General features: G+C 69.9%; 79 protein-coding genes, 3 rRNA genes and 1 other RNA gene (2 of these 83 only partly in view). 36 read left to right on the forward strand and 47 right to left on the reverse strand.

The features are described from left to right. Both yicI and ACN20J_RS19825 read left to right on the forward strand, forming a co-directional pair. Window positions 1-991, forward strand: the 3' end of a protein-coding gene (yicI, locus tag ACN20J_RS19820) for an alpha-xylosidase (protein ID WP_419666446.1). The gene continues 1,301 nt to the left of window position 1, outside the view; 991 of the gene's 2,292 nt are visible here — the last part of the coding sequence; the start codon falls outside the window, past its left edge; the stop codon is at window positions 989-991. A gap of 2 nt (window positions 992-993) precedes the next feature. Continuing rightward, a complete protein-coding gene (locus tag ACN20J_RS19825) occupies window positions 994-2,001 on the forward strand; it encodes a LacI family DNA-binding transcriptional regulator (protein ID WP_361999472.1) in 1,008 nt (335 codons plus the stop codon). Window positions 2,002-2,084: 83 nt separating this feature from the next. Here the strand turns inward: ACN20J_RS19825 and dacB are convergent, their stop codons facing one another. The 6 genes from dacB to ftsE form a co-directional block, all read right to left on the reverse strand. Then, complete coding sequence (gene dacB / locus ACN20J_RS19830) at window positions 2,085-3,644, reverse strand: D-alanyl-D-alanine carboxypeptidase/D-alanyl-D-alanine-endopeptidase (protein WP_419668914.1); 1,560 nt, start codon at window positions 3,642-3,644, stop codon at window positions 2,085-2,087. Window positions 3,645-3,852: 208 nt separating this feature from the next. After that, window positions 3,853-4,240, reverse strand: a transfer-messenger RNA (tmRNA) gene (gene ssrA, locus ACN20J_RS19835). Between the two features lie 137 nt (window positions 4,241-4,377). After that, window positions 4,378-4,911 (reverse strand): SsrA-binding protein SmpB, encoded by a 534-nt coding sequence (gene smpB, locus ACN20J_RS19840; RefSeq protein WP_361999529.1) that lies wholly within the window; start codon window positions 4,909-4,911, stop codon window positions 4,378-4,380. Between the two features lie 104 nt (window positions 4,912-5,015). Continuing rightward, complete coding sequence (locus ACN20J_RS19845; RefSeq protein ID WP_419666447.1) at window positions 5,016-6,182, reverse strand: S41 family peptidase; 1,167 nt, start codon at window positions 6,180-6,182, stop codon at window positions 5,016-5,018. A gap of 67 nt (window positions 6,183-6,249) precedes the next feature. Further along, complete coding sequence (gene ftsX, locus ACN20J_RS19850) at window positions 6,250-7,167, reverse strand: permease-like cell division protein FtsX (RefSeq protein ID WP_055615826.1); 918 nt, start codon at window positions 7,165-7,167, stop codon at window positions 6,250-6,252. A gap of 88 nt (window positions 7,168-7,255) precedes the next feature. Then, on the reverse strand, window positions 7,256-7,945 hold the full coding sequence (gene ftsE, locus ACN20J_RS19855; protein ID WP_055615825.1) for a cell division ATP-binding protein FtsE: 690 nt from the start codon (window positions 7,943-7,945) through the stop codon (window positions 7,256-7,258). 323 nt (window positions 7,946-8,268) lie between these two features. On the opposite strand from ftsE, the gene ACN20J_RS19860 reads away from it, so the two are divergent. Next, window positions 8,269-8,463 carry a hypothetical protein gene (locus ACN20J_RS19860; protein ID WP_055615824.1) on the forward strand — a complete coding sequence of 65 codons (195 nt, stop codon included), beginning with the start codon at window positions 8,269-8,271 and terminating at the stop codon, window positions 8,461-8,463. Window positions 8,464-8,625: 162 nt separating this feature from the next. Here the strand turns inward: ACN20J_RS19860 and ACN20J_RS19865 are convergent, their stop codons facing one another. The 4 genes from ACN20J_RS19865 to ACN20J_RS19880 all read right to left on the reverse strand — a co-directional run bounded on the left by ACN20J_RS19865 (window position 8,626) and on the right by ACN20J_RS19880 (window position 14,062). Continuing rightward, window positions 8,626-9,234 (reverse strand): LPXTG cell wall anchor domain-containing protein, encoded by a 609-nt coding sequence (locus ACN20J_RS19865; RefSeq protein WP_189843484.1) that lies wholly within the window; start codon window positions 9,232-9,234, stop codon window positions 8,626-8,628. A 304-nt stretch (window positions 9,235-9,538) separates the two neighbouring features. Beyond that, window positions 9,539-10,645 carry a peptide chain release factor 2 gene (gene prfB / locus ACN20J_RS19870; protein ID WP_189843485.1) on the reverse strand — a complete coding sequence of 369 codons (1,107 nt, stop codon included), beginning with the start codon at window positions 10,643-10,645 and terminating at the stop codon, window positions 9,539-9,541. Window positions 10,646-10,948: 303 nt separating this feature from the next. Then, window positions 10,949-12,193, reverse strand: a complete 1,245-nt coding sequence (locus tag ACN20J_RS19875) for a serine/threonine-protein kinase (protein WP_190227696.1) — start codon at window positions 12,191-12,193, stop codon at window positions 10,949-10,951. A gap of 198 nt (window positions 12,194-12,391) precedes the next feature. Next, window positions 12,392-14,062, reverse strand: a complete 1,671-nt coding sequence (locus ACN20J_RS19880; protein WP_189843487.1) for a serine/threonine-protein kinase — start codon at window positions 14,060-14,062, stop codon at window positions 12,392-12,394. A gap of 438 nt (window positions 14,063-14,500) precedes the next feature. Between ACN20J_RS19880 and ACN20J_RS19885 the strand changes: the two genes are divergently transcribed. The 8 genes from ACN20J_RS19885 to ACN20J_RS19920 all read left to right on the forward strand — a co-directional run bounded on the left by ACN20J_RS19885 (window position 14,501) and on the right by ACN20J_RS19920 (window position 30,708). Then, the gene (locus ACN20J_RS19885) at window positions 14,501-18,346 is read left to right on the forward strand and encodes an FHA domain-containing protein (RefSeq protein WP_190228226.1); all 3,846 of its coding nucleotides are present in this window, start codon (window positions 14,501-14,503) and stop codon (window positions 18,344-18,346) included. A 439-nt stretch (window positions 18,347-18,785) separates the two neighbouring features. Further along, window positions 18,786-20,141: an ABC transporter substrate-binding protein gene (locus ACN20J_RS19890; RefSeq protein ID WP_361920639.1), complete on the forward strand. Its 1,356-nt coding sequence runs from the start codon at window positions 18,786-18,788 to the stop codon at window positions 20,139-20,141. A gap of 9 nt (window positions 20,142-20,150) precedes the next feature. Continuing rightward, window positions 20,151-21,503, forward strand: a complete 1,353-nt coding sequence (locus tag ACN20J_RS19895) for a carbohydrate ABC transporter permease (protein WP_419666448.1) — start codon at window positions 20,151-20,153, stop codon at window positions 21,501-21,503. A 107-nt stretch (window positions 21,504-21,610) separates the two neighbouring features. Continuing rightward, complete coding sequence (locus tag ACN20J_RS19900; RefSeq protein ID WP_189843536.1) at window positions 21,611-22,414, forward strand: carbohydrate ABC transporter permease; 804 nt, start codon at window positions 21,611-21,613, stop codon at window positions 22,412-22,414. 171 nt (window positions 22,415-22,585) lie between these two features. Further along, a complete protein-coding gene (locus tag ACN20J_RS19905) occupies window positions 22,586-24,841 on the forward strand; it encodes a bifunctional glycosyltransferase/CDP-glycerol:glycerophosphate glycerophosphotransferase (RefSeq protein WP_419666449.1) in 2,256 nt (751 codons plus the stop codon). 112 nt (window positions 24,842-24,953) lie between these two features. Beyond that, the gene (locus tag ACN20J_RS19910; RefSeq protein ID WP_419666450.1) at window positions 24,954-27,107 is read left to right on the forward strand and encodes a CDP-glycerol glycerophosphotransferase family protein; all 2,154 of its coding nucleotides are present in this window, start codon (window positions 24,954-24,956) and stop codon (window positions 27,105-27,107) included. 53 nt (window positions 27,108-27,160) lie between these two features. Continuing rightward, the gene (locus tag ACN20J_RS19915; protein WP_419666451.1) at window positions 27,161-29,389 is read left to right on the forward strand and encodes a bifunctional glycosyltransferase/CDP-glycerol:glycerophosphate glycerophosphotransferase; all 2,229 of its coding nucleotides are present in this window, start codon (window positions 27,161-27,163) and stop codon (window positions 29,387-29,389) included. Further along, window positions 29,386-30,708 (forward strand): hypothetical protein, encoded by a 1,323-nt coding sequence (locus ACN20J_RS19920; protein WP_419666452.1) that lies wholly within the window; start codon window positions 29,386-29,388, stop codon window positions 30,706-30,708. Before ACN20J_RS19915 ends, ACN20J_RS19920 begins: the two co-directional genes overlap by 4 nt. Before the next feature lie 286 nt (window positions 30,709-30,994). Here the strand turns inward: ACN20J_RS19920 and ACN20J_RS19925 are convergent, their stop codons facing one another. After that, the gene (locus ACN20J_RS19925; protein ID WP_189843537.1) at window positions 30,995-31,408 is read right to left on the reverse strand and encodes an organic hydroperoxide resistance protein; all 414 of its coding nucleotides are present in this window, start codon (window positions 31,406-31,408) and stop codon (window positions 30,995-30,997) included. A gap of 127 nt (window positions 31,409-31,535) precedes the next feature. On the opposite strand from ACN20J_RS19925, the gene ACN20J_RS19930 reads away from it, so the two are divergent. Then, complete coding sequence (locus ACN20J_RS19930) at window positions 31,536-32,045, forward strand: MarR family winged helix-turn-helix transcriptional regulator (RefSeq protein ID WP_246574970.1); 510 nt, start codon at window positions 31,536-31,538, stop codon at window positions 32,043-32,045. A gap of 39 nt (window positions 32,046-32,084) precedes the next feature. Here the strand turns inward: ACN20J_RS19930 and ACN20J_RS19935 are convergent, their stop codons facing one another. Further along, window positions 32,085-33,830 carry a glycosyltransferase family 39 protein gene (locus tag ACN20J_RS19935; RefSeq protein WP_419666453.1) on the reverse strand — a complete coding sequence of 582 codons (1,746 nt, stop codon included), beginning with the start codon at window positions 33,828-33,830 and terminating at the stop codon, window positions 32,085-32,087. Window positions 33,831-33,932: 102 nt separating this feature from the next. Between ACN20J_RS19935 and ACN20J_RS19940 the strand changes: the two genes are divergently transcribed. Genes ACN20J_RS19940 through galE form a run of 3 tightly spaced genes read left to right on the forward strand, consistent with a single transcriptional unit; the run spans window position 33,933 to window position 37,932 of the window. After that, window positions 33,933-35,201 carry a glycosyltransferase 87 family protein gene (locus ACN20J_RS19940; RefSeq protein WP_361922382.1) on the forward strand — a complete coding sequence of 423 codons (1,269 nt, stop codon included), beginning with the start codon at window positions 33,933-33,935 and terminating at the stop codon, window positions 35,199-35,201. Between the two features lie 44 nt (window positions 35,202-35,245). Continuing rightward, window positions 35,246-36,892, forward strand: coding sequence for a glycosyltransferase family 2 protein (locus ACN20J_RS19945; protein ID WP_419666454.1), 1,647 nt, complete (start codon window positions 35,246-35,248; stop codon window positions 36,890-36,892). A gap of 59 nt (window positions 36,893-36,951) precedes the next feature. Then, window positions 36,952-37,932, forward strand: a complete 981-nt coding sequence (gene galE / locus ACN20J_RS19950; RefSeq protein WP_419666455.1) for a UDP-glucose 4-epimerase GalE — start codon at window positions 36,952-36,954, stop codon at window positions 37,930-37,932. 86 nt (window positions 37,933-38,018) lie between these two features. Here the strand turns inward: galE and ACN20J_RS19955 are convergent, their stop codons facing one another. Then, the gene (locus ACN20J_RS19955; RefSeq protein ID WP_055517933.1) at window positions 38,019-38,240 is read right to left on the reverse strand and encodes a hypothetical protein; all 222 of its coding nucleotides are present in this window, start codon (window positions 38,238-38,240) and stop codon (window positions 38,019-38,021) included. A 251-nt stretch (window positions 38,241-38,491) separates the two neighbouring features. Continuing rightward, a complete protein-coding gene (locus tag ACN20J_RS19960) occupies window positions 38,492-39,181 on the reverse strand; it encodes a TetR/AcrR family transcriptional regulator (protein ID WP_419666456.1) in 690 nt (229 codons plus the stop codon). Window positions 39,182-39,382: 201 nt separating this feature from the next. Between ACN20J_RS19960 and ACN20J_RS19965 the strand changes: the two genes are divergently transcribed. Continuing rightward, the gene (locus ACN20J_RS19965) at window positions 39,383-40,318 is read left to right on the forward strand and encodes an ABC transporter permease (RefSeq protein WP_190227686.1); all 936 of its coding nucleotides are present in this window, start codon (window positions 39,383-39,385) and stop codon (window positions 40,316-40,318) included. Next, entirely contained in the window at window positions 40,311-41,105 is a 795-nt protein-coding gene (locus ACN20J_RS19970) for an ABC transporter ATP-binding protein (protein WP_419666457.1), read from the forward strand. Before ACN20J_RS19965 ends, ACN20J_RS19970 begins: the two co-directional genes overlap by 8 nt. A gap of 33 nt (window positions 41,106-41,138) precedes the next feature. Here the strand turns inward: ACN20J_RS19970 and ACN20J_RS19975 are convergent, their stop codons facing one another. The 5 genes from ACN20J_RS19975 to ACN20J_RS19995 form a co-directional block, all read right to left on the reverse strand. Further along, complete coding sequence (locus ACN20J_RS19975) at window positions 41,139-42,248, reverse strand: glycosyltransferase (protein ID WP_419666458.1); 1,110 nt, start codon at window positions 42,246-42,248, stop codon at window positions 41,139-41,141. Further along, the gene (locus ACN20J_RS19980) at window positions 42,245-45,178 is read right to left on the reverse strand and encodes a CDP-glycerol glycerophosphotransferase family protein (RefSeq protein WP_419666459.1); all 2,934 of its coding nucleotides are present in this window, start codon (window positions 45,176-45,178) and stop codon (window positions 42,245-42,247) included. Before ACN20J_RS19980 ends, ACN20J_RS19975 begins: the two co-directional genes overlap by 4 nt. A 284-nt stretch (window positions 45,179-45,462) precedes the next feature. Beyond that, window positions 45,463-50,400, reverse strand: a complete 4,938-nt coding sequence (locus ACN20J_RS19985) for an NAD-glutamate dehydrogenase (RefSeq protein WP_419666460.1) — start codon at window positions 50,398-50,400, stop codon at window positions 45,463-45,465. A gap of 433 nt (window positions 50,401-50,833) precedes the next feature. After that, window positions 50,834-51,499 carry an HAD family hydrolase gene (locus ACN20J_RS19990; protein WP_189843503.1) on the reverse strand — a complete coding sequence of 222 codons (666 nt, stop codon included), beginning with the start codon at window positions 51,497-51,499 and terminating at the stop codon, window positions 50,834-50,836. An 88-nt stretch (window positions 51,500-51,587) separates the two neighbouring features. Next, the gene (locus tag ACN20J_RS19995) at window positions 51,588-52,103 is read right to left on the reverse strand and encodes a DUF6912 family protein (protein ID WP_189843504.1); all 516 of its coding nucleotides are present in this window, start codon (window positions 52,101-52,103) and stop codon (window positions 51,588-51,590) included. A 382-nt stretch (window positions 52,104-52,485) separates the two neighbouring features. Here ACN20J_RS19995 and ACN20J_RS20000 point away from each other — a divergent pair, with 382 nt between their 5' ends. Further along, window positions 52,486-53,121, forward strand: a complete 636-nt coding sequence (locus tag ACN20J_RS20000) for an Rv3235 family protein (protein ID WP_362001267.1) — start codon at window positions 52,486-52,488, stop codon at window positions 53,119-53,121. A 230-nt stretch (window positions 53,122-53,351) separates the two neighbouring features. On the opposite strand, the gene secA is transcribed toward ACN20J_RS20000, so the two are convergent. Continuing rightward, entirely contained in the window at window positions 53,352-56,192 is a 2,841-nt protein-coding gene (gene secA / locus ACN20J_RS20005) for a preprotein translocase subunit SecA (RefSeq protein ID WP_362001269.1), read from the reverse strand. A 245-nt stretch (window positions 56,193-56,437) separates the two neighbouring features. On the opposite strand from secA, the gene ACN20J_RS20010 reads away from it, so the two are divergent. Together ACN20J_RS20010 and ACN20J_RS20015 are read left to right on the forward strand one after the other, a co-directional pair. Beyond that, window positions 56,438-57,016, forward strand: coding sequence for a GNAT family N-acetyltransferase (locus tag ACN20J_RS20010; RefSeq protein ID WP_189843507.1), 579 nt, complete (start codon window positions 56,438-56,440; stop codon window positions 57,014-57,016). 103 nt (window positions 57,017-57,119) lie between these two features. Next, window positions 57,120-58,322, forward strand: coding sequence for a winged helix-turn-helix domain-containing protein (locus ACN20J_RS20015; RefSeq protein WP_190227681.1), 1,203 nt, complete (start codon window positions 57,120-57,122; stop codon window positions 58,320-58,322). Between the two features lie 42 nt (window positions 58,323-58,364). On the opposite strand, the gene ACN20J_RS20020 is transcribed toward ACN20J_RS20015, so the two are convergent. From ACN20J_RS20020 to mtnA, 7 genes are all read right to left on the reverse strand, one after another. Next, entirely contained in the window at window positions 58,365-59,111 is a 747-nt protein-coding gene (locus tag ACN20J_RS20020) for a response regulator (protein ID WP_055617175.1), read from the reverse strand. Between the two features lie 227 nt (window positions 59,112-59,338). Continuing rightward, window positions 59,339-60,031, reverse strand: coding sequence for a ribosome hibernation-promoting factor, HPF/YfiA family (hpf, locus tag ACN20J_RS20025; protein WP_372505611.1), 693 nt, complete (start codon window positions 60,029-60,031; stop codon window positions 59,339-59,341). A 314-nt stretch (window positions 60,032-60,345) separates the two neighbouring features. Beyond that, a complete protein-coding gene (locus tag ACN20J_RS20030) occupies window positions 60,346-61,245 on the reverse strand; it encodes a ComF family protein (protein WP_419666461.1) in 900 nt (299 codons plus the stop codon). 152 nt (window positions 61,246-61,397) lie between these two features. Continuing rightward, entirely contained in the window at window positions 61,398-63,245 is a 1,848-nt protein-coding gene (locus ACN20J_RS20035; RefSeq protein WP_189843511.1) for an LpqB family beta-propeller domain-containing protein, read from the reverse strand. Further along, window positions 63,235-65,289 carry an MtrAB system histidine kinase MtrB gene (gene mtrB, locus ACN20J_RS20040; RefSeq protein ID WP_362001273.1) on the reverse strand — a complete coding sequence of 685 codons (2,055 nt, stop codon included), beginning with the start codon at window positions 65,287-65,289 and terminating at the stop codon, window positions 63,235-63,237. The genes ACN20J_RS20035 and mtrB overlap by 11 nt, the downstream gene beginning before the upstream one ends. Window position 65,290: 1 nt before the next feature. Continuing rightward, window positions 65,291-65,980: a two-component system response regulator MtrA gene (gene mtrA / locus ACN20J_RS20045; RefSeq protein ID WP_188114266.1), complete on the reverse strand. Its 690-nt coding sequence runs from the start codon at window positions 65,978-65,980 to the stop codon at window positions 65,291-65,293. Window positions 65,981-65,988: 8 nt separating this feature from the next. Next, complete coding sequence (gene mtnA, locus ACN20J_RS20050) at window positions 65,989-67,134, reverse strand: S-methyl-5-thioribose-1-phosphate isomerase (RefSeq protein ID WP_055616054.1); 1,146 nt, start codon at window positions 67,132-67,134, stop codon at window positions 65,989-65,991. A gap of 140 nt (window positions 67,135-67,274) precedes the next feature. Here mtnA and ACN20J_RS20055 point away from each other — a divergent pair, with 140 nt between their 5' ends. From ACN20J_RS20055 to ACN20J_RS20075, 5 genes are read left to right on the forward strand one after another with little or no spacing between them, the layout of a single operon-like run. Then, window positions 67,275-68,699 (forward strand): glycerophosphoryl diester phosphodiesterase membrane domain-containing protein, encoded by a 1,425-nt coding sequence (locus ACN20J_RS20055; RefSeq protein WP_419666462.1) that lies wholly within the window; start codon window positions 67,275-67,277, stop codon window positions 68,697-68,699. A 4-nt stretch (window positions 68,700-68,703) separates the two neighbouring features. Then, window positions 68,704-69,453: a DUF4129 domain-containing protein gene (locus ACN20J_RS20060; RefSeq protein WP_419666463.1), complete on the forward strand. Its 750-nt coding sequence runs from the start codon at window positions 68,704-68,706 to the stop codon at window positions 69,451-69,453. Beyond that, complete coding sequence (locus ACN20J_RS20065; protein ID WP_419666464.1) at window positions 69,450-70,667, forward strand: DUF4350 domain-containing protein; 1,218 nt, start codon at window positions 69,450-69,452, stop codon at window positions 70,665-70,667. The genes ACN20J_RS20060 and ACN20J_RS20065 overlap by 4 nt, the downstream gene beginning before the upstream one ends. Next, window positions 70,664-71,656 (forward strand): AAA family ATPase, encoded by a 993-nt coding sequence (locus tag ACN20J_RS20070; RefSeq protein ID WP_372505610.1) that lies wholly within the window; start codon window positions 70,664-70,666, stop codon window positions 71,654-71,656. Before ACN20J_RS20065 ends, ACN20J_RS20070 begins: the two co-directional genes overlap by 4 nt. Further along, on the forward strand, window positions 71,656-72,966 hold the full coding sequence (locus ACN20J_RS20075) for a DUF58 domain-containing protein (RefSeq protein WP_190227673.1): 1,311 nt from the start codon (window positions 71,656-71,658) through the stop codon (window positions 72,964-72,966). Before ACN20J_RS20070 ends, ACN20J_RS20075 begins: the two co-directional genes overlap by 1 nt. 123 nt (window positions 72,967-73,089) lie before the next feature. On the opposite strand, the gene rrf is transcribed toward ACN20J_RS20075, so the two are convergent. The 4 genes from rrf to ACN20J_RS20095 all read right to left on the reverse strand — a co-directional run bounded on the left by rrf (window position 73,090) and on the right by ACN20J_RS20095 (window position 79,884). After that, a 5S ribosomal RNA gene (gene rrf / locus ACN20J_RS20080) occupies window positions 73,090-73,206 on the reverse strand. A 96-nt stretch (window positions 73,207-73,302) separates the two neighbouring features. Beyond that, a 23S ribosomal RNA gene (locus ACN20J_RS20085) occupies window positions 73,303-76,423 on the reverse strand. A 320-nt stretch (window positions 76,424-76,743) separates the two neighbouring features. Further along, window positions 76,744-78,271, reverse strand: a 16S ribosomal RNA gene (locus tag ACN20J_RS20090). The 16S, 23S and 5S rRNA genes sit together here, the layout of an rRNA operon. 605 nt (window positions 78,272-78,876) lie before the next feature. Continuing rightward, entirely contained in the window at window positions 78,877-79,884 is a 1,008-nt protein-coding gene (locus ACN20J_RS20095) for a stage II sporulation protein M (protein ID WP_055618238.1), read from the reverse strand. Window positions 79,885-80,001: 117 nt separating this feature from the next. On the opposite strand from ACN20J_RS20095, the gene ACN20J_RS20100 reads away from it, so the two are divergent. Next, on the forward strand, window positions 80,002-81,012 hold the full coding sequence (locus ACN20J_RS20100; RefSeq protein ID WP_419666465.1) for an RDD family protein: 1,011 nt from the start codon (window positions 80,002-80,004) through the stop codon (window positions 81,010-81,012). Window positions 81,013-81,037: 25 nt separating this feature from the next. Here ACN20J_RS20100 and ACN20J_RS20105 read toward each other — a convergent pair whose 3' ends face one another. Both ACN20J_RS20105 and ahcY read right to left on the reverse strand, forming a co-directional pair. Then, window positions 81,038-81,652 carry a hypothetical protein gene (locus ACN20J_RS20105; RefSeq protein WP_189845827.1) on the reverse strand — a complete coding sequence of 205 codons (615 nt, stop codon included), beginning with the start codon at window positions 81,650-81,652 and terminating at the stop codon, window positions 81,038-81,040. An 89-nt stretch (window positions 81,653-81,741) separates the two neighbouring features. Further along, entirely contained in the window at window positions 81,742-83,199 is a 1,458-nt protein-coding gene (gene ahcY, locus ACN20J_RS20110) for an adenosylhomocysteinase (protein ID WP_190231118.1), read from the reverse strand. A gap of 416 nt (window positions 83,200-83,615) precedes the next feature. Here ahcY and ACN20J_RS20115 point away from each other — a divergent pair, with 416 nt between their 5' ends. Next, window positions 83,616-85,814, forward strand: a complete 2,199-nt coding sequence (locus ACN20J_RS20115; protein ID WP_419666466.1) for a fructose-specific PTS transporter subunit EIIC — start codon at window positions 83,616-83,618, stop codon at window positions 85,812-85,814. A 155-nt stretch (window positions 85,815-85,969) separates the two neighbouring features. Here the strand turns inward: ACN20J_RS20115 and ACN20J_RS20120 are convergent, their stop codons facing one another. The 7 genes from ACN20J_RS20120 to ACN20J_RS20150 form a co-directional block, all read right to left on the reverse strand. Then, the gene (locus ACN20J_RS20120; protein WP_189845824.1) at window positions 85,970-86,947 is read right to left on the reverse strand and encodes a cation diffusion facilitator family transporter; all 978 of its coding nucleotides are present in this window, start codon (window positions 86,945-86,947) and stop codon (window positions 85,970-85,972) included. Window positions 86,948-87,156: 209 nt separating this feature from the next. Continuing rightward, window positions 87,157-88,308 (reverse strand): mannose-6-phosphate isomerase, class I, encoded by a 1,152-nt coding sequence (gene manA, locus ACN20J_RS20125; protein WP_419666467.1) that lies wholly within the window; start codon window positions 88,306-88,308, stop codon window positions 87,157-87,159. Between the two features lie 64 nt (window positions 88,309-88,372). Then, window positions 88,373-89,500, reverse strand: coding sequence for an SIS domain-containing protein (locus ACN20J_RS20130; protein ID WP_189845822.1), 1,128 nt, complete (start codon window positions 89,498-89,500; stop codon window positions 88,373-88,375). Window positions 89,501-89,595: 95 nt separating this feature from the next. Then, window positions 89,596-89,766, reverse strand: a complete 171-nt coding sequence (locus ACN20J_RS20135) for a Trm112 family protein (protein ID WP_079053628.1) — start codon at window positions 89,764-89,766, stop codon at window positions 89,596-89,598. Window positions 89,767-90,053: 287 nt separating this feature from the next. Next, on the reverse strand, window positions 90,054-91,418 hold the full coding sequence (locus ACN20J_RS20140) for a phosphomannomutase/phosphoglucomutase (protein ID WP_361993812.1): 1,365 nt from the start codon (window positions 91,416-91,418) through the stop codon (window positions 90,054-90,056). A 127-nt stretch (window positions 91,419-91,545) separates the two neighbouring features. Continuing rightward, window positions 91,546-93,162, reverse strand: coding sequence for an L-lactate permease (locus ACN20J_RS20145; RefSeq protein ID WP_189845016.1), 1,617 nt, complete (start codon window positions 93,160-93,162; stop codon window positions 91,546-91,548). 227 nt (window positions 93,163-93,389) lie between these two features. Further along, the gene (locus tag ACN20J_RS20150; protein ID WP_189845017.1) at window positions 93,390-93,812 is read right to left on the reverse strand and encodes a DUF3499 domain-containing protein; all 423 of its coding nucleotides are present in this window, start codon (window positions 93,810-93,812) and stop codon (window positions 93,390-93,392) included. A gap of 365 nt (window positions 93,813-94,177) precedes the next feature. Here ACN20J_RS20150 and ACN20J_RS20155 point away from each other — a divergent pair, with 365 nt between their 5' ends. After that, the gene (locus tag ACN20J_RS20155) at window positions 94,178-94,630 is read left to right on the forward strand and encodes a metallopeptidase family protein (RefSeq protein WP_079052828.1); all 453 of its coding nucleotides are present in this window, start codon (window positions 94,178-94,180) and stop codon (window positions 94,628-94,630) included. Between the two features lie 65 nt (window positions 94,631-94,695). Here ACN20J_RS20155 and ACN20J_RS20160 read toward each other — a convergent pair whose 3' ends face one another. From ACN20J_RS20160 to ACN20J_RS20170, 3 genes are all read right to left on the reverse strand, one after another. Next, entirely contained in the window at window positions 94,696-96,216 is a 1,521-nt protein-coding gene (locus ACN20J_RS20160) for a DUF5719 family protein (RefSeq protein ID WP_419666468.1), read from the reverse strand. After that, window positions 96,213-99,878 carry a glycosyltransferase family 2 protein gene (locus ACN20J_RS20165; protein ID WP_189845019.1) on the reverse strand — a complete coding sequence of 1,222 codons (3,666 nt, stop codon included), beginning with the start codon at window positions 99,876-99,878 and terminating at the stop codon, window positions 96,213-96,215. Before ACN20J_RS20165 ends, ACN20J_RS20160 begins: the two co-directional genes overlap by 4 nt. 226 nt (window positions 99,879-100,104) lie before the next feature. Then, window positions 100,105-100,368 carry a WhiB family transcriptional regulator gene (locus ACN20J_RS20170; RefSeq protein WP_053723761.1) on the reverse strand — a complete coding sequence of 88 codons (264 nt, stop codon included), beginning with the start codon at window positions 100,366-100,368 and terminating at the stop codon, window positions 100,105-100,107. Window positions 100,369-101,112: 744 nt separating this feature from the next. On the opposite strand from ACN20J_RS20170, the gene ACN20J_RS20175 reads away from it, so the two are divergent. The 4 genes from ACN20J_RS20175 (at window position 101,113) to ACN20J_RS20190 (ending at window position 105,156) form a co-directional block, all read left to right on the forward strand. Beyond that, window positions 101,113-101,616 (forward strand): cysteine dioxygenase, encoded by a 504-nt coding sequence (locus ACN20J_RS20175; RefSeq protein WP_189845020.1) that lies wholly within the window; start codon window positions 101,113-101,115, stop codon window positions 101,614-101,616. A 41-nt stretch (window positions 101,617-101,657) separates the two neighbouring features. Further along, on the forward strand, window positions 101,658-102,617 hold the full coding sequence (cofD, locus tag ACN20J_RS20180; RefSeq protein WP_419666469.1) for a 2-phospho-L-lactate transferase: 960 nt from the start codon (window positions 101,658-101,660) through the stop codon (window positions 102,615-102,617). Window positions 102,618-102,661: 44 nt separating this feature from the next. Then, window positions 102,662-104,026, forward strand: a complete 1,365-nt coding sequence (locus ACN20J_RS20185) for a coenzyme F420-0:L-glutamate ligase (protein ID WP_419668915.1) — start codon at window positions 102,662-102,664, stop codon at window positions 104,024-104,026. 113 nt (window positions 104,027-104,139) lie between these two features. Beyond that, entirely contained in the window at window positions 104,140-105,156 is a 1,017-nt protein-coding gene (locus ACN20J_RS20190) for a DNA-3-methyladenine glycosylase family protein (RefSeq protein WP_419666470.1), read from the forward strand. A gap of 222 nt (window positions 105,157-105,378) precedes the next feature. On the opposite strand, the gene ACN20J_RS20195 is transcribed toward ACN20J_RS20190, so the two are convergent. After that, the gene (locus ACN20J_RS20195; RefSeq protein ID WP_419666471.1) at window positions 105,379-106,461 is read right to left on the reverse strand and encodes a sugar phosphate nucleotidyltransferase; all 1,083 of its coding nucleotides are present in this window, start codon (window positions 106,459-106,461) and stop codon (window positions 105,379-105,381) included. 167 nt (window positions 106,462-106,628) lie between these two features. Continuing rightward, window positions 106,629-108,326, reverse strand: a complete 1,698-nt coding sequence (locus tag ACN20J_RS20200) for a peptidoglycan recognition protein (protein WP_419666472.1) — start codon at window positions 108,324-108,326, stop codon at window positions 106,629-106,631. A gap of 128 nt (window positions 108,327-108,454) precedes the next feature. Between ACN20J_RS20200 and ACN20J_RS20205 the strand changes: the two genes are divergently transcribed. The 4 genes from ACN20J_RS20205 (at window position 108,455) to ACN20J_RS20220 (ending at window position 114,735) form a co-directional block, all read left to right on the forward strand. Further along, the gene (locus ACN20J_RS20205; protein ID WP_419666473.1) at window positions 108,455-109,213 is read left to right on the forward strand and encodes a TIGR03089 family protein; all 759 of its coding nucleotides are present in this window, start codon (window positions 108,455-108,457) and stop codon (window positions 109,211-109,213) included. 390 nt (window positions 109,214-109,603) lie between these two features. Then, window positions 109,604-110,950, forward strand: coding sequence for an LCP family protein (locus ACN20J_RS20210; protein ID WP_419666474.1), 1,347 nt, complete (start codon window positions 109,604-109,606; stop codon window positions 110,948-110,950). Window positions 110,951-111,208: 258 nt separating this feature from the next. Further along, window positions 111,209-112,954, forward strand: a complete 1,746-nt coding sequence (locus ACN20J_RS20215) for an LCP family protein (RefSeq protein WP_361922471.1) — start codon at window positions 111,209-111,211, stop codon at window positions 112,952-112,954. A 137-nt stretch (window positions 112,955-113,091) separates the two neighbouring features. Next, window positions 113,092-114,735 (forward strand): LCP family protein, encoded by a 1,644-nt coding sequence (locus ACN20J_RS20220; protein WP_361922474.1) that lies wholly within the window; start codon window positions 113,092-113,094, stop codon window positions 114,733-114,735. 72 nt (window positions 114,736-114,807) lie between these two features. Here the strand turns inward: ACN20J_RS20220 and ACN20J_RS20225 are convergent, their stop codons facing one another. Both ACN20J_RS20225 and ACN20J_RS20230 read right to left on the reverse strand, forming a co-directional pair. Next, entirely contained in the window at window positions 114,808-115,239 is a 432-nt protein-coding gene (locus ACN20J_RS20225) for a hypothetical protein (protein WP_361922477.1), read from the reverse strand. A gap of 43 nt (window positions 115,240-115,282) precedes the next feature. Next, on the reverse strand, window positions 115,283-115,343 hold the 3' portion of the coding sequence (locus tag ACN20J_RS20230; RefSeq protein ID WP_361922480.1) for a hypothetical protein. The gene runs 356 nt beyond the window's last position; the window shows 61 of its 417 coding nt (coding positions 357-417); the start codon falls outside the window, past its right edge; its stop codon occupies window positions 115,283-115,285.

Genomic DNA, 115,343 nt, shown 5'->3' on the forward strand with positions numbered 1-115,343 from the left:
GATGCACAACTACTACACCTACCTCTACAACCGGACCGTCTTCGACGTGCTGCGCAAGCACCGCGGCGAGGCGGAGGCCGTCGTCTTCGCGCGCTCGGCGACCGCCGGCAGCCAGAAGTTCCCCGTGCACTGGGGCGGCGACTGCGAGGCGACCTACGAGTCGATGGCGGAGTCGCTGCGCGGCGGCCTGTCGCTCGGCCTCTCCGGGTTCGGCTACTGGAGCCACGACATCGGCGGCTTCGAGGGCACCCCGACACCGGCCCTCTTCAAACGGTGGCTCGCCTTCGGCATGCTCTCCTCGCACAGCCGCCTGCACGGCAGCTCCTCCTACCGGGTGCCCTGGCTCTTCGACGAGGAGGCCGTGGACGTCCTGCGCCTGTTCACCCGGCTGAAGCTGCGCCTCATGCCGTATCTGTACGAGGCCGCCCGCACCGCGCACACCGAGGGCGTGCCGATGATGCGCGCGATGCTCCTGGAGTTCCCGGACGACCCCGGCTGCGCGCACCTGGAACGGCAGTACATGCTCGGCCCGGACCTGCTGGTCGCGCCGGTGTTCTCCGACGACGGCGAGGTGTCGTATTACGTGCCCGAGGGCACCTGGACCCACTTCCTCACCGGCCGGCCGGTGACCGGTCCGCGCTGGGTGCGCGAGAAGCACGGCTTCTCCAGCGTGCCGCTCCTCGTCAGGCCGGGCGCGGTGATCCCGGTGGGAGCCGTCGACGACCGGCCCGACTATCCGCACGCCGACGGAGTGACCCTCCACGTGTACGGGCTCGACCGCGGCGCGCAGGTCACGGTGCCCGTGGACGGTGTGACCTTCACCGTCGTACGCGAAGGTGACACACTGCGGGCCTCGTCGAGCGATCCGTCGGCGTCCTGGGCGCTGGCGGCCGGGGAACGGGTGACGCGGGCGAAGGCCGGGACCGGGTTCCTCTCCCTTGAGCTGGGCCCCGAGTCCCCTCAGCCGACACCCGAGCAGGAGCGGGGCTGAGCATGGTGAAGATCACCGACGTGGCACGACACGCGGGGGTGTCCCCCAGCACCGTCTCGTACGCCCTGAGCGGCAAGCGTCCGATCTCCGAGGAGACCCGGCAGCGCATCGAGGACAGCATCCGCGAGCTGGGCTACCGACCGCACGCGGGCGCCCGGGCCCTCGCGAGCAGCCGGTCGAACGTGCTGGCGCTGGTGGTGCCGTTACGGACCGGCATCCACGTCCCCGTGGTGATGCAGTTCGCGGTGTCCGTGGTGACGGCCGCGCGCCGGCACGACCACGACGTGCTGCTGCTCACCCAGGAGGAGGGCGAGGACGGGCTCCGGCGGGTCGCGGACACCGCCCTCGTGGACGCGCTGATCGTGATGGACGTCCAACTCCACGACCGGCGCCTGCCGTTGCTGCGCGCCCTGGACCGCCCCTCGGTGCTCATCGGCTTCCCGGCCGAGCCCGCCGGGCTGACCTGCATCGACCTGGACTTCAAGGCGGCGGGCGAACTGTGCGTCGAGCATCTCGCGGGCCTCGGACACCGGGTGATCGGCCTGGTGGGCTCACCGCCCGAGGTGTACGTACGGGAGACCGGGTTCGCCCAGCGCGTGGTCCAGGGCTTCACGGCCGCGGCCGACCGCAACGGGCTGTCCTCCTCGGTGCACCCCTGCGAGGCGGCACCCGCGGCGGCCCGGCAGGTCGCCGAGCAACTCCTGCGGGAGCGCCCCGCGTTGACCGGTGTCGTGGTACACAACGAGCCGGTCCTGGAGCCGCTGATCGACGCGTTCGAGTCCCTCGGCCTACGGGTCCCGGGGGATCTGTCCGTCACGGCGATCTGCCCGGACGAGGTGGCCGAGCAGACCCGCGTCCCCGTCACCTCGATCGCCCTGCCGACCGCCGAGGTGGGCACGGGAGCGGTGGACCTGCTGATGAGGAAGCTCGGCGGCGCCACGACCGTACCGGAGGCCACACTGCTCTCGCCACGGCTGACGGTACGGGCGAGCACGATGCCGCGGCCCTGATCGTAGGCCGGGACCCTGGACCGTACAGAGCCCTGTGCGGTCCAGGGCGTCGGAGAGACGCCCTGGACCGCAACCTCACTCCCTCAGCACTCCCCCGGCTTGCGCCACGAGCACTCCAGGTCGCCGTTCCGTTCTGCCGCCCGCGCGGTGCCTCCCGGCTTCACGAGTACGGCCGCGTCCGCCGTGGATCGCGCAAGCGTCACCACGATCGCGTCCTCCAGCGGCTTCACGGAGGAGGCGAGGTAGTTGTTGAGCACGATGCTGTAGACGAGTTCGCGTCCGTCCGCGTCCGTCACGTACCCGGAGAGCGCGGACGCCCCGGTCAACGAGCCGGTCTTGCCACGGGCGTTGAGCGCGGCGGGCGTCCCGCACATCCTGGTGCGCAGGGTGCCGCCCACGAAGCGGTCGGGGCCGCAGGCGACCGGCAGGGACTTGTACCAGTCGGCGTACCAGGGCTCGGCCCGCACCGCGAGCAGCAGCTTGCTGAACTGGCCGGCGGTGAAGTTGTTCATCCGGGAGAGCCCCGACCCGTCGACCTGCCGCAGCTTGCCCGTGTCGACGCCGACGCCCTTCGCGTAACCGCTGATGGCGGCGAGCCCGGCGCTCCAGCTGCCCTCCCCCGACACCTTGCGGCCCATGGCCTTGGTGAGGATCTCGGCGTGCATGTTGTTCGACAGCTTCATGAAGGGGATCAGCAGTTCCTTCAGCGGCATCGAGGCGTGCGAGGCGAGCTGTCGTGCCCCCGCGGGCGTGGCGCGTCCGAGCCGGGTCGGCCCGGTCACCTTCACCCCGTGCGCGGCGAGCGCGTCCCGGAAGACGGCGGCGGCGTACCCGGTGGGCTCCCACACGCTCACCCACTCCGTGGCGCCGGAGCCGCCCACGGGCGTCGTACCGCTGACCACGATGGTGTTGGTGCCGTGCTCCCGCTCGACGGTGAGGTCGTTCGAGCCGCCCGCGGCGACGGTCGTGGCCCGGACGTCCAGGTCGACGTAGTCCGTCTTCGGCGTGACGGTGACGGTCGGCTCGTCCCCGCCCGCCGCGCCCGGCGCGACCTCCACGATCACGGTCCCGGTGTCGTAGTCGGTGTCGGGCGCGACGCTCAGCGCGCTGATCTGCGCCGAGTAGTACGCGGACTCGTCGTCGGCGGCCCAGGACCGGCCGAGCCGGGAGCTGTCGAAGCGGGTGTCGTCGGCGAGGAGGCGCCCGTCGACACGGGTGACGCCCGACGCGGCGAGGTCGGCGGCCAGTTTGTCGTAGTCCTTGGCGAGTGCGGTCGGGTCGCCGCTGCCGCGCAGATACAGATCGCCGCGCAGGACGGAGCCCTGCCGCCTGCCGTTCGTCAGGACGTCCGTCGTGAACGTGTAGTCGGGGCCGAGGATCTCCATCGCCGCGGCCGAGGTGGGCAGTTTGGTGTTGGAGGCGGGCATCAGCCGCTCGGTCGGCCGGTGTTGGTACAGCACATCGCCGCTCGCGGCATCGGCGACCACGACACTCGCCGCCCCGCCCTCCATCCGGCTGTCCCCGAGGATGGTGTCGATGGCCTCCGGCAGTCCGCTCCGGTCGGCGTCCGCCCCGGCCGGCGATCCCGAGCCGAGCGCGGCAGCCGCGAGCCCGATGACGACGGGCCAGATCCACCGTTTCATACGGGAGTTGACGCGCTCCCCAGAACTCTTCGCGGTTCCACTCACGGGTCTACTCATGCCACAGGAGCATCCCGGACGACGCGCCCCGTGGACAGTAGGCGTCCGGACGGGATCAGCCGAGCCCCACGGCGGAGCCGCACGTCATCTGTCCACGGCCACGACAAAGGCCCCGCTGCCTGGGCAGCGGGGCCTTTGTTTAACATGGGATGAGTGGAGATGGCGGGAATCGAACCCGCGTCCACCGGTGCAGAATCAGGGCTTCTCCGTGTGCAGTTCGCTTCGATTTTCTCGGCCCCGGTGATCACGCAAACAAGTCGCCGACGGGCCCAGTCACTGTTTGATTTCCCATCGAACCCCGTGACCGGGCTCGATGGTTTAGTTCCCTAGATTATGCCAGGGTCCGGGTCGGGAACACCCCCGGGCTGACACCCTTTTAGGGTCCTTCAGTCGCTGTTATTAGGCAGCGAGGGCGAAGGACTGGGAATCGCTCTTGGAATTGGCGATTATTGGTTGCGACATATGGTTAACGAGATCATTGCCGCTTCCTCGACACGCTTCCCCTGCTTCAACATCCGCTGTCGAAACCGATCATCCCCATGTTGATTTTTCAATCCCCTTCGGAACTTCTCCAAGCGAAGAGGTGTGCACCCGCTACGAGGCGCAGTGCCATCGTACGTGACCAACGCGCACCCATGCCACCGTATTCCCGGCGGCGGGGGGCCCACCGGCCCTCTTACTGGCCCCGCTGCTTCCGCTTGGCCGCAGCGATGGCCCGGTCCGACTCCCGCCGGTCCTGCTTCTCGCGGAGGGTCTGCCGCTTGTCGTACTCCTTCTTGCCCCGGGCGAGCGCGATCTCCGCCTTCGCGCGACCGTCCTTGAAGTAGAGGGCGAGGGGCACGATCGTGTGACCCGTCTCCTCGGACTTCGACGCCAGCTTGTCGATCTCCTCGCGGTGCAGGAGCAGCTTCCGCTTGCGGCGCACGGTGTGGTTGGTCCACGTGCCCTGGCTGTACTCCGGGATGTGGGCGTTGTGCAGCCACGCCTCGTTCCCGTCGATCTGGACGAAGCCGTCGGTCAGCGAGGCCCGGCCCTGACGCAGGGACTTCACCTCCGTGCCGGTGAGGACGAGCCCGGCCTCGTAGGTGTCGATGATGGCGTAGTCGTGCCGCGCCTTCTTGTTCTGCGCGACGATCTTGCGCTTGCCGTCCTTGACCTTGCCGGAGGTGCCCCCTCCCTGCTTCGGCTGGGATTCTTTCGGTACGTACATGCCCTTGCTCATAGTGCTGGCCATTTTCGCACTAGAGGGGCCCACGAGGGAAAGCCGATTACGGGAGATGCGGACCGTCGGCCCGGAAAGCCGTGTCCGGTCGGTTACGAGGGGTCGCCGAGCCCGCTCAGTACGGTCTCGGCCCGCTCCAGCGCGCCCGCCTCGGCCTCCAGGTCGGGGGTGATGCCGCGGCCGTCGACCCCGCGGCCGGAGGGGGTGCGGTAGTGCCCGACGGTCAGCTCGGCGACGGAGCCGTCGGGCAGCCGGCTCGGCATCTGGACCGAGCCCTTGCCGAAGGTCCTGGAGCCCACGACGACCGCACGACCGCGGTCCTGCAAGCCTCCCGTGAGGAGCTCGGCCGCGCTCATCGTGCCGCCGTCGACCAGCGCGACCACGGGCCTGGTGGTGTCACCGCCGGGATCGGCGTGCAGGGCACGCTGGTCGCCGTTCACGTCGTACGTGGCGACGAGGCCGCCGTCGAGGAAGGCGGAGGCGGCGGTGACGGCCTCGGTGACCAGGCCGCCGGAGTTGCCGCGCAGATCGAGGACGACCCCGGTGCCCGTGGGAGCGTCGGCCACGGCGGTCCGTACGAGGTCTCCGGAGCCCTTGGTGAAGGCGGCGACCTTGATCACGGTGACGCCGCCGGGCAGTTCGCGGACCGTCACGGAGTCGGTGGACAGACGGGCCCGGCGCAGGGTCTCGCGCCACGCGTGCGTGCCGCGCTCAAGGCCGAGAGCGACGGTCGTCCCGGCGCTCGCGTCGGTGGCGTCGCCCCTCAGTAATGAGACGACCTCCGTGACGGGCCTGCCGTCGACCCGGCGGCCGTCGACACTGCGCAGCCGGTCGCCCTCACGGATCCCGGCGGCCTGCGCGGGCGAGCCGGACTGGACCCGGGTCACCTCGATACGTCCGTCGCGCTCGCGCCGGGCCCACAGGCCGACGCCGGTGTACTGGCCGTCGAGGGCTTCCTCGAACTCCTCGTACTCGCCCTGGGAGTAGACCGCGCCCCACCGGTCGCCGCTGCGGCTGACGGCCCGCTCGGCGGCCTCGACCGGGGACTTGCCGTCGGCCATCGCCTCGGCGGCGGCGTCGGTGACCTCTTCCTGGTGGCCCGCCGGGGCGGACCTGGTGGACGGGGAGGCGCTCTTGCGGCCGGGGGTGTCGAACGAGCCGGTCGCGGCGCCCGCCGCGAGAACGCTCGCGAAGACCAACGTCAGGGCCGCCCCGCGGCCGAAGCGGCGGGGCTGACAGAACAGGTCGCGGCCTGACATGCCGGTGAGTCTAGGACAACGAGAAGGGCCGTACCGGCGCTTGCCGGTACGGCCCTCTTGTCATGCATCACACCTTCAGGTACTTGCGCAACGCGAAGAACGCGGCAAGCGCGGGCATCAGCAGACTCGTCGCGAGGATGAGCGGCAGCTTCGTGAGAACGGCGTCCCAGCCGATGAAGTTGATCAGGTTCAGCTTCTCCGACAGGGCCAGACCGTGGTCGATGATGAAGTACCGGGCGATCAGCAGGAAGGCACACGCCACCCCGCCGCCGATCAGTCCGGCGACCGCGGCCTCCATGATGAACGGCGCCTGGATGTAGAAGCCGGAGGCGCCCACCAGGCGCATGATCCCGGTCTCACGCCGACGGCTGAAGGCCGAGACGCGCACCGTGTTGACGATCAGCATCAGCGCGACGACGAGCATCATCGCCATCACCGCGCGGGCGGCCCAGTTCATGCCGTTGAGGAGCCCGAAGAGGTTGTCGAGGATGCCCTTCTGGTCCTGCACGGACTGCACGCCGTCCCGGCCGTCGAAGGCGGTCGCGATGACCTGGTACTTCTCCGGGTCCTTCAGCTTGATGCGGAAGGACTCCTGCATCTGGTCCGGGGTGAGCGAGGCGGCGAGCGGGGAGTCGCCGAACTGCTCCTTGTAGTGCTTGTACGCCTGGTCGCTGGACTCGTGCGAGACGGTCTCGACGACGGACATCTTGTCGAGGTCGGTCTCGATCTGCTTCTTCTGCTCGGTGGTGACCGCTCCCTTGGCGCAGTTGGGGTCGGACTCCGCGTCGCTCTTGTTGCAGAGGAAGATCGAGACGTTGACCTTGTCGTACCAGTAGCCCTTCATCGTGTTCACCTGGTCGCTCATCAGGAGCGAACCGCCGAACAGGGCGAGGGACAGGGCGACCGAGACGACGACCGCGAAGGTCATCGTCAGATTGCGGCGGAGACCGACACCGATCTCCGACAGAACGAACTGGGCGCGCATGGCGTCTTCTCAGGCCTTTCCGTGGCGGATGCGTGGGGAGTCCTCCCCCTGTTCCGCGATGAATCCGCGAGCGTGGGGGAGGTCGCGGTCAGTGCTGGTAGCCGTACACGCCGCGCGCCTGGTCGCGGACTAGTCGGCCCTTCTCCAGCTCGATGACGCGCTTGCGCATCTGGTCCACGATGTTCTGGTCGTGCGTCGCCATCAGGACGGTCGTGCCCGTCCGGTTGATCCGGTCGAGCAGCTTCATGATGCCGACGGAGGTCTGCGGGTCGAGGTTTCCGGTGGGCTCGTCCGCGATCAGCAGCTTGGGTCTGTTGACGAACGCTCTCGCGATCGCCACCCGCTGCTGCTCACCACCGGACAGCTCACCGGGCATCCGGTCCTCCTTGCCACCGAGCCCGACGAGGTCGAGCACCTGCGGCACGGACTTGCGGATCTCGCCGCGCGACTTGCCGATGACCTCCTGCGCGAAGGCGACGTTCTCGCCGACCGTCTTGTTCGGCAGGAGCCGGAAGTCCTGGAACACCGTCCCGAGCTGGCGGCGCATCTGCGGCACCTTCCAGTTGGAGAGGCGCGCGAGGTCCTTGCCCAGGACGTGCACCTGGCCGTGGCTGGTCCGCTCCTCGCGGAGGATCAGCCGCAGGAAGGTGGACTTTCCGGAGCCGGAGGACCCCACCAGGAACACGAACTCGCCTCGCTCGACCTCCAGGGACACATCCCTCAGAGCGGGGCGGGTCTGCTTGGGGTAGACCTTGGACACGTTGTCGAATCGGATCACGGATGCACCACAGGCCGTCGGGGATATCGGGGTTAGATGAGCGTGACCATACGCGACCCGGGTACACGCGCGCAGTCGCCGGGAGAGGTTGCGCAAGGGTTGTGCGCTTTTGTGCGGGGCAACCTGAGAAGAGGGCTGCGCTCCGAAGGGGCACGACGAACCGCGCGACCGGCCACACACGGTCCGTAGTCGCGGGAAAACGCAAGCCGCCCCATCTGAGAGCGAGCCGCGCAGCCTCCGGAGGAACCTGGCACAGTGGAGGGGGAACGTATCCGTTCCCGAGAGCGTTGTGTACGTGGAACCGGTGCAAGGAGGGCGAGCGCATGACGTACGACCGGCTGGTGTGCGCGAACTGTGCCGCGCCCGTGAACGAAGGCCGCTGCCCCGTCTGCCGCGCGAACCGTGCGCGACTGCAGCAGGAGGGCCCCTTCGGAGGCGGCCTCAACCCCATGGCGCTGATCGCACTGCTCGCCATCCTGATCGCGGCAGTGGCCCTGCTGGCCCACCAGACCGCGTAGGACGCACGCGAGGCACGAGCGGGCACGCACGAGGCACGGCGGCAGCGGGCGGCAAAGGCGCGAACAGAGCAGACAAGACATGAAGAAGGGCCCGGAGCTTGAAGCTCCGGGCCCTTCTCACGCATTCACGCACTCATAGGCGTACGCCCATGACGACGTCCGTCAGGCAGCCGCGCCGCGGCCGTTCATCAGGCGGGGCAGCATACGGAAGCCGATGCCGCCGGCGATCATCGTCGCGGCGCCGATCAGCAGGTACGTGATGTTCTCGGCGGCGCCGGTCTCGGCCAGCTCGCCACCGGTGCCCTGGGCGGAGGTGTCCGAACCGGTGTCGGTCAGGCTCTCCTTGCCCGCGCCCTGCTCGACCGGCTGGGAGCCGCCGTCGGGGTCGGTGTCGTTGCCACCGGTGCTGCCACCGTTGTCGTTGCCCGGGTCGCTCGGCTCAACGGTGGGCTCGTCGGTCGGCTCGGTGGGCTCCTCGGTCGGCTCCTCCGTGGGCGGCTCCTCGGTGGGAGGCTCCTCGGTGGGGTCCGTCGGGATCACCGTCGGCTCTTCGGTCGGCTCGGTGGGAGTCGGGGCCGGGGTCGTCGGGTCGTCGACATTGAGGCCGACCTCGACACCGTCCTTGTCGGCGCTGGCGCCGACGTTCAGACCGCCCACCTCGACACCGACATCGAGAGCCGAGGCGGCACCGGCGGCGGTCAGCGAGGCACCGGCGGCGATCACCGCGCCGGCGGCTATCCGCGCGATCCGGATGCGCGTCTTCTTGGTCATCTGGTTGCTACCCCCAGTAGCTCATCGTCAATGGTGCAGCGCCCGGGGCCGCGACGTCGGGGAAAGCTCGGTGGAGCCCCCGGTTCACATGCGCCCCAGAGATACGCATGCCGCGCGTCAGCTTTCCCACTTTTCAATGCAACGTCAAGGTCGTTGCGACCGCGATGTCCAGATCAAGCTCATTTGACCGGCACAGCGTCATGTGAGTGTGATGTAAAACCCAGACATCGGCCTACACAAAGGGCAACTGCCGTCCGGTGGATGGCAGTTGCCCTGTCGACAAAGCGACGTCTACAAATGTCGCCTACTTCTCCTGCTGCTTGCGCCAGCGAATTCCGGCCTCGAGGAACCCGTCGATCTCGCCATTGAAAACGGCCTCGGGGTTTCCGACTTCGAACTCCGTGCGCAGATCCTTGACCATTTGGTACGGGTGCAGGACGTACGAACGCATCTGGTTTCCCCAGGAGTTGCCGCCGTCGCCCTTGAGGGCGTCCATCTTGGCCTGCTCCTCCTGCCGGCGCCGGTCGAGGAGCTTGGCCTGCAGCACGTTCATCGCGGACGCCTTGTTCTGGATCTGCGACCGCTCGTTCTGACAGGAGACGACGATGCCGGTGGGCAGGTGGGTGAGCCGCACCGCGGAGTCGGTCGTGTTGACGCCCTGGCCGCCGGGCCCGGACGAGCGGTACACGTCCACTCGGAGCTCGGACTCGTCGATCTCGATGTGATCGGTCTGCTCGACGACGGGAAGGATCTCCACACCCGCGAACGACGTCTGGCGCCGACCCTGGTTGTCGAAGGGCGAGATCCGCACCAGCCGGTGCGTGCCCTGCTCCACCGAGAGCGTCCCGTACGCGTACGGGATCTGGACGGCGAAGGTGGTCGACTTGATGCCGGCCTCTTCCGCGTACGAGGTCTCGTAGACCTCCGTCTTGTATCCGTGCTGCTCGGCCCAGCGCAGGTACATGCGCTGCAGCTTCTCGGCGAAGTCGGCGGCGTCCACGCCACCGGCCTCCGCGCGGATGTTGACCAGCGCCTCGCGGGAGTCGTACTCCCCGGAGAGCAGAGTGCGGACTTCCATCTCGTCCAGCGCCTTCTTGACGGCGGTGAGCTCGGTCTCGGCCTCGGCGCGGGTGTCCGGGTCGTCCTCCTCCTCGGCCATCTCGAAGAGAACGCTGAGATCATCGATACGCCCGCGGAGCGCTTCGGCCTTGCGCACCTCGGCCTGGAGGTGGCTCAGCTTGCTGGTGATCTTCTGCGCCTCGTCCGGGTCGTCCCACAGGGACGGCGCTGCCGCCTGCTCCTCGAGCACGGCGATGTCTGCCCTCAGCTTGTCGAGGTCCAGGACGGCCTCGATCGACTCCATGGTCGAGGAGAGGGACTTGAGCTCTTCGGATACATCGACGACTGCCACGCCTCCAGCGTAACGGCTCCACGAAGTGGCTCCGCCGGTGGAACGGGGGGCTTGCGTTTGCGGGGCTCGGTTTGTCGGGTGCGGGTGGGTGGGGCCCGGGTGCGCAGTTCCCCGCGCCCCTTAAAACCAAGGGGCGCGGGGAACTGCGCAATCTTTAGGGGCGCGAGGAACCGCGCACTCAGCACCGACCCACCCGCACCCAACACACCAGCCCCACCCACCCAGGGGCGCGGGGAACTGCGCGGCCAGCCACGGGCGACCCGCACCCAACACTCCGCCCCGCCCCGGAGGGCCTCCCGCCCGTCAGGGCGAAGCCGGTGCCGACGACTCCGTCTCGGAGGGTGTCGCACCCGCGTCGTCCCCCGAGGTGGCGAACCACGCGCCAACCCCCACCGCGGCGACGAGCGCCACCCCCGCCGCCCCCAGCGTGATCCGCCGGCGCCGAGCGGCGGCGGCCCGGTGGCGGGCGGACCCCGGCCGCGGCGCCCCGGCGGCACGCGGAGCGCGGGCCGTGCCACGCGCGCCGCCCGCGAGCTCGTCGGGCCCGGGCACCCTCATCGACGTATGCGTGTCACGGTTCGAGTCCGGCTTGGCCCCGGGTACGAGGGGAACGGCCCCGCGCCGGACCCGCTCGCGCGGAGCCTCCGGCTCGGCCGGCCCGTCGTCGTACCCGCCGCCCCCGTCCTCGTCGCCGTCCGGCTCGTCCACGTCCAGCGGCGGCATCCCCGCCAGCAGCGGCAACTGCTCCCGCAGCCGCTCGCCCAGCTCGGACGCCCGCAGGCGGGACGCGGGCGCCTTCGCCAGGCACTGCACGAGCAGCTGCCACAGTTCCTCGGGGATCCCGGGCAGCGGGACGACAGTCTCGGTGACGTGCCGCCGCAGGACCGCACCCGGGTGTCCCCCGCCGAACGGCGTGAACCCGGCGAGGAGTTCGTACAGGACGGTCGCCAGGGCGTAGATGTCGACGGCCGCCCGCGGGGGCAGGCCCTCGATGATCTCGGGCGCCAGGTAGTCCGGCGTACCGATGATCTTCGTCGCGCGTGTCCGCCGCGGTGAGTCGATGAGCTTGGCGACGCCGAAGTCGGTGAGCAGCGCGGGATGCGAGCCGCCGGGGCCGAGCGGTCCCTGCATGTCGAGCAGCACGTTCTCCGGCTTGACGTCCCGGTGCACGACCCCCGCCGCGTGCGCCGCCGCGAGTCCGTCCGCGACGTCGGCCACGATGGCGACGGCCGCCTCGGGCGCGAGGCGCCGCTCCCGGTCGAGCCGGGTCCGCAGATCCGTACCGCGGACGAGGTCCATGACGAGGGCGAGGTCGTTGCCGTCGACCACGAGGTCGCGTACGGAGACGACGTGCGGGTGGTCGAGGCCCAGCAGGGCCGTCCGCTCCTGCACGAAACGGCCCACGAGCTCCTGGTCGGACGCGAGGTCCTCGCGCAGCAGCTTGATGGCGACGGGGCCCTCGGGCCCCTCGCCGAGCCACACCGTGCCGGCGCTGCCCCGCCCCAGAATCTGGTTGGCGGTGTACCGGCTGCCGATCTTCCGTACCAAGACTGCTCCTACGGGCGCGTGTTGCCGATAAAGCTACGCGCCCAGAGCGCCAACCTCCTCTTCGGCGACAGAAATCACCCCCCAGGTGTCGACAAATCCCCAGAACCGCACCGCGGTTCCGGGGATTTGAAGGGGCAATGCTCTGAAATACCGGAAAAGACTTACCGGCCGCTGAGACCGGCCGCTGAGAAGACTTACCTACTTCGCGGAACCGCCGCCCAGGTCCTCGACCCAGCCGGAGACCGTGCCGATCCAGTCCGTCAGCTGGTCCCAGTAGCTCTTGGACGTGCCGATCCAGCCCTGGAGCGGGCTGAACTCCCAGATCGCCCAGCCGGCCAGGAACAGGATGACGATGGTGAACAGGCATCCCTTGAGGCAGCCGAGCCCGGGGATCTTCATCGGGTTGGCGCTGCGCTGCCGGGGCTCGCGCGGCGGTCGCGGCGCGGGCTGCTGAGGCTGCTGGGGCGGAGCGTGCCGCTGCTGCGGCTGATGCTGGGGCGCGTACCCCTGGGGCTGCTGCCCCTGCTGCGGATAGCCGTACCCCTGCTGGTTCTGGGGCGGACGCTGCCGTCGCTGCTGGGGCTGCTGGGGCCTCTGCGGCGGCGGTGGCTGCTGCTGGGGCCTGGCGACCTGGCGCTGGGGGCGCCGGCGCAGCGGGTCCTCGTTCGGGTCGAGGTAGGGCTGCATCTGCGTCGGCTCGTTGCGGTCGCGGGCCGCCCGCAGCTGGTTCTGCCAGGGGTGCGGGTCCTCGGGCCCACCCCCGGGCTGGCCCGGCGGCACCGGCGGCATCACGGCCGTCGGGTCGGCCGCGCCACGGTTGGGCAGCACGGCGGTGGGATCGGCGGCGCCGGTGTGCGGCAGGACGCTGGTCGCGCCGTTCGGGTCGTACGAGGCGGCGCCCTGCGGGAGCACCTGGGTGGGGTCGGCGGCACCGAAGTCGCCCGGCACGGCGGCGGGCGCCAGGTCCGGGGCGAGCAGGACGCCCACGGCCTCGGCGGCGGCGATCTGCGCGGAGTTCGCGTGCACGCCGATGCCCTCGGCGACCGTACGCAGCCCGCGGGCGAGGTTCTCGGCGCTGGGCCGCTCGTCCGGGTTCTTGCGCAGGCAGCGCTCTATGACGGTCCACAGCGGGTCGGGGACCGTGGAGGGCCGGCGCGGCTCGGCGCTCAGATGCTGGTGGAGAACCTCCAGGGCCGATCCGCCGCCGAACGGGGGACGGCCGGTGACCAGCTCGTACAGCATGATTCCGGCGCCGTAGATGTCGACGGCGGAGGTCTGCGGGCGGCCCTCGGCCGACTCGGGCGCGACATAGGCGGGCGTGCCGACGAACTCGTGGGTGCGGGTCAGGCCCGGGGAGTCGGCGAGGCGGGCGATGCCGAAGTCCGTCAGCATCGGGTGCATCTGGCCGCCGTCCTGGTTGAGCAGGACGTTCGCGGGCTTGAGGTCGCGGTGCACCACTCCGTCGGCGTGGCTGGCGGCGAGCGCGTCGGCGACCTGGGCGGTCAGGAGCGCGGCGGCGACCGGCGAGAACGGGCCGTTCTGGCGCAGGTAGTGATGGAGGTCGGGGCCCTCGATCAGGTCCATGACCAGGGCCAGCAGATCGCCCTCGACCACGAGGTCCCGTACGCGCACGATGTTCGGGTGGGTCAGGCGGAGCAGCACGGAGCGCTCGCGCAGGAACCTCATCACGATGTCCGCGTCGTTGGCGAGCTCCTCCTTGAGGACCTTGATCGCCACCGTTTCACCCGGCTGACCGGGTACTGCCGCCTCGGCGCCCGCTGTCTCCCTCTGGCGGGCGCGCCAGACGGTGCCTGTGGCGCCGCGCCCAAGCGGCTCCTCAAGGAGGTACTTGCTCCCTACCGGCCGCACGTCATGCGCTCCCTGCTGCTTGCCTGACTGATCCGTCCACCCTGCTACGGGTGGTTCCGACCCACTGTAGTGCCGTCGAACGCGGCACCGGGCTGTCGTCCCGCTGCGGTTTCCCTCACCTCGTCCACCCATGCATTACGTAAGGCGTTCCTGTATGTGTTCGATGAAAAGACGCTCGCTTTGGGTGGTTTGGTTGCCGCATCTTGACGTGACCGATCTCAAGCGGACATCGCTCGGGCATTGGTCAGGCACTTTTGCGGGCAGAGCCGACCAATCAAGATCACTTGCCGGTGGAGGACGGGCGTGTTGTCAGTGGCAGGTGCGAGGATGCTTCCCGTACTGGCCGACGTGCCCGTGTGCGGTGGGGGGAATCTGCGGTGGGGGATCGCGGAGCAGCCTCGTCGCGGGCGCCCGCGACAGAAGGGACCGCTGACGGCGATGCAGATCCGGCTGACCGTCGTAGACCCGCTGGGGACGCGCCCCGAGGGACGCCCCGCGTCCTGCGACGTGCTGGTCACAGCACCCGCCGGGACCGCGCTCGCGGCGGTGGCCTCCGGCCTCGCCTCGGCGGTCGGGGGCGAGGGGGCCGGGGTGCTGTACGCGGGGGCGGAGCGGCTCGACGCGCAGCGCTGCACGCTGGGTGAGCCACCTCTCATGGACGGCGCCGTGCTGTCCCTCGGCTCCCCCGCGGAGCCCGGTCCCGACCTCGACCCCGCCGCGGCACAGCTGCGCGTGGTGGCCGGGCCCGACGCCGGAGGTGTCCATTTCCTGCACGGCGGACGGATCGACATCGGCCGCTCGGCCGACGCGGACGTGCCGCTGGACGACCCGGACGTCTCCCGCCTGCACTGCGCAGTGACGGTCGCGGCGGACGGCCGCGTCTCGGTGGCGGACCTGGGCTCCACGAACGGCACGACACTGGACGGCCGGCGCGTGAGCGAGCGCCAGGTGCGGTTCGCCCCGGGGGCACTCCTCCGAGTGGGCGAATCGGCGCTGCGCCTGGCCCCGGCGGGCGAACCGGCCGTCGTGCGGGAGACCGCACCGGACGGCGAGGGACACATCCGGGTCGTGACGGCACCGGAGCCAGCAGAGCGGGAACAGCCGACGACGACCACGGCCGGTCGTACGGGACAGCAGGCATCGGCGCCCGGCGAGGCGGCCGGAGCCGCGAGGGTGCCCCACGCGCGCGACGGTGACGACGGGGGTGCTCCGGAGGCGGCGTCCCGTTTCCAGGCCGCGCCGCCGACCGGCGAGACGCATCACGGGTACGGCACCGCCGGGTGGGGCTCGGCCGAGGGCGGGCGCTCCCATGGGGCCGCTGGGGCCGCGTCCTCGCCCCAGGGGCACACGCCCGCGGGCCCGACCGTCGTGCCCGGGCAGGGCAGGGCGCCGCGGATCGAGAGCAGGGACTCCAGAGCGCCTTCGGCGTCGGCCCCCGAGGAGACCCCGGACGCACCCGCCCCCGGTGAGGGCGGCCGAAAAGGCACTCCCCTCCGGGGGACACCCGTGCCCCGCGGTGTGCGCAAGCGCGGCGGGCTCTCCGCATGGGCCCGGCGGCTCGCGGGCGGCCGGAGCGACGAGCCGGACGCGGAGCACGACGAGGCGTACGACGACGCCTATGACGATGCCTACGAGACACCGGCCGCCGAGGAGCCCCTCGTCGCGGGTGCCTCCGCTCCCGAGCGGTGGCCCGATCCCGCCGCACTGCTGCTGGCCGCGCTCGGACCGGGACCGCGGCTGTGGGAGCGCGGCCCGGGACACCCGGAGACGCTCACGGTCCGGCTCGGCACGGCGGACCGGAGCGCGCCCGACGGCTCCGGCCTGCTGCCCTCGGTGCCGGTGACCGCGGGTCTGCGGGAGGTCGGGGCACTGGGCCTGGCCGGGCCGCGTGGCCGCCTCTCGGGGCTCGCCCGCGCGGTGGTCGCCCAGCTCGCCGCGCTGCACTCGCCCGACGCGCTGGAAATCACCCTGATCAGCACGGATCGCTCGCGTTCCGTGGAGGAGCGCACCGCCGAGTGGTCCTGGCTCGGCTGGCTCCCGCATCTTCGTCCCACCCACGGCCAGGACTGCCGCCTCCTCCTCGCCTACGACCGCGAACAGGCGACGGCGCGTACGGAGGAGCTGGTCCGCCGGCTCGAGGACCACCTGGCGGAAGTGGGCCGGGCGTCCGTATCCACCGGCGGAGGGCTTCGCCTCGGCGAGGGCTCACCGGACGACAGCGGGGCCTTCGGGGCCGTACAACGGCCCGGCGAGCGACGGGAGACGGGCGGCGAGCGGGGCCATAGCGGTGGCGGTGGCGGTGGCGGCCGTCCAGGATCCTCACCTTCTTCCTCGCCTTCCTCCTCTCCCTCTCCCTCTTCCACTCCCTTTCCCTCTTCTTCTTCCTCCTCCGAGGGCGTGGCCCGGCCGAGGCATCCGTCCGACGGCGGCTCGGCGGCCGACGGGACCGCCGGCCCGGCGTTGCCCCGCGCCCACCCCACCGCACGCGACAGCAACATCACTCACCTTGGACTCCCCCGCAGCGGTACGCAGACCAGTGACGCGGCGGCCCGAGGGCGGGCCAGGCGGCCCTCCTGGGCGCGGTCCGACGATCCGGCGGAGACCGAGTGGCCGGGCCCCCACACCGTCGTCGTGGTGGACGGGGACCCCGGGTCGGCCGGTGTACGGGAGGCCGTGTCGCGGCTCGCGGCCGAGGGGCCCCAGGCCGGGATCCACGTCATCTGTCTGGTCGAGACGCCGGCCGCGTCGCCCGCCTCACCGGTGACGGACACGTACGAGGCGGCCTGCGCGGCCTCGCCCGCCTTCCGGGAGTGCGGTGCCGTCGCGCTGCTCAGCGGTGACGTGGCGACGGCGCTGCGGCTGCTGCGCGTGGCGCACGGCAAGCAGACGGGCGCGTCCGCATCCGCCACGCAGGGCGGGCCGGTGGGTCACGGCACGGTCGCCGCGGTGGACGCCGTGTCCATGGCCTGGGCCGAGCGGTTCGCCCGGGCGCTGGCGCCGCTGCGCGCGGACGGCGTGGCAGGCGAGCGGCACACCCGTGTGTCCGCGCCGCTGCCCCAATCCGCCCGGCTGCTGGACGAGTTGGGCCTGGCGAGGGCCACCCCGGCGTCGCTGATGGCCCGCTGGGCGGACGCGGCCGACGACACGGAGGCGCTCGGCGGCCGGGCCACGGCCGTGCTCGGCGCCGGCCCCCGCGGGCCCGTGTCCGTGGACCTCGCGGTCGAGGGTCCGCATCTGCTGGTCGAGGGCCCCTCGGGCAGCGGGCGCACCGAGCTGCTGCGTTCGGTGGCCGCCTCGCTCGCCGCCGCGGAGCGGCCCGACCGGCTCGGCATCGTGCTCATCGACGGCCGGGACGGCACGGGCGGCGGCGGTACGGCCGCGCGCGGGGACGGGCTCCAGGTGTGTACGGACCTGCCTCACGTCACGACGCATCTGGGCGCCCACGATCCCGTACGGATGCGGGAGTTCGCCCAGTCGCTGTCCGCCGAGCTGAAGCGGCGGGCCGAGCTGCTCGGCCGGCTCGACTTCGCCGAGTGGCACTCGCTTCAGGACCGACAGGACAGGCAGGCGCGACAGGATCGGCAGGACCGGCAGGGGGCGTCGGGCCGTGTCGTCGCCCAGCGTTCGGCCGGTTCGGCGGGTTCTGCGGCGGCCAGGCAGACGGGCGGTACGGCCGGTGGGTCCGCCGGGGCCGGGGACCTCGACACGCCCTCCAGTTCCACGCTCCGGCTGCGTCCCGTCGCGAGCCGGCCCCGGCCGGAGGCGGGGCCTCCGCTCCCCCGGCTCGTCGTGGTCGTCGACGATCTCGACGCGCTGCTCTCGCCCGCGCTGGGCTCCCCCGGGCGTCCCGCCGCCGGTTCGGTCGTGCGGGCGCTGGAAGCCGTGGCGCGGGACGGGGAGCGGCTCGGGGTGCATCTGGTGGCCGCGACCGGGGGCGGGGAGCGGACGGACGAGACTGAGCTGGCTCGGCGGGCGACGCTTCGGGTTGTTCTCGAAGCGGTGGTGGCCGGGCCGGAGGAGCCTGCGCCCGGGCGGGGGCGGCTCGGCGGACCGGCCGGTCGGTCAACGGCGTTCCAGGGGGGCCGGGTCACTGGTCGTATCCCCCGTACGGCGACCCTGCGTCCCACTGTCGTGCCGCTGGAGTGGGCCCGCATGGGTGATCCTCCCGCGCGGCGGCCCGTCCGCGAACTGGGCAACGGGCCCACGGACCTCGCCCTCCTGGCCAGCGCCCTGGAACGAGCGGCCCGCTCGGTCTCGGCGACGGAGGTGCCGTCACTTCTTTAGCGCCGGGTTCGTCCGGTGTTTTTTCGCCCCCGCCGCCCCTACCCATTCCCGTCCCTTTTCAGGGGCTCCGCCCCCGAACCCCCGCTCCTCAAACGCCGGAGAGGCTGAGTTCTAGCCTGTCCGGCGTTTGAGGACGAGCGCGTTCAGCGCGATGCGGGGGTCTGGGGGCGGCAGCCCCCAGGGATGGGACGGGTAAGGGCGGCGGGGGCGAGAAACCCCCCCCACCCCCACGGCCCGCCCCCAAGTCCCCACGTCACGACGCGGTTACGATCACGGCCTTGACAGCGCAGGCGCTCTTGCCGCCCCCAAGCGCACGGGCGTAGACCAAGAGCGCACGGGACAGCGCTCGGACGTTCGACGAAGAACGGGGCAAGTCATGCGCAGCAACACTCTCCGTACACACAGGCCGCACCACGAGTCGCACAACAAGCCGCACAAGATGAGCAGGACCGCGCGAACCGCGGCCGCCGTCGTCGCGGGGGCGATGGCGCTCACGCTCACGGCATGCGGCGGTGACGACGACAAGGGCGACGAAGGAGGCGGGGGAAGCGAGACCGGCGGCAGCGCCGCCAGCGTCCAGCTCCCCAAGCTCGACGGCCAGAAGCTGGAGGTCGCGGCCGTCTGGACCGGCCCCGAGCAGGACAACTTCACCAAGGTCCTGGACGAGTTCGAGAAGCGGACGGGCGCGGAGGTCAGCTTCGTACCGACCGGCAACAACACCTCCACCTTCCTGGGCACGAAGATCCAGGGCGGCAAGCCGCCGAACGTGGCGTTCCTGCCGCAGGTCGGTGTGCTGCACCAGTTCGTCGACAAGGGCTGGGTCAAGCCCCTCGGCGCCGAGGCACAGGCGCAGATCGACAAGAACTTCTCGGCGGGCTGGAAGGACCTGGGCGCCTACAAGGGCAAGCAGTACGGCGTCTACGCGAAGGCCGCCAACAAGTCCCTGGTCTGGTACAATACGGCCGCGTTCGAGGCGGCCGGGATCACCGCGGAACCCAAGACCTGGGACGAGTTCCTCCAGACCGCGCAGACGCTGTCGGACGCCGGTTCGCCCGCGGTCTCCATCGGCGGCCAGGACGGCTGGACCCTCACCGACTGGTTCGAGAACATCTATCTCTCGCAGGCGGGCCCGGAGAAGTACGACCAGCTGGCGAAGCACGAGATCAAGTGGACGGACCCCTCCGTCAAGGAGGCCCTGACCACGCTGGCCCAGCTGTGGGGCAAGGACGACCTGATCGCGGGCGGCAAGGCCGGCGCGCTGCGCACCGAGTTCCCCAAGTCGGTGACGAACACCTTCTCGGGCGACACCCCGGCCGCGATGGTCTACGAGGGCGACTTCGTGGCGGCGAACATCAACGCCGACACGAAGGCCAAGATCGGCACGGACGCCAAGGTCTTCCCGTTCCCGGCGGTCGGCGACGAGTCGCCGGTGGTCAGCGGCGGTGACGTGGCCGTGGTCCTGAAGGACGACAAGGCCTCGCAGGCCCTGATCACCTTCCTCGCCTCGACCGACGCGGCCGAGCTGTGGGCGGCGCAGGGCGGCATCATCTCCCCCAACAAGGAGATGGACCTGAAGAGTTACAAGGACGCCGTGGCCGAGGACATCGCCAAGGCGCTGCTCGACGCGGGCGACGACTTCCGCTTCGACATGTCCGACCAGGCGCCCGCCGCCTTCGGTGGCACCCAGGGGCAGGGTGAGTGGAAGGGGCTGCAGGACTTCCTGAAGACCCCCACGGACGTCGAGGGCGCGCAGCAGGCGCTCGAAGCATCCGCCGCCAAGGCGTACAAGGGCTGACGGCAGTCCATGTCGTCGCAGGTGGCGACGGCGGGGGGTCCGGCAGGTCCGGTGCCCCCCGCCGGAAAACGCAAGAGCGTGATGGGCACCCGGGCGTGGGTGGTGGGTCTGTTCCTGCTGCCCGCGATCGTGCTGCTCGGCGCGCTCGTGGTCTACCCGATCGGGTACTCGGTCTGGCGCAGTCTCTACAACGCCGACGGTTCGGGCTTCGTGGGGCTGGGCAACTACGGCGACATCTTCACGGACGACGCCACGTTCACCGCGGTCAAGAACACCGCGATCTGGGTGGCGGTGGCCCCGGCGCTGGTCACCGGGCTCGGCCTGATCTTCGCCGTGCTGACCGAACGGGTGCGCTGGGCAACGGCGTTCAAGCTCGTCATCTTCATGCCGATGGCCATCTCCATGCTGGCCGCGGGCATCATCTTCCGGCTCGTGTACGAGGCGGACCCCGACCAGGGCGTGGCGAACGCCGTGGTGGTGGGCGTGCACGACACCTTCGCCGAGTCGTCGGTGTATCCGAAGGCCCGCCCGTCGACCGAGAGTGATCTCAAGGCGTCCGGCGGGGGTTCCTTCACCTCCACGGGCACGGTGAGCGCGGGCTCCCCGGCCCTGATCCCGCTGGTGGGCATCGCCCCGAACAAGGTGCCCGGCAGCCCCGGGGACGCCAAGGCCGCCCAGGCCTCGGGCGACGGGGTGTCCGGCACGGTCTGGCTGGACTTCAAACTGGGCGGCGGCGGCGAGAAGGGCGCCATCGACGCAGGTGAGAAGGCCCTGCCCGGCATCAAGGTCGAGGCGGTCAAGGACGGCAAGGTCGTGGCCTCCACGAAGGCGGGCGACGACGGTACGTTCACGCTGCCGGCCTCCGCCGACGGTGCCCAACTGCGCCTGCCGTCCTCGAACTTCGCGGCGCCCTACAACGGCGTCGACTGGCTCGGCCCGAGCCTGATCACACCGGCCATCATCGGTTCGTACGCGTGGATGTGGGCGGGCTTCGCGATGGTGCTCATCGCGGCGGGTCTCGCCGGAGTGGACCGCAACCTCCTGGAGGCGGCCCGGGTCGACGGGGCCAACGAGTGGCATGTGTTCCGCAGGGTCACGGTCCCGCTGCTCGCTCCGGTCCTCGTGGTCGTGCTGATCACGCTGATGATCAACGTGATGAAGATCTTCGACCTGATCTACATCATCGCCCCGCAGCCCACCCAGGACGAGGCCAACGTCCTGGCCCTGCAGCTCTACAACTCCTACACCGGCGGTGGCGGAGACCTCGGCCTCGCCAGCGCGATCGGTGTGGTGCTGCTGCTGCTCGTCATGCCGGTGATGATCGTCAACATCCGCCGACTGCGAAGGGAGCGCCGACGGTGACCGCACCCTCCGTACCTCTGAAAGCCCCGCCGGAGACCGCGGAAGCGGCCGGTCCGCCCGAGCGGTCGCTCGCCTCCAGGCTGGCGAGCGGCGCGACCGGCGGTGTGATGCGGGTCTTCCTCATCCTGGTCGCACTGCTCTGGGTGACGCCGACGGTGGGGCTGCTCGCCTCGTCGTTCCGTGACCCGACCGACATCGCCGCCTCCGGCTGGTGGACGGTCTTCAGCAAGCCGGCCCAGCTCACCACCGAGAGCTACTCGACCCTGCTCGGCAAGGAGGAGATCACCGACTCCCTGCTCAACACGATCTGGATCACCGTGCCGGCCACCGTCCTGGTGATCGTCATCGGGGCGATGGCCGGATACGCCTTCGCCTGGATGGACTTCAAGGGCCGCGACTGGTGGTTCCTGGCCGTGGTGGCGCTGCTCGTGGTGCCGGTGCAGATCGCCCTGATCCCGATGTCCGAACTCTTCGGCGATCTCGGGATCTTCGGCACCATCATCGGTGTCGTCGTGTTCCACGTGGGTTTCGGCCTGCCGTTCGCGATCTTCCTGCTGCGGAACTTCTTCGCGGAGATCCCCCGTGAACTCCTGGAGGCCGCACGGCTCGACGGCGCGAGCGAGACCCGTCTGTTCACCACCGTGGTCCTGCCGCTCGGCGGGCCCGCGATCGCCTCGCTCGGCATCTTCCAGTTCCTGTGGGTGTGGAACGACATGCTGGTTGCGCTGGTCTTCTCGGACTCCGACTCACGGCCGTTGACGGTCGCGCTGACCCAGCAGACCCGTCAGTTCTCCGGCAACATCGAGACGCTGGCGCCCGGCGCGTTCATCTCGATGGTCATCCCGCTGGCCGTGTTCTTCGCGTTCCAGCGGCAGTTCGTGTCCGGTGTGATGGCGGGCGCGGTGAAGTAGCGTCCGGGACATCCGGGTCGGGCACCCGGAGTACACATCGCGAGGGGCGGGCCGCCTTCGGCCCGCCCCTTCGCGTTCACCCGGGGTCCCCCACATGCCGCATCCGGCGTAACCCGGTAACCCCTTCGGCCGTTTCCGGGCAGTATGCCCGCGCCGACACAAGGATGTCCCTTGCCCCGGTTCAGTGTCATTGTCCCCGCGTACCAGGTGCAGGCATATCTGCACGAGTGCATGGCATCCGTTCTCGAACAGTCCTTCACCGACCTCGAGTTGATCGCGGTGGACGACTGCTCACCCGACGCCTGCGGCGCGATCATCGACGAGTTCGCCGCCGCCGACCCCCGCGTGCGGGCCGTCCACCTCAAGGAGAACGTGGGCCTCGGCCGGGCCCGCAACGCCGGTATGCGGTACGCGACCGGCGACTACCTGATCTTCCTGGACGGCGACGACACCCTCACCCCGGACGCCCTGCGGGCCATCGCCGACCGCGTCAAGGAGACCGGCGACCCGGACGTCCTGGTCTACGACTACGCGCGCACCTTCTGGTCGGGCGAGACGGTCCGCAACGTACAGGCGGGCCAGCTCACCGAGAACGCGCCGGCGCCGTTCACGCTCGACGACCGTCCGGGGCTGCTGAAGCTCCTCATGGTCGTGTGGAACAAGGCGTACCGCCGGGAGTTCATCGCCGGGGAGGGCTTCGCCTTCCCGCCCGGCTACTACGAGGACACCCCCTGGACGTCCCCGGTCCTGATGGCCGCCGAGACGATCGCGACGCTCGACCGCGTCTGCGTCCACTACCGCCAGCGCCGCCGGGGAAACATCCTCGGCACGGTCAGCAACAAGCACTTCGACGTCTTCGACCAGTACGACCGGGTCTTCGCGCATCTCGACGCGCACCCCGAACTGGCGCACTGGCGGCCGGTCCTGTTCCGCCGCATGGTCGACCACCTGTCGGCCGTGTTCCTCAAGCGCGACCGGGTGCCGCGCGGCTCCCGCGCCCTGTTCCTGCGCAAGGCCCGTGCCCACTACGTCCGTTACCGCGTACCGGCCGCCGACGGCCCGTCCGAGAACCGGCTGCGGCACGCGCTGGTCCGCCTGGGCAGTCACCGCACCTACCGCGCGCTGTGGGCGGCGGTACGGATCCAGCGAGGCGTCACACGACTCACCGGGGCGCTGGCCCGGACCCTCCGCACGGCCGCGCTCCGGCTCCACTACAAGGTCCAGCTCCGGCTTCCCGTCCGGGCCGACCAGGCCGTGTTCGCCAGCCACGGAGGACGCGGCCACGGCTGCAACCCGGGGGCGCTGGAGTCCGCGTTCCGGACGTACGCGCCGGACGTGCGCACCGCGTGGATCGCACGCCCCGAGTTCCACCACACGATCCCGACGGCGACCCGCAGGCTGACACCGGGCACCGCCGCGTACTGGACGGCGCTCGCCCGCTCCAAGTACCTCGTGAACAACGCCGACTTCGACCCGCGGCTGGTCAAGCGCCCCGGCCAGATCCTCGTCCAGACCCAGCACGGCACACCGCTCAAGCACATGGGCCTCGACCTCCAGGAACGCCCGGCCGCGGCCCGCGACACGGACTTCACCGCCCTGCTGCGCGACACCGACCAGTGGGACTACTGCCTGTCCGCCAACCGCCACTCCACCCTCGTCTGGGAGCGCGTCTTCCCGTCCGGCTACACGACGCTGGAGTACGGCCAGCCGCGCAACGACGTGTTCCAGCAGGCGAGTTCGGCCGACGTGGCACGGCTCCGCGAGAACCTCGGCATCCCCGAGGGCGCGGTCGCCGTCCTGTACGCGCCCACGCACCGCGACTACCAGCGCAGCCAGCGCACCGCGCTCGACCTGGAGCGGGTGCTGCGCCAACTCGGCCCGCGCTTCGTCCTGCTGGCCCGCGCGCACCACGCGTACGGGGCTCCGCTCGCGAAGAGCTCGGGCCGCCTCATCGACGTGTCGGACCACCCGAGCGTCGAGTCCCTGTGCCTCGCCTCGGACGCGCTGATCACCGACTACTCCTCCCTGATGTTCGACTACGCGGGCCTCGACCGGCCGATCGTGATCCACGCGGACGACTGGGAGGCGTACGAGGCGGCCCGCGGCACGTATTTCGACCTGCGCGCGTTCCCGCCCGGTGCGGTGGCGCGCAGCGAGGACGAGCTGATCGACATCTTCGCGACCGGGCACTGGCGGGGGTCGCGCTCCACGCAGCTCCGGTCGGCGTTCCGGGACCGCTTCTGCCCGTACGACGACGGACACGCGGCCGAGCGGGTCGTGCGCCGAGTCGTGCTCGGCGAGATGGCGGGGCTCCCGGCGGTGGTGCCGCTCGCCGACCGCCTTCCGGTGCCCTCGGCGGCGGACCAGTCCGACACGGCACCACTGGCCACCATCCCGACGCCTGCGGGCCAGGCCCCTGCCCTTTAGGGCGCAGCCCGGCTTTTCAGGGGCGCGGGGAACCGCGCGAGCAACACCGACCGGCCCGCACCCGCAAACCAGCCCTCAGCAACCCCACGTCACAGAAAGAGCCCCGCACCACATGCCCCGCTTCAGCGTCATCGTCACCGCACAAGGCCTCGCGGGGCGCCTCCCCATCACCCTCGACTCGGTCCTGACCCAGTCCTTCACCGACTTCGAACTGATCACGGCCTGCGACACCCCCGACTCCCCGGCGGCGACCGTCACCGGGGAGTACGCCGCCAGGGACCCCCGCGTCACCCACCCCACCGGTTCACGCGCCGCGGGCATGCACGCGGCCACCGGCACGTACCTGCTCTTCCTGGACGCGACCGACGTGCTGACGCCGGGAGCACTCGCGGCGACGGACGCCCGGCTCCGGGAGACCGACGACGTGGACGTCCTGCACCTCGCCCACGAGCGCGTGCCGTGGTGGCTGGGCGAACCGGTGGCGGAAGGGGGCGACGACGACCCCACGGACGTACGGCGACCGGTCTGGGCCACGGCCTACCGAAGTGCGTTCCTCACCGATCACCAACTCGACTTCCCGGAAGGCCACTTCACGGACATCGGCTGGTCCGGCCTGGTGACCCTCGCGGCCGGGAGGACGGCCGCGCTGGACACGGTCTGCGTACGACGTCATGAGCGGCGCCCCAGCGGCAGCGGCACGGCACCCGACGCACAACGCCAACTCCTCGACCAGGTCGAACTGGTACTGAGGCGGGCGGCCGAACAGGACCTGGACGAGCCCACATCGCGCGCCCTCTTCGACCACCTCTTCGCCGAGGTCCTCGACACGGCGGCCAGGTCCTGCCGCAGGGCCTTCTTCCGCCGCGCGGGCAGGCTCCACCGCCGCCACCGCCCGGCGGGCCACCGCACCAAGGGGCTGCGCAACCGGCTGCTGGCCCGCGGCGCGTACGCCACGTTCCGTGCGCTCCTCGGCACCGAGCGACGGTCGGAGCAGGCCCGCGCGTTCGCGACCCGCGCCACCCGCAGATGGCGTCGAGGCCGACCCCGCGGCCCGTACCGCCGATACCTCCGCAGGTCCCTCGACGAGAACCTCGCCGTCTACGCCGCCTACTGGGGGCGCGGCTACGCCTGCAACCCGGCCGCCATCCACCGCAAGGCACGCGAACTCGCCCCGCACATCAGGTCGGTGTTCCTGGTGCGGGAGCAGGACGCGGCGAACATGCCCGAGGACGTGGAGAGCGTGGTGATCGGGAGCAGGCGGTACTGGGAGGTGATGGCCCGGGCCAAGTACACGTTCAACAACGTCAACTTCGAGACGGCCGTGGTCAAACGCCCCGGGTCCGTGCACGTCCAGACGCACCACGGGACGCCGCTGAAGCGGATGGGCGTCGACCAGATCGAGTACCGGGCCGTCGCGGCGGCCACCGGCAGCTTCGGCCGGCTGATGGAGCGCGCGGACCGCTGGGACTACTCCCTCTCCTCCAACTCCCACTCCACGGAGGTCTGGTCGGGTGCCTACCCCAGCGCCTTCCAGCACCTGGAGTACGGCTATCCGCGCAACGACCGCTTCTACACGGCGGATCCTGCCGAGGTCACCGCGATCCGCGAGCGGCTCGGCATCCCCAAGGACCGGGTGGCCCTGCTGTACGCGCCGACGTACCGCGACTATCCGCGCGATGTGTCGGCCCAGTTCGACCTGGCCCGATTCTGCGCGGAGTTGGGACCGGAGTTCGTGGTGCTGCTGCGGGCGCACTACTTCCTGGAGGGTGACGCGGACCTCCAACAGGCCGTGTCCTCCGGCCGGTTGATCGACGTCACGGCATCGCGCGAGACCGAGGACATCTGTCTGGCCTCGGACGCGCTCATCACGGACTACTCCTCGATCATGTTCGACTACGCCAACCTCGACCGGCCGATCGTGACGTACGCCGACGACTGGGACGTCTACCGGGACACCCGGGGCGTCTACTTCGATCTGCTGGCCGCGCCGCCCGGCCATGTCGCCCGTACGCAGGACGAGTTGATCCGAGTCTTCACGACGGGCGAGTGGGCGGACGAGCGGTCCGCCGGGCTGCGGGACCGGTTCCGGGAGCGCTTCTGCCGGTTCGACGACGGGCGGGCCGCCGAGCGGGTCGTACGGCGGGTGCTGCTGGGGCAGCCCGAGGAGGAGCTGCCGCCGGTGGTGCCGCTGCACGAGCGCCTCCCCGTTCCCGCGGCGAGACCGACGGTCGTCGCCGGCCCACGGACCCACGCACCGGTCCGCTGATGCCGTCGTCACGTCCCCCGAAATCCCCGCCGGTTCCCGGACCTGGAGGTGCCATGCCCCGCTTCAGCATCGTCGTGCCCGTCTACAACGTGCAGGGCTATCTGCGCGTATGCCTGGAGTCGGTCCTCGACCAGTCGTACGGCGACTTCGAGCTGATCGTCGTCAACGACTGCTCCCCGGACGGGAGTTCGGCGATCATCGACGAGTTCGCGGCCCGTGACGAGCGGGTCGTGCCCGTCCATCTGCCGGTCAACGGCGGGATCGGCCCGGCCCGCAACCACGGGGCGAAGCTGGCGCGGGGCGAGTACCTGCTGTTCCTCGACAGCGACGACAGCTACACGCCGGGCACCCTGCGGGCGATCGCCGAGCGCATCGACGCGACCTCGCGGCCGGACATCGTCCTGTTCGACTACGCGCGCACGCACTGGCACGGCGCGGTGAAGCGCAACCGGGACGCGGCGGTCTTCGAGGCGCCGGGCCCCGAGGTGTTCACGGTCGCCGAACGCCCCGATCTGCTCGACCTGTTCACGGTCGTCTGGAACAAGGCGTACCGCCTCGACTTCTTCCGCGACGGCGGTTTCACCTTCCCCACCGGCTTCTACGAGGACGCGGTGGTCGTCTACCAGACCCTGTGGACGGCCCGCACGATCACGCTCGTCGACCGGATCTGCGTGTACTACCGGCAGCGCCGCCAGGGCAACGCGATGCGCACGCCGAGCCGCGAGCATTTCGAGGTGTTCGCGCAGTACGAGCGGCTGTTCCAATTCATCGCGGAGCGGCCCGAGTTGGAGCGGTGGCGCGGCTTCCTCTACGACCACATGGCGGACCACTACCTCTTCATCCTCCGCCAGCAGGACCGCGTACCGCCCTCTGCCCGCCCCGAGTTCCACCGGCGGGCGGCACGGGACCTGCGGGCGTACCGCCCGAGCGGACACCGGCTCGGCGCGGACATCCCGCGGGTGTCCTTCACACTGCTCGCCCGGACCCCGTACGCCCTCTACGGCCTGCATCGCATGGCGGCAGTGCGGCGGGCCGGTCTGCGCAGGCGCTACCGGGTCTGGCGCCGACGGCTGCGCAGGGTCCTGCTCGCGACGCACCGCCGACTTGTCCTGCGGCGCGCGCTCGACCCGAACCTCGCCGTGTACTCGGCCTTCGCGCACCGGGGCGTCCTGGGCGATCCGGCCGCGATCCACCGCAAGGCGCGGGAGATCGCCCCGCACATCCGGGGCGTGTGGGTGGTCGGGAAGGAGTACGTGGACACGCTGCCGCCGGACGTCGAGCACGTCCTGCCGGGCAGCCGGGCATACCGGAAGGTGACGGCGAGGGCCAAGTACCTGGTCAACAACGTCAATTGGGCGAACGACCTGGTGAAGCGCGAGGGCGCGGTGCACATCCACACCCACCAGGGCACCCCGCTCAAGTCGATGGGCGCGGACCTGCTCAAGTACCCGGGCGCGCGACGGGGTTTCAGCGTCCCGAAGATGCTGCGTCGGGCCGACCGCTGGGACTACAGCCTGGTCGCGAACCCGCACTCCGAGCTGGTCTGGGACCGTGCGTACCCCTGCGACTTCGTGTCCCTGCGCTCGGGCAGCCCGCGCAACGACTGCCTGGTCAGGCCGGAGCCGGGCCGCCGTGAGTCCGTACGGCGGCGGCTGGACGTCGACGACGACCGGACCCTGATCCTGTACGCGCCGACCAACCGCGACCACCGTCAGGGCGGTTACGCGCCCACGTGCGACCTGGAACGCCTCGCGGCCGGGCTGCCGGGCGACCACGTCCTGGCGGTCCGCCTCCACCCGTCACTGGCCCAGCGCCACGAACGCGGCCTGGAGCTCAAGGACCTGGCGCGGCGGGGCGTACTCCTGGACGTCACCGACGAGCCGAGCGTCGAGGACCTGATGCTCGCCTCGGACGCGCTGGTCACCGACTACTCGTCCCTGATGTTCGACTACGCCCACCTCGACCGGCCGATCGTCCTGCACGCCTACGACTGGGACACCTACCTCGCCGGACGCGGCACGTACTTCGACGTGACCGAGCGCCCGCCGGGTCATGTGACGCGCGACGAGGGCGAGTTGGCGCGGCTGTTCGCGTCGGGCGCGTGGCGGGACGAGGAGTCGGCGCGGCTGCGGGGCGCCTTCCGGGAGCGGTTCGGCGGTTACGACGACGGCCGGGCGTCGGAGCGGGTCGTACGGCTGCTGATGCTGGGCGAGGACCTCGCCGCCATGCCACCCACGGTCCCCGCACCCGGCGTCCCGAGCGAGCAGTTGGCCCGCTCGTGAGCGCTCGCCCCGCCGCGTGGGTGCTGTTCCTCGCCGCCCTCTTCGGCTGTCTCCAGCTCGCCAACGTCACCGGCCGGGACACGCCCGACAGCCGCAACTACCTGTCGTACGCGCTGAGTCTGGGCGGCGCCGACAAGGAGGAGGCGGCGGGGCGGACGATCGCGTACGTGTGCGCGAGCCGGGGCGAGACCGCGTCGCGGAACCACAGTGTGGACGTGCGGCGCTTCCGGGCTCCCGATCCGGGGCCTGAGATCCGGGACGAGTGCCGGGGCTACTACGACTGGAGTGTCGGCCGTCGGCTGGACGCCGGGCAGACGTCCGGGTGGACGGCACCCTTCATGAGCGAGCGGTTCATGCGGATCTTCGAGGTGCGGCCCGGGTATCCGCTGCTGCTCGTGCCGTTCGTGACGGTGCTCGGGGTGACGTGGGGGCTGTGGGCGGCGGGGGTGGTCGTCGCGGCGGCCGGGGGCGTGCTGGTGTTCCTCGTCCTGCGGACGGTGGGTGTGCCGGTGGGGCTGGCGCTGACCGGGCAGGCCCTCTACTACGTCCTGCCGACCGGTGCGACCGCGATGCGGCCCATGACCGAGGGCACGATGATGGCGCTCACGCTGGCGGTGCTGTGGGGGTGTGCGCTGGTGCTGCGGGGGCGGGCGGGGGGCGCCGGTCTGGTGGGCGTCTCGCTGGCGCTGCTGTTCACCGTGAAGCACTCGCAGGCGCTGTTCCTGTCGGTGTGTCTGGCCGCGGGGCTCGGGGTGATCGGCCTCTACCGGAGACGGGCGGGGCGGCCGGTGGGGGACGCCGTGAAGACGCTGCTGAAGGTGACGGTGGGGGCGGCCGTGGGCGTCATGCTGCTGACCCGGCTGCTCCCGTACCCCTCGGAGTCCGACAGCCTCCAGGACCTCCTCACCGACCACTTCAACCGGTCCGACCGGGAGCGGGCGTGGTGGGAGTTCCTCCACCTGGAGCTCAACTTCTGGATGGAGTGGCTGCGGCGGCAGTTGGCGGAGCCGCTGTTCCTTGCGCTGCTGGTGGCCGGCGGGTGGGGGGCCCTCCGGCGGTGGCCCGCCTTCGGGGTCCTCCTCGCCGCCGCGGCCGGCACCGGCGTCCTGAGCATCGCCGCCCATCCCGACATCGGCATCGACCGGTTGATGGTGATGGTGTGGCTGGTGCCGGTGGTGGGCGTGCCGTTGCTGCTGGCGGACCTTTCTCGCCCCCGCCGCCCCTACCCATTCCCGTCCCTTTTCGGGGGCCAGCCCCCGAACCCCCGCTCCTCAGACGCCGGAGAGGCTGAAAGATTGCGCAGTTCCCCGCGCCCCTAGGTTCTTAGGGGCGCGGGGAACTGCGCAGTCCAGCCACAACGCACCCGCACGCATCCCACCCCGCAAGCCCCCACCACCCAGCCCGTCCGGCGATTGAGGACAAGGCCGTCCAGGCCGATCCCCCACCGATCCACGGTCAACCCACCCACCCCCATCAGCCCCGCCCACCCACTCAGCCCGTCCGGCGTTTGAGGACGAGCGCGTTCAGCGCGATTCGGGGGTTCGGGGGCGGAGCCCCTGAGTCAGGGACGGGAATGGGTAAGGGCGGCGGGGGCGAGGAAAGTTACTACTCGACTACGAGCTCGACCGGAATGTTGCCCCGCGTCGCGTTGGAGTACGGGCACACCTGGTGGGCCTGCTCGATCAGCTTGCGGCCGGTCTCGGCGTCCACGGACTCCGGCAGCTCCACCCGCAGCGTGACGGCGAGGGCGAAGCCCTCCCCCTGCTTGCCGATCCCGACCTCCGCAGTCACCGCCGCGTCACTGACATCGACCTTCGCCATACGACCGACCACACCGAGCGCACTGGCGAAACAGGCCGAGTAACCGGCCGCGAACAGCTGCTCCGGGTTCGTGCCCTGCCCATTGCCGCCCATCTCCACCGGTATGCCGAGCTCCAGGTCGAGCTTGCCGTCGGAGCTGTAGGCCCGGCCGTCACGGCCGTGGGTGGCGGTGGCGACAGCGGTGTAGAGCGCGTCCATGAAAACCATCCCTCTCAGGGTCAACGTCGTATCGGCGGGCCCTGGTCCGGCCCCCCTCACGACCACAACCATGCCACACAATTCAGTTGTGCACAACTAAATGACGCACCCGAGGTATCCTGGAGCCATGACCACGACGCCCGCACCCGACGCCGCCGTACAGCACCCCGCACGAGACGAGGACTTCCTCCGCCTCGACCAGCAGATCTGCTTCTCCCTGAACGCGGCCTCCCGCGCCTTCGGCGGCGTGTACCGGGTCGTGCTGAAGGACCTGGGGCTCACGTACCCCCAGTACCTGGTCATGCTCGTCCTGTGGGAGCACGGCGAGCTGCCCGTGAAGAAGGTCGGCGAGCACCTGCGGCTCGACTCCGGCACGCTGTCGCCGCTGCTGAAGCGCCTGGAGGCGGCCGGCCTCGTACGGCGTGAGCGCAGTGCGCGCGACGAGCGGTCCGTGGTGGTCGGGCTCACGGACGAGGGCACGGCCATGCGCGAGCAGGCGCTTCGCGTACCGCGCCGGATCGCCGCCGCGACGACCTTCGAGCTGGAAGAGATCCTCGAACTGCGCGCCCGGCTCGACAAGCTCACGAACGCACTGGACGCGGCGGCCCTGGACGAGACCCCGGGCTGCGGCGCGTAACCACCGCCCACCCGCGCGCCACACACCACCGGCCACCCCTCACATCATCGGAGCCCTCCGCACATACAGGCGCAGGATCGACCCCTTCCGTACGAACTCCGCCTGCGGCACGAACTCCTCGCCCACGACGGTGACTTTGACCCGCTCGGTCGGATCGCTCGGATACCAGGCCGACTTCAGCGCGTACGGCTCGGCGACCACCCAGACGCGGTCCAGGCCGGCCAGCCTGCGGCGCAGCTCGTCGGGGCCGGTCTCGCGCCCGTAGAGCGTGCCGGAGACGGGTGCGGGCTCCTCCAGAGCGATGTCCCGCGTGCCATGGAACCCCTTCGGGTACGCCAGCGCGGAGCGCCTGCCGAGTGACGGCAGGAAGAGCACGGGGTCGCCCGGGCTCATCCGCTGGGCCGCCGCGGCCGAGACGACGGCGAGGTTGTCGGGGCGGTGGGCGGGGTCCCGGTCCTGCCGGAGGACGGGGAGCTGTGAGACGAAAGCGAGGGTGATGGCCAGTACGCCGGCCAGCGTTGCGGCGTACGGCACTCGGACGCCTCGTACGAGACCGGGTTCGGGACCGGACCAAGGACCGAAACCAGGACCGGAACCAGAATTGGCACCGGCACCTGCACCTGACCCCGCACCCGAACCAGCACCAGGACCAAGCCCCGGATCGCCCCCCACGCCCCGCATCAAGCCGTCCGCCTCGCGCCGCGCCAGCCCCACCCGTCGTGCCGCCAGGACCAGCCGTTCCGCCCCCGCCGCTGCCAGGAGCGGCGCCCCGGCGAGCGCGTACAGCACATAGCGGTCGTCGTAGAGCGGCCAGTGGCGTGAGACCGCGATGAGGGCCGCGGGCGGGAGGAGCAGGAGGGGCAGGGCGACCGTGGGGAGGGAGAGTTCGCCGCTGCGGGCCGGTGGGGTGAACGGGTGGCGCAGGGCGAGGGCGATCAGCAGCAGATACGGGCCGAGGACCAGCTGGGTCGGGCCGGTGAAGGAGCGCAGCAGGCGTTCGACGGTGCCGCCGCCCGGGGGCCGGAGCCAGGCGACCTGCTCCGCCTGGCCGCTGGAGATCAGGGCGAGCGGAAGCAGGACGAGGAGGACGGCACCCGCGGCGCAGGCCCAGTCGCGCCACACGCGGCGGGGCATCCGGGCGAGGGCCAGGGTGGCGGCGTGCGCGAGCAGGATCAGTACGGCGAACTCGTGCAGCAGGACGGTGACGGCGACGACTCCTCCGTACGTGCACCAGCCGACCACGCGCGCGTGCCGTGCGAGCCGGCCCACGGGCTCGTCTTCCGGATCCCCGCACCCGTCCCCGTCCTCACGCCCGTTTCCGTCCGTGTCGGCCGTCACCGCCCGCGCCAGCAGCAGCGTCGATGCCGCGACCCCGGCGGCGACCAGTGCGTACGAGCGCCCTTCCTGGGCGAAGTGCCCGGCCATGGGGGTCACGGCGTACAGCAGGCCCGCCCACAGGCCGACCCTCGGGCGGGCGAGCCGGGCCCCGAGGGCGGCGATCAGGCCCGCGGTCGCGGCGGCAGCGCAGAGCGAGGGGACGCGCAGGGCGACCTCTCCGGGGTGGAGGGCGAGGACGGGGTGCATGAGGAGGTAGTAGAGGCCGTGCACCGCGTCCACGGAATGCAGCAGCTGCCAGATCTGCGGGAGCGAGCGCCGCGCCACCTGGAAGGTGACCGCCTCGTCGCGCCACATCCCGCCACGATCGATCCCCCAGAGACCGATCCCGAACATGACGAGTACGGGTACGAGCACGGCGACGGCAACCTGCGGACGCTTGACGACCATGCACCAGATTTTGTGCTATTAGTCAGCCTTCGGACGTGATTGACCCGTCATCAGACGTTATGTGCCTTCTTGCGGCTTACGATCCGTCGAGTGAAGCCCTGGATGAAGCCCCGCCTCCTCCCTGTCGCCGCCGTCTGGCTCACCACCCGCGCCCTGATGCTCTGGCTGCTCGCCCGCGACGGGCACGCCCCACTGGGCATCGGCGGTGTCGCGCGCGAGGTGCACCAGCTCTACGCCCGCTGGTACGGCGTGCTCGCCCACGGCACGTTCCCCTCGGGCGACCGGCTGTGGCAGTACCCGCCGGGCGCGGGCCCGGTCCTGTTGTCCCCTGGGCTGCTGCCGGGGCTGACGTACTTCCAGGCGTTCGTGCTCCTCGCGCTCGCCGCCGACGCCCTGGTCGCCGTCGCCCTCACGCGCGCGGGCACCCGGACGGGCCGCAGCCTGCGCGGCGCGGCCCTGTGGATCGCGGGCCTGCCCCTTCTCCTCCACCTCCCGCTCGCCCGCTACGACGTGCAGGTCACCGCCCTCGCCGTCATCGCCCTGTTGACGTTTTCGCGCTCCACGCGCGCGTGCGGTGCGTTCGCGGCGCTGGGCGCTCTCGTGAAGGTGTGGCCCGCGCTGATCCTGATCGGCACCCCCAGGGGGCGTACGACGAGGGAGGTGTGGACGTCGGCGGCCGTCACCGCGGGCGTGCTGCTCCTCGCGCTCGCCGCGCTCTTCCGTCACCCCTTCGACTTCCTGCGCCAGCAGGGCGGCCGGGGCGTACAGATCGAGTCGCTCGGCGGGACGGCCCTCTCCTTCGCGCGGCACGCCGGCTGGCCGGGGCAGGTGCGCTACCGGTACGGGGCGATGGAGTTCACGGGGCCGTACGTCAGCACGATCGCCGCGGGGTCGCTGGCCCTCACCGGTGTCGCCTTCGGGGCCCTGCTGCTGTGGCGGCTGCGGGCGCGGCACTGGACGCCGGCGACTCCGTACGACGCCGCGCTCTGTGCCGTGCTCCTGTTCACCGTGACGAGCCGGGTGATCAGCCCTCAGTACCTGGTGTGGCTGCTCGGCCTGGCCGCCGTATGCCTGACCTCGCGGCACACCTCGCAGCGCCCGGTGGCCGTGCTGATCATGGCGGCCGCGGCGGCCAGCGCCCTCGCGTATCCCGTCCTCTACAGGGACGTCATGGACTGCACGTGGACCGGCACCCTGCTGATGTTCGTCCGCAACGGACTGCTCGTCGGGGCCGCCGCGCTCTCCTTCCGCCGCCTGTGGACCTCCGGAATCCGGCCGGCCGGCGTTCGGTCCACGGGAATCCGATCGGCGGAGACGGAACCCTCACACAATTCCCGTCATCTTCCCCACGAGACAGTAAGTACCTCTTAACGGAAAATTACCTACACCAGCCACTATTTCGTCCCGTGGAAGCCATGCGATCCATCCAAGCCGTACCTCCCCACCAGTCACAGGTGTGCGTCGTGGTCATCGGGTACGACGACGCAGCCCGTGTGACGGACGCGGTGCGCTCGGCCCTCGCGCAGGGGCCCGCCGTCCGGGAGGTGATCGCCGTGGACGACTGCTCGGCGGACGGCAGCGCGGACCTCCTGGACCGCCTCGCCCTCGACGAGCCGCGCCTGAGGGTGCTTCGTCGCAAGGTCAACAGCGGCGGTTGCGGCAGCCCCCGCAACGACGGCATCGAGGCCGCCACGGCCCCGTACGTGATGTTCCTGGACAGCGACGACGTCCTGCCGCCCGGCGCCGTGGACGCGCTCCTCGACGCGGCCGCCGGGCGCGGGGCCGAGGTCGCCGCGGGCCTGTGTGTGCGCCGCGAGCTGCCGTCCGGCCGCGAGGTCCCCTGGCAGCCCGAGCTGTATGCCAAGGCCGCCCTGGTGAGGCACCCGTCCCGCCGCACGCACCTGGTCCACGACACCCTCTGCGTCAACAAGCTCTACCGCACCGACTTCCTGCGCGAGCACGGCATCCGCTTCCCCGAAGGACGCTTCCCCTACGAGGACTTCGTCTTCACCGCGCGCGTGCTCGCCGCCGGTCCGCGTATCGCGCTGATCCCGGACACGGTGTACGTCTGGCACGTGCGCCGCGGCGCCGAGCGGCTGTCGATCTCGCTGGACCGGGCGGGCGTCGGCAACTGGCGGTCCAGGATCACCGCCCACGCCCTCTCGTACGACATCCTCCTGGCCGCCGGTGAGAAGCGGCTGGCGCGGGCGACACGCGCGCGGTTCCTCGACCACTCGCTGCGGATGTACGCGCGCGAGCTCGATCAGCGCGGTCCCGTGTACCGGAGCGAGTGGTGGGCCCTCACGCGCGCGTACCTCGCGACGTTCGACGCGGCCGACCTCGCGCTCGCACCGGCGCCGGGACGGGTCGTCGCACAGGTCGTGACGGCCTCCGAGGAGCCCCGCGACCTGACCCGCGTCAAGGAGGTCGCGGCGCGCCCGGCCCGGCTGCGTCCGCCGTACGCGCGGCTCGCGGACGGTACGCCCGTCTGGTCCGCCGACCTGACCCAAGTGACTCTGGAACACCTGCTGTTCCGGCCCGTACGCCTCCTCCCTGTGGCCGTCGACGCGGAACTGCGGCCACGCGCGCGTGCCACCCGGCTTCGGCTGCGCCTGCACGAGCTGTACGGGCGGATGGCTGACGCGGCGCCGGCGTCCGTGGACGCCGAGTTCGTGAACCGGCACGACGGGGCGGTCGGGCTCACGGTGACGGCCCGGTGGGTGCCGGACGACCCCGATCCTCTCGACGACGGCCCGGGCGACGACGGGGGCATCGACTCCTGGACGGCCGAGGCGGCCGTCGACCTCGCGGCGCTCGGCTCCGGCACCTGGGACCTGCGCCTTCGGCTGCGCTTCCACGACGGCACGAGCCGCGAGACCACCGCGCACGCCGTCGCGGGCCCGGGCCTGCTGCGCCGGTCCGTCGTGCGCAACGGCCGGCACGGGCTGCTGCTCGTCCAGCCGTACGCGACCCACGCGGGCTCGCTCGCGCTGCGGCTGGCGCCCGGTTGGCGTGGAATGGCCACCGTGGTGCGCCGCAGAATGAGGCGTTTGCTTCACTGAGGGGCGGCTCAGCGCAGCAGAAACACGCACGAACCGACACACGAGGGGACGGCCGATACATGACCTGGCTGATCACCGGCGGCGCCGGCTACATCGGGGCGCACGTCGTCCGTGCGATGACCGAGGCGGGCGAACGGGCCGTGGTGTACGACGACCTGTCCACCGGGATCGCCGAGCGCGTGCCCGACGGGGTGCCGCTGGTCGTCGGCTCGACCCTGGACGCGGAGCGGGTGGCCCGGGCACTCAAGGACCACGCGGTCACGGGCGTCGTCCACCTGGCGGCGAAGAAGCAGGTCGGCGAGTCCGTGGACCTGCCGCTGCACTACTACCGCGAGAACGTCGAGGGGCTGCGGGTGCTGCTGCAGGCGGTCACGGCCGCCGCGGTGCCGTCCTTCGTGTTCTCGTCCTCCGCGGCGGTGTACGGCATGCCGGACGTCAACCTGGTGACCGAGGAGACACCCTGTGTGCCGATGAGCCCGTACGGCGAGACGAAACTGGCGGGCGAGTGGCTGGTCCGCGCCACGGGCCGCGCCCACGGCCTGTCGACGGCTTCCCTGCGCTACTTCAACGTGGCGGGCGCCGCCGCGCCGGAACTGGCCGACACGGGCGTCTTCAACCTGATCCCCATGGTCTTCGAGAAGCTCACGGAGGGCGTGCCCCCGCGCGTCTTCGGCGACGACTACCCGACCCCCGACGGCACGTGCGTCCGCGACTACATCCACGTGTCCGACCTCGCGGAGGCCCACGTGGCAGCCGCCCGCCGGCTGGCCGCCGCCCCCGGCACCGACCTGACCCTCAACATCGGCCGCGGTGAGGGCGTCTCCGTCCGCGAGATGATCGACCGCATCAACGAGGTCACCGGCCACACGCTCGCCCCGACCGTCACCCCGCGCCGCCCGGGCGACCCGCCCCGCGTCGTCGCCTCCGCCGACCGCATCGCCGCGGAACTGGCCTGGAAGGCCAAGTACGACGTCCACGACATGATCACGTCGGCCTGGGAGGGGTGGGTACGACTCCATCCCGAGGCCCGGAGGGGCTAGGGATTCGGCTCAGAAACGCGCTCGCCGCGGGCCGGACATCGTCCGGGACCGCGGCGAGTGCCTGACGGGTGTACTGACGGGATCCGTCAGAGCTTGTCCATACGGGTGTAGGGGCTGACGATACGGGCCTGGCGGGAGCCGAAGTCGACGAGCATCGCGATGCCCTCCTCGACGCCGACGATCCTGCCCAGGCCGAACTGGTCGTGCGTAACACGGTCACCCAGGGCGAAGTGCTTGGCGACCGGGACAACCGGAGCTTTGAAGGGACTGGTGGACAGGTGGCGCCGGGGCGCGGATGGCTTCGTCATCGTCAGTCCAGTATGCGCCCCCGAGGGCCTCGAAAGTGAGGCCCGGATGACAACGATCCGGACGCTACGGGGTTGACGCCCCTTGCCGGGGCACCCCGCAAGGGGTCCGGAGCTGCGACGATTCCTGGCTCCGTGGCATGAACGGGACCAGCCTCGGCCGACTTCCACCACCCGCACATGAACCCGGACTTCGTGACCCGGCGGCGCTTTTTCGACGCTCTTCGACGCCTCACAGGGGCCTTACGGCGTCTTTACAACGCCTTGAGCGCCACCGCCGTGGCCCGGGCCAGGCTCTCCAGGTACCCCTTCGGCAGCTTGGGGCTGCGGATCACCACCGAGCGCCAGTACAGCGGTCCGGAGATCAGGTCGAGGGCCAGCTCGTCGTCGATGCCCATCCGGACCTCGCCGCGCCGCTCCGCCGCGGCGACGATGCCGCTGGCGACGCCCTCCTGCCCCTCCCGCAGAGCCTTCTGCATGGCCTCGGCGATGTCCGGGTTGCGGGCGGCCTCGGCCTGGAGATCGGGGATGATCTGCGAGGCGACAGGGTGACGCAGGGCCCGTGACGTGACCTCGTACAGAAGACGCAGGTCGCCCTCCAGGGAGCCCGTGTCGGGTGCCGGGAGCCCCTGCACCGCGACGGCCGACACCAGGTCGAGCACCAGGTGCAGCTTGGAACGCCACCGGCGGTACACCGCGGTCTTGCCCACGCCCGCGCGGCGCGCGATCCCCTCGATGGACATCCGCGCGTATCCGACGGCCGCGAGCTCCTCGAAGACGGCCGCCCTGATGGCCTCCGTCACATCCTCCCGGAGCACCGCAGCCCCGGCGGGCGTCCGGCGGCGCGGCTGCTGCGGACTCTCTGCCGCCCCATCGGCGTTCGCTGCCGCCCCATCGCCGTTCGCTGGGGCCCCGTCGGCGTTCGTCGTCATGTCGAACAGCATAGGGGCGTGACGACGAAACGGTTGCGTTCCGACGTGAGATCGACCTACGCTCACGTGACGACGATACGGTTCCGTCCCGACGTAAAGCGGGTCCCAGGTACGGGTAAAGACGGGCCCGTAGCGACGTAAAAGAAGCGTTCGCAATCCCTCGTTGGCACACCCCCTCCCACGAGCCCCGCGCTCCGAGTGAAAGCAGCGGATGTGAGTCAGGTCCTCCACACACCGCCCCCGGCACCCGACCCGGTGCCGGCATCGGCCGCCCCGCCCGACGACGCCGCGGTGCTGGCCGCCCGTTACGGCCTCACGGTCAGCGGCGCCCGCCCCACGCTGCCCGCGTACGTCCGCCAGTTGTGGGCGCGCCGGCACTTCATCACGGCGTTCGCCACGGCCAAGCTCACCGCCCAGTACAGCCAGGCGAAGCTCGGCCAGGTCTGGCAGGTGGCCACGCCCCTGCTGAACGCGGCGGTCTACTACTTCATCTTCGGCGAGCTCATGGGCACGAGCCGCGGTGTCCCGGACTACATCCCGTTCCTGGTCACCGGCGTCTTCGTGTGGACGTTCACCCAGAGCTCGATCATGGCGGGCACCCGGGCGATCTCCGGCAGCCTCGGCCTGGTGCGCGCCCTGCACTTCCCACGGGCCGCGCTCCCGGTGTCGTACGCGCTGCAACAGCTCCAGCAGTTGCTGTTCTCGATGGCCGCGCTGTTCGTGATCCTGCTCTGCGTCGGTGTGCCCGTGAGTGTGTCCTGGCTCCTGGCCGTTCCCGCCCTGGCACTGCAGTTCGTGTTCAACGCGGGCGTGGCGATGATCATGGCGCGGATGGGCGCGAAGACGCCGGACATCGCTCAGCTGATGCCGTTCGTGCTGCGCACCTGGATGTACGTGTCCGGTGTCATGTGGAGCATCGACAAGGTGCTCACCGCCCACCAGGACATGCCGCACATCGTGCTGGTCGCCCTGGAGTGCAACCCGGCCGCGGTCTACATCGACCTCATGCGGTTCGCGCTCATCGACACCTTCCACGCGAGCCAGCTGCCCCACCACGTGTGGGCGCTCGCGGTCGGCTGGGCGCTGCTCGCCGGCGTCGGCGGCTTCATCTACTTCTGGAAGGCAGAGGAGACGTACGGCCGTGGCTGAACCCAACGACGCACCCATCCCCACGGTCGTCGCCGACCGCGTCGACATCGTCTACCGCGTCAACGGCACGGGGGCCGGCCGTGGCAGCGCCACCGCCGCCCTCAACCGCATCCTGCGCCGGAAGAAGACCGAACAGGCCTCGGGCGTACGGAAGGTGCACGCGGTGAAGGCGGTCTCCTTCACGGCGTACCGGGGAGAGGCGATCGGGCTCATCGGCACGAACGGGTCCGGAAAGTCCACGCTGCTCAAGGCCGTCGCCGGACTTCTTCCGGTGGAGCACGGGCGGATCTACACGGACGGGCAGCCCTCACTCCTCGGTGTGAACGCCGCCCTGATGAACGACCTGACCGGCGAGCGCAATGTCTATCTCGGCGGCCTCGCCATGGGAATGTCCCGGGAACAGGTGCGCGAGCGGTATCAGGAGATCGTCGACTTCTCCGGCATCAACGAGAAGGGCGATTTCATCACGCTGCCCATGCGGACGTACTCGTCCGGAATGGCCGCGCGGCTCCGCTTCTCCATCGCGGCGGCCAAGGACCACGACGTGCTGATGATCGACGAGGCCCTGGCCACCGGGGACCGCTCCTTCCAGAAGCGGTCCGAGGACCGAATCCGGGAGCTGCGGAAGCACGCCGGGACGGTGTTCCTGGTGAGCCACAACAACAAATCGATCCGGGACACGTGCGACCGGGTGCTGTGGCTCGAACGCGGCGAGCTTCGTATGGACGGGCCCACGGAGGAAGTGCTGAAGGAGTACGAGAAGTTCACCGCGGGCGGAGGCAAGTGACGGGCTGGGAGACAGCCGAGGAAGGGCCGCTTTTCAGCGCTCCAGGAAAGCGAACAGGTCCTCCCACTTCCTCACTATCTCGTCCGTCGTATAACGCTGGATGTTGATTCTCGCCGCCTCGCCCATCCTGTCCCGCAGCTCCTTGTCGGACATCAACGTGTCGAGGCGGCGGGCCAGTTCACCGGTGTTGCCGAGGGTGGCGAGCAGGCCGTCCTCGCCGTCGTGGACGATCTCGTGGACGCCGGGGGCGCAGTCGAAGGCGGCGCAGGGCACGGCGGTCGCCATCGCCTCCATGAGGGCCAGCGGAAAACCCTCGCCGCGGGAGGACTGGACGAAGACGGAACCGCCGCGCAGGGCGCCCGGCACATCGCTCGTACGCCCCATCCAGTCCACGGAGTTGTCGAGTCCGAGAGCCGTGCACTGCTTCTTGAGGATCTCCTCGTCCTCGCCCGAGCCGTAGATGCGCAGCCGCCAGTCGGGATGGCGCGGCGCGACCTCCGCCCAGGTGTCGAGGAGCATGTCGATGCCCTTCTGGTCATGCAGCCGCCCGATGCTGATGACCGCCTTCTCGGTGCGCGGCGACGGAACCTCCGGCATGAAAGGCAGCGGATTCGGCATGAACGAGGCGTTGTTGAGGCCCTGCCCGATCCACAGGTCGGCGTCCTCGCGGGTCAGCGCCAGCATGCGGTCGACGTCCTTGTAGTACGTCCGCACCCGCTGGAAACGCGAGGACGCCTTCGAGTAGTCGAACGACTCGTGACTCATGCCGATCACGGTCAGCCCACGGGTGTCGGCCTGCGCCACCCACTCCATCGCCCACACCTGCGTGACGATGACGACCGCACCGGGCCGCGCCGCCCGGAACAGCTCGGTCAGCCTGACGGCCTGCTCGCGCATGCTCGCCTCACGCGCCCGGCCGGGCCGCGGCGGCTGTCCGGCGTACAACGTCGTCATCGGGTAGGGCACTTCGCCGAGTTCCTGTACGACGCCGGGCGGGGTGATGCCGACGACATGGACGCGATGCCCGCGCCCGGTGAGGAGCCGGGCCATCTGGTGCGACCAACTGGTCACTCCGCCCAGCTCGTTGACACTGTTGGAGACGAAGAAGACGTCCCGCTGCGGATCGGTGCTCACGAGGGTCATCCACGCCTCCACTGCGCGAAGAACTGGTCGACGATGCTCTGGGCGGCGTTCCCCTTGTCGTACTCGCCGAATTCCGCCACGAACCCCTCCCGCGCCTCCGCGTACTTCACGGCCTGCTCGTCCAGGGAGGCGAGGGCGGTGTGCAGCTCCTCCTCGGTGCGCGCGACCGGCCCCGGCGCCCGCTCCAGCAGGTCGAAGTAGGTGCCGCGCCCCTCGTGCACGTACTCCTCGTAGTCGTAGGCGAAGAAGAACATCGGCCGGCCGAGGAGCGCGTAGTCGAACATCACGGACGAGTAGTCGGTGATCAGCCCGTCGGCGAGCGCGAGCAGCGGGGTCACGTCGTGGTGTGCCGATACGTCGATGACGCGCCCGCGCACGGACGGCGGGAGCACGACGTGGTTGAGGTAGTGCGAGCGCACGAGCAGGACGTACCGGTCGCCGAACGTGTCGGCGAACCGCTCCACGTCGAAGGGCAGCTCGAACCGCCGCTGCCTGCCCCCGTGTTGACGGAAGGTGGGCGCGTACAGCAGGACGGCCTTGTCACCGGGAATCCCCAACGCGGCGGCAAGGGCACCGCGTTCACGATGGCCGACTTCCTCTTCCCTCCTCCTGGCCTGCACGAGGGCGTCGTTGCGGGGATAGCCCACCCGCAGCAGCGTCTTCTCCTTCAGGCGGAACGCCCGGGCGAGGGTGCGTACGTCGTGCTCGGAGCGGATCAGGAACCGGTCGAAGCGGTCGAGGGTGCGCTGCTGTTCGGCCTGCTCGGGCCGGGACCTGAGCTTCCACTCGGGCTCGTCGAAGCCCATCCGCTTGAGCGCCGAACCGTGCCAGGTCTGGATGTAGGTCGTCTCCGGCCGCTTGGTGAGCTTCAGCGGATAGCTCTGGTTGTCGACCCAGAACTCGGCCTGCGCCAGCGCCTTCAGATAGGGCAGCGACCAGCGGCGTACGAGAGTCGCGTCGGCCGGAAACCCGGAAGGACCGCTGCCGGTGTACGACCACACGGCCTCGAAGTCGAGCCCCTGGCGCCGCATCTCCTCGTAGATCGCCTTCGGGCTGTCGCTGTACTGCCGGCCCAGGTGGCTCTCGAAGACGACGAGCCCCTTCTTCACGGGCACCCGGCTGAACACCTCGTGGTAGAGGCGGATCTTGGTGTCCCCGGAGGTGAGCTTCCTGCGCACCGCCTTCGCCTTCCGGTACCCGGACTTGGCGAAGCGGCCGGGCGCGCCCCGCACGCCCTTCTCCACGAGCGCGACCACCTTCTCGCGGGTCACGATCCGGAAGGAGAGATGGCCGCGCGAGGAGATCTCGGGCGTGACGTGGTCGGCGACCAGCCGCGTGAGCCGGGGCCGCACGGGCAACTGCCCGTCGGCCAGCCCGGGTTCGGAGGCGGTGAGGCGGGTGGTGGTGCGCACGCCGTCGACGTCGAGATGCAGCCGTACGTCCCACACCGCGTCCACGATGCCCAGCGGGCGCAGCCCGCGCGCGAGGTCGACCGACGCCTCCCAGGCGATGGCCTCGCCCTCGTGCCGCAGCGTGGCGACCGGGAAGCGGAAGATCTGGAACCGCACGCCTTTGCGGCGGGCGGCGAACTCCAGCTCGCCGGTGAGCCGGGCGCCGGGCGGGACGACGCCGAGGGGGTTGGTGATGCTCCCGGCCAGCCGGACGGTACCGGCGTCCTCCTCATACGTGGTCAGGACATTGCGCAGGAACATCTTCTCGACGGGCTTGGCGTGATAGCCGAGTTCGGTGACGTCGAGGACGTGCCGGGCGAAGTCGCCGTCGCGGTGGCCGTCGCGATCGTCGCCGAGGTGGCCGTCGAGATGTTCCGCACACCAGTAGATCCGGCCGTCGCGTTCCACCATCGGCGAGGAGATCTTGTCGCGGTTGGTGAGGGTGTCCACGGCCGGCAGGAGGTTGTCCCAGTCGCTCTTCTGCAGCAGATAGGCGCAGATGGCGTGGATGGGCTCCACCTCGTCGAAGGCGGCGCGGTCGATGGACTCCAGGTAGTCGCGGGCGATCGCGGCGAACTCCTCCCGGTAGGAGGCGTCCCGGAACGGCAGGTCACGCAGGTGCAGCACCAGGTCGTGCTTGAGGAACTTGACGTCCTTGTGGAACTTCAGCTCCAACAGACCCTTGTCGGCGAGGAGTTGATCGACCCGCCGATGGATCTCCATCCGGTGCGCGAAGTTGGCGATCTCGGCGCGCCGGTTGCTGATCGACTTGGTCGCGGCCTTGTCGACGACGTTCCAGTCGTAGACGCGGTTCGGGATGAGGGTGATCCGACGGGCGGCGGCGTAGGCCTGAGCGGAGAAGAGCAGGTCCTCGTAGTGAATCCCGACAGGAAAGGCGAGCCCCTGCTCAGCCAGGAACTCCCTCCGATAGCACTTGTTCGTGGAGAGGGTGTCGAAGACCAGCAGGTCGGGCAGCTCGGAGATCGACTCCAGGGTCCGGGTGCGGGCGTACAGCCAGGGGTACCACTTGACCTCCTTGCCGTTCCGCGAGTCCACGTGCACCCGCACGCACATCCCGGACACCAGATCGGCGCCGGTCGTCTCGGCCGCCTCCAGCATGTTCCGGCAGGCGTTGCGCTCCAGTACGTCGTCGCTGTCGAGGAAGAGGACGTACGTGCCGCGCGCCTGGGCGATGCCGTGGTTGCGGGGAGCCCCGCACCCTCCGCTGTTCCGCTCCAGCTGGAAGGCGCGCACCCGGCCGGGGTGCGCGGCGGCCAGCCCCCTTGCCACGTCGTACGACCCGTCCGTGCTCCGGTCGTCCACGATCACGACCTCGAGGTTCCGCAAGGTCTGCTCCAGCACGGAGCGCACAGCTGTGGGCAGCCGTGCCTCGTCGTTGTAGACGATCACGACGACGGACACGTCCGGCGCGTTCAGTACGCCCGGTGCGCCCGGTGCGCGAAGCGATTCCTCGTTCATCCTATTTATCCTAAGTGTCCCTCACTGAACCCTGTACGGGGTGTAGGCCGCTTGGGGGCCACTTAGGTAGATGTTGATCGAGAGGCCCGGGTTGCTCCGGAGGGATTTCGCCCCCCAGACCCAGCTAAATCTCAGCCCGTCCGGCGTTTGAGGACGAGCGCGTTCAGCGCGATGCGGGGGTCTGGGGGCGGCAGCCCCCAGGGACGGGACGGGTAGGGGCGGCGGGGGCGAAAAAGAAGGGGCTCCCCCAACCCACAGGGCGCCCCTCCTCCCGTCCGCGAGGACTACGTCCGCGTACGCAGCATCGTCCGCATCGTCCTCATCGCAACCGACAGATTCGCGAGATCGAACGCCTCGGACCCCTGGATCTCCTCCAGAGTCGTCCGCGCCCGAGTGAGAATCGCCGTGTTCTTCTCCTCCCACGCCTTGAACCGCTGCTCAGGCGTGGACCCCCCGTTCCCGACGGCGAGAACATCCGCGGTCAGCGCGGCATGCGCCGCGTACAGGTCCTCACGGATGGACGCCCGGGCCATGGACTGCCACCGGTCCGCACGGGGCAGCTCGATGATGCGGTCCATGAGCTGGGTGACCCGCAGCCGGTCGGCGAGGTCGTAGTAGACCTCGGCGACGTCCATCGGGTCCTTGCCCACCCGGTCCGCCACCGCGACGACGTCGAGCGAGGGGAAGGCGGACGAGAACCCGGCCACCCGCTGGGCGAGCTCGTCGGGCACCCCGGCCCCGGACAGCTCGTCGTAGATCTGCTGGTACCACTCCAGATCCGCGCCCCGCAGCAGCTTGGGCAGCTCGGCCCAGACCCGCGTGACCCCTTCCCGGAAGAAGTCGATCGTCTCGGCGAGCTGCAACGGCTGCGGCCGGTTGTTGAGCAACCACCGCGTCCCCCGCTCGACGAGCCGCCGCGAGTGCAGCCGGATCCGGGTCTGGACACCCGCGTCGACCGTGTTGTCGAGCGCCTCGACGGCGTCCCACACCTCGCTGGAGTTGAAGATCGCACGGGCCGCGGTCTGCGCCCGGACGATCTCCTCCAGGGAGGCCCCGGTCTCCTCGCGGAGCCGGTGCAGGAAGCTCGTACCGCCGGTGTTGACCGTGTCGTTGACCAGCACGGTCGTGACGATCTCGCGCGACAGCGGATGGTTGTCGATCTGCTCGATGAACTGCTCGCGCAACGCGGTCGGGAAGTACGCGTGCAGCAGGCTCCGCAGGTACAGGTCGTCGGGCAGCGACGTGTGCAGCAGCTCGTCGGAGACCGTGATCTTCGTGTACGCGAGGAGGACGGCCGTCTCCGGCGAGGTCAGACCCTGCCCGGTGCCGAGCCGTTCCCGGATCTGCCGGTCGGTCGGCAGGAACTCCAGCGCCCGGTCCAGATGGCCCTCGCGGACCAGGTGGCGCATGAAGCGCTGCTGGGCGTGGAGCATGTCCTTGGACTGGGCGAGCGCGTTGGCCAGGGCCGTGTTCTGCGCGTAGTTGTTGCGCAGGACGAGCGCGCCGACCTCGTCGGTCATCTCGGCGAGCAGCTTGTTGCGCTGCTTGACGGTCATGTCGCCGTCCGCGACCACCGCGTTGAGCAGGATCTTGATGTTCACCTCGTGGTCGGAGGTGTCCACGCCCGCGCTGTTGTCGATGGCGTCGGTGTTGACCTTGCCGCCGGCCTGCGCGAACTCGATGCGGCCGAGCTGGGTGAGGCCGAGGTTGCCGCCCTCGCCGACGACCTTGACCCTCAGGTCGGCGCCGTCCACGCGGATCGCGTCGTTGGCCTTGTCGCCGACGTCCGCGTGCGACTCGGTCGACGCCTTCACGTACGTACCGATGCCGCCGTTCCACAGCAGGTCCACCGGCGCCTTGAGGATCGCCCGCATCAGGTCGGCGGGGGTCATCTTGGCGATGTTGCCCTCGATGCCGAGGGCCTCGCGGATGTGGCTGTTGAGCTGGATGGCCTTGGCCGTACGGGGGAAGATGCCGCCGCCCTGCGACAGCAGCTCCTTGTCGTAGTCGGCCCAGGAGGAGCGCGGCAGCTCGAACAGCCTGCGCCGCTCGGCGTACGACGTCTCCGCGACCGGGTTCGGGTCGATGAAGATGTGCCGGTGGTCGAAGGCGGCGACCACCCGGATGTGCTCGCTCAGCAGCATGCCGTTGCCGAACACGTCACCGGACATGTCACCCACGCCGACGACCGTGAAGTCCTCGGTCTGCGTGTTGACGGCCAGCTCCCGGAAGTGCCGCTTGACGGACTCCCAGGCGCCGCGGGCGGTGATGCCCATCTTCTTGTGGTCGTAGCCGGCCGAGCCGCCGGAGGCGAAGGCGTCCCCGAGCCAGAAGTTGTAGCTCTCCGCGACGCCGTTGGCGATGTCGGAGAACGTGGCGGTGCCCTTGTCGGCGGCGACGACGAGGTAGGTGTCGTCCTCGTCGTGCCGTACGACGTCGGCGGGCGGTACGACCTCGCCGGCCACCATGTTGTCGGTGATGTCGAGCAGCGCCGAGATGAAGGTCTTGTAGCTGCGGATGCCCTCGGCCAGCCAGGCGTCGCGGTCCACGGCCGGGTCCGGCAGCTGCTTGGCGACGAATCCGCCCTTGGCGCCGACGGGCACGATGACGGTGTTCTTGACCATCTGCGCCTTGACCAGGCCGAGGATCTCGGTCCGGAAGTCCTCACGCCGGTCGGACCAGCGCAGCCCGCCTCGCGCGACCTTGCCGAACCTGAGGTGGACGCCCTCGACGCGCGGCGAGTACACCCAGATCTCGTACGCCGGACGCGGCGCCGGCAGGTCCGGGATGGCCTGCGGGTCGAACTTCATGGAGACGTAGGTGTGCGGCTCGCCGCCGCCCGCCTCCTGGAAGAAGTTCGTGCGCAGGGTCGCCTTGATGACGGTGAGGAAGGAGCGGAGGATCCGGTCCTCGTCCAGGCTGGCGACCTGGTCGAGGGCGGCGTCCAGCTCCTCCAGCAGGGCGTCGGTCAGTTCGAGGCCGGCGCGCTGGCGGTCCGGCGACATCCGCGCCTCGAAGAGCGAGACGAGCAGCCGGGTGGTGTGGACGTTGTTGCGGAGGGTGTCCTCCATGTAGTCCTGGCTGAACGTCGAACCGGCCTGCCGCAGGTACTTGGCGTACGCGCGGAGCACCATCGCCTGCCGCCAGTTCAGCCCGGCGCTCAGGACGAGGGAGTTGAAGCCGTCGTTCTCGGCCTGCCCGGTCCAGGTCGCCGAGAAGGCCTCCTGGAACCGCTCGCGGCCGTCGTCACCGAGGTGGTCGCCGTTGCCGCTGCCCGTCTTGGGCAGGCGCAGGCCGAAGTCGTAGATCCACGCGGACGCGCGGTCCGAGCAGCGCAGCTCGTACGGGCGCTCGTCGGTGACTTCGACGCCGAGCCGGGTGAGGACCGGCAGGACGGCGGAGAGCGAGACCGACTCCCCGGTGCGGTAGATCTTGAAACGGCGCTCGCCGGGGGCGGCCCCCACCGGCTCGTACAGGCTGAGCGCGAAGTTCTTGCCGTTGCCGAGCTTCTCCAGGTGGACCAGGTCGGCGACCGCGGTGCGCGGGTTGTGGTCGGCCTTGTAGCCCTCGGGGATGGCGTTGCCGTACCGGCGCAGCAGTTCGGCGGCGCGCTCCTCGCCGCACTCCGCGTTCAGTGCCTCGGCGAAGCCGTCGGCCCAGGAGCGGGCGGCCTCGACGAGCCGCGCCTCGATGCGGTCCTTGTCGGCGTCGCTGAGCTGCGGCAGCTCGGTGCCCTGCGGGACCCGGACCACGAAGTGCAGCCGGGAGAGGATCGACTCGGTGTTCCAGGCGGTGAAGTCGACACTGATGCCGCCGAGCTCCTCCTTCAGGATGTCGATGATCCGCAGGCGTACGCCGGTGGTGTAGCGGTCGCGCGGGAGGTAGACGAGCGCCGAGTAGTAGCGCCCGTACTCGTCCTGCCGCAGGTAGAGCCTGAGGCGCCGCCGCTCCTGGAGGTACAGGACGGAGGTGACGATCGACCGCAGCTCGTCGGGCGGGGTCTGGAAGAGCTCGTCGCGCGGGTACGTCTCCAGGATCTGGAGGAGGTCGCGCCCATCGTGGCTGTTGGGCGAGAAGCCCGCACCCTTGAGGACCTCCTCGACCTTGCGCCGGACGACAGGCACGCGACGGACGGACTCGGTGTACGCGGCGGAGGAGAAGAGACCCAGAAAACGGCGCTCGCCGATGACGTTGCCGTCCTGGTCGAACTTCTTCACGCCGACGTAGTCGAGGTAGGAGGGCCGGTGCACGGTGGCACGGCTGTTGGCCTTGGTGAGGACCAGGAGCTTGTGTTCGCGGGCCTTGGCGCGGGCGTCGGCGGGCAGCCGCTCGAAGGACGGGCTGACCGGGTGGCTCTCGTCGGTCGCGTGGTGCGGGTCGGAGCGCAGGATGCCGAGTCCGGTGCCGGGAACGGCGGCGAGCGAGTCGTCCTCGCGCAGCTCGTACTCGCGGTATCCGAGGAAGGTGAAGTGGTCGTCCGCGAGCCAGCGCAGCAGCTCACGGGCCTCCTCCACCTCCTGGTCGCGCAGGTCGTCGGCGGTCGGCTCGGTGGGCAGCTCGTCGGCGATGCGCAGCGCGGAGTCGCGCATCTTCTCCCAGTCCTCGACGGCCTCACGGGCGTCGGACAGGACGCGGACCAGGTCGGCGGTGATCTGCTTCAGATCGGCGCGGTCGGTCTCGCGGTCGATCTCGACGTGGATCCAGGACTCGACGAAGGCGTCGTGGGGCAGCTCGCCGGTGGGCCGGGTCTTCAGGACCTCGATGAGCTTGCCGGTGAGGTCGCGCCGCACGATGACCTGCGGGTGGATCACGACATGGATCCCGCGCCCCTGCCGGGACAGCTCGTTGGTCACGGAGTCGACGAGGAAGGGCATGTCGTCCGTGACGACCTCGACGACGGAGTGGCTGCAGGTCCAGCCGATCTCCTCGACCGTCGGGGTGTGGACTCTTACGTTGGCCGTGCCCTGAGGTCGGTTCTCGGCCAGCCGGTAGTGCGAGAAGGCGGCTCCGAAGACGTCGTCCGGGTCTCGGTCGGTGAGGTCTTCGGGGGCGGTGTGCAGGTAGTAGCGCTGGAGGAACGCGAGCAGTGTGTCCTGGTCGGGAGCGCTCGCGCCCATCTTCCCGGTCGGCAGGTGAAGATTCCCCCCGACAGGGCTGTTCTCAGCTACCCGGGCGGCCCGTTCGAGCAGCTCGGCCTTGGCTTCGTCCAGCTTGGTCTGCATTGTCCTCTGGCTCCTGTCGCGCGCCGTTGCGTGACGTCGTAGAACGTGAAGTGACGTAGCGCCGCGACGCGGGGTGTCCGGTCTCGTTCGACGCTATGCCGCGATGAGAGATGAGCGGGGCGTTATCGGCCATTCTCGGCCGCTCCGGAGGCTGTGACGCTGCTCTCGGTACACCTGCGCCTGCCGCGTATGCGGTGGTTTCTGCGCTTCCCCGCCCGGGGAGACCAGCGACCGCCCGGTCACGGATGTCGTCCGTGCGTTCCGGGCGCAGGGCAGGGGCAACAAGGCCCCCGCGACGTATCGCGCTGATCACGGCACAAGGCTATCGCTCTCCACGGGGCCCCCGTCATGAGCCGTATGTGTACAAAAGCGGGGTCCCCTTTTTGACACTCTGCACAGTTTCCCTCGCCCCCGGGGCCCTGGGGGCGAAGCCTCAGGCCGCCAGCCGCTCGGCCTCCGCGACAGCCTCCTCCAGACTGTCCACCACGGGCACCCCGACCCCCTCAAGGCTGGCCCGGCTGTGCGACCCACCGGTGTAGAGCACGGCCCGCGCCCCCACGTGCAGCGCCGCGACCGCGTCGTCCGCCGCATCCCCGATCACCACCGTACGAGCGGGCTCCACCCCCGCCAGCGCTCCCACATGCCGGACCATGTGCTCGGCCTTGCTGCCCCCGGACGGCCCGGTCCGCCCGTCCACCCGTATGAAATGGGGCTCGATCCCGAACCCCCGTACCAACGGGACGAGCTCGTCGTGCCCGTACATGCTCAGGATCGACTGACTGCGACCGGCCGACGCCCACTCGGCGAGCAGCCCGGGCACCCCGTCGGTGAGCCCGCAGCCCACCCGGTGCTCGGTGTAGTACCGGTGGAAGGTCACGTCCATGACCTCCCACTCCTCGTCCGTGGGCAGCCGCCCTATCAGCCGCTCGTAGAACTTCGGCACCGGTACGCAGTACAGCTCCCGGTACCGCTCCAGCGTGATCGGTTCCATGCCCAGCTCGGCGAACGCCGCGTTCGTCGCGCCGATGATCGCCGTGTTGTCGTGGAACAGGGTTCCGTTCCAGTCCCAGACAATGTGTGCCGCTCCGTGCATCCCCATACCAAAAAAATACCCGGCCACACTGACAACACATCCGGAGTGCTTCCGCGCGCGCCCCCGGGAGCCGCGACCGGGCGGCCGGGCCCCGTCAGTCGCCCAGCCCCACCAGGTTCGGAATCTCCTGCGTGGCGAACCACAGCAGCTCGTGGTCCTCGGCCCCGTCCACGACGAACTGCGCGTCGTCGTCACCCCGGTCGGCCGCGCCCAGCACGTCCACGGCCGCCGTCACGTCCGCCTCGGCCTCGTCCGAGTCGAGATGCACGGCCGCCGCCTTGGCCAGCGCCACGGCCCCGCCGATCCGCACCTCGCCGAGCGCCGAGGAGTCGAGCCCCCGGTCGGGGTCGGCGACCGCGGCCCCGTCCGGCACGTCCACGGCGACGACGACCCGCCGGCGCGGGGCTCCGGGGTCGAGCGCGACCAGCCGCAGGGAGGCGATCGCGGCCCGGTTCAGCGCCGCGTACTCCAGTTCCTCGATGTCGTCGGACAGGTACCACTCCCGCAGCGCGGGCGTGACGGCGTACGCGACGAAGGGCCCCGACCCCAGCTCACCCGTCTTGTACGCCTCGGCGAGACCGGAGAGGGTCAGGGGGACGTAGACGCGCATGGCTGGCCGCTTTCGTAGTCGGATCGCGTGGTCGATCTCTCCGCCGGAATCGCCGCCGGAATCACCGTCGGGTCTCGCCGTCGGAGGCCTCCAAGAGGGCGGGTTCGCGCCTCGCGGAGGGCCTTCAGGATACGTGCGGGCGTCCCCTTTCGAGTCCCGGCCGCCCCTCCGCAGGCGTCCACCGCGGGCCTCGCACATCACCCGGTACACCCCGGCCCCGCCAAGCCTCCCGCCCCGCCCCGTCACCCTGATAGGTGAAGATTCCGGCACCCCCGACGCGCGCCCACCGTCCTTGCAGCCACCCGCTCCGGCCTCGTACAAGATCCCCAACGGAAAGTTACCGACCGGTATCCAGTCGGTCCGACGGAATGGGGCTCCCGCTGTGAACAAGGTGATGACCAGGACGAAGCGCACCACGGGCGCCCCGGGCACCCGCCCGCCCGTACGCCACGACACGCGCCGCCCGGGCGGCGGCTCACCCCGTACGACCCCGGGCGGAGGCACACCGCGTACGAGGCGGGCGGTCACCGCCCCGAGCGCTGCCACCACCCGGAGCACTGCCACCACCCCGGGCACCACCCCGATCTCCGTCCCGACCACCTCGCCGGTCCCGTCCGGAGCCCCGCCCCGGAGGAGCCCCACAGCCCCCGCTGAGAGCCTTCCGGGTGTACCCCGGCAGCCTCGCCCCACCGACCTGTTCGCCGACCGCCTCGTGGCCGTTCTGAGTGGTCAGCGCCCCGTCCACTGCATGCTCCGGCACACCGCGGGACGCGCGTACGACGAACTGGCCTGGCTCGCCGAACGCGGCCCCCTCCGCGCCCGCGGCACCCGCCCCGTAGTCCGCGACATCGGCTACTACGTACCGCGCCCGGGCGCCGTCGAGGCCTTCGCCCGCATCGGCGCGGGCGACCAGCTCCGCGCCATGGCATTCCGCCTGGAACAGGGCCCCGACCTCCGCTGGCGCTGCACAGCAGTAGAACTGGGCGGCGCCCGCATGCCCCACACGAACGAGGACTGACCAGCGCACCGAGCCCCGTAAGGGGCGCGGGGAACTGCGCGAGCAACCCAAGCCACGCCGCACCCACTGCACACCGCAACGCCGACCCACCTCAGGGGCGCGGGGAACTGCGCAACCAGCCCCCTCCGACCCGCAGCCAACAACCCCCGTGCCGCGAGCCAACCCAACATGAAGGGCCGGGCACCAAAAGATGCCCGGCCCTTCAACTGCCCACCCCGCGGAGCGAACCGTCACTTCTTGCGGCGACGCCCGCCCTTCTGCTGCTTGCGCCGCTCCGCGCGCGTAAGCCCGTCCGACTCCGACCGCACCGGCTCGTCGTCGTTGGTGAAGTCGCCCTCGACGATGCCGCCCTCACCGTCCACGGTGGGCGCGGAGAAGTGCAGCCGGTCCGGCCGCTGCGGGGTGTCGAGCCCCTTGGCGCGGATCTCCGGACGGGAGGAACCCGCCGGAACCGCGTCCCCCTTGGAGAGCGACGGCTTCGCGTCCTCGACCGGAACCTCCTCGACCTGCTGCTCGACCTGGACCTCCAGGTTGAACAGGTAGCCGACGGACTCCTCCTTGATGCCGTCCATCATGGCGGTGAACATGTCGAAGCCCTCGCGCTGGTACTCGACCAGCGGGTCCTTCTGGGCCATCGCGCGCAGGCCGATGCCCTCCTGGAGGTAGTCCATCTCGTAGAGGTGCTCGCGCCACTTGCGGTCCAGGACCGACAGCACGACCCGGCGCTCCAGCTCACGCATGATCTCGGAGCCGAGCTGCTCCTCGCGGGCCGAGTACTGCTCGTAGATGTCGTCCTTGATGGACTCGGAGATGAACTCGGCGGTCAGACCGGCACGGTCGCCGGCCGCCTCCTCCAGCTCCTCGACGGTGACCTTCACCGGGTAGAGCTGCTTGAAGGCGCCCCACAGCCGGTCGACGTCCCATTCCTCGGCGAAGCCCTCGGCGGTCTCCGCGTCGATGTACGCGTCGATCGTGTCGTTCATGAAGTGCTGGATCTGCTCCTGCAGGTCCTCGCCCTCCAGGACGCGACGACGCTCGCCGTAGATGACCTCGCGCTGCCGGTTGAGGACCTCGTCGTACTTGAGGACGTTCTTGCGGGTCTCGAAGTTCTGCGTCTCGACCTGCGACTGGGCGGAGGCGATGGCGCGGGTGACCATCTTGTTCTCGATCGGCACGTCGTCCGGGACGTTCGCCATCGACATGACGCGCTCGACCATCTGGGCCTTGAAGAGGCGCATCAGGTCGTCGCCCAGGGAGAGGTAGAAGCGGGACTCGCCCGGGTCGCCCTGACGGCCGGAGCGGCCGCGCAGCTGGTTGTCGATACGGCGGGACTCGTGCCGCTCGGTGCCGAGGACGTAGAGCCCGCCGAGGTCCTTGACCTCTTCGAACTCGGCCTGCACGGCCTTCTCGGCCCGCTCCAGGGCGGCGGGCAGCGCGGCGGCCCACTCCTCGATGTGCTCCTCGGGGTCGAGGCCGCGCTGGCGCAGCTCGGCCTCGGCGAGGTCGTCCGGGTTGCCGCCGAGCTTGATGTCCGTGCCACGGCCGGCCATGTTCGTGGCGACGGTGACGGCACCCTTGCGGCCGGCCTGGGCGATGATTGGGGCCTCGCGGTCGTGCTGCTTGGCGTTCAGCACCTCGTGCTGGATGCCTCGCTTGGAGAGCTGCTGCGAGAGGTACTCGGACTTCTCGACCGACGTCGTACCGACGAGGATCGGCTGGCCCTTCTCGTGCTTCTCGGCAATGTCGTCGACGACGGCCTCGAACTTCGCTACCTCGGTGCGGTAGATCAGGTCGGACATGTCCTTGCGGACCATCGGCCGGTTGGTCGGGATCGGGACGACGCCGAGCTTGTAGATCTGGTGGAACTCGGCGGCCTCGGTCATCGCCGTACCGGTCATGCCGGAGAGACCGGGGACTTCCTTGCCGTTGTGGTCGTGGCGCTTGTAGAGGCGGAAGAAGTTCTGCAGGGTGATCGTGGCGAGCGTCTGGTTCTCGTCCTTGATGTCCACCCCTTCCTTCGCCTCGATCGCCTGGTGCATGCCCTCGTTGTAGCGGCGGCCGGCGAGGATACGGCCGGTGTGCTCGTCGACGATCATGACTTCGCCGTCGAGGACGACGTAGTCCTTGTCCTTCTTGAAGAGCTCCTTGGCCTTGATGGCGTTGTTCAGGTAGCCCACCAGAGGCGTGTTCACCGACTCGTAGAGGTTGTCGATGCCCAGCCAGTCCTCGACCTTGGCGACGCCGGGCTCGTGGATGGCGACGGTGCGCTTCTTCTCGTCGACCTCGTAGTCGCCGGTCTCCTCGATGCCCTTGAGGGTGTTGCCCGCCTCGCCCTTCTTCAGGCGCGTGACGAGCTTCGCGAAGTCGCCGTACCACTTGGTGGCCTGGTCGGCGGGGCCGGAGATGATCAGCGGCGTACGGGCCTCGTCGACGAGGATCGAGTCGACCTCGTCGACCACCGCGAAGTTGTGGCCGCGCTGCACCAGTTCGTCCTGCGACCACGCCATGTTGTCGCGCAGGTAGTCGAAGCCGAACTCGTTGTTCGTGCCGTACGTGATGTCGCACGCGTACTGCTCGCGACGCTGGGCCGGCGTCATGTTGGCCAGGATGCAGCCGACGCTCAGGCCCAGGAACTTGTGGACACGGCCCATCATCTCGGAGTCGCGCTCGGCCAGGTAGTCGTTGACCGTGATGAGGTGAACGCCGTCTCCGGAGAGGGCGTTCAGATACGTGGGCAGCGTGCCGACCAGGGTCTTGCCCTCACCGGTCTTCATCTCGGCGACATAGCCGAGGTGGAGCGCTGCGCCGCCCATGATCTGCACGTCGTAGGGACGCTGGCCGAGGGCGCGCTTGGCGGCCTCACGGACGGTCGCGAACGCCTCGGGCAGCAGGTCGTCGAGGCTCTCGCCGTCGGCGTACCGCTGCTTGTACTCATCGGTCAGGGCTCGCAGCTCGGCGTCGGAGAGGTCAACGAAGTCCTCTTCGATGGAGTTGACCTGGTCCGCGATGCGGTGCAGCTTGCGCAGGATCTTTCCTTCGCCTGCACGCATGATCTTCGAGAGGACGGACACGGGGGTTTGTCTCCTTGCCGGTCGGGCCTGGGACGGTCGGTTTCAATGACGGTTTCAAATCACAGCTTGAGCAACGGCCATCGTAAGCGAGGACCCCACCGCGCCGGGAGGTCTGCATGTGACAGCCATTAAGACAACGGGCGGAGGATGCGGAAGGTGCCGCGCAAGCGCTACGAAAGGTAACCGCCGCCTCACACAGGGCTAAAGTGATGGCTTCCTCACCGAAGCCCGAGCAGAATCGGCCGATGGACCCCGTCACACTGACCTCCGAACGGCTCCTGCTGCGCACGGTGGGACCGCACGACACCGACGCCGTGTACGACGCCGTCCAGGATCCTGACATCCAGCGCTGGACCACGATCCCGTCGCCCTATCTGCCCGAGCACGCCACGGCCTTCACCGAGCAGATGGTGCCCGACGGCTGGGTGGACTGCTCGATGTTCACCTTCGGTGTCTTCCTGCCCGTCGGCGGTGAACTCGCCGGCATGCTCGCCATCACGATGCGTTCCCTGGGGGTCGGCGAGATCGGTTTCTGGGCGACGAAGGAACACCGGGGCAACGGCTACATCACCGAGGCCGCCCTCACCGCCTCCCGCTGGGCGTTCACCCAGCTGGCGATCGACCGTGTCGAGTGGCGGGCCGAGGTCGGCAACACGGGCTCCCGCGCGGTCGCCGAACGCGCCGGCTTCACCATCGAGGGCACCCTTCGTTCCGGCATCAACAACAAGGGCGTACGCCGCGACTGCTGGATCGGATCCCTGCTCCCGTCGGACCTTGGCCTGCCGTCGACAGCGCCCTACCTGCCCACGCCACGACAGGGCTGAACTCCCGGCGCCCGCCCGTCCTTCGGCCGTCTCCACCGCCTGCCCACGGGCCGTTTTCGCAGCTCAGGACCCATTGTCAGTGGCATCGCATATCGTGCGGACCATGACGAGTCTGCCGCGCCCCACCGCCGAACTCACCGCCGACGAGGCCCGCCGAATCGCCCTGCGCGCCCAGGGTTTCCTGGGCGCCCCCGACCGCCGGGGCGGCGTCCGAGGCGTACTGCGGCACCTCGGCGCGGTCCAGCTCGACACAATCTCCGTCCTGGCCCGCTCCCACGAACTCATCCCGTACGCCCGCCTCGGCGCGGTCGGCCGCAAGACGGTGGACGGGGCCTACTGGACGCCCGCGTCCGACGGCACGGCTCCGCCGAGCCCCCACGCCTTCGAGTACTGGTCGCACGCCGCCTGCATCCTCCCCGTCGAGGAGTGGCCGCACTTCGCGTTCCGCCGCCGCGCCTACCGCGCCCGCCCGCACTGGAACCACGACCTGCCGGACGGCACGTACGAGCAGGTCATCAAGCAGCTGAGGACCGAAGGCCCGCTCACGGCCACCGACTTGGGCGGCGCGAAGAAGACCAGCGAGTGGTGGGACTGGTCGGGCACGAAGGTCGCCGTCGAGCGCGCGCTGATGTACGGCGAGGTGGTGTGCACGGAGCGCAGAGGCTGGAAGCGGGTGTACGACCTGGCCGAGCGAGCCATCCCGGGCGACCTGCTCCACGACGAGCTGGACGACGCGGAGTGCCTGCGCCGTCTGGTCCGGCTCGCGGGCCAGTCCCTGGGCGTCGGCACCCGCGCGGACATCGCCGACTACCACCGCCTCAAGGGCGAGCAGGTCGACGCGGTGCTCGCGGACTCCGGTCTGGTCCCGGTCGCAGTGGAGGGCTGGTCCAAGCCCGCCTGGGCGGATCCCGCGGCCCTGGAGACGCCCCCGCGGGGCCGCCACCGCACCACGCTCCTGTCGCCGTTCGACTCCCTGGTCTGGGAGCGGGCCCGCACGGAGCGCATCTTCGGCTTCACCCACCGCCTGGAGGCCTACGTCCCCAAGCCGAAGCGGGTCTACGGCTACTTCGCCATGCCGGTCCTCGCCGGCGGCCATCTGGTCGGCCGCGTCGACCCGGCCCGCGAGGGCGCCACCCTGGTCGCCAAGCAGGTCACCCTCGACAGCCCCAAGGCCGTACCGGCGGTGGCCCAGGCCCTCCTGGAGGCAGCCACCTGGGTCGACTGCACGAACATCCGGGTGGAGCGAGCGAACACCCCGGCCCTGCGAGAGGCCCTGACTACGGAACTGAGCCGAACGCTGGGCTAGGGAACCCCGGGCCCCGCGACGCTGCCGCTGCCGCTGCCGCTGTCAACGAATCTCAAGAATCTTCTCCCGCATCGCATACACCACGGCCTCCATCCTGGAGTGCAACTGCAGCTTCTCCAGAATGTTCCGCACGTGGTTCTTCACGGTGTTCTCGGAGATGAACAACTCCTTGGCGATATCCCGGTTGTTCATCCCGGTCGCCACGAGCTTGAGAACCTCCAGCTCACGCTCGGTGAGCCGAGGCGCCGGCACCAGCCGCCGCTCGTCCGTGCGCTGGATCATCGACTTGAACTCGGTGAGCAGTTTCGACGCCATCGACGGACTGATCTGCGACTGCCCGTCCGCAACGGCGCGAATGGCCGTGGCCACTTCGTCGGTGGAGATCTCCTTGAGGAGATATCCGGTGGCCCCCGCCTTGATCGCGTCGTAGAGGTCGGCCTCCTCGTCGCTGATCGTCAGCATGATGATCTTCGCGCTGGGCGCGACCTCCTTGATGGAGGTGCACGCCTCGATGCCGCCGCGCTTGGGCATCCGTACGTCCATCAGCACGATGTCCGGCAGCAGATCGGCGGCCTTGTCGACCGCCTCCGCGCCGTCACCCGCTTCCCCGACGACCTGGATGTCCTCCTCGGCGGCGAGCACGATCTCCAGGCCGCGTCGGAAGAGGGCATGGTCATCCACGACAAGGACCCTGATGGGTTCCTTGCGCGGGGACCCCGCGTCCGGGCCCATGCCGACGACGCCGTCGTCGGCATCTTCGTCACGCATCGGTCCGAAGCTGTCCGCCATGGTTCCTCCCCCTGAAGGCCGTGGCCTGTGTTTCTTGTGCCATCGCCAACCCGAGGCAACGGCCCACCGGTTGGGCCGGTACGGCCATGATTTCATGCCCGGGCGACAACGGGACGACAGAGCGGGGCACGAAGGGGTCGCACACCGGTGCCCCTGGGGGCGCACGGGCACTCCAGGGGCACCACTGGGGCTCCCGGCCGAAGGCCGGGGGAGCTCACCGGGCGAGGTCAGCCGCCCAGCGCCCCGCCTGCCGGGGCCTGCTGCGCCTTGGCGACCATCGGGTCCGTGCTGAGGTGGATGACGCCGTAGTCGTACGCGTGCCGCCGGTAGACGACACTCGGTTCCTTGGTCTCGGAGTCGACGAACAGATAGAAGTCGTGCCCGACCAGCTCCATCTCGTAGAGCGCCTGGTCGAGCGTCATCGGGGACGCGACGTGGGTCTTCTCGCGGACGACGAGGGGGCCGTCACCCTTCACCTCGAGCGAGCCGATCTTCTTGGTCGGCACCGCCTGGGGCTCTTCCTCGTGGACCACACTGCCGTTCCCGTTGAGCGTGGCCGCGTCCGGGACGTGGTCGGCGACCTCGGCTGCCGAGATCCTGCGGGCGCCACGGCGCGTGTAGCGCTTGTCGTGCTGCTTGCGCAGCCGTGCTTCCAGCTTGTCTGCCGCCAGGTCCAGCGCCGCGTACGGATCGCTTGCCGCTGCCTCCGCCCGGATCACCGGACCGCGGGAGTGAAGCGTGATCTCCACTCGGTCGGAGCGGTCGGCCTGTCGGGGGTTGGGCTCCTTGGACACCTCGACGTCGAGGCTGATCACCTTGCCGTCGAGCTTCTGGATCTTCTCCAGCTTCAGCTTCTCGGCCACGTGCTTGCGGAACCGCTCGGGCACCTCGGTCTTGCGGCCCTTGACGACGATGTCCACGCAGAACTCCGTTCCCGGATCACTCCGCATCGACGGCGGAGCATCTCCCTTTTGCACCAGGCTCCAGCGACTCGCGGAGCCTCGGACTCGGTGACTTCCACCTCCTCCTCCCCCGCGGGCAAGATCTCCACCCACTGTCGCGGGTGATTGCAGAAAACCCACGGCACGGCATTCCGATATGCGAGGGACGGCGTCCGCCATTCCCTCACAACCGAACATATCTCGCCTGGACGGATGGCGTCACCCTCTACTGCGACGTACCTCCATTCAGGTGAATAGAACCTCTCACTACCTGCAACGACGCAACTTCTTCGTCAGTTCCGGTTTATTTCGAAAGATGCCGGAGTCGCCGCGACCACAGCCGCTGCGAGCATGCCTTCGGCGCCGTTCGTACCTCTCATTTCTCTGACCGCTTCTGGTCGGCCTACACCTGTCGCCGTCGCTTGAGACATCCCTTCCCCTGTCACTTTGGGTGTTACTCGGCCGTAAGGACCGGTTCTCGCCACCAGAACGGCCCTCAAAGCCCGTGCCGCCTCCGCCAGGGACGCGCCCGTGGTCATCAGGTCGTCGACGATCACGACCCGTCCACCACCGGCCAACAGCCGCGCTCCTCCCGCGGGCACCTCCAGGGCGCCGGCGAGATTGTCCAGCCGCTGCCGGGAGTTGAGCCCCGACTGGTCGGCCACGGCACGCCACTGCCGCAGTACGGCGACTACCCGGGCAGGTGTCCCCGTACGCCGCAGCTCACCCGCCGCGGCGAGCGCGATCCGCCGTGCCGGGTCGTGCCCCCGCGCCCGGACCGCCCAGGGCGCGGACGGCACGGGAACGAGCGACACTGGAGTCCTGGAGCCACCCACTCCGACGGGTCCACCGGGTCCACCAGTCACGAACCCCGCAGCCCCAGCCCCGCTCCCGCAGCCCGTCGCGAGCCCCACCCGTACGGCCCCCGCCAGCGCCGCTCCCAGAGGCCCCGCGAGCATCAGCGCACCCCGTTCCTTGTGGGCGAGGAGCACCGCGCGCACCTCGTCCTCGTACGGAGCCGCCGCGTGCACCACCGGCAGCCCCGGTGGTTCCGGCTCCGGTCGCACCCGGCTCGGTACGGCCCCCGTCAGGGCGGCACGGCACTCCGGGCAGAGCACCGTGCGAGGCGTCCCGCAGCCTCCGCACTCGGCCGGCAGCACCAGGTCGGTGAGGTCCTGCCACCACCCCCGCATGTCCACCACTGTGCCAACGCCCGAGCTCCCCTGCCACCCCTGTGGACAACTCCCTGTGGACAACTCCGGGCAACCACAGGACCGTTGTCACCCACACGAGGGAGGCACTCAGACAGCGAAGGAAGGTCGGCCAGGCCGGACAAGGCCAGGGCTCACCCCGGGTAAACCGGTGCCATCCCCGTCTTGACCACCGTCTGCCACTGGGCCCCGGACGAGAGCCGCACGATCCCGTCCTCCGAGTGGGCCACCAGAGGCAGCCGTTCGTCCTCAGAGGCGGCGATCTCCTTCACGCCGGTGAGCGCGGCGGGTGCCGGGCCGACCGGTGTGGAGCCGTCGACCTGGACGTACTGGATCTGCTGCACGACCCGGGCCTCGCGCCCGACCACGACCAGACGGCTGTCGCCGGCCCAGGACATGGCGGTGACCTCCTCCAGCTGCGGCGCCACGGACCGCAGCTCGTGGATGGAGACGGACGGCTTCCCGTCCGATCCGTTCTGCCGCTCGATCCGCCCCATGAGCAGGGTCGTCCTGTCGCCCTTCCGCACGATCAGCGCGATCCGCACCCCGTCGGCGGCCACCCGCACCGCCTCGATCCGCCCGTCCAGGCTGGGCGTCGTGACCACCAGAGGCTCACCCGCGCCCTTCGCGAGCAGCAGCAGCTTGGAGCTCTTCGGGTCGCGGTCGGCCACCCACAGGTCCCCGCTCGCGTCCCAACTGGGCGTCGTCAGCCCGTCGTCCTCCGACTTGGCCTTGCTGCGCAGCACGGGCTCCCCGAGCGAACCGCCCGACGCGAGCGACCCGACGTACAGCGAGCGTCCGTCGAGCGACACCCCGGCGGCGGTGTCCTCGTCCCGCGAGACCGCGGCCGCCCGCAGCGCCTTGTCGCCGTCGCCGAGCGCACCCGGCACCGGCTCGGGCTCCTGTTCGCTGCCCGTGCTCGCTATCCGGACGAGCCGCTTCTCACCGTCGATGAAGTACTCGTACTCGGCACGCTTCGCCGGCCCGTGGGCGACGTAGATCTCGGCCTTGCTCGCTCTGAGCGCACACGACTGCGTGCCGTCCGAACGCTGCAGCACCACCTCCTCGAGGCCCGTGGGCGTCAGGTCCTCGAGGGTGAACAGGAGTTGGGCCGCCATCTCCGTGCACACGGACTGGCCGATCCGGTCGGCCTTGTCGTTCAGCGGCACCGTCAGCCGGTTCTGGTCGTCGGGCGAGAGTGTCTTGACGCCCTTCTTCAACGCCGTACCGGTGGGGAAGCTGGACCTGACGACCGGCTTGAGCCAGCTCGTCGGCCCCTTCAGGAGCGAGCGGACCATCTGCGTCACCGGGTCCACCTGCTCACGCACGTAGACGGGGTCGGCGACCGCCCCGAGCTGATCGTCCGTCCTGCCCGACGTGTTCGACGCGAAGTAGTACTTGTTGACGGACAGGTAGTTGCGCTGGAAGTCGGACTTCCCCATCACGAGGCCCTGCGGCAGCTCGTCGATGCGCCACTGCCTGCTGCCGTCCTTCTCCTTGTACTTCGCGAGGTGCACGAGCTCGTTGTACGTGCCCGCGGCGGGTTCGTACGCGAACTGCGAGTCCACCTTGGCGACCCTGGTGCCGGTCAGCGAGTAGACGTAGTCGCCGGTCGCCTCCCGGCTGCCGCTGTGCTCCGCCGCGGTGTTCGGCCCGTCCGCGAGCACCGTCGTCGACTGGTTCGGACGCCAGTCCTTGGACGCCTCGCCCGTCAGGTACTTGCGTGCGGTCTCGAACCCGGGATCGTCGCTGGTCAGCGCCTCCAGGAAGCCCTGCACGATCTCCTCGGGCTGCGCGTTCTCCCGGGGCGGCATGGCGAAGACCCGGACCTGCGGGTCCGGCCGCTGCGAGGCCTCGACGCCGCGCAGATCCCCGCCGTCCGGCATCGAGGCGCACCCGGTCAGCAGTACGGCCCCGCAGACGCCGTACGTCATCAGACGCACCGGACGCCGACGGCCGCCCCGATCGCGGTCAGCGCCCACGTGATTCCTCCCCCTGCTTCAACTGTTCCGGCCTCTCACCGGTTCCCCGGCCGTCCTCGGACGGGGCGTCCTCCGCCGCCTCGGGGCTCTGGCCGCGCGTTTCCGCGGTGGGCCGCGGCACCACGCGCGCGCCGTTGCCGGGCAGCGCCGCCGGGTCCACCGCACCCGTCACCCGGGGGGCGATCATCGGCGGCGGCCCGGTGCGCTCGCTGACGGGCTGCGCGGGCACGGTGGCCAGCTTCTGCGTGCCGCCGAGGGGCAGCCCCGCGTCGTTCAGCCCCCGGTTGCGCCGCGAGTCCTTGGGCTCCAGGGGTATCGGCGAGCCCCGCAGCGGCTCGTCCGCGGTCCGCGGCAGTGTCAGCCGGAACTGCGAGCCGCCGCCCGGCTCGCCCCAGGCCTGCAGCCAGCCGCCGTGCAGCCGCGCGTCCTCCAGGGCGATGGACAGGCCCAGGCCCGTACCGCCGGTCGTACGCGCGCGTGCCGGGTCGGCCCGCCAGAAGCGGCTGAACACCCGGGTCGCCTCGCCGGGCTTGAGCCCCACTCCGTAGTCGCGCACCGCGACCGCGACCGCTCCGCCCGCCGCGGCGAGTTTGACCACGACGTCCTTGCCCTCGCCGTGCTCCACGGCGTTGACGACGAGGTTGCGCAGCACCCGCTCCACGCGCCGGGCGTCCGCCTCGGCGACCACCGGCTGCTGGTCCCCGACGACCTGTATGTGGGTGCCCTTGCGGTCGGCGAGCGGCTCGGCCCCGCTGACGACCCTGCGTACGACCTCCCGCAGGTCTATCGGCTCGGCCTCCAGGGCCGCCGCGCCCGCGTCGAAGCGGCTGATCTCCAGCAGGTCCGCGAGCAGCGTCTCGAACCGGTCCAGCTGGTCGGCGAGCAGCTCGGCCGACCGCGCGGTCATCGGATCGAAGTCCACGCGCGCGTCGTGGATGACATCGGCCGCCATCCGGACCGTCGTCAGCGGCGTGCGCAGCTCGTGCGACACGTCGGAGACGAACCGCCGCTGCATCCGCGACAGGTCCTCCAGCTGCTGGATCTTCAGCTGCAGGTTCTGCGCCATCTTGTTGAAGGCCTCGCCGAGCCGCGCGATGTCGTCCTCGCCGGTGACCTTCATACGTTCCTGGAGGCGCCCCGCGGACAGCCGCTCCGCGATCCCGGCGGCCATCCGTACGGGCGTGACGACCTGGCGCACCACGAGCCAGGCGATCGCCCCGAGCAGCACCACCACGAACAGCCCGGCCGTCGCGAGCGTCCCCTTGACGAGGCTGAGCGACTTCTCCTCCTGCGTGAGCGGGAAGAGGTAGTACAGCTGGTACGGGGTGTTCTTGGGGTCGTTGAGCTGGGTGCCGATGATCAGCGCCGGCTGGGACGCCTGGCCGTTGGTGTAGAAGACGCGGGTGTAGCTCTGGGCCGCGCCCGCGCCCTCGTCGACCCGGTCGCGCAGGTCCTCGGGCACGCTGAGGCTCCAGTCGACGAAGCCCGACGCACGCGGTCCGAGGCCCCTGCTGTCGTTGTCGGCGGAGGCGGTGCTGAGGGTCACGACGCTGAAGGCGCCCTGGCCGCCGCTGGACAGCGACTCCACGAGAGCGCTCATCCAGCCGCTCACGTTCTGCACGGGGTTGTCGTCCGGGCCCGGGCCGTCGTCCGCGCCCGCCGCACTGTCGGCCTCCTGCTTGGCGACCGTGAACCCGCCCGTGGCCTGGCTCTGCGAGGCCTTCACCTTGGCGTCCAGCAGGCCGTTGCGCACCTGCCCGATCACGACGAAGCCCAGCAGCAGGACGACGCCCAGCGACATCAGCAGGGTCGTGACGACGACCTTGAGCTGGATGTTGCGCCGCCACAGCCGCATGACGGGCAGCAGCGGACGGCGCACCCAGCGCATGAACAGCCGAAGGACCGGGCTGCCCTGGACTCCGCCCTGCAGCAGCCCGCCCTCGGTGAACTGTCCCCAGCGGGAGCCCGTCGTCCTCCGGCCGACAGGCCGCCCCGCGCGGGTCCCCGGCTGGCCGGGCGCCGAAGCGGCACTGTCCCGGGACATGTCAGCTCGGTCCGGCCTTGTAACCGACGCCACGGACGGTCACCACGATCTCCGGCCGCTCCGGGTCCTTCTCGACCTTGGAGCGCAGCCGCTGCACATGGACGTTCACCAGGCGGGTGTCCGCCGCGTGGCGGTAGCCCCACACCTGCTCGAGGAGCACCTCACGCGTGAACACCTGCCACGGCTTGCGGGCCAGCGCCACCAGCAGGTCGAACTCCAGCGGAGTCAGCGCGATGGACGCCCCGTCCCGCTTCACAGAGTGACCGGCCACGTCGATGACCAGATCGCCGATGGCGAGCTGCTCGGGCGCCGGCTCCTCCGACCTGCGCAGCCTGGCCCGGATCCGGGCCACCAGCTCCTTTGGCTTGAACGGCTTCACGATGTAGTCGTCCGCGCCCGACTCCAGGCCGACCACGACATCGACGGTGTCGCTCTTCGCGGTGAGCATCACGATCGGTACCCCGGACTCCGCCCTGATCAGGCGGCACACCTCGATACCGTCCCGACCGGGAAGCATCAGGTCCAGGAGCACCAGGTCGGGCTTGCTCTCACGGAAAGCGGCCAGCGCCTTGTCGCCGTCGGCTACGAAAGACGGCTCAAAACCTTCACCACGCAACACAATGCCGAGCATCTCGGCCAGTGCGGTGTCGTCATCGACGACAAGGACTCGTCCCTTCATAAACGACATCATCCCATTAACTAAATCGTTACCTGGCGTGACCTGTCACACAGCTCTTCTAGCGCCTCAGCCGTCACGGGAGACACAGCGCCCTCCTCGGTGACGATCGCAGTCACCAACTCGGGCGGCGTCACATCGAAGGCGGGGTTGTACGCCTGGGTCCCCAGGGGTGCCACCGGTATCCCGCCTCCCGCTTCCGCTCCGGCCACCGGCACCTGGGGTGCTGTGATCTCCGTCACTTCATGTCCGGCACGCTGCTCGACCTCGATCGCTGCTCCGTTCGGAGTGTCCGGATCCACCGTCGTCACCGGCGCGACCACGATGAACGGCACATGGTGGTACCTGGCCAGCACCGCGAGCGGATAGCTCCCCACCTTGTTCGCCACCGAACCGTCGGCCGCGATCCGGTCGGCACCGATCAGCACCGCGTCCACCTCTCCCGCCGAGAACAGCGATCCCGCAGCGTTGTCCGTGAGCAAGGTGTACGCCATTCCGCTCCGCGCCGCCTCATAGGCCGTCAGGCGAGCACCTTGCAGCAACGGCCGCGTCTCGTCCACCCAGAGCCTGCGAAGCCGCCCCGCCCGGTGCGCCGCGAGAGCCACCGCGAACGCCGTGCCCTCACCCCCGGACACCAGCGCGCCGGTGTTGCAGTGCGTCAGGATCCGGTGGTTTCCGCCGGGCAGCAGCTCGTCGAGAAGCGCCAGCCCGTGCGTGGCCATCCGGGCGCTGGCCTGGGCATCCTCCTCGTGGAGCGCCCGCGCGGCGGCCAGCGCGGCATCGGCGGCCTGCTTCTGGTCACCACCGCCCCGCAGGACCGCGAGGTGAGCCGCCTGGGCCCTGCGCGCCCCGTACGAGAGGTTCACCGCGGTCGGCCGAGCACTCGCGAGCGAGGCCGCGGCCTCGTCCACGTCGAACCCCCGGGCGGCGGCGAGCGCGACCCCGTAAGCCCCCGCGATGCCGAGCAGCGGCGCCCCGCGAACGGCGAGCGTACGGATCGCCTCCACCAGGGCGGGCGCGTCCGTGCACACCAGCTCGACCTCCTCGGCGGGCAGCCGCGTCTGGTCGAGGAGGACCAGTACAGGGCCCTCCGGCGGCTCGTCCCACCGGATCGCCGGTATCTCGGTGGGCCGCTGGTTCTCGCGGGATTGCGCGTACTGATCAGCCATCCGCCCAGTCTGCCCCGTACCGGCCGGACAATTGAAGGTGTGCAGCCCATACGGCAGCCGGTCACTTCCCGGCCACACCGTGGCACGATGGCTGCCAACCTGCCGCCGCGACCGCGGACGGGCACCGTGAAGGAGCGACGATGAAAGACACTCCGGGCTGGGCATCGCCCGGATCTGCCCCCTCCGACGGGCAGAACGGACAGGAGCCGACGGCTTCCGGCCCTGCCGAGCCCACGGACCCGCCCGCTCCCACGGAGCCTGCGGGCCGGCCGGGCGCCGACCCGTCCGGCCCCGGCCCGAAGTGGTCCAAGGAGCAGCCCCCGCCGGCCCAGTGGCCGTCCCCCGGCAGCCCTCAGGACACTCCGCCCCAGGCCCCGCCACCACCCCCGCCAGGCCCCGGCTGGGGCGGCCAGCCCCCCGCGGGCCCGGGCTGGGGCGGCCAACCGCCCGCCGGCCCCGGCGGGTACGGCGGCTACGGAGGTCCCGGCGGCCCTGGTGGCTACGGCGGCCCAGGCGGTTACGGCCCCGGCGGCCACCCCGGCTGGGGAGGCGGCTGGGGCGGTCCCCCGCCCGCGGCCAAGCCCGGCGTCATCCCGCTCCGCCCGCTCGGCGTCGGCGAGATCCTCGACGGCGCGGTGTCCACGATGCGTACGCACTGGCGCACCGTGCTCGGTATCTCGCTGACCGTGGCGGTCTTCACGCAGATCGCCGTGATCCTGCTCCAGGGCTTCGTCCTGGACGACAGCGCCAGCACGGAGACTCTCAACGACCCCAGCGCCACCGCCGGCGAACTGTCGCGCGCCCTGGGCGACAGCCTCCTGAACTCCGGCGCCGTCCTGCTGATCACCCTGCTCGGCACGATCGTGGCGACCGCCCTGCTCACGACCGTGACCAGCCGCGCCGTGCTCGGCAAGTCGGTGACCACCGCGGAGGCCTGGAGCGACGCCCGGCCGCAGCTGCCCAAGCTCTTCGGCCTGACCTTCCTGCTGCCGCTCATCGCCATCACCGTCGGCGCCCTGGGCACACTGCCCGGCATCCTCGTCGGCCTCGCCGGCGGAGGTGACGGCGCCATCGCTCTCGCCGTCTTCGGCGGCCTGGCCGCAGCCGTCGTCGCGCTCTGGCTGATGATCCGCTTCTCGCTGGCCTCGCCCGCCCTGATGCTGGAGAAGCAGAGCGTCTTCAAGTCGATGAGCCGCTCCGCGAAGCTCGTCCGCGGCTCCTGGTGGCGGGTCTTCGGCATCCAGCTGCTGGCCACGATCATCGCGAACATCGTGGCGTCGATCATCGTGATCCCGTTCGCCTTCCTCGCCTCCGCGCTCAGCGGCGAGGGGGTCACCGGCTTCCTCAACACCGGCACCGGCGACCTCGGCTGGACGTTCCTCATCATCAGCGGGATCGGCTCGGTGATCGGCTCCATGCTCACCTTCCCGATCACCGCCGGCGTCTCCGTGCTCCTCTACATCGACCAGCGCATCCGCCGCGAGGCCCTCGACCTCGACCTGGCCCGCGCGGCCGGTGTCCAGAACTACGGCTCCGGCACCCCTGGTTCCACCCCGGGGAGCTGACGGAGTGAGCCTGGCGGGGGGAGTTCTCACAGCGGTACTGACGCTGCAACGCACCAGCGAGACGGCCGTACTCGCGCTGTCGCGCGGCGAAGGCGAACCGCCGGTCACGATCCCGCGCGACCCCGCGCAGGAAGCGGCCCGGCGCGAGCTGTCCAAGCGGATGTACCACGAGAACGACCCCAGCCTGCTCGAACGCGCCCTGGACGCCTTCTGGGAGTGGGTCGACAAGCTGTTCAACGCCGCCTCCTCCGCGACCCCGGGCGGCGCACTCGGCCTCCTCGTCGTCGTCCTGGCGGCCGTGGCTCTCATCGGCGCCCTCTGGTGGCGCCTCGGCACCCCACGCCGCGGCCCGACATCGGCGGCCCCGCTCTTCGACGACCGCCCGCGCAGCGCCGCCGAGCACCGCGCCGCCGCCGAGGCACACGCGGCCCAGAGCCACTGGAACCAAGCAGTCCAGGAACGCATGCGCGCCGTCGTGCGCTCCCTGGAGGAACGCGCCCTGCTCGACCCCCGCCCCGGCCGCACCGCCGACGAGGCCGCCGCCGAAGCGGGCCGCACGCTCCCCGCCCACACGGACCGACTGCGCGCCGCCGCCCGGGACTTCGACGACGTGACGTACGGCGGACGAACGGCCGGCTCGGACACGTACCAACGCCTCTCGCAGCTCGACCGCGAACTGGAACGCACCAGGCCGGTCCTCGCGAGCAGCACCCACAGCACGGCCCACAGCGCCCACCAGGGGGCCGCCGAGTGACCACCGAGGCCCCCGCACCCGAGGCGCCCGAGGCCACCCCGCCCTCCACCTCGGCCTCTCCGACCGCCCGTCAGCTGTGGACCCGCTCGCGCGGTGTACTGCTCGCACTCGTGGTCCTCCTGGCGGCGGCCGTCGCCATCGCCGCGGTCCGCTCGGACGCCGAGAGCGGCAGCCTCGACCCGCGCTCCGCCGAACCCTCCGGCAGCCGCGCCGTCGCCGAACTCCTCGCCGACCGAGGTGTGTCCACCCGCGTGGTCACCACCCTGGAAGAGGCCACGTCCGCCACCGGCTCCGACACGACCCTGCTGGTCGCCCGCCCCGACCTGCTGACCGACCGCCAGCAGGACCGCCTCCACTCGGCGTTCGCGAACTCCGGCGGCCGGACCGTCCTCGTCGCCCCCACCACCCCGTCCGTCGGGACCCTCGCCCCGGGAGTCGACGCCGACCCCGCGCCCAGCTTCGACACCACGCTGTCGCCCAACTGCTCCCTGCCCGCCGCCCGACGAGCGGGCAAGGCCGAAACGGGCGGCATCCGCTACACCACGAACGCGCCCGGCGCCGACTCCTGCTACCCCGGCGACGGCATGCCCACCCTGCTGCGCATCCCGGCGGCCGAGGGGAACGGCGACACCGTCGTACTCGGTGCTCCCGACGTCCTCCAGAACGAACGCCTCGACAAGCAGGGCAACGCCTCGCTCGCCCTCCAACTGCTCGGTTCCCGCCCCCACCTGGTCTGGTACCTCCCCTCGCTCTCCGACGACTCGGCCACCGACGCCGGTGAGCGCAGCTTCTTCGACCTGATGCCTTCCGGCTGGCTCTGGGGCACGCTGCAGCTCTTCTTCGCCGCGATCCTGGCGGCCCTCTGGCGCGCCCGCCGCCTCGGCCCGCTCGTGCCCGAGAAACTCCCCGTCGCGATCCGCGCCTCCGAGACCGTCGAAGGCCGCGCCCGCCTCTACCGCAAGTCCAACGCCCGCGACCGCGCCGCCGCGGCTCTGCGCTCCACCACCCGCACCCGCCTCGCCCCCCTCGTCGGCGTCTCCCCCGCCCAGGCGCACGCGCCCGAGGCCCTGCTCCCCGCCCTGTCCGCCCAGCTCCGCCGGGAAGGACAGGCCCTGCACTCACTCCTCTTCGGGCCGCCACCCAGCGACGACGCGGCCCTCATCGCTCTCGCCGACCAACTCGACGCCCTCGAAAGAGAGGTACGCCGTCCATGATGGCCCCGACCACTGACAACGCCGGGTACACCGGGGATCCGGGCACCGCCCGCTCCTCCCTGGAAGCCCTGCGCGCCGAGATCGCCAAAGCCGTGGTCGGCCAGGACCCCGCCGTGACCGGCCTCGTCGTCGCCCTCCTCTGCCGCGGACACGTCCTGCTCGAAGGAGTCCCCGGAGTCGCCAAAACCCTGCTGGTCCGGGCCCTGGCATCCGCACTCGAACTCGACACCAAGCGCGTCCAGTTCACCCCCGACCTGATGCCGAGCGACATCACGGGCTCCCTCGTCTACGACTCCCGCACCGCCGAGTTCTCCTTCCAGCCGGGCCCGGTCTTCACGAACCTCCTCCTCGCGGACGAGATCAACCGCACGCCGCCCAAGACCCAGTCCTCGCTCCTCGAAGCGATGGAGGAACGCCAGGTTACGGTCGACGGCACCCCCCGCCCGCTCCCCGAGCCGTTCCTGGTCGCCGCGACGCAGAACCCGGTCGAGTACGAAGGCACGTACCCCCTCCCCGAAGCCCAGCTGGACCGTTTCCTCCTGAAGCTGACGATCCCTCTCCCGTCCCGCCAGGACGAGATCAACGTCCTCAGCCGCCACGCGGAGGGCTTCAACCCACGCGACCTGCGCGCCGCCGGCGTACGCCCCGTAGCGGGCCCCGCCGACCTGGAAGCCGCCCGCGCCGCCGTCGCCAAGACCACGGTCTCCCCCGAAATCACCGGCTACGTAGTGGACATCTGCCGCGCCACCCGCGAATCGCCGTCCCTCACCCTCGGCGTCTCCCCGCGCGGCGCGACGGCGCTCCAGGCCACCGCCCGCGCCTGGGCCTGGCTGACCGGCCGCGACTACGTCATCCCCGACGACGTGAAGGCCCTCGCGCTCCCGACCCTCCGCCACCGCATCCAACTCCGCCCGGAAGCAGAGATGGAGGGCGTGACGGCCGACTCGGTCATCAACGCGATCCTCGCCCACGTCCCCGTACCCCGCTGATGGCCCTCACCGGACGCACCGCGCTCCTGGCGGCGCTCGGCACCCTCCCCGTCGGCATCTGGGAACCCAGCTGGACAGGCATCCTCGCCGTGAACGTCCCGCTGGCCCTCGCCTGCGCCTGCGACTTTGCCCTGGCGGCCCCCGTACGCCGCCTCGGCCTGACCCGCTCCGGCGACACCTCGGCACGCCTCGGCGAAACAGCCGACGTCACCCTCACGGTCACCAACACGTCCGGCCGCCCCCTGCGCGCCCGCATCCGCGACGCCTGGCCCCCGAGCAGCTGGCAGCCCGGCACGGAGATCGCCGCGTCCCGCCACGAGCTCACGGTCCCCGCAGGCGAACGCCGACGCGTCACAACCCGTCTGCGCCCCACCCGCCGCGGCGACCGCCACGCGGACCGCGTCACCATCCGCTCGTACGGCCCACTCGGCCTCCTCGCCCGCCAGGGCAGCCACAAAGTCCCCTGGACGGTACGCGTCCTGCCCCCTTTCACCAGCCGCAAGCACCTCCCCTCGAAGCTGGCCCGGCTGCGCGAACTCGACGGCCGCACCAGCGTCCTGACCCGCGGCGAAGGCACGGAATTCGACAGCCTCCGCGAGTACGTCCCGGGCGACGACACCCGCTCGATCGACTGGCGCGCCACCGCCCGCCAGACCACGGTCGCCGTACGCACCTGGCGCCCCGAACGCGACCGCCACATCCTTCTGATCCTCGACACGGGCCGCACGTCGGCGGGCCGCGTCGGAGACATCCCCCGCCTCGACGCCTCCATGGACGCCGCCCTCCTCCTCGCAGCCCTGGCCTCCCGCGCCGGCGACCGCGTGGACCTCCTCGCATACGACCGCCGCGTACGAGCCCTCGTACAGGGCCGATCCGCAGGCGATGTCCTTCCCTCCCTGGTCAACGCCATGGCCCGCCTCGAACCGGAACTCCTCGAAACGGACGCCCGCGGCCTGACCTCCACCGCTCTCCGCACGGCCCCCCGCCGCTCCCTGATCGTGCTCCTCACGACCCTCGACGCGGCCCCCATCGAGGAAGGCCTGCTTCCCGTACTCTCCCGCCTCACCCAGCGGCACACAGTCCTCGTCGCTTCGGTGTCCGACCCCCACATCGCGCGAATGGCAGCCGCAAGGGGAAACACCGAAGCCGTGTACGAGGCCGCCGCGGCAGCGCAGGCCCAGGCAGAACGCCATCGCACCGCGGAACAACTAACTCGCCACGGAGTGACAGTCGTCGACGCAACTCCGAACGACCTGCCGCCGGCCTTGGCAGATGCATATCTGGCACTCAAGGCAGCGGGCCGCCTTTAAGCACTGCAGAAATGCAGGGGCGAGGCGGCGCGGGGACAGGGACAGGGGAAAAGCCCCGCTATAAACAGCCCTGAAACGCAAGAAAGCCCCCGCACCGAAGTGCGGGGGCTTTCTCCAATATTTGTTCGGCGGTGTCCTACTCTCCCACAGGGTCCCCCCTGCAGTACCATCGGCGCTGTGAGGCTTAGCTTCCGGGTTCGGAATGTAACCGGGCGTTTCCCTCACGCTATGACCACCGAAACACTATGAAACTGTGAATACCGCACCACACCCCGTGGCCACACGGATGTGGGGTTGTTCGTGGTTTCAGAACCAACACAGTGGACGCGAGCAACTGAGGACAAGCCCTCGGCCTATTAGTACCAGTCAGCTTCACCCCTTACGAGGCTTCCACATCCGGCCTATCAACCCAGTCGTCTACTGGGAGCCTTAACCAATCTAGTTGGTGGGAATACTCATCTCGAAGCAGGCTTCCCGCTTAGATGCTTTCAGCGGTTATCCCTCCCGAACGTAGCCAACCAGCCATGCCCTTGGCAGGACAACTGGCACACCAGAGGTTCGTCCGTCCCGGTCCTCTCGTACTAGGGACAGCCCTTCTCAATATTCCTACGCGCACAGCGGATAGGGACCGAACTGTCTCACGACGTTCTAAACCCAGCTCGCGTACCGCTTTAATGGGCGAACAGCCCAACCCTTGGGACCGACTCCAGCCCCAGGATGCGACGAGCCGACATCGAGGTGCCAAACCATCCCGTCGATATGGACTCTTGGGGAAGATCAGCCTGTTATCCCCGGGGTACCTTTTATCCGTTGAGCGACGGCGCTTCCACAAGCCACCGCCGGATCACTAGTCCCGACTTTCGTCCCTGCTCGACCCGTCGGTCTCACAGTCAAGCTCCCTTGTGCACTTACACTCAACACCTGATTGCCAACCAGGCTGAGGGAACCTTTGGGCGCCTCCGTTACTCTTTAGGAGGCAACCGCCCCAGTTAAACTACCCATCAGACACTGTCCCTGATCCGGATCACGGACCCAGGTTAGACATCCAGCACGACCAGACTGGTATTTCAACGACGACTCCACAGACACTGGCGTGCCCGCTTCAAAGTCTCCCAGCTATCCTACACAAGCCGAACCGAACACCAATATCAAACTGTAGTAAAGGTCCCGGGGTCTTTCCGTCCTGCTGCGCGAAACGAGCATCTTTACTCGTAGTGCAATTTCACCGGGCCTATGGTTGAGACAGTCGAGAAGTCGTTACGCCATTCGTGCAGGTCGGAACTTACCCGACAAGGAATTTCGCTACCTTAGGATGGTTATAGTTACCACCGCCGTTTACTGGCGCTTAAGTTCTCAGCTTCGCACACCCGAAAGTGCACTAACCGGTCCCCTTAACGTTCCAGCACCGGGCAGGCGTCAGTCCGTATACATCGCCTTACGGCTTCGCACGGACCTGTGTTTTTAGTAAACAGTCGCTTCTCGCTGGTCTCTGCGGCCACCCCCAGCTCAGAGAGTAAATCTCATCACCGGTGATGGCCCCCCTTCTCCCGAAGTTACGGGGGCATTTTGCCGAGTTCCTTAACCATAGTTCACCCGAACGCCTCGGTATTCTCTACCTGACCACCTGAGTCGGTTTAGGGTACGGGCCGCCATGAAACTCGCTAGAGGCTTTTCTCGACAGCATAGGATCATCCACTTCACCACAATCGGCTCGGCATCAGGTCTCAGACTATTGCCAGGCGGATTTACCTACCTGACGTCCTACACCCTTACCCCGGGACAACCACCGCCCGGGCTGGACTACCTTCCTGCGTCACCCCATCACTCACCTACTACAGGTCTGGTCCGTCGGCTCCACCACTCCCCTTTGCCCGAAGGCTCCAGGGCGGCTTCACGGACTTAGCATCGCCTGGTTCAATGTTTGACGCTTCACAGCGGGTACCGGAATATCAACCGGTTATCCATCGACTACGCCTGTCGGCCTCGCCTTAGGTCCCGACTTACCCTGGGCAGATCAGCTTGACCCAGGAACCCTTAGTCAATCGGCGCACACGTTTCTCACGTGTGTATCGCTACTCATGCCTGCATTCTCACTCGTGAACCGTCCACCACTAGCTTCCGCTGCGGCTTCACCCGGCACACGACGCTCCCCTACCCATCCGTACTCCCGTTGGGGATATGTGTACGAATGACACGACTTCGGCGGTACGCTTGAGCCCCGCTACATTGTCGGCGCGGAATCACTAGACCAGTGAGCTATTACGCACTCTTTCAAGGGTGGCTGCTTCTAAGCCAACCTCCTGGTTGTCTCTGCGACTCCACATCCTTTCCCACTTAGCGTACGCTTAGGGGCCTTAGTCGATGCTCTGGGCTGTTTCCCTCTCGACCATGGAGCTTATCCCCCACAGTCTCACTGCCGTGCTCTCACTTACCGGCATTCGGAGTTTGGCTAAGGTCAGTAACCCGGTAGGGCCCATCGCCTATCCAGTGCTCTACCTCCGGCAAGAAACACACGACGCTGCACCTAAATGCATTTCGGGGAGAACCAGCTATCACGGAGTTTGATTGGCCTTTCACCCCTAACCACAGGTCATCCCCCAGGTTTTCAACCCTGGTGGGTTCGGTCCTCCACGACCTCTTACAGCCGCTTCAACCTGCCCATGGCTAGATCACTCCGCTTCGGGTCTTGAGCGCGCTACTAAATCGCCCTATTCGGACTCGCTTTCGCTACGGCTTCCCCACACGGGTTAACCTCGCAACACACCGCAAACTCGCAGGCTCATTCTTCAAAAGGCACGCAGTCACGACCCACCAAGTAAACTTGATGAGCGACGCTCCCACGGCTTGTAGGCACACGGTTTCAGGTACTATTTCACTCCGCTCCCGCGGTACTTTTCACCATTCCCTCACGGTACTATCCGCTATCGGTCACCAGGGAATATTTAGGCTTAGCGGGTGGTCCCGCCAGATTCACACGGGATTTCTCGGGCCCCGTGCTACTTGGGTGTCTCTCAAACGAGCCGTTGATTTCGACTACGGGGGTCTTACCCTCTACGCCGGACCTTTCGCATGTCCTTCGCCTACACCAACGGTTTCTGACTCGTCTCACAGCCGGCAGACTGTGAAAGAGAGATCCCACAACCCCGTACACGCAACCCCTGCCGGGTCTCACACGTATACGGTTTGGCCTCATCCGGTTTCGCTCGCCACTACTCCCGGAATCACGGTTGTTTTCTCTTCCTGCGGGTACTGAGATGTTTCACTTCCCCGCGTTCCCTCCACACACCCTATGTGTTCAGATGTGGGTGACAGCCCATGACGACTGCCGGGTTTCCCCATTCGGAAACCCCCGGATCAAAGCCTGGTTGACGGCTCCCCGGGGACTATCGTGGCCTCCCACGTCCTTCATCGGTTCCTGGTACCAAGGCATCCACCGTGCGCCCTTAAAAACTTGGCCACAGATGCTCGCGTCCACTGTGCAGTTCTCAAACAACGACCAACCACCCATCACCCCACCCCTTACGGGCGAGTTCACTGGGGCCGGCACTGAAGATCCAGACACAAGGTCCGTACCCTCAGACACCCAACAGCGTGCCCGACACCCTCGCCACTCATGATCAGCTTTCCACGCCCCGAAGGACAGTACTTGCAGCCCAAGATGACTGAGAGTGCCGAATAATCAACGTTCCACCCATGAGCAACCAGCATCAGACATTCGCCGATGTACTGGCCTCTGGACTGCCAGGCAGAGCCTGTCAGCCAAGAAGTGCTCCTTAGAAAGGAGGTGATCCAGCCGCACCTTCCGGTACGGCTACCTTGTTACGACTTCGTCCCAATCGCCAGTCCCACCTTCGACAGCTCCCTCCCCACAAGGGGGTTGGGCCACCGGCTTCGGGTGTTACCGACTTTCGTGACGTGACGGGCGGTGTGTACAAGGCCCGGGAACGTATTCACCGCAGCAATGCTGATCTGCGATTACTAGCAACTCCGACTTCATGGGGTCGAGTTGCAGACCCCAATCCGAACTGAGACAGGCTTTTTGAGATTCGCTCCGCCTTGCGACATCGCAGCTCATTGTACCTGCCATTGTAGCACGTGTGCAGCCCAAGGCATAAGGGGCATGATGACTTGACGTCGTCCCCACCTTCCTCCGAGTTGACCCCGGCAGTCTCCTGTGAGTCCCCATCACCCCGAAGGGCATGCTGGCAACACAGAACAAGGGTTGCGCTCGTTGCGGGACTTAACCCAACATCTCACGACACGAGCTGACGACAGCCATGCACCACCTGTCACCCGACCACAAGGGGGGCACCATCTCTGATGCTTTCCGGGCGATGTCAAGCCTTGGTAAGGTTCTTCGCGTTGCGTCGAATTAAGCCACATGCTCCGCTGCTTGTGCGGGCCCCCGTCAATTCCTTTGAGTTTTAGCCTTGCGGCCGTACTCCCCAGGCGGGGAACTTAATGCGTTAGCTGCGGCACCGACGACGTGGAATGTCGCCAACACCTAGTTCCCACCGTTTACGGCGTGGACTACCAGGGTATCTAATCCTGTTCGCTCCCCACGCTTTCGCTCCTCAGCGTCAGTAATGGCCCAGAGATCCGCCTTCGCCACCGGTGTTCCTCCTGATATCTGCGCATTTCACCGCTACACCAGGAATTCCGATCTCCCCTACCACACTCTAGTCTGCCCGTATCGAATGCAGACCCGGGGTTAAGCCCCGGGCTTTCACATCCGACGTGACAGACCGCCTACGAGCTCTTTACGCCCAATAATTCCGGACAACGCTTGCGCCCTACGTATTACCGCGGCTGCTGGCACGTAGTTAGCCGGCGCTTCTTCTGCAGGTACCGTCACTTTCGCTTCTTCCCTGCTGAAAGAGGTTTACAACCCGAAGGCCGTCATCCCTCACGCGGCGTCGCTGCATCAGGCTTTCGCCCATTGTGCAATATTCCCCACTGCTGCCTCCCGTAGGAGTCTGGGCCGTGTCTCAGTCCCAGTGTGGCCGGTCGCCCTCTCAGGCCGGCTACCCGTCGTCGCCTTGGTGAGCTTCTACCTCACCAACAAGCTGATAGGCCGCGGGCTCATCCTTCACCGCCGGAGCTTTCAACCCACCGAGATGCCTCGGCGAGTGTTATCCGGTATTAGACCCCGTTTCCAGGGCTTGTCCCAGAGTGAAGGGCAGATTGCCCACGTGTTACTCACCCGTTCGCCACTAATCCACCCCGAAGGGCTTCATCGTTCGACTTGCATGTGTTAAGCACGCCGCCAGCGTTCGTCCTGAGCCAGGATCAAACTCTCCGTGAATGTCTGCCGGTAATCCGGCGTAACACCACGAGAGCGGAACAACCAGGCGGAATAAGCCCGGTCATTCACAGCGTCCTCGCTGTGCGCCTGCCGGAACAATGCCCGGCAGGACTTTTTCAAAGGAACCTCGTCCCAGCCATGACGGCCGGAGACGGGGTATCAACATATCTGGCGTTGATTTTTGGCACGCTGTTGAGTTCTCAAGGAACGGACGCTTCCTTTGTACTCACCCTCTCGGGCTTTCCTCCGGGCTTCCCTTCGGTGTTTCCAACCTTACCAGATCCGTTTTCCGTTCCGTTTCCGGTCGGAATTCATTTCCGGTGGCCAGTTGGGGGGCCTTTGCCTATTCGATTGCCTTGCGGCTTTCTTTCGGCGAGTCCGACTTTATCAGAAGTTTTTGACCGGCCTGACCGGCCACTCGTTCCTGATTTATCGGGAAGTGCTTCACCGGAACCGAATTCCAGGAAGCTGACAGATGCTAAACCGTCGCCACCGGACTTGTCCAGTTCTAGGCAACTGTTCGAATCTACCTCCCCACGCGTCCCGTGTCAACGGTTTTTGTGGGGCGAAGAGGAGACTAGCAGCTCGGTCGACGTGCCTGCACATCAGGCAGCGGTCGGTACGGAGGCGCTGCGTTCGGCTTCCTCGACGTCGCCCGTCTCGCCGGCCCGCGCCGCGCGACCGCCCAGGATGTAGACGTACGCGAGGAACAGCAGCTCGGCGGCTATGCCGATGCCGATGCGGGCCCAGGTCGGGAGGCCGGACGGGGTGACGAAGCCTTCGATGGCCCCCGATACGAAGAGGACCAGGGCCAGGCCTATCGCCATGCCCAGGGCGGCTCGGCCCTCCTCGGCGAGGGCGGAGCGGCGGCTGCGGGGGCCCGGGTCGATGACGGTCCAGCCGAGGCGTAGTCCCGTTCCGGCCGCAACGAAGACGGCGGTCAGTTCCAGGAGGCCGTGCGGGAGGATCAGGCCGAGGAAGGTGTCGAGGCGGCCTGCCGAGGACATCAGGCCGATGCCCACGCCTACGTTGAGCATGTTCTGGAAGAGGATCCAGACGACCGGCAGGCAGAGGAAGGCGCCCAGTACCAGGCACATCGCGGCGGCCTGGGCGTTGTTCGTCCACACCTGGGCGGCGAAGGACGTCGCCGGATGGCTCGAGTAGTAGGTCTCGTACTCGCCGCCAGGGCGGGTGAGCTCGCGCAGGTCGCTCGGGGCCGCGATCGAGGACTGGACCTCCGGGTGGGTGCCGATCCACCACCCCAGGACGATGGCGACGGCCGTGGAGAGCAGTGCAGTAGGGACCCACCAGTGGCGTGAGCGGTAGACCGCGGCGGGGAAACCGTGCGTGAGGAAGCGGGTCACATCGCGCCAGGAGGCACGGCGGGTGCCTGTCACCGCACTACGCGCGCGTGCCACCAGTTGACTGAGGCGGCCGGTCAGCTGGGGGTCCGGGGCGCTCGACTGGATCAGCGAGAGATGGGTCGCCGTGCGCTGGTAGAGGGCGACGAGTTCGTCGGCCTCCGCGCCGGTGAGTCGCCTCTGGCGTCCGAGGAGTGCGTCGAGCCGGTCCCATTCGGCTCGGTGGGCGGACACGAAGACGTCGAGGTCCATCGGGTTGGCTGCTCCTCGGCTGCTCGTCGTGTGGTCAGCTTGTCGCACTGCGGCGCGATGTGCCCTCAGCTTGGCAGACTGGCTGTCCTCGGGGCAGTTCGGGGAAGGACGGCGGGCGTGAGTGAGCTTGTGACGGGCGAGGCGGTGGCGCTGGAGCTGCGCCCCGCGAAGCTGCCGAGCCGGGTGCTGGCCGTGGTGCTCGACCTGGCGGTGGCGGTGGCCGCCTATGTCGCGGTGACCATCGCCCTGGTGGCGTCCACGGCCGCGCTCGACGAGGCGGCGCAGATGGCGGTGTCGATCGCCGCGTTCATTCTTCTGCTGGTGGGCGGTCCGATCGCCGTGGAGACGCTCAGTCATGGGCGGTCGCTGGGGAAGCTGGCGTGCGGGCTGCGGGTGGTGCGGGACGACGGCGGGCCGATCCGGTTCCGGCACGCGCTGGTCCGCGGGGCCGTCGGTGTGGTCGAGATCCTGATGACGTTCGGGGTCGTCGCGTGCATCGCCTCGCTGGTGTCTGCGCGGGGACGGCGGCTCGGTGATGTGTTCGCGGGGACTCTGGTCGTACGGGAACGGATTCCCGCCGGGCGTACGGCCTTCGTGCCTCCCCCGCCGCCTTGGCTGGCGGGGCGGTTCTCCGGCCTTGATCTGTCCGGGGTTCCGGATGCGCTGTGGCTGGCTGTCCGGCAGTACCTGACCCGGATGCAGCAGCTGGATCCGCAGGTCGGCTGGGCGATGGCGGAGCGGCTCGCCTCCGATGTCGCCGAGCGCACCGGGACTCCGGCGCCGCAGGGGGTGCCGCCGGCGGCGTATCTGGCGGCCGTGATGCAGGAGCGGCAGGCGCGGGAGGCCCGGCGGGCGTTCAGTGGCGGGGCTGCTGGGGGTGGTCCTGCCGCGGGCGGGGCAATGGCCGGCATGCCGGGCGTGCCAGGGGCGAGCGGGCCCGTGATGCCGTACGGGATGGTGCCTTCGCCGGAATCGGCCTACCACCCGGCTTACCCGTCCCCGTCGGTTTCGCCGTCCTCCCCCTACTCGGCTCCGACGCCCGCACCCGCGCCCACACCGGCTCCGGCGCCGCAGGACGCCGGCACCGGCGCCGAGCGTCCCGCCACCGGCTTCGCCCCGCCCGCGTAACTCGCGGGCTCCCCCGGCACCTTCGTCAGGCGAACGCCGACGGCGGGGATTCCAGGTCCTCAAGCTCGATGCCGGGCGCGGAGAGGATCACGTCGCCGGAGAGGTGCACGGCGTGCTGCTCGCCGGTGTCCAGGGCTGTGACCTGGTATTCCTCCACGGTGAGGGGGCCGTTGTCAGTGGCGTGTGTTTCTCTCGTGATCAGGGCCCAGGACTGGTCGAGGGTGCGCGGGGCGAGGACCGGGTCCGTGAAGGCGACGAGGCGTACACGCGTGGCGGAGGCATCGGGGGTGAGGCGCAGCAGACGTGCGGTGGCGATGAGGAAAGCGGGGGATGTGCCGGTGAAGGCGTGGGCGCGGACATTGCCTTCGGTGGCGTGAGCTCCCGTGGGGTCGGTGCGGACCCAGGTGACGCCGTCGAGGGCGGCACCGCGGACCTGCCAGCCCGAGGCGTGCAGTTCGAGGCGGATGGGGCGGCCGAGGTCGTCGAGGGCGAGGTCGACGGAACCGGCAGGGTCGCCGGAGGGGGCGGTCAGTTGGGAGACGTAGCGCCAGCCGGAGGGGCCGGGCGCGCAGTGGAAGTGTTCTTCGGCGAGGGGGGTGTGGTCGTGCGGGTCATGGAGCGAATATCGGCCGCGGGGCATGGTGGCTCGGGTCCTCGTAGGGGGCAGGCCCCCGCCGGTGACGACGGGGGCCTGCTGACAACCGTTGGCTGAGCGCCTGGTTCGGCTGCTCAGTAGCGGTAGTGGTCCGACTTGTACGGGCCCTCGACCTCTACGCCGATGTAGCTCGCCTGCTCCGGGCGGAGCGTCGTGAGCTTCACGCCGAGCGCGTCGAGGTGGAGGCGGGCGACCTTCTCGTCGAGGTGCTTGGGCAGCACGTAGACGTCGGTCGGGTACTCCTCGGGCTTGGTGAACAGCTCGATCTGGGCCAGGGTCTGGTCCGCGAACGAGTTGGACATCACGAACGACGGGTGGCCGGTCGCGTTGCCCAGGTTCAGCAGGCGGCCCTCGGACAGCACGATGAGGACCTTGCCGTCGGGGAACTTCCAGGTGTGGACCTGCGGCTTGACCTCGTCCTTGACGATGCCCGGGACCTGCGCGAGGCCGGCCATGTCGATCTCGTTGTCGAAGTGGCCGATGTTGCCCACGATCGCCTGGTGCTTCATCTTGGCCATGTCCGAGGCCATGATGATGTCCTTGTTGCCGGTCGTGGTGATGAAGATGTCAGCCTTGTCGACGACCTCGTCGAGCGTCGTGACCTGGTAGCCGTCCATCGCCGCCTGCAGTGCGCAGATCGGGTCGATCTCGGTGACGATCACGCGGGCGCCCTGTCCGCGCAGGGACTCCGCACAGCCCTTGCCCACGTCGCCGTAGCCGAGGACGACCGCGGTCTTGCCGCCGATGAGGACGTCGGTGGCGCGGTTGATGCCATCGATCAGGGAGTGTCGGCAGCCGTACTTGTTGTCGAACTTCGACTTGGTGACGGCGTCGTTCACGTTGATCGCCGGGAACAGGAGGGTGCCGTCGCGGTGCATCTCGTACAGGCGGTGGACGCCTGTGGTGGTCTCCTCGGTCACGCCGCGGATCTCCGAGGCGACCTGGGTCCACTTCTGCGAGCCGTTCGAGATCGTCCGGGTCAGGAGCCCCAGGACGACGCGGTGCTCGTCGGACTCGGCGGTGTCGAGGGACGGGACCTTGCCGGCCTTCTCGTACTCGACGCCCTTGTGGACGAGCATGGTGGCGTCACCGCCGTCGTCCAGGATCATGTTCGGGCCGCCGGTGGGGGTGTTCGGCCAGGTCAGCGCCTGCTCCGTGCACCACCAGTACTCCTCCAGCGTCTCGCCCTTCCAGGCGAAGACCGGGATGCCCTGGGGGTTGTCGGGCGTGCCGTTCGGGCCGACGGCGATGGCGGCGGCCGCGTGGTCCTGGGTGGAGAAGATGTTGCAGGACACCCAGCGGACCTCGGCGCCCAGGGCGACCAGGGTCTCGATCAGAACGGCGGTCTGCACGGTCATGTGCAGCGAGCCCATGATGCGGGCGCCGGCCAGCGGCTGGGATGCGGCGAACTCCTTGCGGATCGACATCAGGCCGGGCATCTCGTGCTCGGCGAGGGTGATCTCCTTGCGGCCGAAGTCGGCAAGGGAAAGGTCGGCGACCTTGAAGTCCTGTCGGTTGTCGACAGTGGTCATACGAGCTGCTCCTCGGGTTGGGCGAGGTCGGTTGGGCTGGTCTGCGCGGCGGCGGGGCAGGACGTGCGTCCACGGGGCACACGAATGCCCGGTGCCTTGCGCAGCGCAGTCCGTCGGAGGCCCTCTCTCCCTCGGCCGGCCCGTACGGGGCCGCCCGACCGCCATCAGCAGCGACGTCTGGCTCGGTTACGAATCTACACCGATCGGCTCAGCGGGCCCCAGTCCGCCTCCGGACAGAAAGAAGCGGAGTCCGAGGGTCCGCCGGGCCGGGATCAGGGGCCAACAAGCCCGGACAATCCGGTACTTTTGAACTTTTGGTCCTGCGCAGGGGTCTGTTGCAGGATGCCGGGGATCGGGACCATGTGCACCAGCTCGCGGATCGCGATCCCCCACAACAAAGGCGTTAGGAGATCGACGTGACCAGTCCGGCCGGCCTTCCCCCCACGGGCGGCGGCAGTGGCGAGCGGCAGCGGTTGAAGCTGCTCGCCGTGACCGCATGCCCGACCGGCATTGCCCACACCTACATGGCGGCCGAGAAGCTCTCGCAGGCGGCGGAGCGGCTCGGCGTCGACATCAAGGTGGAGACCCAGGGCTCGATCGGGGCCGAAAACGTACTCACTGACAACGATGTCAGAACCGCGGACGGCGTCATCATCGCCGCGGACAAGGATGTGGACCTGAGCCGGTTCGCCGGTAAGCGGGTCGTGACGGTCGGCGTCGCCGAGGGAATCCATCACCCCGAGCGGCTGATCGAGCAGGTGCGGACCGCGCCCGTGCACGGCGGAGGTGGGGGCGGGACCAGTACGTCCTCATCCACCAACAGCGGCGGCAGCGGTGGCGGCAAGGAGCGGAGCATCGGGTACAAGGCGCTGATGAACGGCGTCAGTTACATGATCCCGTTCGTCGTGGTCGGCGGGCTGCTGATCGCGATCTCGCTGTCGCTCGGCGGGCACACCGATCCGTCCGGTGGCCTGGTCATCCCGAAGGACTCCTTCTGGATGGACGTCAACAACATCGGCGTCATCGGGTTCCAGCTGATGGTGCCGATCCTGTCCGGCTATATCGCGTACGCGATCGGGGACCGGCCCGCGCTGGTGCCGGGCATGGTCGGCGGGTGGATCGCCAACACCGGTTCGCTGTACGACTCCGAGGCGGGCGCGGGCTTCATCGGGGCGATCGTGACCGGGTTCCTCGCCGGCTATCTGGTGCTGTGGATCAAGAAGGTCGAGGTTCCGAAGTTCGTCCGGCCGATCATGCCGATCATCGTGATCCCGATCGTGGCGACGACGGCGCTCGGGCTGTTCTTCATCTACGTGATCGGCGAGCCCATCTCCTGGGTCTTCGAGCATCTGACGGACTGGCTCGGCGGGATGACCGGGACCAGTGCGGTGCTGCTCGGCGCGATCCTGGGGCTGATGATCGCGTTCGACATGGGCGGGCCGGTCAACAAGACGGCGTTCCTGTTCGGCGCGGGGCTCATCGCGACCGGCAACCAGGAGGTCATGGGCATGTGCGCCGCCGCGATCCCGGTGATGCCGCTCGGGCAGGGCCTCGCCACGCTGATCCGCAAGCGGCTCTACACCGAGCAGGAGCGTGAGACGGGTCTCGCCTCGCTGTTCATGGGGTTGTTCGGGATATCCGAGGGCGCCATTCCGTTCGCCGCCGCGCGGCCGGCGCAGGTCATCCCCGCCAACATGCTCGGCGGTGCGGTGGCCGGTGCGCTCGCGGGTCTGGCCGGGGTCGAGGACGCGGTGCCGCACGGCGGGCCGATCGTGGCGGTGCTGGGCGCCGTCAGCGGCGTACCGATGTTCTTCGTGGCCGTGGTGATCGGGACCGTGGTGACGGCTCTGACGACGGTCGCGCTCGTCGATGTCAGTGAGCGCAGGCGGAAGGGGCAGCCGATGGTCGACGGGCTCGCGCCGCAGCCCGAACTCGCCCTCGCGGGCGTGAGCGCTGGCGCTGGCCTGAGCGTGGGTGCCGGCAGTGACGGCCTCGGCGCCGGCACCGGCGGCGGGACGGCCACCGCGCACGCTCCCGCCCAGCGGACGGATTCGGTTCCGGCGTCCGCCGGTTCCGCGGCCGACGCCTCCCCCGACGCGACCGCGGACCGATCCGCCGACGCGTCCACGGACGCATCCGCCGGTGCCTCGGACGACGACGAAGTCCTCTCCGGGTATCTCACCGCCCGGACCGTCAAGGTCCGGCTCGATTCCGGTGACAAGGAGGCTGCGATCCGGGAGATGGCCGGGCTGCTGGCCGCCACCGGGAAGGTCACGGACGTCGAGGAGTTGGTGGCGGCGGCACTGCGGCGCGAGGAGCAGGGTACGACCGGGCTCGGCGAGGAGATCGCCATCCCGCATGCCAAGACCGATGCCGTGACGGCGCCCGTCGTCGGGTTCGCCCGGTCGGCGGAGGGTGTCGAGTGGGGTTCGCTCGACGGTACGAAGGCGAAGCTGGTCTTCATGATCTCCGTGCCCGAGGCCGCCGCCGGGGACGAGCATCTACGGATCCTGGCCCTGCTGTCGCGGAAGTTGATGGACACCGGGTTCCGCGAGCGGCTGATGACGGCTCCCGACGAGGCGGCGGTTCTCGACGTGCTGCGCGAGATCCGGTAGCAGCGCGCGCAGACGCGGACTGACGCTCACGGCCTGGAGGTTGGGGCCGTTGGGGCGGCTTGTACGAGACCGGGCCCGCCGAATCGCTCGGTGGGCCCGGTCTCGTACGAGTGAGGCGTACGAGGAAGAGGGCGCCCCCTCCCCCGTACGGGAAGTCAGTGCTCGGCGGTGGGCGTCGGGCCGCCCGGGGCCGCCTCGGGGTCCGCGCCCTTCGCGGCCTCGGTCTCGCTGTAGATGTCGGGTTCGAGGTAGATGACGCGGGCGATCGGGACGGCCTCGCGGATGCGGGACTCGGCGGCGTCGATCGCGGCGGCGACCTCGGTGGCCGTTTCGTCGTGCCGGACGGCGATCTTGGCGGCGACCAGCAGTTCCTCGGGGCCGAGGTGGAGCGTACGCATGTGGATGATGGCGGGGACCGTGTCACCGTCGACGATGGCGGCCTCGATCTTCCTGACGTCCTCGACGCCGGCGGCCTCGCCCAGGAGCAGCGACTTGGTCTCGGCGGCCAGGACGATCGCGATGGCGATCAGCAGGATGCCGATGCAGAGGGTGCCGATGCCGTCCCAGACGCCGTCGCCCGTGCCCAGGGCCAGGCCGACGCCGATGAGCGCGAGGACCAGACCGACGAGGGCGCCGAGGTCCTCAAGGAGCACGACCGGCAGCTCGGGTGCCTTGGCGTGGCGTACGAACTCCTTCCAGGACTGCTTGCCCCGGATGGTGTTGGACTCCTTGATGGCGGTCCGGAAGGAGAAGGTCTCGGCGATGATCGCGAAGACGAGGACGCCCACCGGCCAGTACCAGTGGGTGATCTCGTGCGGGTGCTTGATCTTCTCGTAGCCCTCGTAGATCGCGAACATGCCGCCGACCGAGAAGAGGACGATCGAGACGAGGAAGGCGTAGATGTACCGCTCGCGGCCGTAGCCGAAGGGGTGTTGCGGGGTCGCCTCGCGCTGGGCCTTCTTGCCGCCGAGGAGCAGCAGGCCCTGGTTCCCCGAGTCGGCGAGCGAGTGCACGGATTCGGCGAGCATCGACGACGAACCACTGAAGAGGAACGCCACGAACTTCGCTACCGCGATCGCGAGGTTCGCGGCGAGTGCCGCCACGATCGCTTTGGTGCCGCCTGACGCGCTCATGTGTTCCCGATGTCCCTTCGTCTGCCATCTCGGCCGGCCGTCTGCCCGCTCGGCTGCCGTTCCGGGCTTTGCCCGCCCTTTGCGGTGGGCCATTGTTGCAGCCCGGGCCGACATCGGTGCGCCGGGTCACCACAGTGACCGTTTCGGGCCACTGGGAACGTCGCCAGGACTCGGGCAGGGTCGCCGGAATTCAGGCGGGCCGCCGGGGCTCAGGCGATGACGGTGGCCCTGAACACCGTGCCGTCGCCGGACACTTCCGCCTTTTCGCCCGCCGGTACGAAGACGGACCGGCCGGGGCCGAGCGCGTGCTCGCCCGCCTGTACGGAACCCGCGGTGCACAGCAGGATCTGCGGGGTGCCGAGGGTGAGGTCGTGGACGGGGGCGCCCGCCACGAGGGCGTAGCGGGAGAGGCGGAACTCGTCGATGGGGGTCTCGTAGACCTCCTCGCCGTCGGGGGACGCCTCGGGGCGCAGTACGCCCGGGTCGCTCGCCTCGAAGCGGACGATCCGCAGGAGTTCGGGGACGTCGACGTGCTTGGGGGTGAGGCCGCAGCGCAGGACGTTGTCGGAGTTGGCCATGATCTCGACGCCGAGGCCGTTCAGATACGCGTGCGGCACGCCGGCGCCGAGGAACAGCGCCTCGCCGGGCTGCAGTCGGACGTGGTTGAGCAGCATCGCGGCGATGACGCCCGGGTCGCCCGGGTAGTGGTGGGCGAGGTCGGCGTACAGGGCGTGGGCGCCGCCGAGCCGGGCGCAGGCCGCGGCGGCCTCGGTGACCGTGGCGGCCATCTGCTCGCGGTCCGCGGAGAGCACGGCCGTCAACACCTCGCGCAGCGCCGCCTCTTCGGGGTGGGCGTGCAGCAGGTCGACGTACGGCTTGAGGGAGTCGACGTCGAGGGCCGCGAGCAGGTCGGCGGCCTCCGACGGGGCCCGGAATCCGCACAGGCCGTCGAACTCCGTGAGCGCGCAGATCAGTTCGGGCTTGTGGTTGGCGTCCTTGTAGTTGCGGTGCGGGGCGTCGATCGGGACGCCCCGGCGCTCCTCGTCCTCGTACCCCTCCCTGGCCTGGGCGAGATCGGGGTGCACCTGGAGGGAGAGGGGGGCGCCCGCGGCGAGGAGCTTGAGGAGGAACGGCAGGCGGGGGCCGAACTTGGCGACGGCCGCCGGGCCGAGCTCCTTCTCGGGAGCCTCGTCGATCACCTCGGTGAGCGGGCCGCGGAGGGTGCGCGAGGGCGCGCCCGGGTGGGCGCCCATCCACATCTCGGCCTGCGGCTCGCCGGTCGGCTCGACGCCCAGGAGGTGCGGGATGGCCGTGGTGGAGCCCCAGGCGTAGGGGCGGATCGTGTTGTCGAGGCGGTCCATGCTCTGTTTTCTTCTCCGTACGTACGCTGCTCAGCGGGCGCTGGTCACCAGGCGTTGCTCAAGGTCAGGCTCCCGAGGCGAGCGCCAGGTAAACGGCGGCGAAATCCGTGATGGCGATCAGCTCGGCGAGGGTCTCCAGGTCGCCGCCGTCCTCCGGTTCGAGTTCGCTGATCGGTGTGTCGTGGCTGAGGGCCAGTTCACGGGCGGCGGGGGCGGCGCTGAGGCCGCCGGTCGGGCGGTCGCGGAGGAGGACCACGCGCGCGTGCATGACCTGGGCCTCCTCGACGCGGTCACGGAAGAAGTCGTCCGGGTCCGCGCCTGCGGCCAGCGCGCCCGAGAGGAGGACGCTGTGCGCGTCGAGTGCCTCCGGCAGCTCGGCGGCTAGCGCGGGGCGCCCCGCCAGCTCGGCCAGCGCGCCGACGAAACGGCGGCCTGCCGGGCCCGCGGACGTGCCCTCGGTCCAGATCACCGGGAGCGCCTCGGCCAGCTCGGCCGCGAGGGTCTTGGCGGGGTTGCTGTACGTCGCGATGGCCGGGCCGCAGCGCTCCGCGATCTGGTCCAGCCGGTCGGCGACCTTCTGCAGGGCCTCGGGCGGCGCGGTGACCAGACCTGTGCGGTCCAGGAGCGCGAGCAGCGGTGTGAGCAGCGCCCAGAGCACGCCGGGGGCGGACGCGGCGGAGGGCGCCCCCGGCTCGTACGGGGCGGTCGCCATCTGTACGAAGAGGCCGTGGGCGCCGTCCACCGCCTCGGTCAGCGGGGAGCGTGCCGGGGCCACGGCGGCGACCGTGCAGCCGCGGCGGTAGGCCTGCTCGACCAGGAGCGAGAGGCCGGGCTCGCTGCCGTCCGGGGTGGCGATCAGGATCAGGTCGACGGGGCCCGCCCAGCCGGGCAGCTCCCAGCGGAGTGCGCCCGCGGCCGGGGCCACGCCGGTGGGGGCCAGGCGGATGACGGGGCAGCCCGCTCCGGCGAGGGTGCCGAGCAGGTCCGCGGCGCTGATCGCGGCGGCTCCCGGGCCTGCGATGAGGACGGCTCGCGGGCGGCCGTCCGGCTTGAGCTCGGGGATGCCCGCCTCGGCCGCGTGCCGGGCCGCCGTGCGGACTCTGGCGCCCGCTTCGGCTGCGCCGCGGAGCAGACCGCGGCGGTCCGCCTCCGCTAGGGCCTCGGGGGCGTCGAGCAGCGATTCGTCGAGCATGGGCGGCAGCCTCCGGTCGCCGGTTCTTCCTTGGGGCTCGGCCTTGCGGGTCGCCTTGGCGGCGGGCCCTGTGCGGGTCGCCTGGGCGGCGGGCCTTATGCGGGGCGGCGGGCCTCGTCCACGAGGAGGACCGGGATGTCGTCCCGGACGGGGTAGGCCAGGCCGCAGTCCTGGCCGGTGCAGATCAGCTCGGTTTCCTGCTCCTTGAGGGGGGCGTGGCACGCCGGGCAGGCGAGGATCTCCAGGAGGCCGGCTTCGAGCGGCATGGCGGGTCCCTTCGGGGGCGGGGTGGTGCGGTGATGTGGCCTGGTCAGGGTACCGCTGTGGGTGGGCGGGCGTCGGGGGAGTTCGCCCCCGCCGCCCCTACCCATTCCCGTCACTTTCCGGGGGCTGCGCCCCCAGACCCCCGCTATCGGCCTGAACGGCCTCGTCCTCAAACGCCGGACGGGCTAAAACTCAGCCCCTCCGGCGTTTGAGGAGCGGGGGTTCGGGGGCGGAGCCCCTGAGTAAGTGACGGGAATGGGTAGGGGCGGCGGGGGCGAAACCCTTGGCCTCAGCCCCTGATGATCGCCAACGCCTCGTCCCGCACCTTCGTCATCGTCGGCTCGTCGCGTGCCTCCGCGTTGAGGCGGAGGAGCGGCTCCGTGTTGGAGGGGCGGACGTTGAACCACCAGTCGGTGGCGGTGACGGTGAGGCCGTCGAGTTCGTCGAGGGTGATGCCCTCGCGGCCCTCGTAGGCGGCCTTGATCGCGGCGAGGCGGCCGGCCTGGTCGTCGACCGTGGAGTTGATCTCGCCGGAGCCGGCGTAGCGGTCGTACTGGGCGACGAGGGCGGAGAGCGTGCCCTCCTGGCCGCCGAGGGCGGCGAGGACGTGGAGGGCGGCGAGCATGCCCGTGTCCGCGTTCCAGAAGTCCTTGAAGTAGTAGTGCGCGGAGTGCTCGCCGCCGAAGATCGCGCCGGACGTGGCCATCTCGGCCTTGATGAAGGAGTGGCCCACGCGCGTGCGGACCGGCGTGCCGCCGTTCTCGCGGACGACCTCAGGGACCGACCAGGACGTGATCAGGTTGTGGATGACCGTGCCCTTGCCGCCGTTCCTGGCCAGCTCGCGGGCGGCGACCAGGGCCGTGATCGCGGACGGGGAGACCGGCTCGCCGCGCTCGTCGACGACGAAGCAGCGGTCGGCGTCACCGTCGAAGGCGATGCCGAGGTCGGCGTCCTCCTCGCGGACGCGCTTCTGGAGGTCGACGATGTTCGCCGGGTCCAGCGGGTTCGCCTCGTGGTTCGGGAACGTGCCGTCCAGCTCGAAGTACATCGGTACGAGGGTCAGGGGCAGCCCGGCGAAGACGGTCGGGACGGTGTGTCCGCCCATGCCGTTGCCCGCGTCGACCACGACCTTCAGGGGGCGGATGGCGGTCAGGTCGACGAGGCCGCGCAGGTGGGCCGAGTAGTCCTCCAGCGTGTCCCGCTGCGTGATCGTGCCCGGTGTCGCGTCCGAGGCCGGGGCTCCGGAGTCGATCCAGGACTCGACCAGTTCGCGGATCTCCGAGAGGCCGGTGTCCTGGCCGACCGGGGCGGCGCCGGCGCGGCACATCTTGATGCCGTTGTACTGCGCCGGGTTGTGGGAGGCCGTGAACATCGCGCCCGCGAGGCCGAACGCCCCCGACGCGTAGTACAGCTGGTCCGTCGAGCACAGCCCGATCTCGGTCACGTCGACGCCGCGCGCCGCCGCACCGCGCGCGAAGGCCCGCGACAGACCGGGGGACGAGGGGCGCATGTCGTGCCCGGTCACGATCGCGTCGGCGCCCGTGACCTGCACGAAGGCCGCGCCGAACAGCTCGGCCAGCGTCTCGTCCCACTGGTCCGGGACCACCCCGCGTACGTCGTACGCCTTAACGAGCTGCGACAGATCAGCGGTCACGGCCAACCTTCCTTGAGTCCTCAACGGTGGCCCCAAACTACCCGTACGAACTGACACTCGGGTGTGCGGGACCCGGGAGGGCACATACGGACATCGCGCACGGACCTCCCACGGACTACGCAAGGGCTTACGGAAGCATCCATTCCAGGACGGGCGAGCTCTGTCCGACGACGATCAGGCACATGACCAGCAGAAGTCCGAGGCTCCATGGGAGCACCTTGCGCAGCAGGTCTCCCTCGCGGCCGGCGAGGCCGACCGCCGCGCAGGCGATGGTGAGGTTCTGCGGCGAGATCATCTTGCCGAGGACGCCGCCGGAGCTGTTGGCCGCCGCGAGGAGCTCCGGGGAGAGCCCAGACTCACGGGCCGCGGTCACCTGAAGTGCGCCGAAGAGCGCGTTGGCCGAGGTGTCCGATCCGGAGACCGCCACGCCGAACCAGCCCAGGACGGGCGACAGGAAGGCGAGTCCCGCGCCGGCCGCCGCCACGAAGTGGCCGATCGTGGCCGCCTGTCCGGAGAGGTTCATGACGTAGGCGAGCGCCAGGACGGATGTCACGGTGAGGATCGCGAACCTCAACTCGTGGACGGTGGCGGCCCATTCCCTGACCGCCACGCGCGCGTGCACCCCAAGTACGACGGCCGTGCACACCCCGGCGAGCAGTACGAGCGTGCCGCCCGTGGACACGATGGGCCAGGTGAAGACGTTGCCGCCGACGGGGTCGCCGTCCGCGTTCGCGACGTTCAGGAACGGCCAGTCGAAGGTGCGGGTCGCCTTCGCCAACTGGTCCTTCACCACCGGGATCTGGGCGATGGAGAAGATCACGACGATCAGCGCGTACGGCGAGTAGGCCCGCAGCACCTCGGCGCGCGGGTCCTCCTCGTCCAGGTCCTCGCTGCGTACGCCGGTCAGGACCGCGGCCCGTACGGGCTCGGCGGCGGGCTTGCGCGCCTGCGGCACCGCCATCAGCGCGCCCGCTCCGGCCAAGGCCGCGCCGATGTCGGCGAGTTGGGCGGAGATGTAGTTGGAGGCGACGAACTGGGCGACGGCGAAGGCGAATCCGCACGCCACGGCCGGGATCCAGGTCTCGCGCAGACCGCGTCGCCCGTCCACCAGGAAGACGAGCACCAGCGGCACCACCAGGGCGAGCAGCGGGGTCTGACGGCCCACTACGGAGGCGACGGAATCCAGTGGCAGGCCGGTGACTTGAGCCAGTGTCACGACCGGGGTGCCCATAGCGCCGAAGGCGACCGGCGCGGTGTTGGCGACCAGCGCGACCACCGCGGCGCGGACCGGGTCGAAGCCGAGCGCGACCAGCATGACCGAGCAGATCGCGACGGGCGCGCCGAAGCCCGCGAGGGCCTCCAGGAGCGCGCCGAAGCAGAACGCGACGACGAGCGCCTGGATGCGCGGGTCGTCGGAGAGTCGCCCGAACGAGCGGCGCAGGATGTCGAAGTGCCGGGTGCGGACGGTCATCCGGTACACCCAGAGGGCGTTGACGACGATCCACAGGATGGGGAAGAGGCCGAACACGGCCCCCTGGGCGGCGCTGGAGAGCGTCTGGCCGACGGGCATGCCGTACGCGAGCCAGGCGACCAGGGCCGCGGCGGCGAGGCCGATGAGGCCCGCCAGGTGCGCCTTCATCCGGACGCCGCCGAGCAGGACGAGCACGATGACTAGGGGCAGGGTCGCGACGAGTGCGGACAGGCCGAGCGAGTCGGCCACGGGCTCGAGTTCCTGGATGTACACGGAGCCTCCCCGGATTCCGCGATGCGGAAAGCGATTTCTCACGGGCGGGGGAATGGTCGTGTCCGCGACAAGCTCACGTCAATGGTCGTGCGTCACCGAGTGAAACGTGCACCGAATGCGCACGGGGTGAAGTCCCGTGCACGGGACGGATTGAAGTCCCGTTCGCAGGACGGAGTGAAGTCCCGTTCGCGGGACGGGGGTTCGGGAAGGGAGTTCAGGAGTCCGGTTCAGGAGTCCGGCGAGCGCAGCACCCGGAGGTGGCCGCGGCGGGCGACCTCCATCGGGTCCGCGCCGCGGGCGTTGCCGCCGCCCGCCTGTGCGGTTCGCTGCTGCGGACGGGCCGCCTCACGCACGGCGTTGGCGAGCGCCTCCAGGTCGTCACCGCTGGGGCGGGAGGGAGCGGAGGCGTCCGCGAGCCGGACGACCTCCCAACCGCGAGGCGCGGTGAGGCGCTCGGAGTGCTCGGCACAAAGGTCGTAGCAGTGGGGTTCGGCGTAGGTGGCGAGCGGGCCGAGGACCGCGGTCGAGTCGGCGTAGACGTACGTCAGCGTCGCGACGGCGGGACGGCCGCAAGCGGTGCGCGAACAGCGACGTACAGGGCTCACGATGTTGGACGGTACCGCACTCTTGAGCGGGCCGCGACGACTCACCCCCGGGTCACTCCACCGTGTCGTGGTGTGACCCCTGACACAGGTGGTTCCTGGTGCGCCTTGTTGACCTGCGGGTACGGGTGTTGGCGAAATTTCGGACGGATCCAGGAGCGGTCCCGAGTTGGTGCGAAAGCTGTCAATTGCCGTTATTTCTGTGGTCCTAGAGGCATATGGAAACGAGCCCAACCTTGGCTGGAATGGTCATCAAGTGGCATACGCGGTTGGCGAGTCGCTGCCGGTGGTGGGCGCTGGTCGCGCCGTGGGGCGGGAGCCGCGGGACGCCCCGGCGCCGCTCCCCCGAGGGGGTGACCGCCGGTGGACACGTGCAGGCGGGAGAAGGGTCTGGGGACTACTCTTCGTCAGTGATGGACAACCCCGTACCGCCCCGTGCCGCCGAGCCCAGGCCCCGTCGTCGTGATCGACACGGGCGGGGGATGCGTGGCCCCGTGGCGCCGCCGCAGGTACCCCTCTCGGCGAGCCGGGGCGAGGTGTTCGCGGATCTGGTGCAGGACTCCGTGGAGCGGCTGGAGCGGCGCTGGCCGCAGCTCGCCGACATCGAGTTCCTGGTGCTGGAGGTGCCCCGGCTCGACCCGGCCCGCGACGAGGGCTGGGCCGACGAGACGGTACCCCTGGGGGGCACGATCCCGGCGCGCGAGGGCAGGCCCTCCCGTGTCGTCGTCTACCGCCGCCCGGTCGAGATCCGCACCAAGGGGCGCGACGAGCGGGCCGCGCTCGTGCACGAGGTCGTGGTCGAGCAGGTCGCCGAGTTGCTGGGGCTGACTCCGGAGACGGTGGATCCCCGGTACGGGGAGGACTGACCGCACTCCCTCAGGCGTGCGGTGTCCTGCTTCCGCAGCACGGCGTCCTTCCGCAGCGCGGCGTCCTACTTCTGCAGCACCGAGAGGTCCTGTGCCGCGTCCGGTACCTCCACCGTTCCCCGGTCGTCCGGCAGCGTCTGCACCGTGAACATCGGTACGCCGCCACTGGCCTCTTCGAGCATGCGCGCCGCGTAGACGGGACCGCCGGACTGCGGCTCGACCGTGAGGGCGTACGTGCCCTTGAGGCCGCCGGGGACCGGCAGCTCGACGTTCTGGGTCGTGCCGCCCTTGATCGTGTACGTCTTCGACGCGGCCGTGCCGCCGCCGCTTCCCGCGGAGGCCGTGACCTTGACCTTCGCGGCGCGGCCGGGGGCCACCAGGGAGAGCGTGGAGCCCTTGGCACGGTTGTCGGCGGCCGTCGCGCGCGTGTCCACCGGGCCGGTCGCCGGGATGAACGCCGTCTCCTGCTTGTCACCCTTGCCGCGTGTGACCTTGAGGGCCGCGACGACCGGGGTGGGCCGCCCGGTCGGCGTCAGCATCAGGGAGCCCGCCTCGCCGCGTGTGACGTCACCGAGGTCGATCGCGGCGGTCATGCCGGCCTTGATGTGCAGCGTCTCGTTTCCGGCGGGGGTGATCGGCCCGTTCGGGGAGGCGAGCCGCACCTTCAGGTCGGCGTCGGCGTCACCGGGCGCGAAGGCGACCAGCCGTACGGAGGTGGCGTCCTTCGGGATGCCCGGCAGGACGAGGCTGCCCGCGGGGTCGGTCGAGGGGCCGAGCCAGTCGCCGCCGAGCTGGTCGTCGATGGCCTGGACGGCGGCGGCGACCCGGCCGCTGCGGACCGTGACATGCACGGTGAGGTTGGTCTGCGGCTCGTCGACGAGCGTGGACAGCAGCACCGCCTCGCTGGAGTGCGGCGGGATCTGGATGCCCTCCCCCACCGTCGACTTGAGGGCGCCGTCCTTGCCGTACAGCTCGATGTCGGCGACGGCGGCGGAGTCGTCCGGGTTGGTCAGGTGCGCGTAGTCCGTGCGCTCCTTGGCGGTGCTGGCGCCCGGGAACCAGAACTCCGTGTCCGGAGCGGTGCAGTTGGTGCCGAGCAGGCCTCGGCCGCTGCCCGCCGCGATCTCCGTCGTCTCCTGGACGGTCCAGCCGGGCGCGAACCTGCCCTCTGCAGTACCGACCAGCGCGGGAGACTCGGCGCCGGATGCCTCGCCGGTGACCGGCTTGCCCGGCTCCTTCGGCGTCAGGACCGCCTTCTCCTTGCCGTCCTTGTTGTCGTCGTCCTTCTTGTCGTCCTTGGACGCGTCCGTCTTGCCGTCCGCCGATTCCTCGCCCGCCGCCGTGAGTTCGGCCGCGCCGTCGTCACCGGTGCCCTCCGCGACGGGAGTGAAGGACGTGTACGCGGTCTCCGCGAGGTCCGAGGTGCTGGGAGCCGGGCAGAGCAGGCTGGTGCGCTCCACGGGCAGCTGGGCGGCCGCCTTCGCCGTGTCCGTGCCGGAGGTGTCCGGCTCGGACATCGAGGCGAATCCGGTGACGGCGGCGAGCGCGGTCACGCCGGCGATCAGGGACACGGTGGTGCGGTTCACTGCTGGCTCCCGTCGGGGCGCTCACTGTCGGTGCCGTGCGGCGGCTGCTGGTGCTGGTCCGGGTCGTACGCAGGGTCGTAGCCCTGGGAGTACGTCTGCGCCGGGTCGTACGCCGCGTTCCCCGTGCCGTACGTCGCGTACGGGTCGTACTGGCCCGTCTGGTACGGGTCCGCCTGGTACTGCTGCTGGTCGTAGGTGCCCGCCGGGTACTGCGGGGCGCCCTGGTACTGCTGCTCGCCGCCGTAGGTGCCGTACTCGGCGCCCGCGTACGTCGTCGTGTCCCATTCTCCGTAGGTCTGCTGCTGCGGGACCTGGGCGGGGACCGGGGCCTCCTCCGACGGAGGAGGCGTGGACGGCGGGGCGTCCGGAGCGAACTGGTCGGGCTGGTCCGTCTGTTCGGCCTCCGCCTGGGCGCGCAGCCTGCGGGCCCTGCGGCCCTCGCCGGAGACGGCCTGGGCGGGGACGACGGGCTCCTCGGGGAGGTCGTCGTCCACGTCACGGCGGCGGCCGGGCAGGGCGAGCACCACGAGGACGACGGCGAGCGCGCCCTGCGCCCACAGCCATCCGGTGTGGCTCATCGGGGCCTCGAAGGTGACGTCCAGCCGGCCCGCGGTGGCGGGCAGCTCGAAGCCCTGTGCCCAGCCGTCGACCGTGGTCCTGGTGAGCGGCTTGCCGTCGAGGGTGGCCGTCCAGCCCGGGTCTGCGGTGTCGGCCAGGCGCAGGACGCGGCCGTCTGCACCGGCGGGGATCTTGGTGTGCAGTTCGACGGGACCGGCGGCGATGGGCTGCGGGTCGCCGGAGCCGGGGACGATGGCCGCGCGGGCCACCTGCCGGTCGACGCGCCACAGGGCGCTGCCGTCCTGCTGGCTCAGCCGGCTCAGGCCGGGGGTGGCGTCCAGGACGCGGCTGACCTCGCGGGGCGCGCCGCCGCGCACGAGGACGTACCGCACGGCGAAGCCGCCGAGCTGGTCGGCCTGGTCGGCGCCGGAGCCCGCCACGAGGTTCGCGACGACCTTGTCGAGCGGCTTGTTCTCGCCGTCCGCCGCGGCCAGTTCGGCGTCACCGAGGCGGGCGCCGGAGCCCCGGACGAGCATGTAGCCGACCTCGGCCGGCGAGGCGCTGTCCAGGACGAGGGTGCGGGCCTGGTCGCGGGTGCCGCTCTCCTCGGCGACGAACGCGGGCACCTGGACGGGATCGCGGCGCTCCAGGGGCCCGTCCGCGCCGCGGATCATCCACCCGGCGGCGACGAGCAGGGGGCCGGCCGCCGCGGCGAACGCGATGAGCACGGCGAGCGGCTGGCGCCAGCCGAAGCTCTGCTCGGCCACGCGCGAGCGGGCGCCGTCGGCACCGAGCGCGGCGGCGGCGAGGAAGGCGAGGCCGTAGACGAGGGTGGCCGGTCCGGCCCAGGTGGAGCTGTTGGACAGGACGGCGAAAACGAGCGCCACCAGGCCGGCCGCCCAGGCGGTCCAGATTCCCAACTGACGCTCTGTACGCACCAGCGCGGCCACTGCGGCGCACACGATGCCGATGAGCATCAGCCCGCTGACGGTCCCGGGGCCGCCCGGGCTGCCGCCCAGCAGGTCGAGCGCGGAGGCCGCCCCCGACCCGTACTCCATGCCGGCCTCCTGGAAGAAGCCGAACGGCAGCAGCGTCAGTGACCAGGGGGCGAGGACGAGCAGCGGGGTGCCGAGCTGCGCGAGGAAGCGCGGCCCGTAGGCGGTGATCTCGCCGCGGCGCACGACCAGCAGGGCGACGCCCAGCACGAGCGCGATGGGCCACACGATCGGCGTGAAGGCGGTGGCGAGGGTCAGCAGCAGCGCGTACGCCCAGGTGGCGCGCCAGCTGCCGCGGGCGGTCTCCGAGGCGAGGCCACTGGCCGCGATGCCCGCGCGCGCGATGAGGGGCAGCAGCACGGCGAGTACGGCCGTGCCGATGCGGCCGCCCGCGAGCGCGCCGGTGGCGGCGGGCAGGAAGGCGTACGCCACGGACGCCCAGGCGCGCAGCAGGCGTGACTGGACGAGCGGCCGGGAGGCGAAGTAGGCGGTGAAGCCGGCCAGCGGCACCGAGCCGACCAGCAGCACGGTGACGGCGAGCCCGGTGGAGCCGAACAGCAGGCTCGCGAGCATCGCGACGAGCGCGAGGTACGGCGGCGCGGACTGGGTGCCACCGGCGCCGACCGGATGCCAGGCGTCCAGATAGCGCGACCACAGCTCGGAGGAGTCGGCCGGGGCGGGCAGCAGCGCGCCGCCGGAGAGCGCGCCGCTGCCGAGGAGTTCGCGGCAGGCGACGAGCGAGATGAGGAGGAGGGCCACGAAGAGCATCGGTCCCGGCTTGCGGGCGACGCGCTTGAGGCGGGCGAACTGCTCGACCTCCAGGAAGTCGGCGTCGTCACCGCCGGGCCCGGACTCGACGGCGCTGCCGTGCCGTCCCGCCGCGTTCAGCTCCGGGTCGGAGCTGCCCGTGAGGTTGCCCGCGGCCTGTTCGATGGTGGCCCGTACGGTCGCGCCGGGCGGCGGGAACAGCGGGCGCAGCTCGCCCTTGTCGACCTGGGGGCGGCCTCGCCTGCGCCGGCCCGCGAGGATGCGCTCCGGGCGCAGCAGTGTCCCCAGGAGGCCGCGGATCTCGTCGACCGCCTGTCCGGGGACCTTGCCCACGAGGTACGCGACCGTGCGCAGCAGCGTGCCGATGACGAGCCGTACGAGGATCCAGGGGAGCGCCGCGCTGCGGCTGTTGACGAGGAGGGTGTAGACCGCGCCGGCCTTGTCGACCTTGTGCGGGGAAGCGGAGGTGCGGCCCACGCAGTCGACGGTGCGCCGCTCGCGGGAGGACGCCTCGGCGTGCCGCACGACCGCTTCGGGGGCGACGAGGACGCGGTGGCCGGCGGCCTGGGCGCGCCAGCACAGGTCGATGTCGTCACGCATCAGGGGCAGCCGGCGGTCGAAGCCGCCGAGCTCCTCGAAGACGTCGCGGCGGATCAGCATGCCTGCGGTGGACACGGCGAGCACGGGCCTGACGTGGTCGTGCTGGCCCTGGTCCTGCTCGCGCCGGTCGAGGCCGGTCCAGCGACGGCCGCTGTGCGCGATGGTGACGCCGACTTCCAGAAGCTGTCTGCGGTCGTACCAGCCACGCAGCTTGGGGCCGATGATCGCGACTTCCTTGCCGAGCTCCCGTTCGTTCTCCACGACCCGCAGCAGCTGGGCCAGGGCGTCGGCCTCGGGGGCGCAGTCGTCGTGCAGGAGCCACAGCCACTGCTCGGGCTCGCCGTGGGGCAGTTCCGGCATGTCGTACGCGTCGTCGCGCCACGTGCGGGTGACCGGGTCCCAGCCGCTGGGGCGCTTGAGGTACGGCAGGTCGTCCGGGGTCAGCACGCCGGCCGTGCGGGCGGCCTCCTCGACGGCCTGGCCGAAGCCGGTGCGCCGGGCGAGGTGCAGCACCCGGTCGGCGCCGAGGGCGTCGGTGACCAGCCGCGCGGAGTCGTCCGCGCTGCCGGTGTCGGCCGCCACGGCGTTCTGTACGGGGCGTTCCTGACCGAGCAGCCCGGCGAGGGCGTCGGGGAGCCAGCGGGCACCGTCGTGCGAGACGAGCACTGCGGTGACCACGTGCCGTGGGAACTCGGGCGTGGCAGTGTCGTACTGACCTGCCGAATGGCTGTGCACGGACATCGAGGTACGGGCCCCGGTTCGATGGACTGCGGTGGACGCCTGTGCCCCCAGAGGACAGCGGGGCGTCTCGGACGGAGGCCCACACTAACGGCTGGGCAGCAGAGCGGCCCGCCGCCTGTGGATAACCCACCTGCGACGGGCCGTTCGTTACGTATCGGAACGTAGGGGTGTGCGCCGTTCGGTCGGGCGGCGCACAGCCGGCGATCAGGTCGTGATCAAGCCACGATCAGACGGCGGCCTTCTTCAGGCGGCGCCGTTCACGCTCGGACAGGCCGCCCCAGATGCCGAAACGTTCGTCGTTGGCGAGTGCGTATTCGAGGCACTCGGAGCGGACCTCACAGGCGAGGCAGACCTTCTTGGCCTCGCGGGTGGAGCCGCCCTTCTCGGGGAAAAAGGACTCGGGGTCGGTCTGCGCGCAGAGCGCCCGCTCCTGCCAGCCGAGCTCCTCTTCGGCCTCGTCGACCAGCAGTTCCTGAAACAGCTCGGTCATGTGCGCCCCTCGTCCGTCTCGCGTCCCCGTGATGCTGCCGTTACCGATTTCGGCTGAACGACACGAGTGAAATTACAAGTGTGCCGATCCGGGCCAGTCAAGCCGAGATCTGCTATTGGGCCCCTTATTCACTCTGCGGAACCAAGGCTTTGCGGAAAGTGTTCAAATCGGCATAAACCCTGACAGCCGAATAGGGACCCGGCCGGGCTCCGTCTCCGTGCAGGACCTGTACGAAGAAGGACGCTCAGAAGTTCGATCTCGTTCCTGTACGGACGACGAAGCGAACCGGATCACATGTGGATCACACGGATGCCGCATGGATCGCTGGATCGCGACGAGGTTCGTGCGCCCGGTTGTGCGCCATGTGTCCTCGCAAGCTCCTGCACAAACCTTTCGCCACAGAGATGAACCGGATGAGGTGAAACATCGCCCACATACCGGACATCAAGTTGACAGTCCGAGTGTGAACCGGTGTCCTAGTGGGCATGCTCGCGAACTTGGCACTCACCTCGACCCGCACCGCCGGGTCCCTCGGTGCTGCCCACGCTCGCTGTAGCTGTTTCTGTTGCTGTCACAGCTGTTGAGCCAACCGCGCTCCGGCTGCCGCCGAGTCCACTGACCAGGACCCGGCCGCTGGTCCCCTCGCCCGTACCAAGGGCACACCTCATGCCCGCGACCCGGGCGGACGGTACGTGACACCCCAGTCCTCCAGCACTCTCTTCCGCCGAGGAACCCACCGCACCCATGAACAGCGACAGCGACCTCCAGATCGCCGGCGACATCCTCGAAGTACCGCACCTCCTCCAGGCGCCGCGCGAGCACCCGGCCACGGTGGCCGACTTCGTCGGCCTCGCCCGCTCCATCGCCGCCGACCGCTCCCAGTGGGAGCACCTCGTCGAGTACGACGCCACCTCCCGCTGGTACCACCGGCTGCGCACCGGGCCCGGCTACGAGGTGTGGCTGCTCTCCTGGGTGCCCGGGCAGGGCAGCGGGCTGCACGACCACGGCCGCTCCTCCGGCGTACTCACCGTCCTGGAGGGCGCGCTGACCGAGCGCACCGAGCGGGGCACGCGCGCGTTGGGCGCGGGCGCTCAGCGTGTGTTCGCGCCCGGGTACGTGCACGAGGTCGTCAACGACTCGCTCGATCCGGCCATAAGCCTGCACGTGTACTACCCCGGGTTGACGGAGATGCCGATGCACGCGGTGCGGTGCGCGGCGGAGTCCGGGACTGTGGCCGAGGTCTCGTAACCGGCTGACGCGTTGTCGTAGCCGCCTGCAAGACTGAATGCATGCGCATTGTGGTTCTGGCAGGCGGCATCGGTGGTGCACGGTTCCTGCGTGGTCTGAAGCAGGCCGCGCCGGACGCGGACGTCACGGTCATCGGCAACACCGGGGACGACATCCACCTCTTCGGGCTGAAGGTCTGCCCGGACCTCGACACGGTGATGTACACCCTCGGCGGCGGTATCAACGAGGAGCAGGGCTGGGGGCGGACCGACGAGACCTTCCACCTCAAGGAGGAGCTCGCGGCGTACGGGGTCGGGCCGGAGTGGTTCGGGCTCGGCGACCGGGACTTCGCGACGCACATCGTGCGGACACAGATGCTGAGCGCCGGGTATCCCCTCAGCGCCGTCACCGAGGCGCTCTGCGACCGGTGGAAGCCGGGCGTCCGGCTGATCCCCATGTCGGACGACCGCATCGAGACCCATGTGGCCGTCGAGATCGACGGCGAGCGCAAGGCCATCCACTTCCAGGAGTACTGGGTGCGGCTGCGAGCCTCCGTGGACGCGTACGCGGTGGTGCCCGTCGGCGCCGACCAGGCCAAGCCGGCGCCCGGGGTGCTGGAGGCGATCGCCTCGGCCGACGTGATCCTCTTCCCGCCGTCCAACCCGGTCGTCTCCGTCGGCACCATCCTCGCCGTGCCCGGCATCCGGGAGGCCATCGCCGAGGCGGGCGTCCCGGTGGTCGGCCTCTCCCCCATCGTCGGTGACGCGCCCGTGCGCGGCATGGCCGACAAGGTCCTCGCGGCCGTCGGCGTCGAGTCCACGGCCGGCGCGGTCGCCGAGCACTACGGCTCGGGACTTCTCGACGGCTGGCTCGTCGACACCGTGGACGCCGGGACGGTGGAGCAGGTCACCGCCGCCGGTATCCGGTGCCGGGCCGTGCCCCTGATGATGACCGACCTGGACGCGACGGCCGAGATGGCCCGTCAGGCGCTGGCGCTGGCGGAGGAGGTGCGGGGCGCTTGAGCGACGACGATCTCAGGAGTGACGAGTTCGGGGGTACGGGGCACATGAACGACGAGGTTTCCGCGAGCCCGGCTCCGGCTCCGGCCGGGGACGAAGGGCTGCCGTCGGGCGTGCCCGGCTTCCGGGTCTGGGCGCTGCCCGGACTGCCCGAGGTACGGCCGGGGGACGATCTCGCCAAGCTGATCGCGAGTACAGAGCCGGGTCTTGTCGACGGGGACGTACTGCTGGTCACCTCGAAGATCGTGTCCAAGGCCGAGGGGCGGATCGTCGAGGCGGCGGACCGGGAGGCCGCCATCGACGCCGAGACCGTGCGGGTCGTCGCGCGGCGCGGGCCGCTGCGGATCGTGGAGAACCGGCAGGGGCTCATCATGGCCGCCGCCGGCGTCGACGCCTCCAACACGCCCTCCGGGACCGTGCTGTTGCTGCCCGAGGACTCCGACGCCTCCGCGCGCGCGATCCGCGACGGGCTGCGGGACGCGCTCGGGGTCGAGGTCGGGGTCGTCGTCACGGACACGTTCGGGCGGCCCTGGCGGACCGGGCTCACCGATGTCGCCATCGGGGCCGCCGGAGTGCGCGTGCTCGACGATCTGCGGGGCGGCACGGACGCGCACGGGAACCCGCTCAGCGCCACCGTCGTCGCCACCGCCGACGAGCTCGCCTCCGCCGGTGACCTGGTCAAGGGCAAGGCCGCCGGCCTGCCTGTCGCCGTCGTGCGCGGATTGCCCCACGTGGTGGGCACGAGCGGCGAGGACGAAGGGACGCGAGGCATGGTCCGGAGCGCGCACGACGACATGTTCCGGCTCGGCACCTCCGAGGCCGTCCGGGAGGCCGTCACCCAGCGGCGTACCGTACGGGCCTTCACCGACGAGCCCGTCGACCCCGATGCCGTACGGCGTGCGGTGGCCGCAGCCGTGACCGCGCCCGCACCACATCACACGACGCCCTGGAGATTCGTACTCCTGGAGTCGGCCGAGTCGCGGACGCGGCTGCTCGACGCCATGCGGGACGCCTGGGTCGCCGATCTGGAGCGGGACGGGAAGAGCGAGGAGTCCATCGCCAAGCGCGTGCGGCGCGGGGACGTGCTGCGGGGCGCGCCTTATCTCGTCGTGCCGTGCCTCGTCATGGACGGGTCCCACACGTACGGGGACGAGCGGCGGGACGGGGCCGAGCGGGAGATGTTCGTGGTCGCCGCGGGCGCCGGGGTGCAGAACTTCCTCGTCGCGCTCGCCGGGGAGCGGCTCGGGTCCGCGTGGGTGTCCTCGACGATGTTCTGCCGGGAGGTCGTGCGGGACGTGCTCGGGCTGCCGGAGGGGTGGGATCCCATGGGGGCCGTCGCGGTCGGGCATGCGGCGGAGGAGCCGAAGGCTCGGCCGGAGCGGGATGCGGGGGCGTTCATCGAGGTGCGTTGAGCGCCGACGGGGTTCTGTGAAGGTCCCGGACGCCGCGGGTGCGGTGCGGGACTTTCGCATCCCCCCTAGTCTCGTACGGCATTACCGAGCGCCCCAAGCCCTAGGACCCCATCGTGGCCGGACGTTTTGATCCTCGGCCGACGCGTACGACCGTGCGCGGCGGGCATGTCGTCGTGCCCGGGCAGGCGGGCCGGTCTGCCGGACTCGGCGGGCGTACGCGGACGTGGGTGCCGCCGTGGCCTCTGGATCTCGGGCTCGTGCTCGGGCCGTTGCGGCGGGGGCCCGCCGATCCGACCTTCCGGACGACGCCCGACGGGGCCGTGTGGCGGGCCAGCCTCACGCCGGTCGGGCCCGGGACCCTGCGGGTGTCCGTGCGGGCGGGGGTCGTCGAGGCGGAGGCGTGGGGGCCCGGGGCCGAGTGGTTGCTGGAGCAGTTGCCCCTGATGCTCGGGGAGTCGGACGATCCCGATGCCTTCGAGCCGCGGCATCGGCTGGTGGCGGTGGCCCGGCATCGGCGGCCCGGGTTGCGGCTCACACGTACGGGGCTGGTGCTGGAGTCGTTGATTCCGTCGGTTCTTGAGCAGAAGGTCACGACGGACGAGGCGTATCGGGCCTGGCGGTTGCTTGTGCGGAAGTACGGGGTGCCTGCGCCTGGGCCCGGGCCTCTGGTGGGTCGGGGTGGGGGGATGTTCGTGATGCCCGAGCCTCGGGTGTGGGCGTTGATTCCCTCGTGGGAGTGGCATCGGGCCGGGGTCGACAACAAGCGGGCGTCGACGATTCTGCGGGTCGTTCGGGTGGCTCGGCGGATGGAGGAGGCCGTGGGGTTCGAGGCGGGGCGGGCCCAGGAGCGGCTTGAGGTGGTGGCGGGGGTGGGGCCCTGGACCTCGGCGGAGGTTGTGCAGCGGAGTCATGGGGCGGCGGATGCGGTGACGGTCGGGGACCTGCACCTTCCCGGGATCGTGGGGTATGCGTTGGCCGGGGACCGGGATGCGGATGACTCCGTCATGTTGTCGTTGTTGGAGCCTTATGCGGGGCAGCGGCATCGGGCTGCTCGGCTGATTTTGTTGAGTGGGCGGACTCCGGCTCGGCGTCAGCCGCGGATGCCTCGGGGGGATATTGGGCGGCTTTGAGTTTCCTCGCCCCCGCCGCCCCTACCCATTCCCGTCCCTTTTCAGGGGCTCCGCCCCCGAACCCCCGTATCGCGCTGAACGCGCTCGTCCTCAAACGCCGGACGGGCTGAGATGTGCCTGGACCGGGCTGAAGAGTGCGGCCTGCTCAAGAAGTGAGCCTGCGCCAGATTGCGTGCGCAGGCTCTGCTCCCCCCTTGGTGAAGCCAGTTGGTTCAGGTGGTGTTACTGGTCCGATGAGAAGCGGAGTGCTGCCGCTGGGATTTGGGCGTCGCACCAGATGCGTACGCCTTCTCGGAGTTCGTTGTCGGGGCCTACCGAGGCGCCGTCGCCTACGACGGCGCCTGTGAGGATCGAGCGGGCTCCTACGTGGGCGCGGGCGCCGATCAGGGAGTCGGTGATGACCGCGCCGGGGGCGATGACCGCGCCGTCGAGGATGGCGCTGCCGGAGATGCGGGCGCCCTCGCCGACGGTGGCGCCGTGGCCGACGACGGTGCCGCCGGTCAGTTTGGCGTCGGAGGCGACCGTGGCCGACGGGAGGACCAGGCGGTCCCCGCAGCGGCCCGGGACGGCCGGGGACGGAGCGCGGCCGAGGACCAGGTCGGCCGAGCCGCGTACGAAGGCTCCCGGGGTGCCCAGGTCCAGCCAGTAGGTGGAGTCGACCATTCCCTGGAGGTGGGCGCCGGAGGCGAGGAGCTCCGGGAAGGTCTCCCGTTCGACCGAGACCGGGCGGCCGACCGGGATCGCGTCGATCACCGAGCGGCGGAAGACGTACGCGCCCGCGTTGATCTGGTCGGTGACGATCTCCTCGGGGGTCTGGGGTTTCTCCAGGAACGCCTGGACCCGGCCCGCCGAGTCCGTGGGGACCAGTCCGTACGCCCTCGGGTCCGTCACCCTCGTGAGGTGCAGGGAGACGTCCGCGCCCGACGACCGGTGCGTGCTGATGAGGGCCGGGATGTCCAGGCCCGTCAGGATGTCCCCGTTGAAGATGAGGACCGGGTCGTCGGGGTCCGATCTCAGCCGGGAGGCCACGTTCCGGATGGCGCCGCCGGTGCCGAGGGGCTCCTCCTCGGTGACGTACTCGATGTGGAGCCCCAGCGACGAACCGTCGCCGAAGTGGGGCTCGAAGACCTCGGCCAGATAGGACGTGGCGAGCACGATGTGCTCGACCCCCGCCGCTCTCGCCCGTGCCAGCTGGTGCGTGAGGAACGGTACCCCGGCCGCCGGAACCATCGGCTTCGGCGTGTGCACCGTGAGGGGGCGCAGCCGTGTGCCCTTGCCGCCGACCAGGAGGATCGCTTCTGTCACCTGTCGTCTCTGCTTCCTGATGGGGCCGGTCGAACTGTCTTTCGACCGGCCAGTGTATGCAGACCGTTTCGATGGCTGTGGGGCGCCTCTGGGGGAGGTATGGCTGTGGGGAGCCGCCGGGGCTGGGACCCCGGCTTGCCGGGCTCACCCTTCCCGCCGACCGGACCTCATCGTCCCTGGTAGCGGGCCGAAGTCACACGGGCCGTGCCGAGCTTCGCGTAGAGTCGGCCGCCCGGGCATTCGGTGGCGAAACCATCCCGGTGACCGGAGATTACATTGAGTCGTACGTTCTTTCCTTTTCGGTAGAGATTTCCGCCCCCGGACTTGAGGTAGGTCTTGCCCTTCGGGTTCGCTCCGAAGAGGCCGAGCTTCCACGCCGTGAGCTTCGCGATCGCCTTCACCGCGGCGGCGGGCGGGTTCGAGGCACCGAAGCTCCCGAGGACCGCGATCCCCATGCTGTTGGTGTTGAAACCGAGAGTGTGTGCGCCCATGACCGGCTTGGCCACGCCTCCGGCCCGCCCCTCGTAGATGTTTCCGCACTTGTCGATGAGGAAGTTGTAGCCGATGTCCCGCCAGCCGCTGCTCTTCACGTGGTAGCGGTAGATACTGCGGATGACTGAAGACGCCTGCGCGCAGCGGTAGTTGTTGCCCGACGCGGTGTGGTGGACGAAGGCGGCCTTCACGGTCTTCGTGTAGCTGAAGTTCCGCTCGCGGAGCGTCTCGTCGGCACCCCAGCCCCGGCGGGTGACGATGCGCGGACGTGCGCCGATGTACGGCTTCACGCGCTGGTCCGCCCCCGTGTCCGCCGCGTCGTCGGGGCCGATCGTGCCGGTCTTGCCTGTCGTACCCGGCTTGTCCTTCACGGCCGGCTTGTCCTTCGCGCCGCCCGGCTTGTCCTTCGCGCCCGCCGCTTCCGCCGTCTCGCCGCGGGTCGCGACCAGGTCCGCCTCCGTCTGCTTCTGGCTGAGGGCGGGGATCGCGGTCGCGCCGAGCGGGGCGAGGTCGGCGTTGACGGCGGAGGAGGCCGCGGCCTCGGGGGACAGGACGTTGCCCCGCGGGGTGTCCACTCCGGAGGCCTGGCCGGGCGGGGGCTCGGCGGTCGGGTCGACGCCGGGGTCGATCAGTTCGATGTGCAGGCCCCTGGGGAGGGGGTCGCCGGCGACGGCCCGACCGTCCGCCTCCGGCCTGCCGTCCGCCTCCGCCTGGACGCGGACCTCCACACCGTCCGAGTCGCCGACCCACAGGGGGGCCGTGGATCCCCGCACCCGCCCGGAGGTGCGCTCCGCCGTGTCCGGGTCCGCCGCGTGCTCGTGGTTGTGCGTGTCCACGTCCTGCCAGACGGACCACTTCGCGGTGCCGCTCGCGCGGGTACGGACCTGGACCCGACCCTGGAGTTCCGTGTCCGGGTTGTCCCAGACGACGCCGACGAGGGAGAAGTGGCGTACGTCGCGGCGCGGGAGGCCTTGAGTGGTGGCGGGGGTGGAGGCCGGGGCGGACGTGGGGGGCAGGGTGCGGTCGCTGGGGGGTGGGGTGAGGGGCGCGAGGGGGAGGGACTGGGTGCTGCCGGGGATCGATCTGTCGGTCGCGGAGCCGGCGGGGGCGAGGGCTGGGGCTGGGGCTGGGGCGGCGGCTCCCGCGGCTGTCCCGGCCGACGTGGCGTTCTCGGCCGGCGTCTTCGAGGTGCTCGGCGTTTCCGGTCGGGCCCTGGCCGTCCGGTCGGATGCCGGTCTGTCCGGTGTCGCCCGGTCGGTGGTCGGGCTCTCGGCCGCCGGGGGTGCGGCCACGGCGTCGGTGGACAGGGCCAGGGGGAAGGCCAGGGCGGCCGCACACGTGACGGCGATCGAGGAAGCAAGATATCCGCGCATGCCCCTGATCCTGGACATAGTCATACTTATCTGTCCATCTGGGATTTGACGGACCGTCGGCCCGACTCCGCCGAACCGGTGGCCCTCGCTCACCCGCCCGGGCGGGTGTCCGCGTACCCTTGCGTCCCGTGAACGCCACCGACCGCACCCCTGCCGACCTGCTGCGATCCGCGCTCGCCACGGATCCCGCGCGCCCCCTGGTGACCTTCTACGACGACGCCACGGGTGAACGTGTCGAACTGTCCGTGGCCACCTTCGCCAATTGGGTGGCCAAGACCGCCAACCTGCTCCAGGGCGAGCTGGCCGCCGAGCCCGGTGAGCGGGTCGCGTTGCTGCTGCCCGCGCACTGGCAGACGGCGGTGTGGCTGCTCGCCTGTTCCTCCGTGGGGGTCGTGGCGGATGTCGGGGGTGATGCGGGTGCCGCCGACCATGTGGTGGCCGGGCCCGGGCAGTTCGAGACCGGGCTCGCGTGTTCCGGGGAGCGGGTGGCGTTGTCGCTCGCGCCGCTCGGGCGGCGGTTCGCCCAGGTGCCTGCCGGATACGCCGACTATGCCGTCGAGGTGCCCGGGCAGGGGGATGTCTTCCAGGCGTACGGGCCGCTGGATCCGGAGGCGCCGTCCTTGGTTGTCGCCGGGGCGGAGCTGACGGGGGCGGAGGTTGTGGAGCGGGCTCGTGCGGATGCGCCCGCGCTGGGGCTGGCTGGGCCCGGGGCCCGGCTGTTGTCCGCTCTTTCCTACGACACGTGGGAGGGGCTCAGCGCCGGGCTCTTCGCTCCGCTGGCTGTCGGGGGGTCCGTGGTGTTGTGCCGGAACCTTTCGCAGGTCGGGGAGGATGTGGTGGCGAAGCGGATCGAGAGTGAGCGGGTTTCGGCTACGGCTCGCCGCTGACCTCGCCTCCGGGGTGGCTGGGCCGGGTTTTTCGCCCCCGCCGCCCCTACCCATTCCCGTCCCTTTTCAGGGGCTCCGCCCCCGAACCCCCGCTCCTCAAACGCCGGAGAGGCTGAAATACCTCAGGCGCGCGGGGAACTGCGCAGTCTTTTAGGGGCGCGGGGAACTGCGCACCCCAGCCACGACTCACCCGCACTCGCATCCCGACCTTGCGTCCCTGCCCGTCGGGGGTCTGGGGGCGGAGCCCCCAGGAACGGGATGGGACGGGTAGGGGCGGCGGGGGCGAGGAAACCCCCGTCCCCCATTCAGCCCACCCCCCGAAGCCCCCCGCCCCCTCCCGGGCCATGGTCGTAGGAGTAGGTCCGTACGCCATGAGGGGTGGACTCAGACGTGAGCGACGCCGGAGGGACGCACGGTGCGGCACGGGCCCCGGTCGGGCCCGGGGTCGGTGCGTCTCCCATCGGGGCCGGGGTCAGGCGGCGTCGGCGGCGATGGCTGCGGTACATCGCGATCGGCGTCGTCGTGGTCGTGGTGGGCGCCGCGGGAGCCGGCTGGGTGCTGTACGAGAAGCTGAACGGCAACATCACGTCGGACGACGACACGGCCGCCGAACTCGCGCGGTACGAGAAGGAGCGCCCGACCTCACTGGCGCGCGACGCGCAGAACATCCTGCTGATCGGGTCGGACTCACGGTCGGGGGACGGGAACCAGAAGTACGGGCGGGACTCCGGCACCGAGCGGTCCGACACCACCATCCTGTTGCACCTCCCGGCGAACCGGCGCAGCGCGACCGCGGTCTCCCTCCCCCGGGATCTGATGGTGGACGTGCCGAGCTGCCGCCGGCCCGACGGCAGCCGCACCTCGCCGACGTTCGCGATGTTCAACCACGCCTTCCAGAGCGGCGGTTCGGCGTGCACGATCCGTACGGTCGAGAAGCTGACCGACATCCGGATCGATCACCACATGGTCGTGGACTTCCACGGCTTCAAGGACATGGTCGACGCCGTCGACGGGGTCGTGGTCTGCCTGAAGGAGCCGATCGACGATCCCGCCGCCAAGCTCCGGCTGCCCGCCGGCAAGGTGAAGCTCAACGGCGAGCAGGCCCTCGGGTACGTACGCGCCCGCAAGACCATCGGCGACGGCAGCGACACCGACCGGATGGACCGCCAGCAGCGCTTCCTGGGCGCCCTCGTCAACAAGGTGCGCAGCAATGACGTACTGCTGAATCCGGCGAAGCTCTATCCGGTGCTGGACGCGGCGACCTCGTCGCTCACCACCGACCCGGGCCTCGCGAGCCTGCGGGGCCTGTACGACCTGGTCCGGGGCATGCGCAACATCCCCACCGAACGTGTGCAATTCCTTACGGTGCCGCGGGAGTCGTACGCCTACAACGCCAATCGTGACCAGCTCGTGGAGCCCGCGGCGGAGAAACTCTTCGAACGGCTGCGCATGGACGCACCGTTGGAGGTGTCGAAGGAACTTCCGGAGGATTCCGGCACAAAGAGGAGTGGCTCGGAGCCGGTCGGCAACGGGGACGCGTACGGCGATTCGCACAACTACGAGCCCTATGACGGGAGTTATGAGGAGAGCGGGGAGGAGCGGGGTGCGGGCCTCGACCAGGAATTCGGCCAAGATGACGGCAAATCGGGCGCAAAGCGGCCCGAGGACCCCTCGCTGACACCGAGCCCCGCGCCGACTTTCCGCGGGAACACGGCAGCCGAGGACGCCTGCGGTTAACGCCCGAACAGGCCTCTGAGTAAAGAGCACACCAAGACGGGGAACGTACGTTCAAAGAATTGGGTGGATTGCCCGGTTGTAGGGAAGTGGAATTTCTCACCGTCGTCGCTGTACGCCGAACTGGGCGGATAGTGTGAGCGATCCGGTGCACCCGGTCCTGAGGTCTGTCCTGAGGTCGCGCACTGGTTGGACCGACTGACCGAGCGTCTTTTGAGGGGGAAAGACGCCGCGTGGCCCCGACGGAGGACTCAAGCAACCGTGGACGCGCAAGGCCGTGGGCGGGCGGACGATATCGATCCCGCAGACCAGTGGGTACTCAACCCCAATACCGGTGACTACGAACTGCGACTGCAGAGTTCCGCAGAGCAGCGGGCGGTGCCGGGCCCCCGCGCCGGGAGAGCCGCGGGTACCACCGCGGTACCCCCACGTGGGCGTACCGCGCCGGGCCGGGAGCGCCGGGGCACTCCAGAGGAGGCACCGGACCCAGGCGTCCCAGGACCGCGCAGACGACGCGCGCCACAGGCCCCTCCGCCAGGTCGGCGCAAGGGCGGGCCGAAGAAGTCGAAGGCCAAGAAGATCTTGGTTTGGACGGGCGGCACGATGGCCTTCCTGCTGGTCGGGGCGAGCGTGGGCGGCTACCTCTACTACCAGCACCTCAACAACAACATCACGTCCGTCTCCGACGACGGCGCGGGCACCGGCGGCTTCAGCAAGGACCGGGCGATCAACATCCTGCTGGTCGGCACGGACAAGCGCACCGGTAGCGGGAACAGCGGCTACGGCGACTCCGGAAGCGCCGGGCATGCCGACACCACCCTTCTGCTGCACGTCTCGAAGGACCGTACGAATGCGACCGCGTTGAGCATTCCGCGCGACCTGATCACGGACATCCCGGACTGTCCGACGGAGCAGGAGGACGGCACGACCAAGGTCATCCCGGGTCAGCAGGGCATTCGCTTCAACAACAGCCTCGGCCAAGAAGGACGGACGCCCAGCTGCACGATGCGGACCGTCACCGAGCTGACCGGTATCAAGCTGGACCACTTCATGATCGCCGACTTCAACGCGGTCAAGACGCTGACCTCGGCGGTCGAGGGCGTCGATGTCTGTCTGGCCAAGGACATCAACGACCCGGATTCCAAGCTCAAGCTGTCCAAGGGCGAGCACACCATCGAGGGCGAAGAGGCGCTCGCCTTCGTCCGGACCCGCCATTCCGTGGGCTTCGGCGGCGACCTGAGCCGGATCGAGCTCCAACAGCAGTTCCTCAGCTCCCTGATGCGCAAGCTCAAGTCGAAGGGCACCCTCACCAGCCCGACGAAACTGGTGAAACTGGCGGAGGCGGGCACCAAGGCGCTGACCGTCGACTCGAAGATCAGCAGTATCACCAAGCTCCGTGATCTGGGCTTGGAGCTGGGGAAGTTCGACATGAAGAACCTGTCCTTCACCACGGTTCCGGTCGTCGACAACCCGGCCGAGAAGGTCAAGGCGACGGTCGTCCTCAAAGAGGCCCAGGCCAAAGACCTGTTCGCCCTGATCAAGGACGACGTGTCGCTCACCGCGGTGAAGCAGAAGGAGAAGAAGGAGAAGGCAGCCGTGGCCGCCCGGCTCAAGGGAACCAAGGCCGACGCCTCCGAGGTGCGCGTCAGGGTTCTCAACGGCGGCGCTCCCGCGGGGTCCGCACAGGAAACCCTCAATTGGCTGCAGATCGACGAAGGCGTGACCAAGTCCGAGAACGCGGGCAACGCCGGGGTGACGCTGCAGAAGACAACTGTCGAGTACGCTCCCGACCAAGCCGATCAAGCACGCAGGCTCGCCGACCTCATGGGTCTGTCCGGGGCGGCGATGAAGCCGGGCAAGAGCGTGACCAACTCTCAGGGCCTGCCCGCGATCACGCTGACCCTGGGAGAAGATTTCAAGGGGGCGGGGGTTTCCTTGACCACTCCGTCGACGGCGCCGGGGGACGTCGAGAAGTCCACAGCGGACAAGGTTGAGTGTGCCAAGTGACCTAACGGGTCCGTCACGCGTCTGACAGGACGCGAGTGCATCCTTCAGGGCGCCAGTGCGTCTAACAAGACGCGGGTGCTCCGGAAGGGCACGCGACGGGCCCGTTTGTCAGGTACAGGGGTGGGAGGGGCAGGGAGATGGTAGGGAGCAGTGTGCGTGGGGAGGGGACGAGACCACGCGTCCGGCGTGACGGGGAACCCGGCTGGGACGACAGTCCGCGCGACCCCGGTGAGGCAGGCGGCTCCGGGGGAGATCCGCACAGCGGAGGACGACATCGCGGGGGCGGTGATACAGCGGCTCCGCGGCGCAAACGCCGGGTGCTGCGCTGGTCCGCGACAGTGCTGGCGGTACTGATACTTGGCACCGCAGGGACCGGTTATCTCTACTACGAGCACCTCAACGGCAAGATCAAGAAGGACGATCTCAACCTCGGGGACACAGAGATCGCCAAGCCGAAGCCCAACGCGGCCGGCCAGACTCCTCTGAACATCCTGCTCATCGGCTCCGATGCGCGGGACTCGAAGGAGAACCAGAAACTCGGCGGCGCCAAGGAGACGTTCGGGGCGACTCCACTCGCCGATGTCCAGATGCTGCTGCACGTGTCCGCGGACCGCAGCAACATGTCGGTGATCAGCATGCCCCGCGACACTTTGGTCCAGATCCCAAAGTGCACGGATCCGGACAATGACAAGGAGTACCCGGCGAGCAACGGCCGGGCGATGACGAACCAGAGCCTCGGTCACGGCGGGCCCGGCTGCACGGTGGCCACCTGGCAAGAGCTCACGGGTATCCACATCGACCACTTCATGAAGATCGACTTCGCGGGTGTGGTGTCGATGGCGGACGCCATCGGCGGGGTCCCGGTGTGCGTGGACGCCAACATCCACTCGCTCGACAGCCAGGGCCACGGCTCCGGTCTGAAGCTGAGGGAGGGCAAACACCCGGTGAAGGGCAAGCAAGCCCTGCAGTGGCTGCGTACCCGCTATGGCTTCGAGGACGGCAGTGACCTCGCACGCGCCAAGGCGCAGCACCAGTACATGAATTCGATGGTCCGCGAGCTGCGCGAGAACGCCACCGTGACCAACCCGAACAAGCTGCGGAAGCTCGCCGAGAAGGCCACCGAGGCCATAACCGTCGACCCGGGTCTCGACACCGTCAAGAAGCTCTACGACCTCAGCAACGAGCTCCGGAAGGTGGAGCCGAAGCGCATCACGATGACCACGATGCCGAACCGGTACGTCGGCGCGCGCGTGGAGCCCACGGAGGACGCCGAGAAGCTCTTCCGGCTGGTGCGCGAGGACATCGCCCTGGACGGCAAGGACAAGAAGAAGGAGACCGGCACCAAGGTGTCGAAGGATCCGGCGGCCGCCGACGGCGAGATCGCGGTCCAGATCCAGAACGGCACCCGTACCGACACCCTGGGTGCGGCCAACGGCCGCGCGAGCACCGTGACCGGACTGCTCGTGCAGAAGGGCTTCACCAGGGCGGCCGCCGACACGAGTGTGATCCTCAGTGAGGACAAGACGGTCGTCCGCTACCCGAGCGCGGAGCTGGAGGGCGACGCCCAGGCAGTCGCCAAGTCTCTGGGGATTCCCCTGAGTTCGGTGGAGAAAACGACGAACGTCTCCGGCGTCACGCTCGTCGTCGGCGCGGACTGGCGCGAGGGCACCGCTTACAAGGCTCCCAAGGAGGACGACTCGACTCCGGAGTCGGCCGAGGCCCTCAACGGCGCGGACGACAAGGCCTGCATGCATGTGAACCCGAACTTCACCTGGTCCTGACGCAGACGGGCCCCTCCCCTGCCGGGGAGGGGCCCGCACCGGGTCCAACAGGTCCTACGGGCCGGCATCGGCTCAGCGGAAGCGGAAGGACGCGTTCTCGTTGTAGGTGTTCACCAGCTGCCCCTTGGAGTTCGGGGCACCGACGTCGTACGCACCGCCGTAGTTGGAGTTGAAGTACGAAACTCCGGACTTGTTCGCGGTGTTGGCCCAGGACGCGGCGTTGTTCTTCACACTCTGTCCGACACCGGCCGTCCCGAGGCCCCAGTCCGCGAAGTTCATCGGAAGCCCGGTGCCGTTGTAGTCGCCCCAGTTGGGGACGTTCTGCCGGGTGCCGGTGGCCCCGCCCTTCTGGCCGGAGTTGTAGTAGAGGCAGAACATTCCTTCGAGCACCCCGCCACAGATGCTGGATCTGGACGCGGCCTGGGCCGGAGTCGCCGTGGTGAAGACGCCCATGGTGCCGGCGGCGAGCACGCCACTGGCGACAAGCAGCGATCGAATACGCATGGTCACTCCTGTAGGGGGTTTTCGGGCTTTGCCACTACCCGGTTCAGCGCCAGCGGAAGGAGGCGTTGTTGTTGTAGGTGTTGGAGAGGTTGCCCTTGTCGCGC

Source organism: Streptomyces sp. 2-1 (assembly GCF_048564895.1).
GTDB classification, from domain to species: Bacteria; Actinomycetota; Actinomycetes; order Streptomycetales; family Streptomycetaceae; genus Streptomyces; species Streptomyces phaeochromogenes.

What these genes read in the sequence shown, in the direction of transcription:
- ACN20J_RS19980 (WP_419666459.1), bottom strand. Translation starts at nt 45,178, where the DNA reads ATGAACGAGGAATCGCTTCGCGCACCGGGCGCACCGGGCGTACTGAAC.
- ACN20J_RS19915 (WP_419666451.1), top strand. Translation starts at nt 27,161, where the DNA reads ATGCCCCGCTTCAGCATCGTCGTGCCCGTCTACAACGTGCAGGGCTAT.
- ACN20J_RS19945 (WP_419666454.1), top strand. Translation starts at nt 35,246, where the DNA reads ATGCGATCCATCCAAGCCGTACCTCCCCACCAGTCACAGGTGTGCGTC.
- dacB (WP_419668914.1), bottom strand. Translation starts at nt 3,644, where the DNA reads ATGAAACGGTGGATCTGGCCCGTCGTCATCGGGCTCGCGGCTGCCGCG.
- ACN20J_RS20030 (WP_419666461.1), bottom strand. Translation starts at nt 61,245, where the DNA reads ATGCGGGGGTGGTGGCAGGACCTCACCGACCTGGTGCTGCCGGCCGAG.
- ACN20J_RS20200 (WP_419666472.1), bottom strand. Translation starts at nt 108,326, where the DNA reads ATGCGCGGATATCTTGCTTCCTCGATCGCCGTCACGTGTGCGGCCGCC.
- galE (WP_419666455.1), top strand. Translation starts at nt 36,952, where the DNA reads ATGACCTGGCTGATCACCGGCGGCGCCGGCTACATCGGGGCGCACGTC.
- ACN20J_RS19935 (WP_419666453.1), bottom strand. Translation starts at nt 33,830, where the DNA reads ATGGTCGTCAAGCGTCCGCAGGTTGCCGTCGCCGTGCTCGTACCCGTA.
- ACN20J_RS19955 (WP_055517933.1), bottom strand. Translation starts at nt 38,240, where the DNA reads ATGACGAAGCCATCCGCGCCCCGGCGCCACCTGTCCACCAGTCCCTTC.
- ACN20J_RS19865 (WP_189843484.1), bottom strand. Translation starts at nt 9,234, where the DNA reads ATGACCAAGAAGACGCGCATCCGGATCGCGCGGATAGCCGCCGGCGCG.
- ACN20J_RS20120 (WP_189845824.1), bottom strand. Translation starts at nt 86,947, where the DNA reads ATGAGCGCGTCAGGCGGCACCAAAGCGATCGTGGCGGCACTCGCCGCG.
- ACN20J_RS19995 (WP_189843504.1), bottom strand. Translation starts at nt 52,103, where the DNA reads ATGCGCGTCTACGTCCCCCTGACCCTCTCCGGTCTCGCCGAGGCGTAC.
- ACN20J_RS19900 (WP_189843536.1), top strand. Translation starts at nt 21,611, where the DNA reads ATGCGGGTCTTCCTCATCCTGGTCGCACTGCTCTGGGTGACGCCGACG.
- manA (WP_419666467.1), bottom strand. Translation starts at nt 88,308, where the DNA reads ATGGACCGCCTCGACAACACGATCCGCCCCTACGCCTGGGGCTCCACC.
- ACN20J_RS20015 (WP_190227681.1), top strand. Translation starts at nt 57,120, where the DNA reads ATGACGAGTCTGCCGCGCCCCACCGCCGAACTCACCGCCGACGAGGCC.
- smpB (WP_361999529.1), bottom strand. Translation starts at nt 4,911, where the DNA reads ATGTACGTACCGAAAGAATCCCAGCCGAAGCAGGGAGGGGGCACCTCC.
- ACN20J_RS19975 (WP_419666458.1), bottom strand. Translation starts at nt 42,248, where the DNA reads ATGACCCTCGTGAGCACCGATCCGCAGCGGGACGTCTTCTTCGTCTCC.
- ACN20J_RS20165 (WP_189845019.1), bottom strand. Translation starts at nt 99,878, where the DNA reads ATGTCCGTGCACAGCCATTCGGCAGGTCAGTACGACACTGCCACGCCC.
- mtnA (WP_055616054.1), bottom strand. Translation starts at nt 67,134, where the DNA reads ATGGCTGATCAGTACGCGCAATCCCGCGAGAACCAGCGGCCCACCGAG.
- ACN20J_RS20185 (WP_419668915.1), top strand. Translation starts at nt 102,662, where the DNA reads ATGAACGACGAGGTTTCCGCGAGCCCGGCTCCGGCTCCGGCCGGGGAC.
- ACN20J_RS19940 (WP_361922382.1), top strand. Translation starts at nt 33,933, where the DNA reads ATGAAGCCCCGCCTCCTCCCTGTCGCCGCCGTCTGGCTCACCACCCGC.
- ACN20J_RS20225 (WP_361922477.1), bottom strand. Translation starts at nt 115,239, where the DNA reads ATGCGTATTCGATCGCTGCTTGTCGCCAGTGGCGTGCTCGCCGCCGGC.
- ACN20J_RS19825 (WP_361999472.1), top strand. Translation starts at nt 994, where the DNA reads ATGGTGAAGATCACCGACGTGGCACGACACGCGGGGGTGTCCCCCAGC.
- ACN20J_RS19985 (WP_419666460.1), bottom strand. Translation starts at nt 50,400, where the DNA reads ATGCAGACCAAGCTGGACGAAGCCAAGGCCGAGCTGCTCGAACGGGCC.
- ACN20J_RS20130 (WP_189845822.1), bottom strand. Translation starts at nt 89,500, where the DNA reads ATGCTCGACGAATCGCTGCTCGACGCCCCCGAGGCCCTAGCGGAGGCG.
- ACN20J_RS19910 (WP_419666450.1), top strand. Translation starts at nt 24,954, where the DNA reads ATGCCCCGCTTCAGCGTCATCGTCACCGCACAAGGCCTCGCGGGGCGC.
- ACN20J_RS19960 (WP_419666456.1), bottom strand. Translation starts at nt 39,181, where the DNA reads ATGCTGTTCGACATGACGACGAACGCCGACGGGGCCCCAGCGAACGGC.
- cofD (WP_419666469.1), top strand. Translation starts at nt 101,658, where the DNA reads ATGCGCATTGTGGTTCTGGCAGGCGGCATCGGTGGTGCACGGTTCCTG.
- mtrA (WP_188114266.1), bottom strand. Translation starts at nt 65,980, where the DNA reads ATGATGTCGTTTATGAAGGGACGAGTCCTTGTCGTCGATGACGACACC.
- ACN20J_RS20155 (WP_079052828.1), top strand. Translation starts at nt 94,178, where the DNA reads ATGGACAACCCCGTACCGCCCCGTGCCGCCGAGCCCAGGCCCCGTCGT.
- ACN20J_RS19990 (WP_189843503.1), bottom strand. Translation starts at nt 51,499, where the DNA reads ATGGGGATGCACGGAGCGGCACACATTGTCTGGGACTGGAACGGAACC.
- ftsX (WP_055615826.1), bottom strand. Translation starts at nt 7,167, where the DNA reads ATGCGCGCCCAGTTCGTTCTGTCGGAGATCGGTGTCGGTCTCCGCCGC.
- ACN20J_RS20010 (WP_189843507.1), top strand. Translation starts at nt 56,438, where the DNA reads ATGGACCCCGTCACACTGACCTCCGAACGGCTCCTGCTGCGCACGGTG.
- ACN20J_RS19845 (WP_419666447.1), bottom strand. Translation starts at nt 6,182, where the DNA reads ATGTCAGGCCGCGACCTGTTCTGTCAGCCCCGCCGCTTCGGCCGCGGG.
- ACN20J_RS20135 (WP_079053628.1), bottom strand. Translation starts at nt 89,766, where the DNA reads ATGCCGCTCGAAGCCGGCCTCCTGGAGATCCTCGCCTGCCCGGCGTGC.
- ACN20J_RS20175 (WP_189845020.1), top strand. Translation starts at nt 101,113, where the DNA reads ATGAACAGCGACAGCGACCTCCAGATCGCCGGCGACATCCTCGAAGTA.
- ACN20J_RS19890 (WP_361920639.1), top strand. Translation starts at nt 18,786, where the DNA reads ATGAGCAGGACCGCGCGAACCGCGGCCGCCGTCGTCGCGGGGGCGATG.
- ACN20J_RS19895 (WP_419666448.1), top strand. Translation starts at nt 20,151, where the DNA reads ATGTCGTCGCAGGTGGCGACGGCGGGGGGTCCGGCAGGTCCGGTGCCC.
- ACN20J_RS20020 (WP_055617175.1), bottom strand. Translation starts at nt 59,111, where the DNA reads ATGGCGGACAGCTTCGGACCGATGCGTGACGAAGATGCCGACGACGGC.
- mtrB (WP_362001273.1), bottom strand. Translation starts at nt 65,289, where the DNA reads ATGTCCCGGGACAGTGCCGCTTCGGCGCCCGGCCAGCCGGGGACCCGC.
- ACN20J_RS20075 (WP_190227673.1), top strand. Translation starts at nt 71,656, where the DNA reads ATGGCCCTCACCGGACGCACCGCGCTCCTGGCGGCGCTCGGCACCCTC.
- ACN20J_RS20095 (WP_055618238.1), bottom strand. Translation starts at nt 79,884, where the DNA reads ATGGACCTCGACGTCTTCGTGTCCGCCCACCGAGCCGAATGGGACCGG.
- ACN20J_RS20220 (WP_361922474.1), top strand. Translation starts at nt 113,092, where the DNA reads ATGGTAGGGAGCAGTGTGCGTGGGGAGGGGACGAGACCACGCGTCCGG.
- ACN20J_RS19925 (WP_189843537.1), bottom strand. Translation starts at nt 31,408, where the DNA reads ATGGACGCGCTCTACACCGCTGTCGCCACCGCCACCCACGGCCGTGAC.
- ACN20J_RS19860 (WP_055615824.1), top strand. Translation starts at nt 8,269, where the DNA reads ATGACGTACGACCGGCTGGTGTGCGCGAACTGTGCCGCGCCCGTGAAC.
- ACN20J_RS19885 (WP_190228226.1), top strand. Translation starts at nt 14,501, where the DNA reads ATGCAGATCCGGCTGACCGTCGTAGACCCGCTGGGGACGCGCCCCGAG.
- ACN20J_RS20105 (WP_189845827.1), bottom strand. Translation starts at nt 81,652, where the DNA reads ATGCCCCGCGGCCGATATTCGCTCCATGACCCGCACGACCACACCCCC.
- ACN20J_RS20070 (WP_372505610.1), top strand. Translation starts at nt 70,664, where the DNA reads ATGATGGCCCCGACCACTGACAACGCCGGGTACACCGGGGATCCGGGC.
- ACN20J_RS19930 (WP_246574970.1), top strand. Translation starts at nt 31,536, where the DNA reads ATGACCACGACGCCCGCACCCGACGCCGCCGTACAGCACCCCGCACGA.
- ahcY (WP_190231118.1), bottom strand. Translation starts at nt 83,199, where the DNA reads ATGACCACTGTCGACAACCGACAGGACTTCAAGGTCGCCGACCTTTCC.
- ACN20J_RS20170 (WP_053723761.1), bottom strand. Translation starts at nt 100,368, where the DNA reads ATGACCGAGCTGTTTCAGGAACTGCTGGTCGACGAGGCCGAAGAGGAG.
- ACN20J_RS20055 (WP_419666462.1), top strand. Translation starts at nt 67,275, where the DNA reads ATGAAAGACACTCCGGGCTGGGCATCGCCCGGATCTGCCCCCTCCGAC.